Below are 115,343 nucleotides of genomic sequence, written 5' to 3' on the forward strand. Positions count from 1 at the left end.
CCCTTCGACCGCCCGCTCCGGGGGCCGCCGCCCCCGCACCCCCGCATCGGCCTGAACGGCCTCGGGGGGCCACCCCCGGCCGGGGGGGGGGGGGGGGGGGGGCCCCGCCGCCCGCCCCCCCCCCCCCCCCCCCCCCCCCCCGCCCCCGCACCCGGTCTCAGATGGCCTCGACCGCCGGCATCGGTCCCGCCTCGTCCGCCTTCTGCGGCCCGCCCCGCAGCGGGACCTCCTTCACGAAGACCGCCGCCACCAGCACCAGCACCGCGATCACGGCACCGAGCAGGAACGCCGAGTGGGTGCCGGCCGACACCGCGTGCTGGTACGCCTCGCGCGCCGCCGCCGGCAGCTTCGCCAGGCTCTTCGCGTCCAGCTGCGCCGACTGCTCGGTGATCTTGGAGCCGAGCGAGCCGGCCCGCTGGGCCATGACGTCCTGGACCCGGTTGTTGAAGATCGCGCCCATGATGGCGACACCGAAGGAGGAGCCGAGGGTCCGGAACAGGGTGGTGGAGGAGGACGCGACGCCCATGTCCTTCATCTCCACGCTGTTCTGCGCAACGAGCATGGTGATCTGCATCAGGCAGCCCATGCCGAGGCCGACGACGGCCATGTACACGCCGGACATGAACCGGGTGGTGTCGGTGTCCATGGTGGACAGCAGGTACAGGCCGATGGTGAGCAGCACACCGCCCGCGAGCGGGAAGATCTTGTAGCGGCCGGTGTTGGTGGTGACCCGGCCGGCGACCATCGAGGTCACCAGCATCGCGCCGAGCATCGGGAGCAGCAGCAGACCGGAGTTGGTCGCGGACGCGCCCTGCACGGACTGCTGGTACAGCGGCAGGAACAGCGTGGCGCCGAACATCACGAAGCCCACGATGAAGCCGATGATCGACATCAGGGTGAAGTTGCGGCTGCGGAAGATGTGCAGCGGCAGGACCGGCTCGGCGGCCTTGGTCTGCCAGAAGACGAAGCCGACCAGGGCGACGACGCCGATGGCGATCAGTTCCATGATCCGCGCGGACGTCCAGGCGTACTGCGAGCCGCCCCAGGTGGTGACCAGCACGATCGAGGTGATGCCGAGGGTCAGCAGACCGGCGCCGAGGTAGTCGATGCGCGTCTTGCTCCGCTTCTTCGGCAGGTGCAGTACGGCGCTGATGGCGGCCAGCGCGACCACGCCGAGCGGCAGGTTGATGTAGAAGGCCCAGCGCCAGCCCCAGTTGTCGGTGATGGTGCCGCCGACCAGCGGACCGCCGATCATGGCGAGCGCCATGACGCCGGCCATCATGCCCTGGTACTTGCCGCGCTCGCGGGGCGGCACGAGGTCGCCGATGATCGCCATGACGCCGACCATCAGACCGCCGGCGCCGAGGCCCTGGACGGCCCGGAACCCGATCAGCTGGCCCATGTCCTGGGCCATGCCGCTGAGCGCGGAGCCGATCAGGAAGATGACTATGGAGGTCATGAAGGCGCCCTTGCGCCCGTACATGTCACCGAGCTTGCCCCAGAGCGGGGTGGAGGCCGCGGTGGCGAGGGTGTAGGCGGTCACGACCCACGACAGGTGCTCCAGGCCGCCCAGCTCACCGACGATGGTCGGCATCGCCGTGCCCACGATCATGTTGTCAAGCATCGCGAGCATCATCGCGACCATGAGCGCGAGCATCACGACCCGTACGCTCCTGGGCTCCTTCTGCGGCGCCTCGGCCGCTGCCGGTGCCCCGGGTGACCCCGGTGTCTCCTGCGTTTCCTGGGTTTCCTGGCCGGTCTCGGCCGCCTGGGTGTCCGCCATCTCTCCCACTCCCCCTGGCGACAGCTACTTACTTGCCGCCCGGCTAGTTCAGTACACTCGGAAGTTAGACCCGTTGCTAGCCGGGCGTCAAGTAAGTTTACTAGCCGGGCGGCAAGCAAGTTTCCGCGGGAGCGCGAGGAGTAAGAGGATGAGCGTCACCATGGACGGCACCAAGCAGCAGCGCCGCGGGAACACCCGCCAGCGCATCCAGGACGTGGCGCTCGAACTCTTCGCCGAGCAGGGCTACGAGAAGACCTCCCTGCGGGAGATCGCCGAGCACCTCGACGTGACCAAGGCGGCCCTGTACTACCACTTCAAGACCAAGGAAGAGATCCTGGTCAGCGTCTTCGAGGACCTGACGCGCCCGATCGGGGACCTGATCGAGTGGGGCAAGGGCCAGCCGCACACCCTGGAGACCAAGCAGGAGATCGTACGGCGCTACCACCAGGCACTGAGCGACGCCGAGCCGCTGTTCCGGTTCATGCAGGAGAACCAGGCGACGGTCCGGGAGCTGCAGATCGGCGACACCTTCAAGGACCGGATGCGCGGCCTGCGGAACATCATCATCGACCCGGACGCGGCGCTGGCCGACCAGATCCGCTGCATCAGCGCGCTCTTCACGCTGCACGCCGGCATGTTCGTCATGCAGGACATCGAGGGCGACCCCCGGGAGAAGCGCGAGGCCGTCCTGGAGGTCGCCGTGGACCTGGTCACCCAGGCCCACCGGGGCTCGCACCCCGCGTGACCGCGCCTTGGGCCGCCCCTTAGAGGGTCACGCCCTTGGCGCGCAGGAAGGCGACGGGGTCGACCGCGGAGCCGTAGTTCGGGGTCGTACGGATCTCGAAGTGCAGGTGCGGGCCGGAGGAGTTGCCGGTGTTGCCGGAGCGGGCGATGTGCTGACCGGTCTTGACGATCTGGCCGACCCTGACGTCGATGCGGGACAGGTGGGCGTACTGCGAGTACTGCCCGTTGCCGTGCCTGACGACGATGGCGTTGCCGTACGCGGGACCGTCACCGGCGCCGTTGCCGCCGGCCTTGACGACGGTGCCGCCGTGCGCCGCGACGACCTCGGTGCCGCTCGGCACCGCGAAGTCCTGACCGCTGTGCCGGGCGGCCCACATGCCGCCGGCCTGGTTGAAGCTCGCGGAGAGCGAGTACTTCTTGACCGGGTCGACCCAGGCCGCGGCGCTGGAGGTGGCGGCCGACGCGATCCCGGATCCCACCACGGCCGTGACCCCGACGCCGGCGGCCAGAACGGCGGCCCGCTTGCGGAGCGAGGACGTACGGGGGGAACGGAGAGCGGCGCGCAGGGACATCAAAACCTCGTGGAGTAGACGACAGGACCCCCCTCCGGCACCGGCCCACAGGGGGCGGCCACCGAACGGGGCCATCCCTTGGTAACCCGGAGGCAGGCCTTCGCCCAACCCCCCGCAGCTACGAGGCTTGCTAGTAAGAAACCCAGGAATTGACTGTTTCTTGACAGACCCCTCCCGGGCACCCAACCCCGCCCCGGCCTCGGCACCTCACCTCCGGGCTCGCACCAAAAGTCCCTTCCAGCCCGATATCACCCTCTACTATCCCTCTTGGTAAGGGCCGTTTCACCCGTGCGGTATGTCACCGGCCCCCGCGATCCGCATCCGCCGGAATGTGACGGGCACTACGCTGACCGGCATTCGCACGGCTACGGGGGTGGGCGCGGATGGATCCGGCGGTACTCGGCACGAAACTCGCGTCGAGCCTTGTCGCTCCGCTGGTGAAGCGTCTCTTCGTCCGTGACGCGGCCGGCGCCGGCCTGGTGGAACGGCCCGTGCGGGTGTCCGCCCTGGTGTCCTTCCGGGGTGAGAAGCGCACCCTGTCCGAACCGGACGTACACAAGATCGCCGGTGTCCTCGTCCGTGAGGCGCTGCGGTCCCCGGGGGAGCTCCCCTTCCCGGCGGACGAGGAGACTGCCGTCACCGACGCCCTCGCCCGTACCCTGCTCGCGCTCGGCACCCTCGACATGGACGACGTCCAGGCGGTCCGCCTCGGTCACGGCGAGCTCGCCCGGGAACTGCTGCGCCGGGCTCCGGCGGAAGAGCTCTCCGCCGACGCCGAGTACTTCCTGCGTTCGGCCACCGAGTGGGCCTGCGTGCATGTGATCGACTTCTTCACCCGGCGCTCCTCCTTTGTCGCCCGCACCCTGGTGGAACAGGTCCGTGGCCAGGCCGAACTGATCTCCCGGGTGGACGAGCTGATCGCCCGCACCCCCCGCCAGGACGGGCGCGACAGCGCGTTCGAGCGCCGCTACCTCGCCTACATCGCCAAGAAGCACAGCAAGCTGTTCATCTACGGCATCGACCTGATCAACTCACCCGGCCGCTGGCCACTGGATGCCGCGTACCTGAGCCTGCAGGCGACCGCGCCCAGCGGCCTGGCCGAGGAGATCGTCTATTTCGACACGGCCCGGCGGAACGCGGAACGGACCCTCATCGCGGCGGAGAACGCGTTACGGCAGGCGGCGACCACAGGCCTGAGCCAGGCCGCACGGGAGCGCGCCCACCAGGCCAGGGCCACCCTCGAACACGCCGTCCACCGCACCGCCTCCCTGGCCGCCCTGCACCAGACCTCCCGCATCCCGCTCCCGGCGGACGAGGCGCTGGCCGACCACGAGCGCATCATGCTGCGGGGGGAGGCCGGATCGGGCAAGACCACCCTCGTCCAGTGGCTGGCCGTCTCCGCCGCCCGCCCCACCGGCCCCACCGGCCCCACCGGCCCCACCGGCGACAGCGGCGACAGCGGCGACAGCGGGCGCATGACGTATCTGCGCGACCGGATCCCCTTCGTCCTGCCGCTGCGGTCCCTGACCCGGCACGGGGGACGGCTGCCCGCGCCCCGGCACTTCCTCGACGCGGTGGGCGCGGCGATCGCCGGGGAGCAGCCGGCCGGCTGGGAGGCACGCGTGCTGACCGCCGGCCGGGGGCTCGTCCTCGTCGACGGGATCGACGAGGTGCCGGAGGCCGAGCGGGCGCTGGCCCGGGCCTGGCTCGTGGACCTGGTCGACGCCTATCCGGGCAACCGCTGGCTGGTCACCTCCCGGCCCTCGGCCGTCAGGGAGGACTGGCTGGCGGACGCGGCCTTCACCGAACTGGTGCTGTCCCCGATGCGGCCGGAGGACGTGGTCTCCTTCGTCCGCCGCTGGCACACCGCCGCCCGGCCGGCCGCACCGGGGGAGGACGGCGACCTCGACCGGTACCAGGCCCAGCTGATCCATGCCGTGCGCGCGAAACCCGATCTCGGCCGGCTCGCCACCAACCCCCTCATGTGCGGGCTGATCTGCGCCCTGCACCGCGACCGCCGCGGCTTCCTCCCGCTCGGCCGCAAGGAGCTGTACGAGGCCGCGCTCACCATGCTGCTGGCCCGCCGCGACCGGGAGCGCGGGATGCCGAGCCCGGAACTGCGGGAGGAACCGCAGTTGCAGATCCTGCAGCGGCTGGCGTACTGGCTCATCAAGGACGGCCGGACCGAGATGGCCCGCGAGCGGGCCGTCGCCGAGATCGACAAGGCGCTGCCCGCCCTGCCCGAAGCGGCCGCGCTCGGCGACGCCGACACGGTGCTGGCCCACCTGCTGAACCGCAGCGGTCTGCTGCGCGCCCCGTCCACCGACACCATCGACTTCTGCCACCGCACCTTCCAGGACTTCCTGGGCGCGCGGGCCCTGCTCGACGAGGGCACCTTCGGGATGGTCCACAAGCATGCCGACGACGACCAGTGGGAGGACGTCATCCGCATGGCGGTGGCCCAGGGCCGGCCGCGCGACCGCGGTGAGATCCTGGGCGAGTTGCTGCGCGCGGACTCCCCGCGCGCCCTGCTGCTCGCCGCGTCCTGCCTGGAGCAGGCCACCGAGCTGGACCCGTCGGTGCGCACCGCCATCGAGAACGGTGTCGCCGGGCTGGTGCCCCCGCCCGACCTGGAGTCCGCCTACGAACTGGCCGCCGTCGGCCCCCTCATCCTCGACTTCCTGCCCGCCCCTCGGCAGCTCGCCTCCTCCGGGGAGGAGACGGGCGCGGGCGACGGCGCCGCCGAGGCGGCCCACCTGTGCGTCATCACCGCCTCGCTGATCGGCACCGACACGGCGATCCCGTACCTCGCGGAGTTCGCCGGCCACCCCTCCTGGCGGGTCCGCAAGCAGCTCTCGGGCTCCTGGCACCGGTTCGACACGGAGGTCTACGGGCGGGAGGTGATCGCCCGGCTCCGCCACGACGACCTGTACCTGGTCGCGCACTCCGCCGCCGAACTCGCGGCCGTCCGCGCGATGGGCGGCCGCCCCTGGATGCAACTGGAGGGCGACTTCGCCCCGGAGGACCTGGCAGCCCAGCTGGACCCGGACCAGCTGACCCGGCTCGACCTGCGCGGCACCGTCCGGGACCTGTCGGTCCTGGCCCGCTTCCCGCGACTGGAGACGCTGTACGTCACCGAATGCCCGCCCGAGGTCTTCCTCGCCGGCCTGGCCGAGCTGCCGCTGCTCACCAAGGCCGGACTGTCGGCCCAGCACGTGGCGGTCTCCGCGCAGGCCGGGCTCGTCCTCCCCCGGATCACCACTCTGCACGTCTATGACCTCGGCACGGAGCGGCAGTTGAGGTCCCTGCCGCCCGTCTTCCCGGCGCTGCGCGTGCTGCGCCTCATGCTGCGACCGGGCTACGACCCCCGCAAGGACAGCGGGCTGCTGACCGAGCTCTTCCCCGGCGTGTCGGTACGGGTGGCCGAGGCGGCCCGTCGCGGCAACCACGAGTGATTTCCCCGGCCCATTCCGTGTGACCGGCCTCTCAGTCGGCATTACCCTCCAGTAACCCCGCGGTTCCCCCCGCGCCACCCGAGCCTCAGATCATGCACCTGCCATCAGGTACGCGTACGGACGTGAGAGGACACCCCACACCGATGACCACAGGCACCTGGATCCGCCGCACAGCCGTCACCGCAGTCTCCGTGGCCGCGCTCGCCGGGATGGCCGCGCCGGCCCAGGCCGCGACGGAGACCAGCTCCACCACGGTCGACTACGCCACCTGGCAGCAGGACTGCCAGTCCGTGATGGACCAGGCCCTGCCCTACCTGAAGAGCCGGATCGCCGCCGCGAAGCCGGGCGAGAAGCAGGCGATCGTCTTCGACATCGACAACACCACGCTGGAGACCGACTTCGGCTTCAGCTACCCCCAGCCGGCCAACAAGCCGGTCCTGAACGTCGCCGAGTACGCCCAGGAGCACGGCGTCTCGCTGTTCTTCGTCACGGCCCGCCCCGGGATCATCTACCTGCCCACCGAGTGGAACCTCGAACACGACGGCTACCAGGTCTCCGGCCTCTACGTCCGCGGCTTCCTCGACCTGTTCAAGGACGTCGCCGCCTACAAGACCGCCCAGCGCGTCGACATCGAGAACAAGGGCTACGACATCATCGCGAACATCGGCAACAGCGCCACCGACCTCTCGGGCGGCCACGCCGACAAGACGTTCAAGCTGCCGGACTACAACGGCCAGCTGTCGTAACCCACCGCTAGGCTCCATCTGTTCGCGGAATTCACGGGGGTGGGCGGATGGAGCCGGCGGTACTCGGCGGCAAGCTGGTGTCGAGCCTGATGGGCCCACTGCTGAAGAAACTGTTCGTGGCGGACGGGCCGGGCGCGGGGCTGGTGGACAGGCCGGTGCGGCTGAAGAGCCTGGTGTCCTTCCGCGGCGAGAAGCGCGCACTGGTCGAGAAGGACGTGCACAAGCTCGCCGAGCACCTGGTCCGGCAGGCGGTCGACTCACCCGGTGAGCCGCCCTTCCGGACCGGGGAACAGATCGCCGTCGCCGACGCGCTGGCCCGCAGACTGCTCGCGCTCGGCGATCTCGACATGGACGACGTGCAGGCGGTCCGGCTGGGCCACCTCGAACTGGCCGCGAAGCTGAAGCACGCGGCGCCCGCGCCCGACGGCCTCTCCTCCGACGCCTGCCACTTCCTGGACTCCGCGACCGAGTGGGCCTGCCTGCAGATCCTGGAGTTCTTCACCCGCCGCTCCACCTTTGTGACCCGCACCCTGGTGGAACAGGCCCGGGCCCATGGCGAACTCATCGCCAAGGTCGACGAGCTGCTCGCCCGCTCACCGCGCCCCGACGCCGCCGACACCGCCTTCGAGCGCCGCTACCGCGCCTACGTCGCCGAGCGCCACAACCACATCACCATCTACGGCATCGACCTGCGGGACTCCCCCGACCGCTGGCCGCTCGAAGTGGCCTATCTGAGCCTGGAGGCGACGGCCGCCGACGAGGGCTCCTCCCCGGGAGACACCCCCGTCACCCGTCAGCTGCCGGCCGAGGAGGCCCTGCTCGCCCACGACCGCGTCCTGCTGCGCGGCGACGCGGGCTCCGGCAAGACGACGCTGGTCCAGTGGCTGGCGGTGACGGCGGCCCGCGAGGGCACGCTCATCCCGTACGTCCTCCCGCTGCGCACCCTGATCCGCGGTGCCTCCGCCTTCCCGGCGCCCGCCGCCTTCCTGGCCGCGGTCGGCAGCCCGCTGTCCGCGCCCGAGGGCTGGGCGGAACGCGTCCTGGCGGCGGGCCGGGCCCTGGTCCTCGTGGACGGCCTGGACGAGATCCCCGACGCCGACCGCAACCGCGCCCGGGACTGGCTGGGCTCCCTCCTCCACGCCTTCCCGGGCAACCGCTGGCTGCTGACCTCCCGGCCGACCGCGGTCCGCTCCGACTGGCTCGCCCCGGAGGGCTTCGGCGAACTGAGCCTCGCCCCCATGCGCCGCACGGACGTGGCGACCTTCGTCCACCGCTGGCACACGGCGGCCCGGGCCCCGGAGTTCGAGGGCCCGCTCCTCGACTCCCTGCGCACCAAACGCGACCTGGCCCGGCTCGCCACCAACCCCCTGATGTGCGGCCTGATCTGCGCCCTGCACCGGGAGCGCCGCGGCTACCTCCCCACCGGCCGCAAGGAGTTGTACGACGCCGCCCTCGCCATGCTGCTGACCCGCCGGGACCGCGAGCGCGGCATGGGTGCCGTGGACGAGGTGGAGCTGGGCGAGGAGGCCCAGCTGGAGCTGCTCCAGCGCCTCGCCTACGCGCTGGTGCTGAGCGGCCGTACCGAGATGGACCTGGAGACGGCCGAGGCGATCGTGGACCGCTGTCTGCCGTCCGTCGCGCTGCCCGGCGGCCGGGACGCGCCGACCGTGCTGCGCACCCTGCTCCTGCGCAGCGGCACGGTCCGCCAACCCGCCCCCGGGGTACTGGACTTCGTGCACCGCACCTTCCAGGACTACCTGGGCGCGCGGTACGCGGTGGAGGAGGGCCACCTGGACGTCCTCGCCGGCCACGCGGACGACACCCAGTGGGAGGACGTGATCCGCATGGCGGTGGCCCACGCCCGGCCCCGGGAACGGGCGGCTCTGCTACGACAGTTGCTGACGCGGGACGTTCCCCGGCTGACCCTGCTCGCGCTGGCCTGCCTGGAGCACGCGGCGGCGCTGGACGCGGGCGTCCGGGCGGAGGTGGAACGGCGGGCGGCCGAGCTGATCCCGCCGCCGACCGCCGAGGACGCGAAGGCGCTGGCGGAGGCCGGGCCGCTGGTGCTGGAGCTGCTGCCGGGACCCGAGGGGCTGACGCGGCAGGAGGCGCTGGGCGTCACGATCACCGCCTCGGTGCTCGGCGCCGAGGAACCGGAGGGGGCCCTCGCGGTGCTGCGCCGGTTCCGCGGGCATCCGGATCTGGAGGTGCGCCGGCAGCTCGCGGGGACCTGGAGCCGCTTCGACACCGTGACCTACGCGGCGGAGGTGCTGGACCACCTGGACCGGGAGCAGCTCTTCGTGCGCTGCGAGTCCGCCGGGCAGCGGGCGGCGCTGGCCGGGATGCGGCCCTGGCAGGGCCTCGCGTTCCTGGGCGCGCACTCCGCCGAACAGATCCTGGCCGCCGTGACCGAGGCGGAGGCCCTGCTCTACCTCGACCTGCGGGACAACCCGCTCCTCACGGACCTGGGCGCGCTGCCGCGCTTCGGGTCCCTGCGCACGCTGATGCTGGCCCGCTGCCCCGAGGTGCGGCACCTGGAACGGCTCGCGGAACTCCCGCTGGCCGAGCTCGTCTGCGGGCAGATAGCCGATGTCACCGGCCTCGGGACACTCCGCACGCTGACCCGGCTCACCGTGGAGCAGGAACTGCCGGGCGAGAGCCTCACCGACGTCCTGCCCGTCGGGGCGGAGCTGGAGTTCCTGTTCCTCGGCCGGAGCAGCACCGACCGCACCGGCCTGCGGGGCCTGGAGCACTGGAGCAGCCTCACGGACCTCAGCCTCGGACCGCTGACGAGGGAACTGTCGGCGGCCGACTGGCAGGCGGTGACCGGACTGCCGGGGCTGCGGACCCTGCATCTGAACGCGCGGATCCTGCGGGAGCTGCCGCTCTCCGTCGCTCGCATGCCGGAACTCTCCGGCGTCGAGGTACTGCGCGTCCCCGGGCTGCTCGGCACCGAGGACTTCTCCGTCCTGGCCCGTCGGCTGCCTGCGGTGCGCTCCGTGATCCTGCAGAACATGCCGGGGCACGTCTTCTCCCCGGACCTCGTTTCGGAGCACTTTCCCGAGGCGGACGTCACCCGGGTGAAACGCTGACATGGGGCCGGTGCTGAAAGCACCGGCCCCATGTCACTCGGCTTCAGGCCCGCGGCCTCGCGGACCCGAGGCTTACGCCTCCTTGCTCAGGTTCGGCCCGGCACCGCCGGCCGCCTGCTCGATCGGCGGGACGTCGGGGAGGGCCGACTTCTCCTCGCCGCGGAAGGTGAAGGTCTTGGTGTCGCCCTCGCCCTCCGTGTCGACGACCACGATGTGACCGGGGCGCAGCTCGCCGAAGAGGATCTTCTCCGAGAGCGTGTCCTCGATCTCGCGCTGGATCGTGCGACGCAGCGGACGCGCGCCCAGCACCGGGTCGTAGCCCTTCTTGGACAGCAGCTCCTTGGCGGACTGGGAGAGCTCGATGCCCATGTCCCGGTCCTTGAGGCGCTCGTCCACCTTGCCGACCATGAGGTCGACGATGCGCAGGATGTCCTCCTGCGTCAGCTGCGGGAAGACGACCACGTCGTCGACGCGGTTGAGGAACTCGGGCCGGAAGTGCTGCTTGAGCTCGTCCTGGACCTTGTTCTTCATGCGCTCGTAGTTGGACTTCGTGTCACCCGTGGCCGCGAAGCCCAGGTTGAAGCCCTTGGAGATGTCCCGGGTGCCGAGGTTGGTCGTCATGATGATGACCGTGTTCTTGAAGTCCACGACCCGGCCCTGGGAGTCGGTCAGGCGACCGTCCTCCAGGATCTGCAGCAGGCTGTTGAAGATGTCCGGGTGGGCCTTCTCCACCTCGTCGAAGAGGACGACGGAGAACGGCTTGCGGCGGACCTTCTCGGTCAGCTGGCCGCCCTCTTCGTAGCCCACGTAGCCGGGGGGCGAACCGAAGAGCCGCGACACCGTGTGCTTCTCGCTGAACTCCGACATGTCGAGGGAGATCAGCGCGTCCTCGTCACCGAAGAGGAACTCGGCGAGGGCCTTGGACAGCTCGGTCTTACCGACACCGGACGGGCCGGCGAAGATGAACGAGCCACCGGGGCGCTTCGGGTCCTTCAGACCGGCACGCGTACGGCGGATCGCCTTCGACAGCGCCTTGACGGCGTCGACCTGGCCGATGACCCGCTTGTGGAGCTCGTCCTCCATGCGCAGCAGACGGGAGGACTCCTCCTCGGTCAGCTTGAAGACCGGGATGCCGGTGGCCGTGGCCAGGACCTCGGCGATCAGCTCGCCGTCGACCTCGGCGACGACGTCCATGTCGCCGGCCTTCCACTCCTTCTCCCGCTTGGCCTTGGCGGCCAGGAGCTGCTTCTCCTTGTCGCGGAGGGAGGCGGCCTTCTCGAAGTCCTGCGAGTCGATCGCGGACTCCTTGTCCCGGCGGACGGCGGCGATCTTCTCGTCGAACTCGCGGAGGTCCGGCGGCGCGGTCATCCGGCGGATGCGCATCCGGGAACCGGCCTCGTCGATCAGGTCGATCGCCTTGTCCGGCAGGAAGCGGTCCGAGATGTACCGGTCGGCCAGGGTGGCGGCCTGGACCAGCGCCTCGTCCGTGATGGAGACCCGGTGGTGGGCCTCGTACCGGTCACGCAGACCCTTGAGGATCTCGATCGTGTGCGGCAGGGACGGCTCGGCGACCTGGATGGGCTGGAAGCGGCGCTCGAGGGCCGCGTCCTTCTCCAGGTGCTTGCGGTACTCGTCCAGGGTGGTGGCACCGATGGTCTGCAGCTCACCGCGGGCCAGCATCGGCTTCAGGATCGAAGCGGCGTCGATGGCGCCCTCGGCGGCACCCGCACCGACCAGCGTGTGCAGCTCGTCGATGAACAGGATGATGTCACCGCGGGTGCGGATCTCCTTGAGCACCTTCTTCAGGCGCTCCTCGAAGTCACCGCGGTAGCGGGAGCCGGCGACCAGGGCGCCGAGGTCCAGGGTGTAGAGGTGCTTGTCCTTGAGGGTCTCGGGCACCTCGCCCTTGACGATGGCCTGGGCGAGGCCCTCGACGACGGCGGTCTTGCCGACGCCGGGCTCACCGATCAGGACCGGGTTGTTCTTGGTACGGCGGGACAGCACCTGCATGACCCGCTCGATCTCCTTCTCGCGCCCGATGACCGGGTCGAGCTTGGACTCACGAGCGGCCTGGGTGAGGTTCCGGCCGAACTGGTCGAGGACCAGGGACGTCGAGGGGGTGCCCTCAGCAGGGCCGCCCGCGGTGGCGGTCTCCTTGCCCTGGTAGCCGGAGAGCAGCTGGATGACCTGCTGCCGCACCCGGTTGAGATCGGCACCCAGCTTGACCAGGACCTGGGCGGCGACGCCCTCGCCCTCGCGGATCAGGCCGAGCAGGATGTGCTCGGTGCCGATGTAGTTGTGGCCGAGCTGAAGGGCCTCGCGGAGCGACAGCTCCAGGACCTTCTTGGCACGGGGGGTGAAGGGGATGTGCCCGGACGGGGCCTGCTGGCCCTGGCCGATGATCTCCTCCACCTGCTGGCGGACCGCCTCGAGCGAAATCCCGAGGCTCTCAAGGGCCTTGGCGGCGACACCCTCACCCTCGTGGATCAGGCCCAGGAGGATGTGCTCGGTGCCGATGTAGTTGTGGTTGAGCATCCGGGCTTCTTCCTGAGCCAGGACGACAACCCGCCGCGCGCGGTCGGTGAACCTCTCGAACATCGTTAATCGCTCCTCAGAGCGGTCAGGCAGTGGGGGGAACTTCCCCTCCCTGTCCTTCCGCAGCTTAGTCCCGCAAGCGGGGACCGCTCATTCCAACTGCCGACACCGTCGATGGCCTCCTGACCCCGAACGCCGACATCTGCTCCAACCCGATGGTGCGAGACGATGTTCCCGCAGGCCAGGCAGTTACCCCTTCCGCCAGTACGCCGATGGCGAACGTGAGACGGCCTCGCCTGCGTGTCGCCCCCTCCCACTAGGGATGTCTTACCCGCAGCTACTGACAGTCCATGCCGCGTGTCCCCGGTCCCTCCGCTACGGGCGAACAACCTTGCGTCCCTCCGGACCTCCGCACAACCCCTCGTCGGGCACCATGTGCAGTCGTACGCACACCCAGCGTAACCCTGGTGGCCTCCGGACGGTTGCGCCTGGCATGGCTGGCACAGCACCTCTGGCCGCTTCAACGGTCCCTCACCCCCGTCGTCCGTCCGAGTCCGCTTCCGGGTGCGGCGCCGGTTCCGGCGCCGTCCGGCACTGGTACGAGAACGATCTGGGATGGGCAACGGTGCCCGCGGCGCCCGGAGAGCCGCTACGGCTGGTCACGGGCGTGCGTTTCGACGTGCTGGAGGTGCCGGCGCGGGCGGGGGTGCGGGCGCTCGGGCACCTGGCGCCGGGCTCTCCGGTGGCCCTTCAGGGCGACCGGATGCGGCTGCTGGTGGCGGCGGGCAGCGCGGAGGAGCTGCCGGGGCTGCTGGCCTGGCTGGAGTGGGGCGCACCGGCCCTCGATCTCGATCTGCGGGCGCTGGGCGCCGGGGGCGCGATGGACGCTCCGGCACGGCCCGGCCCGGCCGTCACCGGGATCCGGCCGCCTTCCGGATCCGCCGGGGGCCCGGGCGGGCCCGTACAGGGGGCCGCCGCCTGGTTGCGGCCCCCCGAGTCGGGGTGCGAGGTCGAGGCCTCGCTGCCGACGCTGTCGGCCATGGGGGGCGTTGGAAGCGCCCCCGATCTCGTACGGCTGGTGAACACGGTGGCCACGGAGTGCCACCGGGTCCGGCTGCGGCGCGTGGGCCGCGGGCCGGAGAACAATCAGGCGTTCGCGTCCTCGTAGGCCTGGCGGATCGTCGCCGGAACACGGCCACGGTCGTTGACGTCGTAACCGTTCTCCTTGGCCCACGCGCGAATCTGCGCGGTGTCCTGGCTGCCGCCGGAAGCCGCACGGGCCTTTCCGCGTCCGCCCGAAGCACGGCCACCGGTACGCCGGCCGCCCTTGACATACGGGTCGAGAAGGCCGCGCAGCTTGTCCGCATTGGCGGTCGTGAGGTCGATCTCGTACGTCTTGCCGTCCAACGCGAACGTCACGGTCTCGTCCGCCTCGCCGCCGTCGAGGTCGTCGACAAGAAGGACCTGAACCTTCTGTGCCACCGGATTTCCTTTCATCGATAACTTCAGGGCCGGGGTGTGCGGCGCCCGCCGTTTCGCCGCCCCCTGTTATATGCAGTACTGCAGTACGTCGGAAAGCAAACCGCTTTTGCGGGAAAAACACAAACCCCTGGGAGAGGCCGAGGGGCCCGCTCCCACCCGGAAACATGCGCGTTTCGGACATAGGGCACCTGGGCAAGGGGGGACCCCCGGAATAGCGGGCCGATCTCCGGCCTCCGATGACCCTTGTCCGCCGCGATCCCTCTCGGCGATCACAGATGCAGAAGCATCCGGCTGTTGCCCAAGGTGTTCGGTTTCACTCGTTCGAGTCCGAGGAACTCCGCGACTCCCTCGTCATAGGAACGCAGCAGCTCCGCGTAGACATCGGTGTCCACGGGTGTCTCGCCGATCTCCACGAAGCCGTGCTTCCCGAAGAACTCGACTTCGAAGGTCAGACAGAAAACACGGCGAACACCGAGCCAACGTGCGGTCTCCAGCAACTTCTCCAGCAACTGATGACCGACACCGGCGCCCTTGAGCCCCCGGTTCACCGCGAGAGTGCGCACTTCCGCGAGGTCTTCCCACATCACGTGCAGTGCGCCGCAGCCGACCACCTCGGCGTTGTCGTCGCGTTCCGCGACCCAGAACTCCTGGATGTCCTCGTAAAGCGTCACCATGGCTTTGTCGAGCAGGATGCGGTCGCGAACGTACACGTCGAGGAGGCGGCGCACGGCCGGGACATCGCTGGTCCGGGCCCGCCGGACGGTGATGGCTTTTGCGGTGACTTCGGGGCGCGTCGCTGACATGAGCGGACGCTATCGCCCGCCGGCGTCCGCGGCGGAGCCGGGGTTCTCCTCTTGCGGAGCTTCCCGCTCTTCCCGCTCTTCGTGCCGTTCCCGGCTATCCGGGCCCTGCACGATGCGTACCGCGTCCTGCAGGGCCCGCCGCTGTTCGTCGCTCATCATCCCGAAGAAGGCGACGAGTGCGGCGGCCGGGTTGTCACTCTGCGACCAGGCGTCGTTCATCAGGGCGGCGGCGTAGGCGGCCCGGGTGGAGACGGCCTCATATCGATAGGCGCGCCCTTCGGCCTCCCGCCGGACCCAGCCCTTCTGATGGAGATTGTCCAAAACGGTCATCACCGTGGTGTACGCGATGGACCGTTCCTGCTGAAGGTCTTCCAGGACTTCTCGAACGGTCACCGGGCGGTTCCACTTCCACACCCGCGTCATGACCGCGTCTTCGAGTTCTCCCAATGGGCGAGGCACAGCTCAGAACAATAGTGGGAGATCCCGGCAATGGCGTGCCGGACGTGCACTTTCACCGACAAAGGCGAACAAAAGGGGCGCGCGACTCGGAAAGTGCGGTACGCGCGCGGGAGGGATGCGGCCCGGCCCTCAGACGCCGTCGGGCTTGGAGACGGCGGTCCGGCGGGCGTTCTCCGCGAAGGCCGCGTCGACGGCGGCGTCCTCCTTGGCCTTGGCGGCCCCGCCCTGGGTCTTCACGATCACCCGGACCAGACCGATGAAGAAGACGGCCATGACGACCGGAGGAATGAGCGCGGAGACGTAGTCCATGGGTCCAGGGTAGCCACGGAGTACCAGGCGAAAGGGGCGGGGTGGGCGAACCACTCCGCGACCCCCCGCCAGCTGCCGTTTTCTCAGCCCGCGGCGAGTTGCTGCGGGGGCCCGGCCGGCGGCGCGGCGGGGGGCCTGCGGCGCGGGAAGACCTCGCCCGGCGTGGGGATGGGCCGTTTCGGCGTGGCGGGCTCGGGAGCCGCGGGCCGCGGGGCGGGCCGCTCCGCGGGCTTCTCCCCGGGCTTCTTCTCCGGCTCGTCGGCCACCCCGCCCGGCAGGGCCGTCAGCCGGACCCTGGAGCCCGGAACGGCCGGCGCCGGTACCTTCCGCGCAGCCTGGGCGAGCCGGGCCCGCACATCGCGCTCGGCGAGGTCCTGGCAGCGGACGAGCAGGGCGGCGGCGCCGGCGTTCCCGCGCAGCGTCCGCAGCGCGGCGAGGTCGTCCGGGGTGGGCCGGTGCCCGGCCCCCAGCGCCTCCTCCAGGAGGGCGAGGTAACCGGCGACGGTCCCCGGCAGGGCGGCACGGTACCGGGCCAGATCGGCCACCAGGAAGGCACGCAGCCGGGCCCCCTCGCCGATCGCCTCGTCGAGCGACTCGGCGAGCCGGTGACAGTCCTTGACGTCCTCGGCGGAGACGGGACCGGGGTGAAGGGCGAGGGCGAGAGCACGGCGGAGCACACGCAGCTCCTCCGCACCGAACGCCATGCCGCCGCGGGATCCGTATGGCGTGGGCATGGACCGAAGATACGCGTAAATCAGACAAACTCGACATAGGGGGCGGGGCGTGGCGCGACACGGCCACCCACCTGGACGGCGCTTGCGGACGAAAGCCGGTCCGCACACCCTCCAGCCCGTCCGGCGTTTGAGGACGAGGCCGGAGGCCGAAGCGGGGGTCCGGGGGCGGCAGCCCCCGAAGGCGGCCGCCCCCACCCCACGGCTCACATCCGCGACACGTTCCGCTCGTACACCAGCCGCAGCCCCACCAGCGTCAGCCACGGCTCGTGCTCGTCGATCACCGAGGACTCCCCGAGGACCATCGGCGCCAACCCACCGGTGGCGATCACCGTCACGTCGTCCGGATCGTCCGCGAGCTCCCGCGCCATCCGGCCGACCACCCCGTCGACCTGCCCGGCGAACCCGTACACGATGCCCGCCTGCATGGCCTCCACCGTGTTCTTGCCGATCACGCTCCGCGGCCGGGCCACCTCGATCTTCCGGAGCTGGGCGCCCCTGACGCCCAGCGCCTCCACGGAGATCTCGATACCGGGCGCGATCACGCCCCCGACGTACTCCCCGCGCGCGGACACCGCGTCGAAGGTCGTGGCCGTCCCGAAGTCGACGACGATCGCCGGCCCGCCGAACAGTTCGACGGCGGCGACCGCGTTGATGATCCGGTCGGCGCCGACCTCCTTGGGGTTGTCGGTGAGGATCGGCACCCCGGTCTTCACCCCCGGTTCCACCAGCACCGCCGGCACGTCGCCGTAGTAGCGCCGGGTGACCTCGCGCAGTTCGTGCAGCACGCTCGGCACGGTCGCGCAGATCGCGATCCCGTCGATGCCGTCGCCGAGCTCGTCGCCGAGCAGCGGGTGCATGCCCATCAGGCCCTGGAGGAGCACCGCCAGCTCGTCGGCGGTACGGCGCGCGTCCGTGGAGATGCGCCAGTGCTCGACGATGTCCTCGCCGTCGAAGAGCCCGAGGACGGTGTGTGTGTTGCCGACGTCGATCGTGAGGAGCATGGGGTCACTCCGCCTCGCGCAGGTCCAGGCCGATGTCCAGGATCGGCGAGGAGTGGGTGAGGGCGCCGACGGCCAGGAAGTCCACGCCGGTGTCGGCGTACGCCCGCGCGTTGTCCAGCGTGAGCCGCCCGGACGCCTCCAGGAGCGCGCGCCCGTCGACGATCGCGACGGCCTCCTCGCACTCCATCGGCGTGAAGTTGTCCAGCAGGATCAGGTCGGCGCCCGCGTCGACGACCTCGCGCAGCTGGTGCAGGGTGTCGACCTCGACCTCGATCGCCAGCTCCGGGAACGCCTCCCGTACCGCCTTGAAGGCCTGGGCGACGCCGCCGGCGGCGACCACGTGGTTGTCCTTGACCAGGGCCGCGTCGGAGAGCGACATGCGGTGGTTGGCGCCGCCGCCGCTGCGCACCGCGAACTTCTCCAGGGACCTGAGCCCCGCGGTGGTCTTGCGGGTGTCCCGCACGCGTGCCCGGGTGCCGTCCAGGGCGTCCGCCCACGCGCGCGTGGCGGTCGCGATGCCGGACATCCGGCACAGCAGGTTCAGCGCGCTGCGCTCGGCGGTGAGCAGGTCGCGGGTGCGGGTGGTGATCGACAGCAGCGGCTGCCCGGCCTCGACCCGGTCGCCGTCCTCGACGTGCCGTTCGACCTCGAACTCGTCGGTGCAGACCACGGAGACCACGGCCTCGGCGACCCTGAGGCCCGCGACGACACCGGCCTCGCGCGCGACGAAGTCGCCGGTCGCCACCGCGTCCTCGGGGATGGTCGCGACGGTGGTCACGTCCACGCCGCCCGCCAGGTCCTCCTGGATCGCCACGTTGGCGATGTCCTCGACCTCGACGGGGTCGAGCCCGGCGGCGGCCAGCAGTTCGGCGAGCGCGGGGTCGAGCCCGCACTCCAGATACTCCTCGTCGCCCTCGGCGCCACAGGCACAGCCGTCGCCGCAGCCGCCGTCGGCGAGGGGAAGGTCGTTGGTGCTCACGTCTGTCACTGCTCCTGGTGTGGCTGGTGCGGCCGGGTAGGGGGGAAGTCTGCGGTGTCGGTGGTGCCGACGGCCAGCGTGCGGTCCGGATTCAGCCGTACGACGATGTGGCGCCCCCATCGGGCGTCGTCGCGGTCGGCGTGGTCCTCACGCCAGTGGCAGCCGCGGGTCTCCTCGCGGCGGCGGGCCGCCTCGACGAGCACGCGCGCGACGCACAGGAGGTTGGTGGCCTCCCAGGTGTCGACGCCGGGCTCGGCGGTCTTGCCGTTCTCGTCCAGGGCGTCGCGGGCGTCCGTGTGCAGCCGCTGGAGCTGTGCGGCGGCCCTGGCCAGGGACTCCTCGGAGCGCAGCACGCCGGCGCCCTCGGTCATCGTCCGCTGGATGGCGAAGCGGGCCTCGGGGGCGAGCAGCGGGTGCGCGGGCTTCTCGGGGTGCGGCACCGGTGCGGGCACGCGCGCGTGCAGGCCGTGCTCCGCGCGGGCCGCCGTGATGTCGGCGGCGATCCGCTCGGCGTAGACGAGGCCTTCGAGGAGGGAGTTGGAGGCGAGCCGGTTCGCGCCGTGCACGCCGGTGCACGCGACCTCGCCGCACGCGTAGAGCCCGGGCACGGTCGTGCGCCCGCGTGCGTCGGTGCGCACGCCCCCGGAGGCGTAGTGCGCGGCGGGCGCTATCGGGATGGGCTCGGTGACCGGGTCGATGCCGTTGGCCCGGCAGGCGGCCAGGATGGTCGGGAACCGGTGCTCCCACATGTCGGCGCCGAAGTGCCGGGCGTCGAGGTACATGTGCTCGGCGTCGTGCTCCTGCATGCGCCGCATGATGCCCTTGGCGACGACGTCCCGGGGCGCCAGTTCGGCGAGTTCGTGCTGCCCCACCATGAAGCGCACGCCGTCGGCGTCGACCACGTGGGCGCCCTCGCCGCGCACCGCCTCGGAGACCAGCGGCTGCTGGCCCTCCGCGTCCGGGCCGAGGAAGAGCACGGTCGGGTGGAACTGCACGAACTCCAGGTCGCTGACCTCCGCGCCGGCCCGCAGGGCCAGCGCCACGCCGTCGCCGGTCGACACCGACGGGTTGGTGGTCGCGGAGAACACCTGGCCCATGCCGCCGGTGGCGAGGACCACCGCGGGGGCGTGCACGGCGCCCACGCCGTCGTGCTGGCCCTCGCCCATGACGTGCAGGGTGACACCGGCCGTACGGCCCTCGGCGTCGGTCAGCAGGTCCAGGACGAGCGCGTTCTCGAAGGTGCGCAGGCCACGCGCGCGTACCGCCTCCACGAGGGCCCGGGAGACCTCGGCGCCGGTGGCGTCGCCGCCCGCGTGCGCGATCCGGCGCCGGTGGTGGCCGCCCTCACGGGTGAGGTCGAGGCCGCCCTCGGCGGACTCGTCGAAGATGGCGCCGGTGTCGATGAGCCGCCCCACCGCGCCGGGGCCCTCGGTGACGAGGATCCGTACGGCGTCCTCGTCGCAGAGGCCGGCGCCGGCCACCAGGGTGTCCGCGAGGTGCTGCTCGGGGGTGTCGCCCTCGCCGAGGGCGGCGGCGATGCCGCCCTGCGCCCAGCGAGTGGAGCCGTCGTCCAGGCGGGCCTTGGTGACGACGACCGTGGTGAGCCCGGCGGCCTGGCAGCGCAGGGCCGCGGTGAGGCCGGCCACCCCGGACCCGACGACGACCACGTCCGCCGAGATGCTCCACCCGGGGGCGGGCGCGTGCAGCCGTATGCCGGTGCTGGTGCCTGTGCTGCTGGTGCCTGTGCTGGTCACGAGGCGGCTCCGAGGGTTCCGAAGGTGAGCGGAAGGTTGTCGATCAGCCGGGTCGTGCCGACCCGGGCGGCGACGGCGAGGACGGCCTCTCCGGTGAAGTCGTCGTCGATCTCGGTGAAGTCGGACGGGTCGACCAGGGCGAGGTAGTCCAGTTCGAGCGGCGGGTCGTAGTGGACGGCCTCGTCCAGGACCTGGCGGGCGGCCGCGCGGACCGCCGCGGCGGCGTTCGGCACGGCCTTGGCGACGGCGTGCGCGTCGGCGGCGGCGCGGGACTCGCCTATGGCGCTGAGCGCCTCGGCGCGCGCCCGGCTGGACGGCACCTCCAGCGCCCGCGCGCGCAGCGCCTCCTGCGCCGCGTGCCGGTCGCGGCCGGCGAACAGCGCGCGCGACAGCGTGAGGGCCGTGCGCCGGTCGTCGGTGGACAGGTAGCGGTTGCGGCTGGACAGCGCGAGCCCGTCGGACTCGCGCACGGTCGGTACGCCGACGATCTCGATGCCGAAGTTCAGGTCGCGCACCATGCGCCGGATCACGGCGAGCTGCTGGGCGTCCTTCTGCCCGAACAGGGCCGCGTCGGGCCGGGTGAGGTGCAGCAGCTTGGCGACGACGGTGAGGACGCCGTCGAAGTGCCCGGGGCGGGAGGCGCCCTCCAGGAGCGTGCCCATGGGCCCTGCGGTGACCCGCACCTGGGGTTCCCCGCCCGGGTAGACCTCGTCGGCGAAGGGCGCGAACACCACGTCCGCACCGGCCTGCTCGGCGATCTTCAGGTCGGCTTCCAGGGTGCGCGGGTAGCGGTCGAGGTCCTCGCCCGCACCGAACTGGAGCGGGTTGACGAAGACCGTGACGACGACCTCGCCGTCCGGGCCGGCGATCTCGCGCGCGGCGCGGACCAGGGTGGCGTGGCCCTCGTGCAGGGCGCCCATGGTCATCACGACGGCGCGGCGGCCGTGCCGCACGCGCGCGTGCAGTTCCTCGGCGGTACGCAGCAGGGCGGTGCTCATCGGGGGTTCCCCTCCGTGCCGTTGGTGCCGGTCGTGCCGCCGCCGGCGCCGTCGGCACTGTTGGCGAGGACGTCGAGCAGGTCCTCGGCGAGCTCCGGCTTCAGCAGGCCGTGCGCGAGCGCCCGGTCGGCCGTCGCACGGGCCATCGCCAGGTAGCCGTCGACGGCCCGCGGGGCGTGCCTGCGCAACTCCGTGACGTGCGCGGCGACGGTGCCCGCGTCCCCGCGCGCGACCGGCCCGGTCAGTGCCGCGTCACCGGAGCGCAGGGCGTTGTCCAGGGCGGCGCCGAGCAGCGGGCCGAGCATCCGGTCGGGGGCCTCCACGCCGGCGGTGCGCAGCAGCTCCATGGCCTGGGCGACCAGGGTGACCAGGTGGTTGGCGCCGAGGGCGAGGGCCGCGTGGTAGAGCGGACGGTTCTCCTCGAAGATCCACTCCGGTTCGCCGCCCATCTCGATGACCAGGGCCTCGGCGGCCAGCCGCAGCTCCTCGGGCGCGGTCACCCCGAACGAGCAGCCCGCCAGCCGCTGCACGTCCACCGGCGTCCCGGTGAAGGTCATCGCCGGGTGCAGGGCCAGCGGAAGCGCGCCCGCGCGCAGGGCCGGGTCCAGGACCTTCGCGCCGTACCGCCCGGAGGTGTGCACGAGCAGCTGGCCGGGGCGTACGGCGCCGGTCTCGGCGAGGCCGGCGACCAGGCCGGGCAGGGCGTCGTCGGGGACGGTCAGCAGGACCAGTTCGGCGCGCTGGAGGACCTCGGCGGGGGGTACCAGCGGGACGTCGGGCAGCATCGCCTCGGCGCGCCGCCGGGAGGCGTCGGAGACCCCGGAGACGGCCACCGGGCGGTGCCCGGCGAGCTGCAGGGACGCGGCCAGCGCAGGGCCCACCCGGCCGGCTCCGACAACGCCGACGGTGAGCCGCGCGGGGCGGTCACTGGGGTCTGGCTGTTGGACTGTACTCACGCGAGGGTGGCCTTCCCGTTCCAGTCCGCTCTGGGTACCGGACGATTTCTCGTCATGTTAACGCTATCCGGTCCGGGGCCGATCGGCCGTCCACAGGCTGTGGGTGACGGGTCACACCGCCGGTGCGGAAGAAAATGACGGGCCCCGGTCGACGTGCCACGGCATCATCCACGGCATGAGTGATACGGCCACGGCCCAGGACGAGCAGCCCGAGGAATCCCTGTCGGCAAAGGACCGGATGCGGGAGCGGCGCTCCGCCGCCTACCGGGGTGCCACACGCATCCTCGCGCGCGAGGGCGTGCGGGCCTCGCTCCGCGAACGGCTCGCGCGGCTCCAGGAGGCCGCCCCCGAGGTGTACGACCTGGACGAACCGTCGGACATCTACGGCAACGGGATCGTCGAGGCCCTGGAGCGGCGCGTCGCGGCGCTGCTGGGCACGGAGGCCGCCGCGTTCTTCCCGACCGGCACGATGGCCCAGCAGGTCGCCCTGCGCTGCTGGGCGGCCCGCACCGGCAACCCCACGGTCGCCCTGCACGCCCTCGCCCACCCCGAGCTGCACGAGCGCAACGCCTTCCGCGAGGTGGCCGGCCTGCGCACGGTGCGCGTCACCGGTGAGCCCCGGCTCCCCACCGCCCAGGAGATACGCGACTTCGCGGAGCCCTTCGGGGCGCTGATGCTGGAGCTGCCCCTCAGGGAGGCCGGCTTCGTGCTGCCTTCCTGGGAGGAGCTCACGGAGCTGGTGGAGGCGGCCCGGGAGCGCGACGCGGTGGTGCACTTCGACGGCGCGCGCCTGTGGGAGTCCACCGTCCACTTCGGGCGCACCCTGCCCGAGATCGCGGACCTGGCGGACAGCGTCTACGTGTCGTTCTACAAGTCCCTGGACGGCTTCGGCGGCGCCGCGCTGGCCGGCCCGAAGACGCTGGTCGAGGAGGCGAAGACCTGGCGCCACCGCTACGGCGGCATGGTCTTCCAGCAGTTCCCGACCGCCCTGTCGGCCCTGGCCGGCCTGGACCGCGAACTGCCCCGCCTCCCGGACTACGTCCGCCACGCGCGCGTGGTCGCCACGGCCCTGCGGGACGGCTTCGCAGGGTCGGGCGTCCCCTGGTTCCGCGTCCACCCCGAGGAACCCCACACCCACCAGTTCCAGGTCTGGCTGCCGTACGACACCGACACCCTGCTGGAGACCGCCCTACGCCAGGCCGAGGAGACCGGCACCTACCTCTTCTCCGGCTTCTGGGCCCAGGAGGGCCCGGGCCTGTCGATGACCGAGGTCACGGTGACGGAGGCGGGCCTGGAGTGGACACCGGAGGACGTGCGGACAGCGGTCGCGGACTTCGTGGCACGGCTGTCTGTAACGCCCCTCTAGGGGCGCGGGGAACTGCGCGGGCAACCACCCACGACCCGCACCCGCCACCGAACCGCACCGCACCGCACCGCACCGCACCGCACCGGCACCCCGGTAGGCGCCCGGCCCACCGGCTTCCGGGAGATACAGGATGGTGACATGAGCGTACGTATCGACATCCCGGGCCTACGGCCCGAGAGCGTCGCCGTCGTGCCCTCCCCGCTGGCCGAGCTCGGCATGGCCCTGCACGCGCTGTCCGAGCCGGGCCACCACCCCGGCCAGCGGGGCTGGGCGACCGGCGTGACCGCCCGCATGGAGCCGCATCTGGCCGACCGGATGTGCGAGGCGGACTTCCTGTGGCGGACGACGTTCTCGGACCTGTTCCTGCCGTACGCGGGGGTGCCGGACGCCCTCCCGGCCGGCACCCTCGTGGCGGAACTCGACCAGCTGGACAAGCTGACGGACGAACAGTTCGTCGACGCGGCCATGGAGTTCACGTGCGTACTGACGTACGCCACGCAGGCACCGGCCCTCCTGTCGGATCCCGCCGGGCGCCGCCGGGCGCTGGAGGTGGCCGCCTCCCGGGGCCCGCAGCAGGTCCGGTTCGCCCAACGGCTGCTCGACGACCCGCCGAGCGTGCGCGCGTGGCTGCGCCGGTTCCTGGAGGACTGCGCCGAGGCGTTCTTCGACGAGACCTGGTCACGGCTGCGCCACCAGCTGGCGGCCGATGCCCGGCACAAGACGGAGCTGCTGCGCCACAAGGGGCTGGCCGAGGCGCTCGCGGCGGTCTCGCCCGTCGTGACGCTCGACGGGGCGGGCGCGCGGATCACCGTGGACAAGATCACCGACGGCCACGCGCGCGTGGCCGCGGACGGCCTGCTGCTGGTGCCCACGAGCCTGGGCTGGCCGCACCTGATGGTGCTGCACCGCTACGGGTGGCAGCCGGTGCTGCACTATCCGGTCGGCTCGCCGGAGCTCGCCGCGCCCGCGTCCGTGGAGGAGCTGACGCTGCGGATGGCCGCGCTGTCGCATCCCGTGCGGATGCGGCTGTGCCGGTATCTGGCGCGCAGCGCGTACACCACCAGCGAGCTGGCGCAGGTGCACGGGTTGTCGGCGCCGGAGGTGTCCCGGCACCTGGGCGTGCTCAAGAGGGCGGGTCTGGTCACGACGCGCCGCCGCGGGCGGTACGTCCTGCACCAGCTGGACGTCACGGTCGTCGCCCGGCTCGGCAGCGACTTCCTGGAGGGCATCCTCCGGTAGCGGGCCGCGCCAGGTCGTCGGTCGTCCGCAGTACCGTCGTGGTCGCTCGCGCAGTTCCCCGCGCCCCTTGCAGGGCGCTTCAACGGTGCGCTTCAGTGGCCGCCGCCCGCTCGCACCAGCCCGGTCTCGTAGGCCAGGACGACCACCTGGACGCGGTCGCGGAGTCCGAGCTTGGTCAGGATGCGGCCCACGTGGGTCTTCACGGTCGCCTCGGACAGCACCAGGCGGCTCGCGATCTCGCCGTTGGACAGGCCCTGCGCGACCAGCACCATGACCTCGCGCTCGCGCTCGGTGAGCCGCTCCAGTTCCTGGTGCCGGGGCTCCTTGCCGGCGGAGGGCAGCATCGGCGCGAAACGGTCGAGGAGGCGCCGGGTCGTGGAGGGCGCGACGACGGCGTCGCCGCTGTGCACGGAACGGATGGCGGCCAGCAGTTCGCCCGGGGGCACGTCCTTGAGCATGAAGCCGGAGGCGCCCGCCTTCAGCCCCGAGAAGGCGTACTCGTCGAGGTCGAAGGTGGTCAGGATGAGCACCTTGGGCGGGTCGGGCTGCTCGCAGATGCGCCGGGTGGCCTCCACGCCGTCCAGCTTGGGCATGCGCACGTCCATCAGGACGACGTCCACGGCGGTGGATCTCAGCACCTGGAGGGCCTCGACGCCGTCGCCCGCCTCCGCGACGACCTCCATGTCCGGCTGGGCCGCGAGCACCATCCGGAACCCGGTGCGCAGCAGCACCTGGTCGTCGACGAGCATCACGCGGATCGTCATCGGGTCCTCTTCCGTTTCTCGTTCTCGTTCGGCCGCCGGTCGTCGGCCGGGGGGGGCGTGACAGGTGTCAACCGGGGGCGTGCGTCTGCGTCAATGCGCTGGTTTGAGCGGGAGCAGGGCACTGATGCGGAATCCTCCGCCAGGGCGGGGGCCCGCGTCGAGGGTGCCACCCACCATGCCGACGCGCTCGCGCATGCCGATCAGGCCGTGTCCCTGGCCGTCGGCGCCGCCCTCCTCGTACATCTCGTGCGGGGCGCCCTTGCCGTCGTCCTCGACCAGCAGCCCGAGTCCGTCGTCGAAGTAGACCAGCCGCACGCTGGCGCCCGTGTTGGGGCCGCCGTGCTTGCGGGTGTTGGTGAGCGCCTCCTGCACGATCCGGTACGCCGTGAGCTCGACGCCGCTGGGCAGCGGGCGCGGGGTGCCCTCGACCTTGAAGTCGACGGGCAGGCCGGAGCTGCGGCACTGCTCGATGAGCTCGTCGATCTGCTCGACGTCGGGCTGCGGGACGTACTCGCCGACCTCCTTGTGCTCGCCGGTGCGCAGCACGCCGAGCAGGCGGCGCATCTCGGCGAGGGCCTGGCGGCCGGTGGAGGAGATCGTCTCCAGGGCCTTCTTCGCCTGGTCGGGGGCTGCGTCCAGGACGTAGGCGGCGCCGTCGGCCTGGACCACCATCACCGACACGTTGTGCGCGACCACGTCGTGCAGCTCGCGCGCGATCCGGGCGCGCTCCGCGGCGACCGCGACCTTGGCCTGCGCCTCGCGCTCCTTCTCCAGCCGGGCGGCCCGCTCCTCCAGCTGCGCGAAGTAGGCGCGGCGGGTACGCATGGAGTCGCCGAGCACCCAGGCGAGCACGAACGGCACCGTCTGGAACAGGACGATCGCGACGTGCCCGGGGAAGCTCGCCTCGTCCTGCGGCCACCGGATCTGCGCCAGGGGCGCGGCGGCCAGCCCGGCGTAGAGGCCGAGCCGGGACGACCAGCGCGCGCCGACGGCGGCGGTCGTGCAGACGATCACCAGCATGGCGAAGTTGGCGACGGTCGTCTCCACGTCCAGCACCAGCTGGGCGAGGCCGGTGGCCGCGGCCAGCAGCAGCATGGGCTCCGGGAACCGGCGGCGCAGCGCCACGACGACGCTCATCACGACGGACACGGCCACCATGGCGGCCCTGGATCCGTGGTGCTGGGCCTCGCCGAGCTTCCAGATGCTCGCGCCGGAGATCCCGAGCAGGACGACGGCCCAGAAGCTGTCGACCCATGTCGGGTGCCTGCGGAGGAAGTCATAGAGGCGCTGCACGTAACCCAGAGTAGGGAAGCGTGATAGGTGCAGGGGTCAACCGGAGGGCCGATCCCTGTTCCGCGCGCGTACTCCGCAAGGTGGAGAAGGTGATCACCTGTGCGCCTAGTCTGGCCCGGTGACGGATGAGGCGACGCGAGAGACGGCCGACGACGCCCGTGGCTGGCGTGCGGCCACCGAGGCGGCCCTGTACGGCCCCGGCGGCTTCTACCGCCGCCCGGAGGGCCCGGCCGGGCACTTCCGCACGTCGGTGCACGCCTCGCGGCTGTTCGCCGAGGCCGTGGCCGAACTGCTGTGCCGGGTCGACGAGGCCCTGGGCCGCCCCGAGGCGCTCGACTTCGTGGACATGGGCGCCGGCCGGGGCGAGCTGGTCAGGGGCGTGCTCACGGCCCTACCCGCGGACGTGGCGGCACGCACGCGTGCGTACGCCGTCGAACTCGCCGACCGCCCGCCGGGCCTGCCCGACCGGATCACCTGGCTGACCGAGCTCCCGCGCACGGTCCGGGGCCTGCTCTTCGCCAACGAATGGCTCGACAACGTGCCGGTCGAGGTCGCCGAGGTGGACCCGGCCGGGGTGGCCCGCCTGGTGCACGTCCGGCGGGACGGCACCGAACTGCTCGGCGAGCGTGTGTCGGGCGCGGACGCGCAGTGGCTCGCGAGGTGGTGGCCGCTGGGCACGGAACCGGGGCTGCGCGCGGAGATCGGGCTGCCCCGGGACCGGGCGTGGGCGTCCGCCGTCACCAGCCTCCAGCGGGGGCTCGCGGTGGCCGTGGACTACGCGCACACCGTGGACACGCGTCCCCCGTTCGGGACGCTCACCGGCTTCCGCGAGGGCCGCGCCACGGTGCCCGTGCCGGACGGGGCCTGCGACATCACGGCGCATGTGGCGCTGGACGCGTGCACGGCGCTCGACCCGGCGCTCAGGCTGCCCGAGGCGCTCCTGTGCACGCAACGCGACGCCCTGCGCGCCCTCGGCCTGATCGGCGCACGCCCCCCGCTCACGCTCGCCTCCACGAACCCCGCCGGGTACGTGCGCGCGCTCGCGACCGCGGGAGAGGCCGCCGAGCTCACCGCCCCCGGCGGCCTCGGCGACTTCCTGTGGCTGCTCCAGCCGGTGGGCATGGAGGACGCGCTGCTCTGAGCGTTCCGCTGAGGAAGCGTCGCGATCTGTCGTCTGCGGCGCCGTTGCGGCTGGTCGCGCCCACGCGGCGGAGCCGCATATCGATACAGCCCCGCGCCCCTTACGGGGCTCCTACTTGTCGATGTCTCCCACCACGAAGAACAGCGAGCCCAGGATGGCGACCATGTCCGCCACCAGGGTCCCCGGGAGCAGTTCGGTCAGGGCCTGGATGTTGTTGTAGGACGCCGAGCGCAGCTTCAGCCGGTACGGGGTCTTCTCGCCCTTGCTGACGAGGTAGTAGCCGTTGATGCCGAGGGGGTTCTCGGTCCAGGCGTAGGTGTGGCCCTCGGGTGCCTTGAGGACCTTGGGAAGCCGCTGGTTGACCGGTCCCGGCGGCAGGTCGGCGAGCCGGTCCAGGCAGGCGTCGGCCAGGGCCAGGGCGTTGTGCGTCTGCTCCAGGAGGCACTCGAAGCGGGCCAGGCAGTCGCCCTCGGTCCTGGTGACGACCTTCAGGGTGTCCTGGAGCTCGCCGTAGGCCAGGTAGGGCTCGTCCCGGCGCAGGTCGAAGTCGACGCCCGAGGCGCGCGCGATGGGCCCGCTCACGCCGTACGCGTGCACGGCCTCCGGAGCGAGGACGCCCACGTCCCGGGTACGGCCGCGGAAGATCTCGTTGCCGAGCACCAGGTCGTCGAAGACGTCCATGCGGGAGCGGACGGCGGAGACGGCTTCACGCGCGCGTGCGGTCCAGCCGGCCGGCAGGTCCTCCTTGAGGCCGCCGACACGGTTGAACATGTAGTGCATGCGCCCGCCGGAGACCTCCTCCATGACGTTCTGGAGCTCCTCGCGCTCGCGGAAGGCGTAGAAGACCGGGGTGATCCCGCCGAGCTCCAGCGGATAGGAGCCGAGGAACATCAGGTGGTTGAGGACCCGGTTCAGCTCGGCGAGCAGGGTGCGCGTCCACACCGCGCGGACGGGCACCTCCATGCCGAGCATCCGCTCGACGGCGAGGACCACGCCCAGCTCGTTGGAGAAGGCCGACAGCCAGTCGTGGCGGTTGGCGAGCATGATGATCTGCCGGTAGTCGCGGGCCTCGAAGAGCTTCTCCGCGCCCCGGTGCATGTAGCCGATCACCGGCTCCGCGGAGACGATCCGCTCGCCGTCCAGCACCAGCCGCAGCCGCAGCACGCCGTGCGTGGAGGGGTGCTGGGGGCCGATGTTGAGCACCATGTCGGTGCTCTCGGCGGCGCCGCCGATCCCGACCGTGGTCTGCGTCGTGGGCGTCATGGACCCAGTCTCCCCTACGTACGCTGGCCCTATGGAGACGGGGAGCGCCGCCGGCGCCGAGACCACGGGGACCGAGCCGGTGTGGACGGGTTTGCCGCCCGGCCTGCTGCGGATGCGCCGGCTGCTGCTGGTGGTGTGGCTGGGGCTGCTCGCCCTGGCCCTGGGACTGCTGCCGGGCCTGCTGGCGGGCCCGGTGTGGGCGGCGTTCGCGCTGCTGCCGCTGGCCGTGCTGGCCTGGGGCTGGGTGCTGCTGGGCCGCAACTGGCGTTCCTGGCGGTACGCCGAGCGCGCCGACGACCTGCTGATCAGCCGCGGGGTGCTGTGGCGCGAGGAGACCGTGGTGCCGTACGGGCGGATGCAGCTGGTGGAGGTCACCTCGGGGCCCGTCGAGCGGCACTTCGGGCTGGCCAGCGTGCAGCTGCACACCGCTGCCGCGGCCACCGACGCGACGATCCCCGGGCTCGACCCGGCCGAGGCGGAACGGTTGCGCGACCGGCTCACCGAGCTCGGCGAGGCCCGATCGGCGGGACTGTGAGCGCGCCGGGCGTCGAGAGCGCCATAGGCGCGGGCAAGGCCGTGGGCGAGCGGCGGCTGCACCCGGTGACGCCGTTCCGGCGGGCGTGGGCGCCGGTCGCGGTGCTCACCGGCTGGGCGGTGCACGACCCGAACCAGGCGCAGGAGCAGCTGACGAAGCTGACCACGACCATGGTGCTCGGCGGGCTCGCCGCCCTGGTCACGGCGGGTGCCCTGTACGGCTTCCTCACCTGGTGGTTCACCTACTTCTCGGTGACCGACAGCGAACTGCGCATACGCACCGGCCTGTTGTTCCGGCGCACCGCGCACATCCGCCTGGAGCGGATCCAGGCCGTCGACATCACCCAGCCGCTCCTCGCGCGCGTGGCGGGCGTCGCCAAGCTGCGGATAGACGTCGTGGGCACCGACAAGAAGGACGAGCTCGCCTTCCTCGGCCAGGGCGAGGCGCGGGCGCTCCGCGCGGAGCTGCTCGCGCGTGCCGCCGGGTTCGCACCGGAGACGGCGCGCGAGGTCGGCGAGGCGCCGGCCCACGAGCTGATGCGGGTGCCCCCGGCCAAGCTCGCGCTCTCGATCGTGCTGACGGGCGCCACCTGGGGCTCCCTGGCCGCCGCCCTCGTGGCCCCGCCGCTTCTCTGGCTGGCCACCCACAGCGTGTGGACGGTCCTCGCGACCGCCGTACCGCTGCTCGGCGCGGCGGCCACGACCAGCGTGGGGCGGTTCGTCGGCGAGTACGACTGGACGGTCGGGGAGTCCCCGGACGGGCTGCGCATCGACCACGGGCTCCTCGACCGCACGCACGAGACGGTGCCGCCGGGACGGGTGCAGACCGTGCGGATCGTCGAGCCGCTGATGTGGCGGCCACTGCGCTGGGTGCGGGTGGAGCTGGACGTGGCGGGGTCGGCGAACTCGGTGCTGGTCCCGGTCGCCCCGCGCTCGGTCGCCGAGTCGGTCGTCGCGCGCGTGCTGCCCGGTGTGACCGTCCCCGGTGAGCTGCTGCGGTCGCCGGGGCGGGCCCGCTGGTGCGTGCCGCTGTGGTGGCGCGGGTACGGGCTCGCGGTCACGGACGCGGTGTTCGCGGCGCGGCACGGGCTGCTGCGCCGGAAGCTGTCGCTCGTCCCGCACGCCAAGGTCCAGAGCGTACGGCTGACGCAGGGGCCCTGGGAGCGGCTGTGGGGGCTCGCGGACGTTCATGTGGACACGGGGGCCGACAAGACCGTCACGGCCCGGCTGCGGGGCGCCCAGGAGGCCGCGGCACTGCTGCGGGAGCAGGCCGAGCGGTCCCGCACGGGGCGCCGGGCGGCGCGGCCGGACCGCTGGATGGCCTGACGGCCGGGTCGGTCCGTGGTCGGGACGGTCGGCGGTCGGGACGGTCGGCGGTCGGGACGGTCGGTGGTCGGGTGCGGGTGAGTGGGGGTTTGTCGCGCGGTTCCCCGCGCCCCTGAAAGCAGGGCGCCGCGGTGAGCGCCCCTTCAGGGGCACGGGCAACTGCGCGACCAGCCACGACGGCGCCGCACCCGGCCACCGGCCGCCCGCGTGTTCAGGAAGCGGCGCTGCGCAGACCGCCGAGGTTGATCTGCTCCGTCTCGTCGTGCGCGGTCAGGTCGATGACCTGGCCGACGCCCCGCGCCTGCGCGTCGGCGGGCTTGAACTCGGCCTCGGACTCGGCCTTGTGGAGCGCGAGCGCCTCCTGGCCGACGACGTCCGCGAGGTCCTCGTTGCGCACGGTGTCCAGGCCGCCCGCGGGCGAGCCCTTCTGGGTGCCGAAGAAGTCGAAGCCGCCGGTGACCAGCGGGCGCGGGATCGGCGCGGCCGGCAGGACCGCCACCGCGGTCGGCACCGTGAAGTGTCCCGAGGGCTTGACGGACTTCGCGGACGGTGCGGGCGCGGGGTGGGCGTCCTGCTCCGCCGGCGCCGGGGCGGTGTCCTCGCCCGCGTCGGGCCCTTCCGTGCTGGCGGCGGCCGCGCGCGCGTGCCCGTCGGCCGCCTCGGGCTGCCCCTGCGCCTCGTCCTCCGGCGCGGTCTCGGGCCCGGCGGCCGTCTCCGCCGTCCCCTCGGCGTCGGTGCCCGCGTCGGGCCCGTCCTTCGCGAGGTCCTTCGCGGTGTCCTTCTCGTCGAACCGGGCCAATGCCACCTTGGCCCGCAGGAACAGCTTGGAACCCTCCGGCGAGAAGACCGCGGGAACCGTCTCCTCGACCGTCAGCGCCTCGGCCTTGTCCCCGGTCTTCTCCTCGACGGCCGCCGCGGACTGCTCCGCCGCGTCCGCCTCCCGGGCGGCCGGCAGCTCGTTCGACGGCTCGGCGGCCTCGATCTCCAGCAGGCGGCGGCCCTCCAGGGCGCTCGCGCGCTCGGTCTCGGCCGTGGCGTAGCGGCGCAGCAGGGACGCGTGCTCGTTGCGCAGACCCGCCAGCTCCGACCGCTTCGCGCGCAGACGCTGCTCCAGCTTGGCGCGCAGCTCCCGCGACTCCTCCAGGTCGGTCTCCAGCTCGGCGATCCGCTCCTCGTGGCGCCACTCGTCGCTCGCACGCGCGCGTGACAGGTCGGCCACCTGCTTGCCCGCCTCGCTGTCCCAGCGCCGCATGACGGCAGCGCCGACGGCCGCGGTGGCCGCGGCTATCGCGGCCAGGGTGCGCAGCACCGTCGGTTGGGAGAACAACCAGGGGCCAAGGGCGCATGCGAGGGAGACACCGGCGATCGCCGAGGGAGGCAACAGCCTGTGCAAGGGCGGTGAATGACGGTGACGTCCACGTGGCATGGCCAGAAACTTACCGCGCGTAGGCGAATCGTGGTGCCCCGGGCCGTAAAAACACAGCGACAACGAAGTCTTCACACGGTATCGGGAAGGGCGGGCCTCAGCGGTCGCTCAACCGGCCGCTGATCCACTGGAGCGTCGCGGGAATCTCGCGGCGCCAGGTGTTGAAGTTGTGGCCGCCGCTGTCGAGGATGATCGACGAAATCCGGGTCAGCTTCGTGGCCTCCGCGCTCGCGATGAATTTCAGCGTGGCCTTGTAGTTGGTTTCGCCGACTTTGCTGCTGGTGACCAGCAGGGAGGTGTCCGGGGCGGGCTCGTGCTTCAGGTACCACCAGAGGTCCGCGCGGTTCTCGAGATTCCGGTCGCCCTGGAAGAGGTCGCCGGTCGTGGCGTCGTGGGGCGCCTTGTACGACGGGGAGAGCCCGGCGCCGGCCCCGTACACGCCGGGATGGTGCACGGCGAGCTTGAGCGCGCAGTAGCCGCCCGTCGAGTCGCCGACGATTCCCCAGCCGCCCGGCTTCACGGTGGCCCGGTAGTGCGCGCGCACGGCGTCGGGCAGGTCCCTGGCGAAGAAGGTCTCGGTCTGCGGGCCGCGCGGGACGTCCACGCACTCGGTGTCCCGGGGCGGCGCGACCGTGGGCCGCAGCATCACCAGGATCGTCGGCCGCATCTTCCCGTCCCGGACCAGGTGCTGCGCCGTGCGCGGGTAGTGCAGCTTGTCGACCAGCGCCCGCGCGGTGCCGGGGTAGCCGCTGAGGACGACCACCACCGGGAACGTCCGCGTGCGGTACTGCGGCTGGAAGTACTCCGGCGGCAGGTACACGTACGCGGGCGTGGCGATGTGGGTGGTACGGCCGACTATGCCGACCTGCTGGAGCTGCCCGGCGGTCGTCGGCAGCGAGCCGCCCATGCCGTGCACCTCCGAGGTGGACACCACCTGGAGAGGGCCGGCCGCGTGGTTGACGACGACGCCCTGGTCGGTCTGGGTGCCGAACAGGTCGGCCCAGCTCGCGTAGAAACCGAAGGCCTGGTTGACGGCTATCCCGACGCACGCGAAGAGCGCCAACTGGGTGGCCAGCAGAAGACCGACGCGGCCGCTTACGGCCTGCCAGGTCCGGCGGCCCAGCCGGGGCCACAGCCACACCGTGCCTACGAACAGCAGTACGGCGACCAAGATCGCCAATGCCAGCAGTTTATTGCTCGTGAGACCCATGAGGTGCTTCCTGCCTGCGCTTTCCCCCGAGACCACCGCCACTTTCAGCGAGGCTTGCCCCGGGCTTTCCCTGGCCTTTGAACCGGCTTTCCGGTGGGGAGTGAACCTCTCCCCCCGAGACACCGTCCTAGAGGGCGCAATGTCGCCGGATGCCCGAATCGGGCCCGGATCCAAGGTCTCTCGCAGAACTACGGGATGCGATGTCTGTCAGGATAGATGGGGAAATGTCGGGCGAGGTTCCGAGCCGATCAGGCCGGGCGCGGCGCATGGTCCGCGGCCCGCGCCCTGAGGCCGTCCCCGCTCTGGTCGGCAGGGCGTGCGCGGTCGTGGGCGTCCTGGACATCGCGGCGGGCGTGTTCCCGCGCTTCCGTCACAGCCGTATGCACGCCATGGCCGAGGTGCTGCCCGGCTCGCTCGGCCCGTTCGCCGCGGCTCTCTCGCTCAGCGTCGGCGTGCTGTTGCTGCTGCTCGCGCACGGGCTCAAGCGGCGCAAGCGGCGGGCCTGGCGGGCCGCGGTCGTGCTGCTGCCGGCCGGCGCGGTCTCGCAGTTCGTGTACCGGCACTCGGTCATCGGCGCGCTGATCTCCCTGGCGCTGTTCGTGCCGCTCGTGCTCCACCGCGACGAGTTCAAGGCGCTGCCCGACCCGCGCAGCCGGTGGCGCGCGCTCGCCAACTTCGTCCTCATGAGCGCCGGTTCGCTCGCGCTCGGCCTGGTCATCGTCAGCGCCCACCCGAAGCGCACGATCGGCGACCCGAGCCTGGCCGACCGCATCACCCACGTCCTCTACGGCCTGTTCGGCTTCGAGGGCCCCGTCGACTACGAGGGCTCCACCTCCTGGACGGTCGCCTTCTCCCTCGGCGCCCTCGGCCTGATCACCGCCGTCACCACCATCTACCTCGCCTTCCGCCCCGAACACCCCGCCGCCCACCTCACCGAGGAGGACGAGGCCCAGCTGCGCGCCCTCCTCGTGAAGCACGGCGCCCGCGACTCCCTCGGCCACTTCGCGCTCCGCCGCGACAAGGCGGTCGTCTTCTCGCCCAGTGGCAAGGCGGCGGTCACCTACCGCGTCGTCTCCGGCGTGATGCTCGCCAGCGGCGACCCGATCGGCGACGTCGAGGCCTGGCCCGGCGCCATCGAGCGCTTCATGGACGAGGCCAAGGCCCACTCCTGGACCCCCGCCGTCATGGGCTGCTCGGAGACGGGCGGCGAGGTGTGGACCCGCGAGACCGGCCTGGACGCGCTCGAACTGGGCGACGAGGCGGTGGTGGACGTGGCGGATTTCTCGCTCGCCGGACGCGCGATGCGCAACGTGCGCCAGATGGTCAAGCGCATCGAGCGGGCCGGCTACGAAACCCGGGTACGGCGTATCCGTGACCTCGGCGACGCCGAACTCGACCGCATCCGCCGCGCCGCCGAGGACTGGCGCGGCACCGACACCGAGCGCGGCTTCTCCATGGCGCTCGGCCGCATCGGCGACCCCGCCGACGGCGACTGCCTGATCGCCACCGCCCACAAGGCGGACGAGACGCCCGGCCAGTACGGCGACCTCAAGGCGATCCTGCACTTCGTGCCCTGGGGCACCGACGGCGTCTCCCTCGACCTGATGCGCCGCGACCGCTCGGCCGACCCCGGCATGAACGAACTCCTCATCGTGGCCGCCCTCCAGGCCGCCCCGAAGCTCGGCATCACCCGGATCTCGCTCAACTTCGCGATGTTCCGCTCCGCCCTCGCCCGCGGCGAGAAGATCGGCGCCGGACCGGTGCTGCGCGCCTGGCGCGGACTGCTGGTCTTCCTCTCCCGCTGGTTCCAGATCGAGTCCCTGTACAAGTTCAACGCCAAGTTCCAGCCCCGCTGGGAGCCGCGCTTCGTGGTCTACCGGGCCTCCGGCGACCTCCCGCGCATCGGCCTCGCCGCCATGCAGGCCGAGGGCTTCGTCAGCCTCGCCCTGCCCCTCCCGCGCTTCCTGCGCCGCCAGCCGCCCGCCCCCCGCCCGTGCGCCCACAGCGTCGCCGAACAGGGTGTACGAGCGGCCTGACCCCGGGACCGGCCCGAGCGGACGCCCCGCCCCCTCCGGCCCGGGGGCGCCGCTCGGGCCACGGGGACCCGCCACCGGGCCCGGGGCCTACGCTGAACGTATGAGCAACCACAGCGGACGTGGCCAGGTGACAGGGCTTCCGGCATGGGACCGGTGCGCGGTCATGGGGGTCGTGAACGTCACCCCCGACTCCTTCTCCGACGGCGGCCGCTGGTTCGACACGACGGCCGCCGTCAAGCACGGCCTCGACCTCGGCGCCCAGGGCGCCGACCTGGTCGACGTCGGCGGCGAGTCCACCCGCCCGGGCGCCACCCGCGTCGACGAGGACGAGGAACTGCGCCGGGTCGTCCCCGTCGTCCGCGGCCTCGCCTCCGAAGGAGTCGTCGTCTCCGTCGACACCATGCGCGCCTCCGTCGCCCGGCAGGCCCTCGCGGCCGGCGCCGCCCTCGTCAACGACGTCAGCGGCGGCCTCGCCGACCCCGACATGATCCCGGTCGTGGCCGACTCCGGCGCCCCCTTCGTCGTCATGCACTGGCGCGGCTTCCTGGAGGGCGGCAACGTCAAGGGCGTGTACGACGACGTCGTCGGCGAGGTCCTCGACGAACTGCACGCGCGCGTGGACGCCGTCCTGGCCGGCGGCATCTCCCCCGACCGCGTCGTCGTCGACCCCGGCCTCGGCTTCTCCAAGAACTCCGAGCACGACCTGACCCTGCTCGCCCACCTCGACCGGCTGCACGCCCTGGGCCACCCGCTGCTCGTCGCCGCCTCCCGCAAGCGGTTCCTCGGCCGGGTCCTGGCCGGGCCCGAGGGCGCACCCCCGCCGGCCCGGGAGCGCGACGCGGCGACGGCCGCCGTCTCGGCGCTCGCGGCGCACGCCGGCGCGTGGGCGGTGCGCGTCCACGAGGTACACGCCACGGCGGACGCGGTACGGGTCGCGCGCGCAATAGAAGGAGCGCGCACCGGAACGGACACACCGGGCGAAGGAGCCCGGTGAGCGCCCCCCACACCGACGTCGAACAGGTCGAGGCCGCCAACACCGCCTTCTACGAGGCACTGGAGAACGGCGACTTCGAGACCGTCTCCTCCCTCTGGCTCACCCCCGCCGACCTGGGCGTCGACGAGGAGTACCACGACCCCGCCGACAGCGGCGTGATCTCCTGCGTGCACCCGGGCTGGCCGGTGCTGACCGGCCGCGGCGAGGTCCTGCGGTCGTACGCGCTGATCATGGCGAACACCGACTACATCCAGTTCTTCCTCACCGACGTGCACGTCTCCGTCACCGGCGACACCGCCCTGGTGACCTGCACGGAGAACATCCTCAGCGGCGGCCCGGCCCCCGAGGGCGGCCAGGAGCTCGGCCCGCTGGTCGGCCAGCTGGTCGTCGCCACGAACGTGTTCCGGCGCACCAGGGACGGCTGGAAGCTCTGGTCCCACCACGCCTCCCCGGTGCTGTCCGAGACCGACGAGGACGAGGAGGACGACACGCCCTCCTGAGCACGGGACCCCCCTCGCGGCCCAAGAAGTGGCTGGAATCACGAACTCGCGAGTAGGTACGGCTACCGGCCCGTGAGCCGCCGGGTTCTCCGGGGGAAACACGCGATGAACCCTGCCGTACCCCGGCCGACCCCGTGCCCCGTGCCCCGGCTCTGTCAGTGGCCGCAGGTAGATTCATGTGTGGCCGGCCCGTCGCCCGTACGCGATGCCGCCCGGCCGCCACACCGACGATTGCAGGAGTGATTCGCGTGGATCGTGTCGCGCTGCGCGGCCTGAGGGCCCGCGGGCACCACGGTGTCTTCCCCAAGGAGCGCGAGGAGGGCCAGACCTTCATCGTGGACCTCGTCCTTGGCCTGGACACCCGGCCGGCGGCGGCCGACGACGACCTGGCGAAGACCGTGCACTACGGCATCGTGGCCGAGGAGGTCGTCGCCGTGGTCGAGGGGGAGCCGGTGAACCTGATCGAGACGCTCGCCGAGCGGATCGCCCAGGTCTGCCTCAAACACGAGGGGGTAAGAGAGGTCGAGGTCCAGGTCCACAAGCCGGACGCGCCCATCACCGTCCCCTTCGACGACGTCACCGTCACCATCACCCGGAGCCGAGTATGACCGCATCCTCCCTGCGGGGTCCCAGCGACCCGACCGTCCAGCCGGTGCCCGCCTCCGTCGTCGAGCAGGTCGACGCCGCCGACACCACCCTGTCCAACCCCAAACGAGCCGTGGTCGCCCTAGGCTCCAACCTCGGCAACCGCCTGGAGACCCTCCAGGGCGCCATCGACGCCCTGGAGGACACCCCGGGCGTCCACATCAAGGCCGTGTCGCCGGTGTACGAGACGGAGCCGTGGGGCGTCGCGCCGGGCAGCCAGCCGACGTACTACAACGCGATCGTGGTGCTGAAGACCACCCTCCCGCCGTCCTCCCTGCTGGAGCGGGCGCACGCGGTCGAGGAGGCGTTCAACCGGGTGCGGGACGAGCACTGGGGCCCGCGCACCCTCGACGTCGACATCGTCGCCTACGCCGACGTCGTCTCCGACGACCCGCAGCTCACCCTCCCCCACCCGCGCGCCCACCAGCGTGCCTTCGTCCTCGCGCCCTGGTACGACATCGACCCGGAGGCCCTGCTGCCCGGCCGCGGCACCGTCGCGGACCTCCTGGCGGCCGTCACCCGGCACGGTGTGGAAGCGCGTGGGGACCTGGAACTCCGACTGCCCGAGTAGTCGTTAAGGTCGAGACGACCACATCGCTGCGGGGGAGCTGAAGGAAAACAGTGAAAGAGCTGCGGATCAGGGTGCTGGCCGGCGTCTTCGTCGTGGCCGGAGTGCTGTCCTGGGCGGTCGCCCGCCTCTGGAACGCGGTGGGGACGCTGCCCAGCGTGCCGGTGGCCGCCCCGATCGTCCTCGCCCTGATCGCCGTGGTCCTGCTCGCCACCGCGCTCTCGCTGCGCGCCCGCCTCAAGGCCCAGCGCGAGCGCCGCCCCGGCGCCAAGGGAGTCGACCCCCTGATGGCCGCCCGCGCGGTCGTCTTCGGCCAGGCGAGCGCCCTGGTCGCCGCCCTCGTCGCCGGCATGTACGGCGGCACCGGCGTCTTCCTCCTGGAACTCCTCGACCTCCCCACCCGCCGCGACCAGGCCCTCTACGCGGCCTTCTCGGTCGTCGCCGGCATCGCCGTCATAGCGGCGGCCATCTTCCTGGAACGCGTGTGCAAGCTCCCGGAGGACGACGACAACGACCACACCGGGGTCGAGCCGGTGGCGTGACCCGGTCACCAGGGCTGACGTGCCAGGTGGCCGTTGACCAGAAACCCTGGATGGGGATCGAGGCGGTAGCTGTACAGGGTGAACGGCTTGGTGCTTCCGGCCTTGCGAGGACGAAGCCCACGGACCTCGCCCCCCGTCCAGCGTCCACAGCCGACGGCCCACGCCGTTCACGGTCTGCTTGCTCGGTAACCCGTAACCCACCCTGACCTCCCCGATCGGCACACAACGCACCGATGGAGGAGATTACGGGTCACCACTGACAATCAGTTCAGCGCGCCAGTATCAGGCTCATCGCCTCAGCGCGGGTCGTAGCGTCCCTGAGCTGGCCACGGACCGCCGACGTCGTCGTCTTGGCACCCGGCTTGCGGATCCCCCGCACCGACATGCACATGTGCTCTGCTTCGACGACGACGATCACGCCCCGGGCCTCGAGGATCCGCATCAGCGAGTCCGCGACCTGCGTGGTGAGGCGTTCCTGCACCTGCAGTCGACGCGCGAACACCTCGACCAGACGCGCGAGCTTCGACAGTCCCGTGATCTTGCCGGTCTCCGCCGGGATGTAGCCGACATGGGCCACACCATGGAACGGCAGCATGTGATGTTCGCACAGAGATACGATTTCGATGTCCTTGACCAGGACCATCTCGTCATGGCCGAGGTCGAACGTCGTCGTCAGCACCTCCTCGGGCGACTGCTGATTTCCCGCCAGAAGCTCGCGGTACGCCCGCGCCACCCGCGCCGGAGTCTCCCGAAGGCCCTCGCGGTCCGGGTCTTCGCCGACGGCGATGAGGAGTTCGCGTACGGCGTTCTCGGCGCGTTTCTCGTCGAAGTCGCCGATGGTGCCTTCGCCGTCCAGGGTCACGGGGTCGGTCATCTGGGTGCCTCGTTCCATCGGATATGCGCATGTGGATCACGCGCCTCATGTACAGGCATTACGGAAATGCCGCGCCCCCCAGGCTAGATCCTGGGGGGCGCGGCATCCATTCCGAGCCAGGTGAGGTCGGTGTGACTCAGCTCTCGGGTCGGTCCTCGGAGGCCTTCTCGACCGCCGTGGCGGGCTCGGCCGCCGTGGACTTCGCGGTGCTGATCGCCGGCGTCGAGCCGTTCGCCCCGTTGGTCAGTGCGAGCTCCCTCGGGGAGAGCACCGGCGGGCGGGTGGACGGCGTACGGCGGGAGGAGCCGGTCCACGCGGGGCGCGCGGGCCGCTTGTGGAGCGCCGTGAAGATCTCGGCGATCTCCTCCTTGCCCAGGGTCTCCTTCTCCAGGAGCTGGAGCACCAGGTTGTCGAGGACGTCGCGGTTCTCGACCAGGATCTCCCAGGCTTCGTTATGCGCGTTCTCGATGAGTTTCTTCACTTCCTCGTCCACCAGGGCGGCGACCTCTTCCGAGTAGTCGCGCTGGTGGGACATCTCACGGCCGAGGAAGGGCTCGGTGTTGTCGCCGCCGAACTTGATCGCGCCGAGACGCTCGGTCATGCCGTACTGCGTGACCATCGCGCGGGCGGTGGCCGTGGCCTTCTCGATGTCGTTGGCGGCGCCGGTGGTCGGGTCGTGGAAGACCAGTTCCTCGGCCGCGCGGCCGCCCAGCATGTAGGCGAGCTGGTCGAGCATCTCGTTGCGCGTGGTCGAGTACTTGTCCTCGTCCGGCAGGACCATCGTGTAGCCGAGGGCACGCCCCCGGGACAGGATCGTGATCTTGTGGACCGGGTCGGAGTTCGGAGAGGCCGCCGCGACCAGGGCGTGGCCGCCCTCGTGGTACGCGGTGATCTTCTTCTCCTTGTCCGACATGATCCGGGTCCGCTTCTGCGGGCCCGCGACCACGCGGTCGATCGCCTCGTCGAGCATCTGGTTGTCGATGAGCTTGCGGTCGGAGCGTGCCGTGAGCAGCGCCGCCTCGTTCAGCACGTTCGACAGGTCCGCGCCGGTGAAGCCCGGGGTGCGGCGGGCGACCGCCGCAAGGTCGACGTCGGGCGCGACCGGCTTGCCCTTCTGGTGGACCTTGAGGATCTCCAGACGGCCCTGCAGGTCCGGCGGGTCGACCGCGATCTGCCGGTCGAAGCGGCCCGGGCGCAGCAGCGCCGGGTCGAGGATGTCGGGCCGGTTCGTCGCGGCGATGAGGATCACGCCGCCCTTGACGTCGAAGCCGTCCATCTCGACGAGCAGCTGGTTCAGCGTCTGCTCGCGCTCGTCGTGACCGCCGCCGAGGCCGGCGCCGCGGTGGCGGCCGACCGCGTCGATCTCGTCGACGAAGACGATCGCCGGGGCGTTCGCCTTGGCCTGCTCGAAGAGGTCGCGCACCCGGGAGGCACCGACACCGACGAACATCTCGACGAAGTCGGAACCGGAGATCGAGTAGAAGGGGACCCCTGCCTCGCCGGCGACGGCGCGCGCGAGGAGCGTCTTGCCGGTGCCGGGGCGGCCGTAGAGGAGCACACCCTTGGGGATCTTGGCGCCGACGGCCTGGAACTTGGCCGGCTCCTGCAGGAACTCCTTGATCTCGTGGAGTTCCTCGACGGCCTCGTCGCAGCCCGCGACGTCCGCGAAGGTCGTCTTCGGGGTGTCCTTGGTGATGAGCTTCGCCTTGGACTTGCCGAAGTTCATGACCCGGGAGCCGCCACCCTGCATCTGATTCATCAGGAACAGGAAGACGACCACGATGAGGACGAAGGGCAGCAGGGAGAGCAGGACGCTGACGAACGCGTTCTGCTTGGTCGGCGCGACGGTGTAACCGTCGGGGATCTGCTTGTCCTGGTACTTGGTCTGCAGCGTGTTGGCGAGGGTCACGCCCTGGTCGCCGATGTAGCTCGCCTGGATCTTCGAGCTGCCGTCGACCTTCTCGCCGTTCTTGAGCGTGACCTTGATGGTCTGCTCGTCACCGGTGGTCAGCTTCGCCGATTCCACCTTGTTGTCATTGATCGCCGCCACGACCTGGCCGGTGTCCACCGTCTTGTAGCCGCCGGACGAGCCGACGACCTGCATCAACACGACCACGGCAAGGACGGCCAGCACGATCCACATGACCGGCCCACGGAAGTATCGCTTCACGTCCATCCATACGGAGCGGTGTCGCCCCGTCCCTCCTGCCATAGTGAGTTTGATAAGACAGTTCTTCTGACGGTACCCCAGCATTGTCGCCCGAAGCCGCACGAAGCCGCTCGGACGACTGGTGAAACCCGTCTCTGCATGCTCCAACGGCGCGAAACCCGCTGGGGTTCCCGATCGTCTTACGTAAGTGGACCCTCCGGCGTATCAGCCGGGGTTCAGCCGCCGTAGACGTGAGGCGCGAGCGTACCGACGAACGGGAGGTTGCGGTACTTCTCGGCGTAGTCGAGGCCGTAGCCGACGACGAACTCGTTGGGGATGTCGAAGCCGACCCACTCGACGTCGATGGCGACCTTGGCCGCGTCCGGCTTGCGCAGCAGGGTGCAGATCTTCAGGGTCTCGGGCTCGCGGGAGCCGAGGTTGTTGATCAGCCAGGACAGGGTCAGGCCCGAGTCGATGATGTCCTCGACGATCAGGACGTGCTTGCCCTTGATGTCGGTGTCGAGGTCCTTGAGGATCCGCACCACACCGGAGGACTGGGTGCCCGCCCCGTACGAGGACACGGCCATCCAGTCCATGGTGACGGGGGTGGACAGCGCCCGGGCGAGGTCCGCCATGACCATCACGGCGCCCTTGAGGACGCCGACGATGAGCAGGTCCTTGCCCGCGTACTCCGCGTCGATCTTCGCGGCCAGCTCGGCCAGCTTCGCGTCGATCTCTTCCTTGGTGATGAGCACCTGCTGGAGGTCGGCACCCATGTCTTTCGCGTCCACCCGCATCACTTTCGGTCGGTCGTCCCACCGGCCTACCCGGCCCATCGCAGGAGCACCGAGGAGCTCTCCGCGAGGTCGGGATTCAGCCTTGCCGAATCACCAGTCTGCCACCCTGGCGCTGGGCGACGACTTTGCCGGGGAGATTGATGGCTCCCTGGCCGCGCCAGCCGGTGATGAGGCGGTCGACTTCCTCGATGTGCCGGGCGAACAGGGAACCGGCCGGTGCGCCCGCCTGGATGGCCGCGCGGCGCAGGATCCGGCGCCGTACCGCGGGGGGCAGGGCGTAGAGCTTGGCGCACTCCAGGAGGCCCGCCGCGTCCCGTACGGAGACCTCGGCCTGGCTGGCCCAGGTGTCGAGGGCGTCGGCGTCGTCACGGGAGAGCTGGGCGGTGCGGGCGAGCGCCTCGACGACGCCCTTGCCGAGGGCTTTCTCCAGGGCGGGCAGGCCCTCGTGGCGGAGCCGGGAGCGGGTGTAGGCCGGGTCCGCGTTGTGCGGGTCGTCCCAGACGGGCAGGGACTGGACCATGCAGGCCTTGCGGGCGGTCTGCCGGTCCAGCTGGAGGAACGGGCGGCGGTAACGGCCGCCGGCCCCCGAGACCGCGGCCATTCCGGACAGGGAGCGGATGCCGGAGCCGCGGGCGAGGCCGAGCAGGACGGTTTCGGCCTGGTCGTCCCTGGTGTGGCCGAGCAGGATCGCGGCGCCGCCGTGCCGTTCGAGCGCGGCGTCCAGGGCCGCGTAGCGGGCGTCGCGGGCGGCTGCTTCGGGTCCGCCGTCGCGGCCGACGGTCACGGTGATGGACTCGACGGGGTCGAGGCCGAGTTCGCGCAGCCTGAGGACGACCTCCTCGGCGCGCAGGTCGGAGCCGGGTTGCAGGCCGTGGTCGACGGTGATGCCGCCCGCGCGGATGCCGAGCTTGGGGGCCTCGAAGGCGAGGGCGGAGGCGAGCGCCATGGAGTCGGCGCCGCCGGAGCACGCGACGAGGACGAGCGGGGAGGGGGGCCGCTCGTTCGGTGTCTGCTCCGGGATCTCGAGGACCTCGGGGAGGCCGCCGGCGGGGCGCGCGAGGCGCACGCCGATGCGCCCACCGGAGCGCTCACCGGCGGTACGGCTGTAGCGGCTGTCGTCGGTGAGGATGTCGTGGAGGACGCGGCGGACCGCCAGGCGTATCGCCGCGACCGCAGGATGGGGACCCATGTCCGGTTCCCTTCATGAAGTTTTCGGGGGGTGAACCCGAGACCGGTCACTCAGAGTGTGTAGATGGTGACAGAAACGGGCCGTTCCCTGAGCATCGCACGCCTACCCATCGCTCACGGTCCCTCGGACGGGTGATTGGAGGGGCGTTCGCCTGCCGTCGGCCGGTTTCCGTTCACCGCACTTCCGCTGGTTCACGACTCGGACTTGCGGTGCACCCGCGCGACCCAGTCCGCCGGTTTGGCGATCTCCGCCTTGGTCGGCAGTGTGTTCGGGGAGGTCCACACCCGGTTGAAGCCGTCCATGCCGACCTGCTCGACGACGGCCCGCACGAACCGTTCGCCGTCCCGGTACTGACGGAGTTTGGCATCCAGGCCGAGCAGCTTGCGCAGGGTCATGTCGAGCCGGGAGGCGCCCTTGGCGCGCCGCTGCTGGAACTTCTCGCGGATCTCGGCGACGGTCGGCACGACCGCGGGTCCCACGCCGTCCATGACGAAGTCGGCGTGGCCCTCCAGGAGGGACATGACGGCGGTGAGCCGGCCGAGGATCTCGCGCTGGGCGGGGGTCTGCACGAGTTCGACGAACGACCGTCCGCCGTCGTCCTCCTCGGCCTCGGGGCGGCTTCCGGCGAGGGACTGGGCGGCGTCCCTGATGCGTTCGAGGACGGTCATCGGGTCGACGTCGGTCTCCGAGAGGAACGACTGGATCTCGCCCTCCAGGTGGGCGCGCAGCCAGGGCACCGCCGTGAACTGGGTGCGGTGCGTCTCCTCGTGCAGGCACACCCACAGGCGGAAGTCGTGGGGCTGGACGTCGAGTTCGCGCTCCACGTGGACGATGTTCGGGGCGACGAGCAGCAGTCGGCCGCCGCCGTTCTCGTCGGCCGGGAGGTCGCGGGAGGAGGGGGCGAAGGTCTCGTACTGGCCGAGGACCCGGGACGACAGGAACGACAGGAGCATGCCGAGTTCCACGCCGGTGACCTTGCCGCCGACCGCGCCGAGGACGGCGCCGCCGGGGGAGCCCGCGCGCCGCTCCTGCATCTTCTCGAGCAGCGGCTTGAGGAGTTCCCGGAAACCGGCGACGTTCGCCTTCACCCAGCCGGGCCTGTCCACCACCAGAACGGGGGTGTCGTGAATGTCGTCGGTCCCCATACGAGTGAAGCCCCGGACGTGTTCCTCCGAGGCCTTCGCGTGCCGCCGCAGTTCGGCGACGATGACCCGGGCCTCGTCGCGGCTCACCTCGGGCCCCGGCCGCACGAGCCGGGTCGCGGTCGCCACCGCGAGATTCCAGTCGACCATCCCAGAAGAAGCAGCGCCACCGATGCTCGTCATGCGTCAACCGTACGTTAGCGCTACCGGTTGGGGCAGGCCGTGGGGGTTGGTGAGGTTGGCGTGACTTGTGTGGTGGGGTCGGGTTGGAGGCTTGCGTCGGCCGGGGTGGACAGGGCGGCGGAGAGGCGTGGTCACAGCCCCGCCAAGGCCGTTGCCGCCTGGTCGAGGGCCGCCTGGGCCGCCGGCGGGTTCGTCGTGTTCGAGGTGAGGAAGGCGAAGGCGAGGAGACGGCCGTCCTTGTCGACGACCGTGCCCGCGAGGGTGTTGACGCCGGTGAGGGTGCCGGTCTTGGCGCGTACGACGCCCGCGGCGCCGTCCGTGTAGCGGCTGGTGAGGGTGCCCGTGAAGTGGGCGACGGGGAGGCCGGTGAGGACCGCGCGCAGGCCCGGCCGCTCCACGTCGCCGGCCTTGGCGAGGAGGGCGGTGAGGAGGTTCGCCGTCAGCCGGTCGTCGCGGTTCAGGCCGCTGCCGTCGTGGAAGGAGGCGCCGGTCATCGGCAGGCCGAGCTTGCTGAGCTGGGCGTCGATCGCCGCCGCTCCCCCGTCGAAGCTGGCCTCCTTGCCGGTCGCGAGCGCCGTCTGGCGGGCCAGGGCCTCGGCGATGTCGTTGTCGCTGTTGGTCAGCATGCGTTCGACGATCGAGGACAGCGGCGGCGAGGAGACGGTGGCGAGGGTCTCGGCCCGGCCGCTCGCCTTGGAGGTGCCCGGTGCCGAGGTCTTGATGCCGGCGTCCGCCAGGAAGCCCGCGAACTTCCGTGCCGCGTCGGCCGCCGGGTCGCCGACCCGGAGCACGGGTCCCTCGGTGGAGTCGTTGGTGCGGCCCTCGTCGGCCGTCAGCGGGGTCACGCGCGCGAGGTTCTCGTTGACGCCGATGGAGTGCAGGTCGGGGCCGGAGTAGAGCGTGGTGTCGTAGGAGAGGGTGATCTGCCCGATGCCCCGCGCGGTCAGCGACCTCGCCGTCTCGGTGGCGAGGGTGCGCAGGCTGGCCCAGCCGGCCGCGTCCTGGTGCGCGGTCAGGGTGGGGTCGCCGCCGCCGACCAGGACGACCTCCCTGGTGCCGGGTTCGAGGGCCACGCGCGTGGTGATGCGGTGGTCGGGGCCGAGGGCGGAGAGGGCGGCGACGGCGGTGGCGATCTTGGTGGTGGAGGCGGGGGTCAGGGCGGTGTCGGCGCCGGAGCCGTAGAGGCGACTGCCGGTGGCCACGTCGACGACCACGGCGGTACGGACGCTGCCGAGCGCCGGGGCCTTCAGGAGGGGTCCCAGGAGGTTCGTGACGGCCGTTCCCGAGATGCCGACCGACTTTCCGGCGGGCGCCGACTTCACGGTGTTCGTGGCGCCGTTCAGCCCCGTGAGGACGGGTCCGGCGCTGGGCGCGGGGCGGGGCTCGCCGTCGGCTGTGACGGAGTCCGCACCGGAACCGTGATCTGTGCCACCCGTCCGCTCCGGGGCGGTGGCCCGGTCCCGCTCGGCCGTACGCTGACCGTTGGCGTCCCAGGGGCCCGCCACGGTCACCGCACCGGCGGCCAGGGCGAGCCCGGCCGTGGCGGCGCCCGCGGTGTACTGCCAGGTCCTGAGGGTCCGGATCCGAGGTCGAGGGGGGCGGACCAGGGTGGCCAGCCGGGGTCCCGTCGCGCGCGTGACGCGTGCGAGGCGCGGTCCCACTGCCCGCCACAACCGCGCGACCTGCGGTTTCACGGTGTTCACCAGGCGTGCAAGCCGTGGTCGTACGGCGCCCGCGATCTTCCGCACACGCGGTTTCGCGGACTGCCAAGGCCTCAGCTCTGGCACGACCACCAGCCCCTTTCGCGATCACACACCTGCGTGGGGGACACTTAACCATCAGAACTATGTGTTGATCATGGAGGAGCCACCGGTGGAGTTCGACGTCACGATCGAGATCCCGAAGGGTTCGCGGAACAAGTACGAGGTGGACCACGAGACCGGTCGGATCCGCCTCGACCGTCGTCTCTTCACCTCGACCGCCTACCCGACCGACTACGGCTTCGTCGAGAACACCCTCGGCGAGGACGGCGACCCGCTGGACGCGCTGGTCATCCTGGACGAGCCGACGTTCCCGGGCTGCCTGATCAAGTGCCGCGCGATCGGCATGTTCCGGATGACGGACGAGGCCGGCGGCGACGACAAGCTGCTGTGCGTCCCGGCGACCGACCCGCGCGTGGAGCACCTGCGCGACATCCACCACGTGTCGGAGTTCGACCGCCTGGAGATCCAGCACTTCTTCGAGGTCTACAAGGACCTGGAGCCCGGCAAGTCCGTCGAGGGCGCCAACTGGGTCGGCCGCACCGACGCCGAGGTCGAGATCGAGCGGTCGTACAAGCGCTTCAAGGAGTCGGGCGGTCACTGACCCCCCTCTGGCAGGCCAGCACCGGGAAACGGGCCGCACGCACGCGTGGGGCCCGTTTTTCGTGTCCGCGGAGCGGTCATGCGCATACTGAGGCTCAGGTGAAGTTGTCGTTCAGGGAGCGTTACGACGGTGACGGAGGCGGAGGACCGCAAGCCCGGGTCGGACGAGGCGCGGTACGACCCGGAGCTCACGTCCGAGTTCGCCGTCCCCCGGGGCATCGAGGTCCCCGAGGGCGGCGGCGGTGAGCCGGAGACGACGTCCGAGTTCGCGGTGCCGGAGGGGTTCGCGGCGCCGCAGCCTGCGGTCGCCGAGCCGGAGGGGTCGGCGTTCAGCGTGCCGAGCACCTACAGCGCCCAGGACGCCCCGCCGGTCTTCACGCCGGCCTCCGGGTTCCCCGCGGTCAGCCTCGTCAAGGACGCGCCCTGGCAGGACCGGATGCGCACGATGCTGCGCATGCCGGTGGCCGAGCGGCCGGCGGTGGAGCCGGCGCAGAAGGCCGAGGAGGGCGCTCCCGCCGTCCCGCGCGTGCTCGACCTGACGCTGCGTATCGGGGAGTTGCTGCTGGCGGGCGGCGAGGGCGCGGAGGACGTGGAGGCCGCGATGTTCGCGGTCTGCCGGTCCTACGGCCTCGACCGCTGCGAGCCGAACGTCACCTTCACGCTGCTGGCGATCTCGTACCAGCCCTCGCTCGTCGACGACCCGGTGACCGCGTCCAGGACGGTACGGCGGCGCGGGACCGACTACACGCGGCTGGCCGCCGTCTTCCGGCTCGTGGACGACCTGACCGACCCCGAGACCCATGTCTCCCTGGAGGAGGCCTACCGGCGGCTCGCGGAGATCAGGCGCAACCGGCACCCGTACCCCGGCTGGGCGCTGACCGCCGCGAGCGGGCTGCTCGCGGGGGCCGCCTCCGTGCTGGTCGGCGGTGACCTGCTGGTGTTCGTGGCGGCGGCGATCGGCGCGATGCTCGGCGACCGGCTGGCGTGGCTGTGCGCGGGGCGGGGGCTGCCGGAGTTCTACCAGTTCATGATCGCCGCGATGCCGCCGGCCGCGATCGGGATCGCCTTCTCGCTCGCCCACGTCGACGTCGCGGCGTCCGCCGTCGTCACCGGTGGGCTGTTCGCACTGCTGCCAGGACGGGCCCTCGTCGCGGGCGTCCAGGACGGGCTCACCGGCTTCTACATCACCGCCTCCGCGCGCCTGCTGGAGGTCATGTACTTCTTCGTCGGCATCGTCATCGGGGTGCTGACCGTCCTGTACTTCGGCGTGAAGCTGGGCGGCCGGCTCAATCCCGACGCGGCGCTGATCGGCTCCCATCGGCCGCTGCTGCAGATCGCCGCGTCGATGGTACTGTCGCTGACCTTCGCGGTCCTGCTCCAGCAGGAACGATCCACCGTGCTGGCGGTGACCCTCAACGGGGGCGTGGCGTGGTCGGTCTACGGCGCGATGCACTACGCCGGGGGGATCTCGCCGGTCGCCTCCACGGCGGTGGCGGCCGGGCTGGTGGGGTTGTTCGGGCAGCTGCTGTCGCGGTACCGGTTCGCGTCCGCGCTGCCGTACACGACGGCGGCGATCGGGCCGCTGCTGCCGGGGTCGGCGACCTATTTCGGGCTGCTGTCGATGGCGCAGAACGAGGTCGACAAGGGGCTGGTGTCGCTGGCCAAGGCGGCGTCACTCGCCATGGCCATCGCCATCGGGGTCAATCTGGGGTCGGAGATCTCCCGGCTGACCCTGCGGGTGGGGTCGGCGGGGAAGCGGAGGGCCGCGAAGCGGACGAGGGGGTTCTGAGCGCCCACCGGGGTGGGGGCTCGGGCCGGACGGCGGCTGCGGGTGCGTGGGGGTTGATCGCGCAGTTCCCCGCGCCCCTTAAAAGCAGGGCGTTGCCGCTTACGGGGCTCGGTAGTGGTCCTCGGTGTACGGGTTGGGCTGCTGGCCGTAGGCGTTCTGGTCGTAGCCGTCGTAGCCGCCCTGGTCGTAGTACGGCTGCTGCTGGCCGTAGCCGTACTGCTGCTGGGACTGGGGCTGGGGCTGCTGGCCGTACTGCTGCTGGGACTGCTGCGGGGTGTAGGTCGGCTCGATCCTGCGGAGCTGGGTCGTGGCGTCGTCCATCATCGGGGGCGCCGCGGTCGCGGGGTGCTGCTGGAACGGCTGGAAGGGCTGCTCGGGCGGGGTCGCCGCGGCCTCCTTCTTCGCCTTCGAGCGGGCCCGCAGGAACTCGATGGCGATCGGGACGACCGAGACGAGGACGATCAGTATCAGGATCGCCTCGATGTTGTTCTTGACGAAGTCGATCTTGCCGAGCCAGGAGCCGAGCAGGGTGACGCCGGCGCCCCACAGGACACCGCCGATGACGTTGAACGTCAGGAACGAGCGGTACTTCATGCCGCTGACGCCGGCGATGATGGGCGTGAACGTGCGGATCACGGGCACGAAGCGGGCCAGGATCAGGGACTTGGGGCCGTGCTTCTCGAAGAACTCGTGCGCCTTCGCCACGTTCTCCTGCTTGAAGAGGCGGGAGTCGGGGCGGTTGAAGAGCGTCGGGCCGACCTTCTTGCCGAACATGTAGCCCGCCTGGTCGCCGAGGATCGCGGCGACGCAGATCAGGGCGACGGCACCCCACAGCGGGAAGTCCAGCTGGTTCGAGGTGATCAGCAGGCCGCAGGTGAAGAGGAGGGAGTCGCCCGGGAGGAAGAAGCCGATCAGGAGGCCGGACTCGGCGAAGACGACCAGGAGCAGGCCCCAGATGCCGAACTGGTCGAGAAGGGTGTTGGGATCCATCCAGCTCGGGCCGAGGGCAAGCGTGGTCGTCACGGTTCCGGTCACGGTTCCGGGCTCCTGAGGGGTGAGGGCAGTGCAAGTGCCTTGTGCGGGCGCACAAAGCTATCAACGCATTGTGTCCGCCCCAGGTTCCACCGGTGGATCCAGGATGCACTGTGGGCGCCCTGGGGAATGGCTGTGCACATGGGTATCGAAGAGTACGGCGGCGGTCAGGGACCGCAGGCCGATGTGCTGGTCGTCACCACGAACGACGTTCCCGGGTACCGGGTGCGGGAGGTCATCGGCGAGGTCTTCGGGCTGACCGTGCGCTCCCGGCACCTGGGCAGTCAGATCGGCGCGGGTCTGAAGTCGATGATCGGGGGTGAGCTGAAGGGGCTGACGAAAACGCTGGTCCAGACCCGCAACCAGGCCATGGAACGGCTGGTCGAGCAGGCACGCGCGCGTGGTGCCAACGCCGTGCTGGCCTTCCGGTTCGACGTGACCGAGGCGGCGGACACGGGGACCGAGGTGTGTGCCTACGGGACTGCCGTGATCGTCGAGAAGGCCGCCTAGTCACCCCGCGAGCCGGGCCGCGTTCGCCTCGATCGCCTCCTTGAGGTGCTCGGCCAGGCCCGGGGCCATCGAGTCGTAGAAGGCCTTGAAGCGCTCGTCGGACACGTACATCGCGGCGAGGCAGCGGTGCATCTCGGGCGGGCAGTCGTAGAACCAGGCCGAGATGTGCCGCCGGTGTTCCTCCGCCATGTCCATGGCCCGTTCGCCGGCCGCCGGCTCGGCGGCGGTCACCAGGGCGGCGTAACGCGCGCTCCAGTCGTCGACCTCGGCCTTCATCCGCTGCCAGTCGGCCTTGGTGTAGCGGGCCGCGCGGCGCTGGGACTCGGCGTAGGCCTCGGTGCCGCCCCAGCGCTGTTCGGCCTCCTCGGCGTACTGCTCGGGGTCCTTGTCCCCGAAGACCTCGAAGCGTTCCTCGGGGGTGAGGTCGATGCCCATTCTGCGTGCCTCCATGGCGTGCTCCACGGCCGCGGCCATCTTCTGCAGTTTCTCGATCCGGGCGGTCAGCAGTTCGTGCTGCCGGCGCAGCTGTACGCGCGGGTCCGCCTCCGGGTCGTCCAGCAGGGCCGCGACCTCGTCGAGCGGGAAGCCGAGCTCCCGGTAGAACAGGATCCGCTGGAGCCGTTCCAGGTCGGCGTCGCCGTAGCGCCGGTGGCCCGCGGTGCTGCGCTCGCCCGGGACCAGCAGGCCGATCTCGTCGTAGTGGTGCAGCGTGCGCACGGTGACGCCGGCGAACCCGGCGACCTGTCCGACGGAGTAGCTCACTTCCGCTCCTTTCCGTGCTCCACCCTGGGGCCTCACGTCACGTCAGGTGCAAGCCGGTTTCGTTCAGGATGTTGTGCCGGTTTTGCCCGCTTATGGTGGGCCCGTGGCCCAGGACACCGCGCAGCAGGCGCTTCCCATCCCGCCCTCGGCCCCCGCGCGCGCCCTGCTGCCGCTGATCCTGCCCGCCCTCGTCGTCGGGGTCGGGAGCAGCCTGCTGTTCCTGCTGGTGAGCTCGCTGGCCGAACGGCTGCAGCACGTGCTGTGGAACAACCTGCCGGACGCGCTGGGCATCGGACGGTACTCGGTGCTGTGGATGCTGGTGATGCTGACGGCCACCGGGGTCGCGGTGGGGCTGGTGGTGTGGAAGGTGCCGGGGCACGCAGGGCCGGATCCGGCCACCCTGGGCCTGGAGGCGGTGGCGCTGCCGCCGGCCGTGCTGCCGGGGCTGGTGCTGGCGACCGTGCTGATGCTGGCCGGCGGGCCGAGCCTCGGTCCGGAGAACCCGCTCATCGCCGTCAACGTCGGGCTGGCGCTGTGGCTGGGGCGGCTCGCGATGCCCCGGCTGCCGGGCTCGCTGTGGCCCGCGCTGGCCGACGCGGCGACGCTCGGCGCGCTGTTCGGGACGCCGGTGGCGGCGGCCCTGGTGATCTCCGAGGCGCTGGCCGGAAAGCCGCTGAAGGGCGCGCTGTGGGACAACCTCTTCGGACCGCTGATGGCCGCGGGGGCCGGTTCGATGACGACCGCCCTGGTGGCCCGCCCGACCCTGGACCTCGGCCTGCCCGCGCTCGGCCACCCGCACTGGCCCGATCTGCTGGCGGTGCTGGTGATCGCCCCCGCGGCCGCACTGCTCGGCATGTGCGCCGTCTACGTCTTCCCGTCCGTGCACGGCGCCTTCCGGCGTCTCGGGCACCCGATGGCGGCCCTTCCGGCCGGCGGGCTCGTGCTGGGCCTCCTGGGGGCGCTGGGCGGTCATCTGACGCTCTTCAAGGGGCTGGACGAGGTCGCGGAGCTGGCGAAGGACCCGGAGGGCTGGTCGGCCGGGCAGTTCGCCGTGATGGCGGTGGTCAAGCTGGCCGCGCTGCTGGTAGCCGCCTCCTGCGGTTTCCGCGGTGGCCGGATCTTTCCCTCGGTGTTCATCGGCGCGGCCCTCGGGCTGTGCGCCCACGCCCTGGTGCCCGCGGTCCAGCCCTCGGTGGGCGTGGCGGCGGGTGTGCTGGGCATGCTGTTGGCGATCACCCGGCAGGGCTGGGTGAGCCTGTTCACGGCCGCGGTGCTGGTGGCCTCGACGAGCATCATCGCGTTGCTGTGCATCGCGTCGCTGCCCGCGTGGCTGCTGGTGACCGGGCGGCCGAGAATGCAGTTGCGGGCGGACGGTACGGCCCTGCGCTGATCCTTGCGAACCCCCTCATGTCGTCCAGGAGGCACTCCTCATGCCGCTGCACAAAGGCCCCCAGAAGCACCAAGAGCGACCCATGTCCGTCAACCCGTTCTTCGGGGAGGCGAACCCGGTCGCCGGCATGGCCGAGGCCCCGCCCACACACCGGCTGCCGGACGGCCCGCTGCCGCCCACGACCGCCTACCAGCTGGTGCACGACGAGTTGATGCTGGACGGCAACGCCCGGCTGAATCTGGCCACTTTCGTCACCACCTGGATGGAGCCCCAGGCCGGGATCCTGATGGCGGAGTGCGACGACAAGAACATGATCGACAAGGACGAGTACCCGCGCACCGCCGAGCTGGAGCGGCGCTGCGTGGCCATGCTCGCCGACCTGTGGAACGCGCCGGATCCGGCGAACACCATCGGCTGTTCGACGACCGGCTCCAGCGAGGCCTGCATGCTGGCCGGGATGGCGCTCAAGCGGCGCTGGATGCAGCGCAACCCCGACCGCTATCCGGGCACCGCCCGGCCGAACCTGATCATGGGCATCAACGTCCAGGTCTGCTGGGAGAAGTTCTGCAACTTCTGGGAGGTGGAGCCCCGGTTCGTGCCCATGGAGGGCGACCGCTACCACCTGGACGCGCAGGCCGCCGCCGACCTCTGCGACGAGAACACCATCGGGGTCGTCGCCATCCTCGGCTCCACCTTCGACGGGTCCTACGAGCCGGTCGCCGACCTCTGCGCGGCCCTGGACGCCCTCCAGGAGCGCACCGGAATCGACGTCCCCGTCCATGTGGACGGCGCGTCCGGCGGGATGGTCGCACCCTTCCTCGACGAGGACCTGGTGTGGGACTTCCGCCTCCCGCGCGTGGCGTCGATCAACACCTCGGGCCACAAGTACGGGCTGGTCTACCCGGGCGTCGGCTGGGCGCTGTGGCGGGACAAGGAGGCGCTGCCCGAGGAACTGGTCTTCCGGGTCAACTACCTGGGCGGCGACATGCCCACCTTCGCCCTCAACTTCTCCCGCCCCGGCGCCCAGGTGGTCGCGCAGTACTACACGTTCCTGCGGCTGGGCCGGGACGGCTACCGCGCGGTGCAGCAGGCGTCCCGGGACGTGGCGACCGGGCTCGCCGAACGCATCGAGGCGCTCGGCGACTTCCGGCTCCTCACCCGGGGCGACGAACTGCCCGTGTTCGCCTTCACCACGGCCGACCACGTGACGGCGTACGACGTCTTCGACGTGTCCCGGCGGCTGCGCGAGAACGGCTGGCTGGTGCCGGCGTACACCTTCCCGGCGAACCGGGAGGACCTGTCCGTGCTGCGGGTGGTGTGCCGCAACGGCTTCTCGAAGGACCTGGCGGACCTGTTCGTCGACGACCTGACCCGGCTGCTGCCCGGGCTGCGCCGGCAGCCGCATCCGCTGACCCATGACAAGGAGGCGGCGACCAGCTTCCACCACTGACCGCTGCGCGGGGGAGCCGCGAGGTGGCGTCCGTCGTGTGCCGGCTGCGGCGCCGTCGTGGCTGGTCGCGCCCACTCGGCGGAGCCGCATATTGATACGGCCCCGCGCCCCTACGGGGCGCCCTGCTCCAGCGCGACCAGTTCGAAGGCCGTCTTGCCGTCCAGGGACTCGCGGATGATGTCGGCGTGGCCCGCGTGGCGGGCGGTCTCGCGGATCAGGTGGAGGCAGACCCAGCGCATGGAGACGCTGCCCTTGGGGAACCAGGGGGCCTCGGGGAGCGGGAAGGTGTCGTCGAGGCTGGGGACCGAGCGGATGAACTTCTCGGTCTCGGCGGCGACCTGCTCCCAGTAGGCGAGCTGCGAGGCCACCGTCTCGTCGCCGACCAGCTGGAAGGTCTCGTGCCAGTTCGACTGGTCGCGCTCCATCGCCGGCGGCTCCTGCCTGGCGCGGGCGATCCAGCTCTGCTCGACCTCGGCGCAGTGCTTGAGCACGCCCGACAGGGACAGCTCGCTCGCGCTGGGCCTGCTCGCCGCCTGCTCGTCCGTCAGCCCGAGCAGCGCCCGGCGGATGCCGCCGCGCTGCTCCTCGATGAAGGAGAGCAGTGCTCCGCGCTCGTCGCCCTGTGCTTCCGCGGGAACGTGAGTGACCATGACGGCCGCCTTTCCTCGGGTGGTGTCTCCCTGACACGACCGAAGCTACGGGCCCTATAGGACAGATAGCGTCCTATAGGGCCCGGCGACCGGAACTCTGCCGGCTAGAACGGGAAGCCGCTCCGGCCGTGCTGTACCGAGATCCACTTCAGGGTGGTGAAGGACTCCACGGTCGTCTCGCCGTTCAGGCGGCCGATCCCGGAGTGCTTCTCGCCGCCGAAGGGGACGACGGGCTCGTCGTGGACGGTGCCGTCGTTGACGTGGAACATCCCGGTGTCGATCTGCTTGGCGAAGGCCACGCCCCGCTCGACGTCCCCGGTGTGGACGGCGCCGCTGAGGCCGTAGGGGGTGTCGTTGACGAGGCGTACGGCCTCCTCCTCGCCGTCGAACGGGATGAGGAAGGCGACCGGGCCGAAGACCTCCTGGCGGAGCAGGTCGGAGTCGGCCGGGACGCCGGTGAGGACCGAGGGCTCGACCAGGTTGTCGGTGGTCGTGCCGCGCACCAGGGCGGTGGCACCCTCGGCGACGGCCTGCTCGACCGTGGCCGAAATCGACTCCGCCTGCTGGGAGTTGATCAGCGGGCCGATGACGGTCGCCGGGTCGTTCGGGTCGCCGGCCTTGAGGGTCTTCACCTTGGCGACGAACTTCTCGGTGAACTCGTCCGCGATCGAGCGGTCGACCAGGACGCGGTTGGCGGCCATGCAGACCTGGCCCTGGTGGACGTAGCGGCTGAAGACCGCGGCGTCGACCGCGTAGTCGATGTCGGCGTCGTCGAGGACCACGACCGCGCTGTTGCCGCCCAGTTCGAGCACCGTGCGCTTGAAGAGCGAGGCGCAGACGGTGGCCACGTGGCGGCCGACCTTGTCGGAGCCGGTGAAGGAGATGACCTTGGGGATCGGGTGCTCGATGAACGCGTCGCCGATCTCCGCGATGTCGGTGACGACGACGTTGAGCAGGCCGCCGGGCAGGCCCGCGTCCTCGAAGATCTTCGCGACCAGGGTGCCGCCGACGATCGGGGTGTTCTGGTGCGGCTTGAGGACCACGGCGTTGCCGAGCGCGAGGGCCGGGGCGACCGACTTGATCGACAGCAGGAAGGGGAAGTTGAAGGGGCTGATCACGCCCACGACGCCGACCGGCACCCGGTAGACGCGGTTCTCCTTGCCGTCCACCGGGGAGGGCAGGATCCTGCCCTCCGGGCGCAGCGCCCACTGGATCGACTCGCGCAGGAACTCCTTGGCGAGATGCAGCTCGAAGGCTGCCTTCAGACGCGTGCCGCCGAGCTCGGCGATGATCGCCTCGGTGATCTCCGCGTCCCGCTCCTCGATGAGGCGCAGGGCCTTCTCGAAGACGGCGCGGCGGGCGTAGGGGTTGGTGGCGGCCCACTGCTTCTGGGCGCGCGCGGCGGCCTGGTAGGCCTGATCCACCTCGTCGACCGCGGCTATGGTGATCGACGCGAGCTTCTCGCCGTCGTACGGGTTGAAGTCGATGATGTCCCAGGAACCGGTCCCCGGGCGCCACTCACCGTCGATGTACTGCTGGGCCAGGTCAGTGAAGTACGACGACATGTGATCCCCAAATCACTAGCAGGCATGATCAACATCACGGTCTGATCACGCGTCATCGTACTTGTGTTACAGGGGAGTTGGGGACAGAGAGCGAACTTCTGGGGAGAGCCCTAGGAAAGTTGGAGGAGACCCCGGAGCAGGTCCCGGCTCTCGTCGGGTCCCGGGCTGTCCTGCTGGAGTTCCTTGAGCGCCTGCTCGTACTGGGCGACGTCCTCGCGCTTGTCGAGGTAGAGGGCGCTGGTGAGCTGCTCCAGGTAGACCACGTCGGACAGGTCCGACTCGGGGAAGCTCAGGACGGTGAACGAACCGCCCTCCCCGGAGTGCCCGCCGAAGCTGAACGGCATGATCTGCAGCCGTACGTTGGGCCGCTCGGAGATCTCCACGAGATGCTGGAGCTGGCCGCGCATCACCTCGCGGTCGCCGTAGGGGCGGCGCAGGGCGGCCTCGTCGAGGACGATGTGGAAGTCGGGGGCGTTTTCGGCCACCAGGTACTTCTGCCGCTCCAGACGCAGCGTGACCCGCCGTTCGACGTCGGCCTCGCTGGCCCCCCGCATGCCGCGCCGCACCACCGCGCGCGCGTACTCCTCGGTCTGCAGCAGGCCGTGGATGAACTGCACCTCGTAGGCGCGGATCAGATGTGCCGCGCCCTCCAGGCCGACATAGGTGGGGAACCAGGTCGGCAGGACGTCGGAGTAACTGTGCCACCAGCCGGCGACGTTGGCTTCCCGGGCGAGGGAGAGAAGCTGTTCACGCTCGGCCTCGTCGGTGATGCCGTACAGCGTCAGCAGGTCTTCCACGTCCCTGGTCTTGAAGCTCACCCGGCCCAGCTCCATGCGGCTGATCTTCGACTCGGAGGCGCGGATCGAGTACCCCGCGGCTTCACGGGTGATGCCGCGGGCCTCGCGCAGCCGCCTGAGTTGCGAGCCGAGCAGCATTCGCCGCACCACCGATCCGGGCTCTCCCGCGCTCACGTTCGCCAGCCTCCCCAACCGTCTTCAGGGCCCGCAGTCTGCCACTAAAACACTTCGAGCAGTACTCGTCCGGTTACGGAAACGGCAAGCGGCCAAAGTTTAAGCACAGGAAGTTGCAAGCAGGTAGTAAGCCAAGGGCGGGAAGTTGGCGGAAAAAATGGCCAACAAGCGGTACGGGAGGGTCCAATTCGGTCGCGTGCACGTGCATCTGCCCTTGCATCTGCTCTACGCATCCGAAACCATGGTCCCGCGCCACCGCTGCATCGCAACGACCGCGAATTCCCGGGAGTGCCTCGCATGGGGACGAATGGATCGACCATGCTCAAGCCATTACGGCAGGGCCTTCCGCCGCTTGATCCCGCGGCCGTGTCCAACGCCGCCTCGTGCGCCCTGCCCGCCCGCTACGAAGCCGTGCGCGAAGCCCGTCAGTTCACCCGCAGAACGCTCGGCCAGTGGGACGTCGGCGACCGCTTCGACGACATCTGCCTCGTCGTCTCGGAGCTCGTCACCAACGCCCTGCGGCACGCGGTGCCCGGTGAGACCGACTGCCTCGCGCCGCCGCAGGCGCCGGCGGTGCGGCTGCACCTGATGCGGTGGACCGGGCGACTGGTGTGCGCGGTGCGCGACCCCAGCCACGAGACGCCCGTCCCGCGCGACTCCGAGGACTTCTCAGCGGAGTCGGGCCGCGGGCTGTTCCTGGTCGACTCGTTCAGCGACAGCTGGGGCTGGCACCCGCTGGCCGGCACCCTCAGCGGCAAGGTCGTGTGGGCGCTGTTCCGGCTGCAGACCGCCGAGTGAGAAACCCGGCGCCTTCGGACGCCGGGTTTCTACGCGCGTTACCCGCGCGTTGTGCACCGAAGGCACCGGGTTGCCCCGGATACGGCCGCCGTCAGCTCGTGATCAGGTGGTCGAACTCGCCGTCCTTGACGCCGAGGAGCATCGCCTCGATCTCGGCCCGCGTGTAGACGAGCGCCGGCCCGTCCGGGAAGCGCGAGTTGCGGACCGCCACGTCGCCGCCCGGCAGCCGGGCGAACTCCACGCAGGAGCCCTGCGAGTTGCTGTGCCTGCTCTTCTGCCAGGCCACTCCGTCCAGCTGCGTGGCAGCCATGCCGTTGTACACGTCAAACCCCCCGTACACGCCGTCAACGTCGAGGTCCACAGGTCGCTCCCCGGTGGTGCACTAACTGGCTGATGTGACCATTGATGCAGCGGTCAACTGACCCGGATCATAACCTTGTTCACGTGCAGATGCATGAGCAGATGCACGTGCACGGGGGGTGTTCCTGCGGTTACAGCTTTGACGCCCGCTTTACCGAGCCCGTTCCAGCGTCTGCCCCGGATCGAATACTTCCTGCACCAAGAAGAGACGCACACCCGGGCCCCCGTGTTCCAGCGCCCTTGTGACGGTCCGGTGAGCGAGATTGGCCGGAACGGGATCGGACCACCGGACGGACGGCGTCCGCTGCCTGTCGTAGGCGAGAACCTGCACGTAGACGACGCGAAAGAGGCCGGTGCGCGGGCCTGCGACGGCCCGCGCACCGGCCTCTGCGACGTCCCCGTCGGGCTACGCCGATCGGGTTACGACGATCGGGCTACGCGGACCGGGCCACAGCGGCTCGGCCACACCGGCTCGGCTACAACGACCGAAACACGACGCGTCATCGCGTGGTTCCGTACGGCAGCAGTGCCATCTCGCGCGCGTTCTTGATCGCCCTGGCCAGCAGCCGCTGCTGCCGGGCGGAGACGCGGGTGACGCGGCGGCTGCGGATCCTGCCGCGGTCGGAGACGAACTTCCGCAGCAGGTCGGTGTCCTTGTAGTCGATGTACGTCACGCCGGCCAGGTCCAGCGGGTTGGGCCGGTCCTTCACCGGGCCGCGGTCGGTCCTGCGGGGGCGGGGCATCGGGTCAGACCTCCAGAAGGGCGTCGAAGGCGGGCGGCAGCCGCAGCCAGGCGGCGCGCCCGGCGGCGTACTCGGCGTCGGTCAGCAGGCAGGACTCCAGCAGCCGTTCGAGCCCGTCGCCGTCGAGCCCGGGGGACGTGAAGACCAGGTGCTGGCAGCGGTCGCCGTGCTCCGGGTGCCAGTCGAGCGCGGCGGCGGCCCGGCGCACCGGCGGGACCAGCTCCCAGGCGGCGTCCGGGAGGGAGGCGAGCCACGGTCCCGCGCTCTCCACGCACAGGGCGCCGCCCGCCGCGTCCCAGTGGAGCAGCACGTCGGGCTTGTCGGCGAGCCAGAACCGGCCCCGGCTGCGGGCGGCCGCGCAGGTCAGGTCCTCCAGGGCGGCGTACAGCCGCCCCGGGTGGAACGGCCGCCTGTGCCGCCAGACCAGCGTGGCGACGCCGTGGCCGTCGGCCTCGGCGGGGAGCAGCGCACACGCCGGATGCTGGGCGGCCGCCGCCGCCTCGACGTCGAAACCGGCGAGCGCGGCCCGGGCCAGCGCGCCCGCGGCGCCCGCCAGGCCCCCGGGGTGGCCGCCCGGGAGGGGGACCTGGCGGGCTGTCGGATGGAGCTGCGCGAGCAGCTCGCGGTCCTCGTCGTCGGCCTCCGGCGAGTCGAGGACGGCCAGGACGGGGGCGTACTCCAGCTGCCGGGCGAAGGTGTCGGCGACCGTGCGCCGGTCGGTGGCCGCCGCGGCGAGCCCGGCGTCGGCGAGGTCGTCGCCGTTGCCGAGGCAGGGCAGCAGGAGGGCCGGGTCGACGGCGGTGATCACGCCGGTGACGGTGAGCCCGCCGGCGACGACGACCTCGGTCATCGCCTTGGGCTCGACGGAGTCCCACAGCTCGACGATCGCGAGCCGGGTGGCGCCGTCGGCGGCGAGCCGCCGCAGCTCGGGCACCAGGTCCTCGCGCAGGGCGCAGCACGCGCAGTCGTCGACCAAGGGCGTCTCGGCACTGGACAGCAGGCCGCGGGCGTCCCGGACCGTCCGCACGACCGTGCCCTCGGCGGCCATGGCGAGGTCGTGGTGGAGTACGGCGCTGCCCGGGACGTCGGCGAGCAGCCGGGCGACGGCCCGCCTGCGGGCGTCGGCGTGCAGCCCGCCGACGATCACCACGGGGAGCGGGGCTCCGGGGGGCATCAGCCCTGCCTTCCGTACCGGCGCTCGAAGCGCTCCACGCGCCCGGCGGTGTCCAGGACGCGGGCGGTGCCGGTGTGGAAGGGGTGGCTGACGTTCGAGATCTCGACATCGACCACCGGGTAGGTCCGGCCGTCCTCCCACTCGATCGTCTTGCCGGTCCCCTCCGCGCCCGCCAGCGTCGAGCGGGTGAGGAAGGCGTGGTTCGCGGCCCGGTCACGGAAGACGACGGGCCCGTAGGCGGGGTGGATTCCCTTGCGCATGGCGGCGGTTCAGCGCTCCTCTCGGAAGTCGACATGCCGTCCCGCGACCGGGTCGAACTTGCGCAGGGTCATGCGGTCCGGGTCGTTGCGGCGGTTCTTGCGGGTCACGTAGGTGTAGCCGGTCCCTGCGGTGGACCGGAGTCTGATCACCGGCCGGAGTTCGTTGCGTGCCATGACTGGTACCTTACTGAAAATGAATCCCATTAGCACTAGCTTCGGGGACTCCCCCGCGAGAGAGGTACGTCACCATGTCCGCCCACTGCATGCTGACCGGCGCCCAGCCCGGCTTCGGCAACCGGATCTCCCACTCCCACCGGCGGACCTCCCGCCGCTTCGACCCCAACATCCAGACCCGGCGCTACTGGCTGCCCAGCGAGAACAGGCACGTACGGCTCCGGCTGAGCGTCCGTGCCGTGAAGACCGTCGACACGATCGGTGTCGAGGCGGCCGTGGCGCGCATCCGCGCGCGGGGCGTGAAGGTCTGACGGGGGCGGGGCACCGATATGGCGAAGAAGAGCAAGATCGCGAAGAACGAGCGGCGGCGCGAGGTCGTCGCGCGGTACGCCGCCCGCAGGGCCGAGCTGAAGGAGATCCTCCGGCGGCCGTCCTCGACCGCGGCGGAGCGTATCGCCGCCGCGCGTGAGCTGCGCGGGCAGCCGCGCGACGCCAGCGCCACGCGCGTGCGCAACCGGGACCAGGTGGACGGCCGGCCGCGCGGCTACTTCCGTGCGTTCGGCCTGCCCCGGGTGAATCTGCGCGACCAGGCCCACAGCGGATACCTACCCGGCGTACGCAAGTCCTCCTGGTGAGTGCTGGTAGCTTGCCGCTGTCGTCCGGGCGGCCGGGCGGCCGACCCCCTAGAGCTCGGGAGCGTTGCGGTGACCACGGCTACGGCGAGTACGGGTACGGGTACGACGCGCACGGAGACGGCTGCGGCTTCGGTCACGGCTACGGCTACGGCTGCGGTCACGGCTGAGGCTGAGGCTGTGGGGCGCGGCGCGTCCGCCACGGTGGCCACGCGGCCGGCCCTGCGGATCGCGGCCGCCGCCGCGGGGCTGGTGGGCGCGCTCGCGCTCACCGCGTGCAGCGGGGGCGGCGGGTCCGACAGCGGCTCCTCGGCCACCCCGTCGGGCACGGCGTCCGCCGGCGCCACCGCCTCGGCCGGTTCGGACGGCTCCGCGACCTCGTCCGACGCGCTGCAGGGCAGCTGGATCACCACGAGCGGCGGCAAGATCGTCGCGCTGGTCGTCACCGGCAAGGAGGCCGGGCTCTTCGAGACCGGCGGGGCCGTGTGCAGCGGGACCGCGGGTGAGGAGGCCGGGATGCGGATGATCCATCTCACCTGCACGAACGGCAGCAAGGACCGGGTCACCGGAATGGTGGACTCGGTCAGCAAGAGCGGCATGAAGGTCACCTGGTCCGGAAAATCGGGCGAGGAGACCTACACCAGGGCCGAGGGCGGCAAGCTGCCGTCGGGGCTGGCGACGGCGAGCCTTGGGCAGTAGGGCCCGGTAAAGCCCTGTCCGACCGTTTCCCGGCGGGTTCCCGACGGCCCGCGCGGGTGGCGGGAACCCGCCGGGAAACGGTCGGAGACGGGGGCGGGCGCGCGGGGCCCGGGCCGGGGCGTGATGATGCTGGGACACCGTCACGACCTCGATGGGGATCTGCACATGCGCGCCATTCCGCTCACCGTCACCGCCGTCGCCGCCGCCCTTGCCCTGACCGCCTGCAATGGCAGCGGCTCGGGTTCCAGCGGCAAGAACAGCTCGGCCTGCCAGATCGGCAAGGTCTCCGTCCAGGTCGGCTCCGTGAGCGTGGCGCCGGCCGCGGGGGACACCGGCGAGGTGCCGGTGAGCCTCACCAACCAGAGCGCGCCGTGCACGCTGGACGGCTTCGCCGGCGTCACGCTGAAGGCGGGCGGTACGGCGGCGGCGGTCGCCGCGCAGTCGGGCGCGAAGAGCGACAAGCTCACGCTGGCCAAGGGGGACTCCGCGACGTTCTCGATCAGCTACGTGCGCGGCAAGGACGGCGACCAGGCGAGCCTTGCGGCCAGTTCGCTGACGGTGTCCCTGCCGGGGAGCGACGCGACGGAGAGCTTCCCGTGGAAGTACGGGGCGGTGGCGGGCAAGGGGGCGGCCGACAAGCCGAACGCTGCGGTGGGGGCGTTTCAGCAGGCGGGGGACTGATTCGGGGGGCGGTGCGGTCACGTTTCGGCCGACGGGGGGTGGGGGTTCTCGCGCAGTTCCCCGCGCCCCTGGAGGGGCGGGCGGTCACGGTCGTGTGTTGGCTGACCGCCGGTGGGGGATTTTTGCGCAGTTCCCCGCGCCCCTGGAGGGGCGGGCAGTCACAGTTGTGTGTTGGCTCACCGCCGGTGGGGGGGGTCTTGCGCAGTTCCCCGCGCCCCTGGAGGGGCGGGCGGTCACGGTCGTGTTTTGGCTCACCGCCGGTGGGGGGGGTCTTGCGCAGTTCCCCGCGCTCCTGGAGGGGCGGGGGGACACGGTCGTGTTTGGGCTGACCGGCGGTGGGGGGCTCGCGCGGTTCCCCGTGTTGCTGGAGGGGCAGGGGGTGTGGTTCAGGGGAGTTGGGGGTGGGAGTGGACCTGGGCCTGGTTGGCTGCTCTGGTGCCTTCTGTCCAGCCGGCCTCGTCGGTGACGGCGCGGAGGCGGGTCGTGGTGGTGGCGGGGAACATCTGGTCCAGGCGGTCGGTCACGGCCAGTTCCCTGGTGGCCAGGACCGGGAGCAGGTCCCGGGGGGACTCGGTGTCGGCCACGGCCGACTGGGCCGCCGCTCTGAGGCGGTCGCCGACGCGGTGGGCGTAGGCCGCCAGGAAGGACTGGCGGAAGGTCTTCGTACGCTTGCGGCCACCCGCCCGCTGCGCCGCCTCCGCCTTCGCCATCGCGTGCGTGGCCTGCACCAGCAGCGAGGTGTGGAGCAGCTCGACCACCTCCAGATCCGCCTCGAAGCCGACGACCGTGGAGAACGCCAGCGGCTCGTTCCACACCGCGCGGCAGTGGTTGGCCGTGGCGACCGCGTCCAGGAGCACCGCCTTGGCCTGCTCGTACGGCGGCTCGACGCCGATCCGGCAGGCACCCGGCGCGTCCGGCGCGGGCGCCCCCGCGGCGAGCAGCGCCTCGTCCACGCTGTGCCGGGCCATCAGTTCCTGTGCCTTGGCGCTGAGCGCCTCCGCCTCCTCCGGAAAGCCGGTCGCCTCGGCCTTGGCGAGCAGCGCGCGGATCCGGGTGAGCATGCGGGACTGCGGGCGGTGCGCGGTCGCGGCCGGCCGGGGCTCGTCGAGGGGCTCCAGGGCGGGCAGTCGCAACAGCAGGCGGTAGAGCTCCAGGACGGCGGTGGCGTGCGAGAAACGGTCGCCCACGCGTGCGTGGCCGTCCGCCTCCGGCAGCGCGTCGAGCTGCGCCCGCCAGCGGGGGCCGCGCGGCTGGTCGTCCGGCGCCTGCGCCCTGATCAGCCCGGCGGCGAGCCGGAGATGCGGCTCGTCCAGCTCGCGCCGCACCAGCCGTACGACGTCGGCGGGCTGCCAGCCGCGCCGCCAGGCCGCCGCGACGAACTCCCGGCCCCGGTTTCCCAGTTCCGCGTCGGCACCGGAGTCGGCCGCGAGGAGGGACGCGCCCGTGTCGAGGCCGGAGTCGGTGTTGTCGTACAGGGCGCTCTGGAAGGCTCGGTCGACGGTGCTGGGCTGGCTGCTGGTCACGTGTCGATCGTGCCATGGGGTGCCGACAGCGGTCGGTGGCCGTCCACACCCTGTGGACAACTCCCGGCCCCCGGCGAGCGAAGTGTCAACCGACGGTTGACAGGTGGTGGGTGTCAACCTACGGTTGACATATGGCAACCGACCCGAACATCACGGCATCCGTGCGCCTCGACGACCTCATCGCGGCGATCAAGAAGGTGCACCCCGAACCCCTCGACCAGCTCCAGGACGCGGTCATCGCCGCCGACCACCTGGGCGACGTGGCCGACCACCTGATCGGCCACTTCGTCGACCAGGCCCGGCGCTCGGGCGCGTCCTGGACCGACATCGGCAAGAGCATGGGCGTCACCCGGCAGGCGGCCCAGAAGCGCTTCGTGCCGAAGGAGTCCGCCGCCCTCGACCCGAACCAGGGCTTCGACCGCTACACCCCGCGCGCGCGGAACGTGGTGATGGCGGCCCACAACGAAGCGGTCGCCGCACGCAACCCGGAGGGCCGCCCCGAGCACCTGGTCCTCGGCCTGCTGGCCGAACCGGACGGCATCGCGGCGAAGGCGATCCTCGCGCAGGGCGTCCTGCTCGACACCGTGCGCCAGACGGCCACGGCCGCGCTCCCGCCGGCCTCGGAGGACGTCCCCGACCTCGTCCCCTACGGCCCGGAGGCCAAGAAGGCCCTCGAACTCACCTTCCGCGAGGCCCTCCGCCTCGGCCACAACTACATCGGCACCGAACACCTGCTGCTGGCCCTCCTCGAACACGAGAACGGCGACGGCGTACTCAGCGGACTGGGCATCACCAAGCCGGCGACCGAGGAGTACATCGCCAAGGTGCTCGGGCTGCTGCTGGAACAGAAGAAGAACGCGGCGGAGGCGGCGGGCGCGGCGGAGAAGGCGGTGGACGAGCCGAAGGGGGGCGAGGCGGGCTGAAAAGACCTTCGGAGCGCTGAAATCGCAGGTCAGGGCGATTGTCAGTGGTGGGTGCCACACTCGCAGCATGACCGACCGGTGGGCTCTCGCTCCGGCCGAGGACGGTGGCGTTGACGTCGCCCCCCTCGGTCCGGACGGGCTGCCCGCCGGACCGGTGCGGCGGGAGCCCGATCTCGCCGGGGCGGTCAGGGACCGCCCGGAGGTAACGCGCTGGGTGTGGCGGTCGACCGCCGAGGTCTACCCGCGTCTGCTCGCCACGGGGGTGCGAGTAGAGCGGTGCTACGACATCGAGGACGCCGAGACACTACTGCTGGGCCACGAGGGACGCTCCGGCGAGCCGCGCTCGGCCGCCGCCGCCCTGGCCCGCCTCCGCGGCGGTCCCGTACCGCCCGACCCGCCGCAGCGCGCGGCCGAGCCGGGCGCGCAGTCCCCGCTGTTCGAGCCGCAGGGCTCCGCCCGCCTGACGCTCGACGAACTCCTCGCGGTCTACGCCGAGCAGCAGCGCCGGCACGACCGGGCCGAACACCCGGACCGGATGCGGCTGCTGACCGCCGCCGAGTCGGCCGGGATGCTGATCGCCGCCGAGATGAACGGCGCGGGCGTGCCCTGGAGCGCCGAGGTCCACCGCGAGGTGCTGCGCGAACTGCTCGGCGAGCGGTACGCGGGCGGCGGTGAGCCGCGCCGGCTGGCCGAGCTGGCCGACGAGGTGTCGGCCGCGTTCGGCAGGCGGGTGCGCCCGGACCTGCCTGCCGATGTGATCAAGGCCTTCGCCCAGGCCGGGATCAAGGTGAAGTCCACCCGCCGCTGGGAGCTCTCGACCGTCGACCACCCGGCGGTGGAACCGCTCCTGGAGTACAAGAAGCTGTACCGGATCTGGGTGGCGCACGGCTGGACCTGGCTCCAGGACTGGGTGCGCGAGGGCCGTTTCCGGCCCGAGTTCCACGCCGGAGGTACGGTCACCGGGCGCTGGGTGACCAACGGCGGGGGCGCCCTGCAGATCCCCAAGGTGATCCGGCGGGCCGCGGTCGCCGACCCCGGCTGGCGGCTGGTCGTGGCCGACGCCGACCAGATGGAACCGCGCGTGCTGGCGGCGATCTCCCGTGACCCCGGGCTGATGGAGGTCGCCGGGCGGGAGAGCGACCTCTACCAGTCCGTCTCCGACCGCGCCTTCGCCGGCGACCGCGCGCAGGCCAAGCTCGCCGTCCTCGGCGCGGTCTACGGCCAGACCTCGGGCGACGGACTGAAGAACCTGGCCGCGCTCAGACGCCGTTTCCCGAAGGCGGTGGCGTACGTCGACGAGGCGGCGCGGGCGGGCGAGGAGGGCCGGCTCGTGCGCACCTGGCTGGGCCGCACCTGTCCGCCGGCGACCGGCGCGGGCGACGGCACCGAGGAGGCGGGGATGCCCCAGGAGGAGCCGGAGGAGCAGGCCGCCGAGGGCTGGGTGCCGGGGTACGCCTCCACCAACTCCCGGGCCAGAGGCCGCTTCGCGCGCAACTTCGTGGTTCAGGGCAGCGCCGCCGACTGGGCCCTGCTGATGCTCGCGGCGCTGCGCCGGACCTGCGCGGACCTGGCTGCCGAGCTGGTCTTCTTCCAGCACGACGAAGTGATCGTGCACTGCCCCGAGGAGGAGACCGAGACGGTTGTGACGGCCATACGGGAGGCAGCCGACCTGGCCGGACGGCTGACGTTCGGGCAGACACCGGTGCGGTTCCCGTTCACGACGGCGGTGGTGGAGTGCTACGCCGACGCGAAGTGATCACTCGGATCGGTCGGATGGGTCGGATCGGTCGCCGGAGGCCAGCAGGACGCGCAGTTCGGCGAGGACGTCCGGCTCGTCCGTGCCGTCCAGGGCGGTGAGCGCCGTGCGCCAGGAGTCGTACGCCTCGCCGGTGCGCCCCTGCTCGCGCAGGAGCAGACCGAGTTGGTGGCGGGCCAGACCGCCGCTGTAGCGGTCCGCTCGGGCGTCGGCGCGGCGCAGGAGTTCGGCGCACTCGTGGTGGGCCCGGTCGGTCCGGCCGAGGGCGCGCAGTGCGCGGACCAGACCGAGCCGGGTCTGGGACTCGCCGTGCCAGTCGCCGTGGCCGCCGAGGATGCGCAGGCTCTCCTCGAAGTGCACGGCGGCGGCACCGGGTTCGCCGAGGCGGAGATGGGCGTAGCCGATGTTGCAGTGCGCCGAGTGCCGCAGGATGACGGCGCCGATCGCGTCCCCGATCGCGAGGGAGCGCCGGTGCTGCTCGATGGCGGCGCGCGGGTCGGTGTGCTCGTAGAGGTTGCCGAGATGGCTGTGGGTGACGGCCTCGCCGTAGGGGTCGTTCAGCTGCCGGGAGTGGTCCAGGCTCTGCCGCAGCGCCTCGCCCGACTCCTCGTACCGGCCGAGCCCCTCGAGGAGCAGCCCCCGGTTGTTCAGGCCGCGTCGGATCCAGGACACCACGCCCAGCCGCCGCCACAGGACCAGCGCCGCGTCGGTCAGGGCGAGCGCCTCCCGCTGGCGGCCGGTGAGGAAGCGCAGCCCTGCGAGGTCGCCCAGGGCGTAGGCCTCGGCCGGCTCGTCGCCGAGGCGCCGGGCGGCGGCCAGGGCCGCGGTGCCGAGCACCTCCATCTCGGCGACCCGGCCGCCGCGCAGCAGGTAGGGGTAGAGGAGCCGGACGAGCGTGGCGAGATAGGCGCTGGTCCGCGCGTCGGCGGTGTCGGCGTACCGCTCCACCAGGGCGACGATGTTCTCCAGCTCCATGTCGCCCCAGGCGAAGGCGTGCTCGGCGCAGGCGAAGGACGGCAGGGCGGCGGTGTACGGCTGGTGTTCGGGGGGCTGGGCGGTGGTGGGCCGGCGGCGGTCGCCCCGGTCGAGTCCCGGTTCGAGGATCGCGAGAAGGGCGCGCTCGGCGACGGCGGCGAACCAGCGCAGGGCGGTGAGCGCGGCCTCGGCGCGGGCGGTGCCGCCGGTACGACCGCTGTCGTCGGTACGACCGCTGTCGTCGGGGCCGACGGGACCGTCCGGGCCGGCGTCGGCAAGCTCGCGGGCGAAGTCCCGTACCAGGTCGTGCGGGGTGTAGCGGCCGTACGCGGTCTCCTCCAGGAGGGCTACGTCGACCAGGCGGTCCAGGGCGGCCTCGGCGCGGCGCTCGTCGGTGCCGGTGAGCCGGGCGATCAGCGGGGCGCCGTAGGCGGGCAGGTCGAGGGCGCCGAGGCGGCGCAGGACCAGGGCGGCGTCGCGGTCGGGGGCGTGGTCGGAGCCGTCGAGGGCGTCATGGGCCACGGCGAGGGACCGCCGGACGCTGAGGTCGTCGTATTCGAGGTGGTGCAGCCTGTCCTCGGTGGCGGCCAGTTGACCGGCCAGCACCTCGGGGGTGAGCGCGCGGCGGGCGGCCAGCCGGGCGGCCACGACGCGCAGGGCGAGCGGGAGCCGTCCGGTGAGGCCGACGAGCGGGTGACCGGCGTCGATCTCCGTACGCCCGCTGACCGCGCGCAACAGTGCCGCGCTGTCCTCGCCGGTCAGCGGCCCGAGCGGGAAGCGGTGGGCGCCGTCGAGCGCGGTGAGCGGCGAACGGCTGGTGACGATCACCGCGCAGCCGGGGCCGCCGGGGAGCAACGGCCGCACCTGGGCGGCGTTCGCGGCGTCGTCGAGGAGCAGCAGGGTGCGGGTCGGCGCCAGCAGCGAGCGCAGCAGAGCGGCGGCCGCGTCCGGGTGTTCGGGGATGTGCCGGGGATCGGCGCCGAGGTCCCGCAGCAGCGCGGCGAGCGCCTGGCCGGGGGCGAGCGGGGGCATGCCGGGGGTGGCGCCGTGCAGGTTGACGTAGAGCTGGCCGTCGGGGAAACGATCCCGCAGCTGGTGCGCCACGTGCAGCGCGAGCGCGCTCTTGCCGACGCCGGCCATGCCGCTGAGCACGGCGAGGGTGGGGGCGGCCGTGGCCTCGGCTTCGCCTTCGGCCCTTGTGTTCCCACCCGCACCACCCGTGACGGTTTCGTCGTCGGGTGCGGGTGGCCCCTGTGGGGCGGAACCGCCGTCGGCGGCTGCGGGTGGTCGGATGCCGGTGAGAGTGAGCGTGAGAGTGAGAGCGCGGGTCAGTTCGTCGCGCAGGGCGGTGCGACCCGTGAAGTGGGCCGGGGGCGGGGGGAGTTGGGCGGGGCGGGGGGACAGCGAGTCGCCGCGCGTAGAACCAGGAGCGGCGGGTTCGGCCTGCGTCCGGGCGGGCGGCTCCGCCCGTTCATCGTCACGGGCCCGAGCAGGCGACCCCGGCCATTCATCGTCACGGGCGCGAGCAAGCGACCCCGCCCGCTCATCGGTGCCTTCGGCATTCGTCTGGCGGTTCGGCGACGCGTTTCTCGGGGGCGCGGGGAACTGCGCGAACCGCCCCGGCGCGCCCGGACCCGCCCCACCACCCGAGCCGTCCTCGGACGTCGGCGCTGTCTCCCCCACCGCGGCGCTCCCCCGCAGCACCTCCACATGGGCCCGGCGGACCGCCGGGCCCGGCTCGATGCCGAGTTCCTCTCGCAGGCGGTTGCGCAGGTCGCGGTGGACGGCGAGGGCCTCCGCCTGCCGGCCGCCGTGGTGCAGGGCGAGCATCAGCTGGCGGTGATAGGTCTCGCGGAGCGGGTGCTCCGCGACGAGCGCGGCCAACTCCGGTACGACGCCGCCCAGCCGGGGTCCGCCGAGGGCGAGCTCCGCGTCGTAGCGCCATTCCAGGAGCAGCAGCCGGGCCTCCTCCAGGCGCTGCACGAAGGCGAAGCCGCCGAGTTCGGCGGGGAGGCCGCCGAGCGGGCCGCCACGCCAGAGATCGAGCGCGTCGGCCGAGGCGCGCAGCACCGGCGTCCACTCCCGCCGCCCGTGCGCCGCGCGCGCCCGGGCCACCCGGGCGTCGAACACGTCGACGTCCAGTTCACCGTCGTCGACCCTGAGCAGATATCCGGGCGGTACGGCCCGCAGCCGCTCCGGGTCGTCGAGGAGCCGGCGCAGCCGGGTGACGTGGTTGTGCAGCGAGGCGCGCGCCGACACCGGGGGCGCCCCGCCCCACAGCGCCTCCCGCAGCGACCCGACGGAGACGACCCGCCCGGCCTCAAGGAGCAGCGCGGCGAGCAGCGCGCGCACCTTGGGGCTGCCGATGGGGCGCACGTCGCCCGCGTCGTAGAGAACCGGAGGTCCCAGCAGTCCGAACCGCAGCTCGTGCCGCCGCATCACTCCGCCCCTCGCCTCCCCGCACGGCGGAGGTGCCCGCCGGCCCTTGATCCTGGCGGAATCGCAACCCCTGGGGGATGACTTCGCGCCACCTTGTCTGTGCCGGTCGGAGCCGGAATCCGCAGGGTTTCCGGCCTGTCCCCGGAGTCGTACGGCGGCTTCACGCCAACCGGTTGGCGTCCTCCGGGAGAACCGCTGGCCACATGTTAGCGATCCGTTGGCGAGCCCTGATGTGATCTTCACATCGGACCGGGTCCGACGGCGCACGCGTGGATCGCGTGACTCGGGGGAGTGCCGCCGCAGACCGGGGTCCGGGGACGCGAGAGGGTTCCGGTCGACGGAGGTGATCGACCGGGACCCTCGTCCCGCCTTCGGAGCGGACTCGGGGCCAACTCGGGGGCGGACTCAGGGTCAGACGACGGGCGGACGCCCGAGCCTCGTGAGCCGCCAGACCGTGCGCCAGCGCATCGGGCGGCGCTCCCCGGCCGGCTCGCGCAGCCCCTCGGCGAAGCCCGCGAACCAGGCCCGCAGGCCGCCCGTCGAACGGGTGCGCAGGAGCGTGATCAGTATCCAGACGCCGAGGTGGACCGGGATCAGCGGCAGAGGCAGCCGACGGCGGGTCAGCCAGACGCGGTTACGGGCGGTGACCCGGAAGTAGACGGCGTGCCGGGCGGGCGAGGTCCGGGGGTGCTGGAGGAGCAGCTCGGGCGCGTAGAGGATCCGCCAGCCGGCGTCGGCGGCCCGCCAGGCGAGGTCGGTCTCCTCGTGCGCGAAGAAGAACTCGGCGGGCCAGTCGCCGGTCTCGGCGAGCATGGCCATGCTCAGGGCGTGGCCGCCGCCGAGGAAACCGGTGACGTAACCCCCGCGCATGGGGTCGGCGTTGCCGACGCGCGGCACGTGCCGCCGCTGGGTCACACCGCGCTCGTCCGCGATACGGAAGCCGACGATGCCGAGGCGGGGGTCGGCGGCGAACAGATCCCGTACCTGCCGGAACACCTCGACGTCGACGAGCAGGCCGTCGTCGTCCAGTTCGACGACGACGTCCACGTCACCGAAGGCGCGCAGGGCGGCGAGGGCGACGTTGCGGCCGCCGGGGCAGCCGAGGTTGTCCTCGACGTCGAGGGTGGTGACCTCGCCGGGCAGGTCCAGGCGGTGGGCGAACTCGGGCAGCCGGCAGCCGTTGCCGACGATCACGATGCGGTCGGGGGCGAGGTCCTGCTTGGCCACGGACCCGAGCAGGGCGTCGACTTCGTCGGGCCGGTTCCCCATGGTCACCACGGCAACAGCGAGCCTCGGCTCCGCCATGTCCCTCACCCCATCCAGCCGACGGCGACACCTGACCTTGACGAGCAACACACATTGTTCACCAGGATGTTGCCGCAGATACTCCGGTGCTCCAGAAATGGACTCGCCTTGCGGTGGCTTTGGAAAGGATTTGATTGACCTTTTTTCGAACCGGCACATTCCGGCACAACCGCGCCGCAGCCGAGCCGCGACCGCGCCACAGCCGGGCCAGAGACGGGCCACAGCCGGGCCGGAGGCGGGGCCCGGCCCGGCGTTCGCCCGCCGGTGCTCCTCCGCCACGCGCCTAAGCGCCGCGGAGGCGAAACGGCGGCGCGGTACATTGCCGACCCATGCGCCGACCCATGCTTCGTGTTCAGGTCCTGGGTCCGATCGGTGCCGACATCGACGGCGCACCGGTCAACCTGGGAAGCCCCCGGCAACGTGCGGTCCTCGCCCTCCTGCTCGCGAACCGCGGCCGTGTGGTGCCCGCGGGCCGGCTGATCGGACACCTGTGGCGGGACCGGCCCCCGGAGAAGGCCGCCGCCTCCCTGCACGTCTACGTGTCGAACCTGCGGCGCGCGCTGGAACCGGACCGGGCGCCCCGCGCCCCCGCCGGTGTCCTGGTCAGCACCTCGTCCGGGTACGCGGTACGGCTGCCCGAGGACGCGGTCGACGCCTGGCGCTTCGAGGCGGCGGTGCGGCGGGCCCGTACGGCCGCTCCGGCCGAGGTCCGGCGCCTGCTCGAAGAGGCCGTCGGGTGGTGGCACGGCACGGCGTACGCCGAGTGGGCCGACGAGGAGTGGGCGGCCGTCGAGGCGGCCCGGCTGGGTGAACTCCACCTGACGGCAAGGGAAGCGGCGGTGGGCGCGATCCTCGCGTCCGGGGCTCCGGCGGAGGGGGTGCCGGCGGCCGAGGCGCTCGTGCGGGAACACCCGCTGCGCGAGGAGGGCTGGCGGCTGCTGGCCCTCGGGCTGTGGGCCGGCGGGCGCCGCGCGGACGCGCTAGCCGAGCTGCGGCGCGCGTCCGCCGTCCTGGCCGACGAACTCGGCCTGGGACTGGGCGACGCCCTGACCGAGCTGGAGAAGGCCCTGCTGACGGGGCGGACCGAGATCCTGCGCGCGTCGGTGCCGTCAGTGCCGTCGGTGCCGTCAGTGCCGTCAGTGCCGTCAGTGCCGTCAGTGCCGTCAGTGCCGTCGACCTCGGAGCCGGAGCGGCAGCCGGTCGTACCGGCCGTGCCGTTCGCGGGGGCCGCGGCCACGGCGGTGGTCGTCCCGCCGGCCGAGGACCTGTTCGTGGGCCGGGACGACGAACTGCGGGTTCTGGACGAGGTCGCGCGCGACGCCCGGCAGGCCGGTGGCGTCGTCCTGGTGACCGGGGAGGCGGGCGCGGGCAAGTCGGCGCTCCTCGGCCGGTACGGCAGGCGGTTGCGGGAACAGGGCTGGACCGTGGTGGTCGGCCGCTGCCCCGAGTTCGACGGCGCCCCCTCCGCCTGGGCCTGGGTGGAGGCGCTCGGCGCGCTCGCCCGCCGGGTGCCACCCGCCGACCCGGACGCACTCGGCGCCCTGCTCCAGGAGGCCGCCGGCTACGGCGAAGGGGAAGGAGACGGGCACGGGGACGGGGACGGTCCGGGGGGCGCCGGGCTCCCGGGCCCGGACGTCGGAGCCGCGTCGGCCGGGCGGTTCCGGCTGCACCGGGCGTTCGCCGCCTGGCTGCGGGAGGCCGCCGCGGACGCACCGCTGGCGGTCGTCGTCGACGACCTGCACCGGGCGGACGGCGAGACCCTGGCCCTGCTGGAGCGCACCGCCGAGCTGGTCGGATCTCCGGTGCTGGCCATCGCCGCGTACCGCCCGGCCGACGCGACGGACCGGCTGTCCAAGACCCTCGCCGAACTCGCCCACCGCTCGCCCCGCCGGCTGGCGCTCGGCGGGCTGCCGCTGCCGGACGTGGACACCCTGGTCGGCGCGGTGTGCGGGGCGCCCGTCGACACGGCGATCGTCTCCGCGCTCGCCGAGCGCACCGGGGGCAACCCGTTCTACGTCCGGGAGAGCGCCCGGCTGCTGGCCAGCGAGGGTGCCCTGGTGGCGGTCTCCGAGGTGCCGCAGGGCGTACGCGATGTGCTGCGGCGGCGGCTGCGGCAGTTGCCCGCGGGAGCGTCGGCCGTCCTCCAGCTCGCCTCGGTGGTGGGCCGGGAGACCGAGGTCGGGGTGCTCGTCGAGGCCGCGGCCCCCGACCGGCACGGCGAACCCGAGGTGCGCGCCGCCGTCGCGGCGGCCGTCGCGGCCGGGCTGCTGACCGAACCCGCACCCGATGTGGTGCGGTTCGCGCACGCGCTGGTCCGCGACACCCTCTACACCGACCTGGCCGGGGTGCGGCGGGCGCGGCTGCACGCCCGTCTGGCGGAGGTTCTGAAGCGGCGCCGTCCGGACGATCTGGCGGCGCTCGCCCACCATTTCGCCCGAGCAGCGAACGCGCAGACGGCGCCGCTCGCCGTCGAGTACTCGCTGGGCGCGGCCGACCTCGCCGAGCGGCGCTACGCGCACGACACCGCCGTCGAACTGCTCACACAGGCGATCGAGTCCTTCGCGCTGGTCCCCGCGGGCAGCGCGGACGGCGGCACCGCCGAGGGCGCGGCCGGACGGCTGGTCGCGCTGCTCGGGCGGCTGCTGCGGGCCGAGATACGGGCCGGGGCCATCGTGGCGGCGCGGCACACCCGGCAGCGCGCCCTGGCGGCGGCCGAGGACGTGGGTCACGACGAGCTGGCAGCGGCGGCCCTCGACACGTGGACCGGCCCGAATCCGGCCGCGGGCGGGGCGCTGAGCGGCCCTTGGGGGCTCGTCGACCCGGCAGCGCTCGATACGTTCGTGGACCGGCTGACCGCCCGCGCCGACCTGGACCCGTCCGTCCTCGGCGTCCTGCCGCACGGTGCGGCGGGCGGCGGGACGGGCGGCGAGGCGGCCGACCGGGTGAGCGGCGGGGTGGGCGGCGGGGCCGACGGCAGGGTGCGCGATGGGGCCGACGGCGCGGTGGGCGGCGACGGCCGTGCGGAGTGGGGTGCGGATTCGGGGACGGGGTGGGGGACGGAGTGGGGGACGGAGGTGGCGCGGCGGCTGGCCGTCGCCCGGGCCGTCGGGGATCCGCTGCTGCTCTCCTCCGCGCTGAACGTGGCCTCCGCCGTCCTGCCCGACCGGTACCCGGACCGCCGTGCCGCGCTGGCGACCGAACTGCGGGTGCTCGGGTACGCGCACGACCTGCCCGCCAACACCTGGGTGCGCGAGCACATCGGGGCCATGGCCGCCGGCGCCCGCAACGACGTGGCCCGGGTCCGCCGGCACACCGGCGAGGGACGCACCGTCGCCCGGCGGCACCGGCTGGTGGAGGCGGAGGCCATCAACCTGACCACGCTGGCCATGCTGGCCCATGTCGAGGGCCGCTTCGCCGAGGCGGAGGCCGGTTACACGGAGGTGCGCAAGCGGTTGCGGTCCCGCGGATCGCCGTACGGCGACTTCGTGCACGTCCTGGGGCTGACGACCGTACGGCTCGGGCAGGGCAGCCCCCGGCAGGCCGAACCGCTGCTGCGGGACCTGCTCCGCGAGCCCGAGCCCACCGCCGAGCTCGCCCTGGGGGTGGTCCTCGCCCGGCAGGGCGAGCACGAGGAGGCCCGCGCGCTCGGCCGGCGCAGCGCCGCCGCCGTGCCCCTCGTACCCGACCACCTGTACGGCATCGCCCTGTCCCTCCGGGCCGAACTGGCCTTCCTGCTGGGCGACACGACCACCGCCACCGAGTTGCTCCCGCTGCTGCTGCCGCTGGGCACCCAGCTTGCCGGCGCGGCCAGCGTCTCCTTCGCCACCCGCCCGTTCGCCCACTCCCTGGGCGAGCTGTACCGGCTGCTCGGTGACGAGGCGGAGGCGCGGCGGCAGTTCAGCAGCGCCGAGCACGTGGCCCGGCAGTGGGGCTCCGGGCACCTGGTCGAGGCGGCCCGGTCGGCCCTGGACGGCCGGGCGCCCCGGGGGTGACGCGGCCGTGGCCCGGAATCAGCCCAGGTGCCACTTCTGGTTGGACGCCCCGGTGCAGTCCCACAGCTGGAGCCGGGTGCCGTTGCCGGTGCCCGCGTCCTTGGCGTCCACGCACTTGCCGATCACCGTGTTGACCAGGTCGTGGGAGCTGTTGAGGTTGAACTTCTGGGCCCAGCCGCCGTTGCAGGTCGCCAGCTGGACGGCCGCCCCGTTGTCCTGGGAGGCGTCGGCGATGTCGAGGCACAGGCCCATGGAGCGGACGCTGCCGTCGGACCGGAAGACCCACTTCTGCCAGGCGTCCCCGTCGCAGCCCCACAGTCGCAGGGGGGAGCCGTCGGTGCCGGCGTGGGCGCTCACCTCGACGCACTTCGAGGAGTCGTAGCCGACGATCGTGTCACCGGCCGCGGTGGTCGAGGAGGCGGCGTGGGTGGCGGCCGGCTTGGACGCCGGCTTGCTGGTCGCCTTGGTTCCGGTGGTTCCGCTGCCTCCGGTGCCTCCGGTGCCCGCGCCGTGGGCCGCGTTGGTGCCGGTCGCCTTGTCCGGAGCGGTGGAGTCCGCCGCCGAGGAGGAATCCCCCGTGGTGTGCGCGCCCTTGGCCGTGCCGGGCTTGGTGCCCTTCGGGTCGTGCGGCGGACGGCCGCTGCCCTTCCCCGTCGCGGAGGGGGAGCCGGTGAGCCCTGCCGAGCCGCCCTCGGCGAGCTGGGGCACGGTGCCGTCACCGACGGCGGCGGCGCGGGGGGCGGGGTCGTCGTCGTTCGGCAGCGCCATGAACGCGGCGCTGCCGAGTCCGAGGACCAGCAGGGCGCAGGCGGCGACCACGGCTCCGACGACCCGCGCACCGCGCTCCGGCCGGGCCTGCCCGGAGCCCGCCTCGTCCCGTGCCCCGCGCTGGTCCGGCCGCACCTCGGGCGACCGGAACAGCCCTCCGGGACCACCGGCCGGACCGACCTCGGCCACCGTCGCCGCCGCGGGCGCGGACGTCGGCGTAGCCGTGCGGTCCGGTGCGGGTGCGCTCTCGCCGTGCGGGGCAGCCGCGGGACCGCCGGGTGCCGCCACTTCCGCGGCCGACGCCGGGGAGCCGGGCGCCAACCCGGCCGCCCTCGCGGACCCGGCCCCGGACGCGGATTCGGATTCGGATTCGGATGCGGCCCCGGAAGCGGACCCGATGCTGGACGCGGTTTCGGGCCCGGAAGCGGACGCGGGCCCGGAAGCGGGCACGGGCCCGGACCCGGACCCGGACGCGGACCCGGACGCGGTTCCGGACCCGGACGCGGTTCCGGACGCAGCCCCGGACCTCGCTCCGGACACAGACCCAGCCTCAGAAGCGGCCCCAGCCCCGGACTCGGCCCCGGACGCAGGCCCCGACCCGGCTCCGGAAGCTGACCCGGACGCAGGCTCGGGCCCGGCTCCGGAAGCTGACCCGGACGCCGTTTCGGACCCGGAAGCGAAAGCGGACTCGGACGCAGACCCGGCCCCGGACCCGGCCCCGGACCCGGACCCGGGCTCGGACCCGGGCTCGGACCCGGGCTCGGTTTCCTGGAGCCACGGCAATGGGCGTTCCCAGACGGCCGGTTCCTCCGGTGTCTCCGGCTGTTCTGCGGTGTGCCCCATGTCTGCCTGCCCGTCTCCGCGTCCGATGTTCCCCGGCGCGCGAATCTAGGGCCGCGGCGACCGGCGGCCCGCCGTTCGCCGCGGAGGCTGCCCCGCAGGACCTGAAACCCTTCCCCTGCGGGCCGACGGGGTCCGGTGGGAGCCCGTGAGGACCGGTCGCGCCCACGCGGCCATCGCAGCCGTCCAGCCGCTTTCCAGCCGCTTTCCAGCCGCGGGCAGTCGTGGCTCCCCCCGTGCCCCAAGGGCCTGGGAGGTGCCCCCAGGCGGCGCGGGTGGGCGCGGGCGGCACCCTGTCAGCGCCGGTAAGCGCCCCCGGCCCGGGCCCTGACCCCGGCCCCGCACCCCGCACCCCCGGCCCCGCCCCCTACAGCGTTCCCGAACGCAGGGCGAAGGCCACCGCGTGGGTGCGGTTGCGCAGGCCGAGGCGGTTCATCATCACGCTGACGATGCTCTTGATGGTGCGCTCGGAGTAGTTCAGCTTCTGGGCGATCTCCGCCGTCTCCAGCCCCTCGGCCAGCAACCGGAGCACGTCGACCTCACGGGTCTCCAGACCGGACGCGGTCACCCCGAGCGGCGCCAGTACATCGCGCTGGACCGCCTGTATGTGGTCGACGAGACGGCCCTGGACCGGGAGCGGCAGGGCGGCCCCGCCGTCGGCCACCGCGCGTACGACCTCCACGACCCTGTCGTACGTGGACTCCTGACGCCACATCACCCCGCGCAGCCCGTACCGCATCGCCCGGAGCAGGTGGGCCTCGCCGATGTGCTCGGTGACCAGCACGAACGCCATGTCGGGGTTGGTCGAGCGGCCGCTCACCGACTCCATCAGCAGCACCGTCTCCTCGGTGACGTCCGGCGTGAACACGAGCACCACGTCCGCGTCCCCGTGCTCCTCCTGCGGCACCACCTTCAGCCCCGGGTACCTGCGCAGGCACGAGACGGCCCCCTCACCGGTGATCGGGTCACCGGCGAGGACTGCGATCGAGATCATCCCCAACGTTCCTGCGTTCCTTCCGGGCGTGGACCGCCGCTCCCAAGCGGCGCCCGAGGATCGTCACCGGACCGCCTTAACGCCAACTTGGCGTGTACTTGGCGAAGCTGCCCCTCCGGCCAGGCTTCGCCGTCCGCGGGGGCGGACATCCGCTTCCCCCACCGGGCCGCGGACGGCCGCGTGCCTACGCTCCACGCGCGGATCCCACCGCGCGCAGGTCAGGAACAGCAGCAGAGAAGAGAGCACGTTGAGCACCGTCGTCGCCAAGCGCTCGCCGCGTGCCGAAGGCCCCCCGATGCCCGAGGGCCAGGTGGAACTGGCCGAGCCCCCCGTCCTCGGCGAACCGGCCACCGCCGACTTCGGCTCCGTGATGACGTACCTGCCGATGGGCCTGGGCGCCGGGGCCATGGTGCTGATGTACACGGTCGGCAGCGGCGGTTCGTCCATGTACATGATGACCGGGATGATGGGCGTCGCCATGGTCAGCATGACGCTGACCCAGATCGGCCGGCCCGGCGCGGAACGGCGCCGCCGGATGCGCGCCGAACGCCGGGACTACCTGCGCTACCTCGGCCAGAAGCGGGTCCAGGCCCGGCAGGCCGCCGACGACCAGCGGGCCGCGCTGCTGTGGGACAACCCCGAACCCCGCGACCTGTGGGCGCTCGCCGCCGGTCCCCGGCTGTGGGAACGCAGGCCCGGGCACGAGGACTTCGGCCGGGTCCGCATCGGTCTCGCGACCCGGCGCGCCGCGCTGGAGTTCCTGCCGCCGCAGACCCGGCCGGTGGAGGACCTGGAACCGCTGTGCGCGATCTCGCTGCGCCGGTTCACCAAGGCCCACCAGACCGTGCCCCTGCTGCCGGTGCCGGTGTCCCTGGGGCGCTTCACCAGCATCGAGTTCACCGGCGAGGCGACCGAGGCGCTGCTCCTGGCCCGGGCGATGCTCGGCCAGCTCGCGGTCCTGCACTCCCCCGACGAACTGCGGGTCGCGGTGCTCGGCGACGAGGCCGCGCGCCGCGAGTGGGACTGGCTCAAGTGGCTGCCGCACAACGCCCATCCGGCGGCGGAGGACGCGGCCGGGGCGGTCCGGCTGGCCGCCGGCGACCACGACGAGCTGATGGACCTGCTCGGGCCCGACGTCCGCGACCGTCCCGACCACGACCCCGCCTCCTCGCCCAGCGTGGCCGAGCCGCTCACGGTGATCGTCGCGCAGGGCGTGCGCCTCCCGCCGGCCTCGCGGCTGCTGGGCGCCGGGATGCGCGGGGTGGTGCTCCTCGACCTCACCGGCGCGGTACCCGGCGGCCCCAAGGTGCTGCGGCTGACGGTGCGCGACGGCCGGGTGGAGTTCCCGAGCGGCACGGAGAACGTCGGCGGCCGGGCCGACCGGCTCGGCCGCGTCGAGGCCGAGGACCTGGCCCGGGCGCTCGCCCCGATGCGCACCGGCGGCGGGGTCGACCTGGTGGACCAGCCGCTGGAGTCCGACTTCGACCTGGCCACCATGCTCGGCATCCGCGACGTACGCGGTTTCGACGTGGCGGCCAAGTGGCGGCCGCGGCTGGCCCAGGAGGCCCGGCTGAAGGTGCCGATCGGGGTCACCGAGGACGGCGAGGTCGTCGAGCTGGACCTGAAGGAGTCGGCGCAGGGCGGCATGGGCCCGCACGGGCTGCTGATCGGCGCCACCGGCTCCGGCAAGAGCGAGCTGCTGCGCACGCTGGTCACCGGCCTGGCCGCCACCCACTCCTCCGAGATCCTGAACCTGGTCCTGGTGGACTTCAAGGGCGGCGCCACCTTCCTCAACATGGACCGGCTCCCGCACACCTCCGCCGTCATCACCAACCTCGCCGACGAACTCCACCTGGTCGACCGCATGCGGGACTCCATCAACGGCGAGATGATCCGCCGCCAGGAGCTGCTGCGGGAGGCCGGGTACGCCTCGCTCTACGAGTACGAGAAGGCGCGCGCCGCCGGGGCCACCCTGGCGCCGCTGCCCTCGCTGCTGGTCATCGTCGACGAGTTCTCCGAACTGCTCGCCAGCAAGCCGGAGTTCGTGGAGCTGTTCGTCTCCATCGGGCGGCTCGGGCGCAGCCTCGGAGTGCATCTGCTGCTCGCCTCCCAGCGGCTGGACGAGTCCCGGATCCACCGGGTCGAGGGACATCTGTCGTACCGGGTCGCGCTGCGCACCTTCTCCTCGATGGAGTCGCGCAGCGTGATCGGCACCTCCAGCGCCTACGAGCTGCCGTCCGCGCCCGGCAACGGCTACCTCAAGGTCGACACCACCAACCTGGTCCGGTTCAAGGCCGCTTACGTGTCCGGGGCCGCGCCCGCGGCGCCGGGTCCCGAGGAGACGGGCGGGCGGCAGGGCGTCGTACGCGAGGTGACCGCGTTCGGGCTGGACCGGCAGGGGCCGGCCGCGGCGGCAGGCGAGGCCGAGGAGGCCGCGCGGCTGGTCTCGCTCGCCGAGGAGCAGTTGCGCGACCCGGGCGCGGCGGCCACGGCGGAGCCGGAGGGCGGCGAGGACAGTCTGCTGGAGGTCTTCGTCGGACGGCTGGAGGACAGCGGCCCGCCGGCCCGGCAGGTCTGGCTCTCCCCGCTCTCCGACTCGCCGGGCCTGGACCAGCTGCTGCCCGGCATCGTGCCCGACCCGGAGCGCGGCATGGGCGCCGCCGACCCGCGCGTGCAGGGCGCGCTGCGGGTCCCGCTGGGCATGGTGGACCGGCCGTTCGAGCAGTTGCGCGAGCTGCTGACCGCCGACCTGTCGGGCGCCGACGGCCACATCGGCCTGGTGGGCGCCCCGCAGACCGGCAAGTCGACGCTGCTGCGCACCCTGATGCTGTCGCTGGCGCTGACCCACACGCCACGCGAAGTGCAGTTCTACTGCCTGGACTTCGGCGGCGGCGGTCTGGTCTCCACGGCCGGACTGCCGCACGTGGGCTCGGTGGCCACCCGCCTGGAGCGCGACCGGGTGCTGCGCACCGTCGAGGAGCTGACCCAACTCCTTGAACAGCGGGAGCAGTTGTTCACCTCACGGGGCCTCGAGTCGATGGCCGCCTACCGGGCGCTGCGCGCCGACGGCACCCTCGACGACCCGTTCGGAGACGTCTTCCTCGTCGTCGACGGCTGGGCCACGCTCCGCCAGGACTTCGACGACCTGGAACAACGGATCATGGAACTCGCGGCGCGCGGCCTGTCGTTCGGCCTGCACATCGTCGCCTCCGCGGTCCGCTGGTCCGAAGTACGGCCCCGGCTGCGGGACATGCTCGGCACCAAGCTCGAACTGCGGCTCGGCGACTCGATGGAGTCCGAGGTCGGCTCCCGGGCCGCGGCCGGTGTCCCGCACCGGCCGGGCCGCGGCCTGACCGGCTCGGGACACCACTTCCTGTCCGCGCTGCCCCGCCTCGACAGCTCCTCGCGCACCGACGACCTGACGGCCGCCACCAAGGCCGCGGTCGCCGAGATCGACACGTTCTGGACCGGCCCCCGGGCCCCCGGCGTCCGGCTGCTGCCGACCCGGCTCGACGCCCGCCGGCTGCCCGCCCCCGCCGACACCCGCGACCTCAGGTTCTGCCTCGGCTGGGACGAGCAGCGGCTCGCCCCCGTCTGGCACGACTTCGGCACCACCCCGCACCTGCTGGTCTACGGCGACGGCGAGACCGGCAAGACCAACGCCCTGCGCCTCGCCATCCGCGCCATCACCGCCCGCTACCGCCCGGAGGAGGCCAGGATCCTGCTGGCCGACCCCGGCCGCGGACTCCTCAAGGACGTGCCCGAGGAGTACCGGGTCGGCTACGTCGTCGACAACGACGCGCTCGGCAAGCTGGCCGACAGCGCCGCCGTGTCCGTCGCCAAACGGGCCCCCGGCGCCGACGTCACCCCGGAGCAGCTGGAGAAGCGGGACTGGTGGACCGGCCCGCTGCTGTTCGTCCTCGTCGACGACTACGACCTCTTCGCCGGCGCGCCCGGCACGCCCTCCCCGATGAACCCGCTGGTGCCGCTGCTCGCGCAGGGCGCGCACATCGGGCTGCACCTGGTCGTCGCCCGCTCCACCTCCGGCGCCATGCGGTCCGTGATGGACCCGCTGATCCGCCGGATGTGGGAGCTGGGCAACCCGGCGCTGCTCTTCTCCTACCCCAAGGAGGAGGGCAAGTTCATCGGCGAGGCCAAGCCACGCACCCTGCCCGCCGGCCGCGCCCAGCTCGTCACCCGGCGCACCGTCCAGCTCGTCCAGACCGGCCTGGTGTCGGCGGCGCCCGTCCCCACAGGAGCACGATGACCACCGCCCCGGCCCCGGCCGGCCCCACCACCGCGCCCGCCGCCGGCGGCGCCACGCCCCTGCCGTCCGTCCGGGTCACCGAGGTCTGCCGCCTCACCGTCGAGGCACCGGCCGGCCGGGCCGACCTCGCCGTCCCGGTCACCACCCCGGTCTCCACCCTGCTGCCGGTGCTGCTGCGCCAGGCCGTCGGCCCCGGCGTCGAGGGCACCTCCTGGGTGCTGCAACCGCTCGGCGCCGAGCCCCTCGACCCGGAGGCGACCCCGGAGAGCGCCGGGCTGCGCGACGGCGACGTGCTGCACCTGCGGCCGGCCGACGCGGCGCTGCCCGCCCTGCACTTCGACGACGTCTCCGACGGCGTCGCGCACACCGTCGGCGCCGGAACCGGCCGCTGGCGCCCCGAACTCACCCGGCGCCTCGGTCTCGCCCTGTCCTGCCTGGCGCTGGCCGCGCTGGCCGCCGCACTGCTCGGCGCCGGTCCCGGCCCGCGCACCGCGGCGGCGGCCGGGGCGGTCGCCCTGGTGCTGGCCGCGGCCTGCGCGGCGGCGGCCCGCGCAGAGGCCGACCGCGGCGGCGTACTGGTCGCCGGGGTCGGCGCGTTCGGCTTCGCCGCGCTCGCCGGAACGGCCCTGCGCGAAGGCCCCGCCGACGGGTTCGCCCCCGGTCCCACGGGCGTGCTGCTGGCCGCCGGGTACGTGGTGGCGCTGGCCGGCGTGCTGCTCGCACTGGGCGCGCTGCCCCTGGTCGTACCCGGCACGGTGCTGCTCACCGCGGTCGCCGCCGCGGTGGGCGCGGGACTCGCCCTGGCCACCGGACTGCATGGTGTGCAGGCCGCCGCGGTGGTCGCGGTGGGCCTGTTCGTGCTCGGCCACCTCGCCCCCCGGCTGGCCCTGCGCACGGCCCGGCTGCGGGTGCCCCAACTCCCCCACGACGCCGCGGAACTCCAGCTCGACATCGAGCCCGAATCCGGCGAGGCCGTGGCCGCCCGGGTAGCCGTCGCCACCGCCTGCCTCGACGCGATCGGCATCGCCTCCGCGCTGGTGTGGGCGGTCGCGCTCTGGCTGCTCGCCGACCGCGAGCCCGGCTGGGCCGGCTGGCTGCTCCCGGTCTCGCTCAGCCTGGCCGTCCTGCTCCGGGCCCGCGGCACCAACGGCACCCTGCAACGCGTCCCCGCCGTGCTGGCCGGCGCCTACGGCCTCGGGCTCGTCCTCATCGTCCGGGTCGCGCCCACCGGCCCCGGCGGCCGGGCCGCGGTGCTCGCGGTGCTGCTGGCCGCCGCGCTGCTGCTCCTGGTCGGCGCCTGGCGGCTGCCGCGGGCCCGGCTGCTGCCGGTGTGGGGGCACTTCGGCGACCTCCTGGAGACGGTCACCGCGATCGCGCTGCTGCCCCTGCTGCTCCAGGTGCTGCACGCGTACGGCTACTTCCGCGGCCTCGCGGGCTAGGGGCGGCGGCAGCCATGCAGACGCGACGCGATCACGTACAGGCCTACCAGTTCGCCATGGGCCGCCTCGCCTCCGCCCTGGTCAGCGGCGACCCCGGCCGGGGCGACAGCCCGACCCGGCGGTCCGCGCTCGGCTCGGTCTTCGGGGTGGGGCTCGTGGTGCTGCTGTGCGCCGGGTTCGGGGTGTACGGGCTGATCTCGCCCGTCGCCGGGGACGGCTGGCGCAAGGACGGGGCGATCGTCCTGGAGGAGGACACCGGCAACCGGTACGTGTACGCGAACGGCGAGCTCCGCCCCGTCCGCAACTACGCCTCCGCGCTGCTCATCGCGGGCGAGCGGACCGCGCCGGAGACGGTCTCCGCGAAGTCCCTGGCCGGGGTCCCGCACGGCACCCCGGTCGGCATCCAGGGCGCCCCGGACACGGTGCCGGACGCGTCCGCCCTCACGACCGGCGCGTGGGCACGGTGTCTGCCGGGGCAGGGAACGGCGGCGCAGACGGGCGGCGGGCAGGGGGCGGCGACCGGGCAGGGGGCCGCGAGCGGGACGCAGGCCGGGAAGGGGACCGCGACCGGGACGCCGACCGGGACGGAGACAGGGACACAGGCCGGGACACAGGCCGGGACACAGGCCGGGACACAGACGGGGGCGCAGGCCGGGACACAGGCGGGGGCGCAGGCCGGGAAGGGTGCCGTCGGGAAGGCACCGGCCGGAGCCGCCGGGAAGGCACGGGCCGGGAACGGGCAGACCCTCGTCTTCGGCGGGTCCGCCGCGGCGCTCGCCGCCCTCCCCGCCGACCGGCAGGTGCTGCTCAGCGGCCCCGGGGGCACCCGCTACGTGCTGTTCCGCAACGTCAAGTACCCGGTCCCCGGCGCCTCGACGCTGATCGCCCTCGGCCTGGACGACCAGACGGCCCTGCCCGCCACCGCCGACTGGCTGGCCGCCGTCCCCACCGGAACCGCGCTCACCGCGCCCGTACCGCCCGGCGCCGGGAAGGCCGCCGGGCAGGTCGCCGGACAGAGCGCCGAGGTCGGCCAGGTCTTCCGCACCAGCACGGGCGGCACCGAGCACCACTACGTGATGCGCTCCGACGGACTCGCTCTCGTGAACGCCACCGAGTACGCCCTGCTCGCCGCCCGGCCCGGGGCACCGGCGCCCCGGCAGGTCGGGCAGCCGGACATCGCCGTCGCCCCGGTCTCCGCGGACCACGGCGGCGCCGGCCGGATACCGGACCTGACCGGCGTCCGCGCCCTGGCCGCCGGCGGCACGGTCTGCCTGACCGAACTCGCCGACGGCGGGGCCCGGATCACCGTGGGGACGCCCGGCGCCGGCGGGATCGTGCTGCCGGCCGGGGCCGGTGTGCTCGCCGTGCCGGAGGGCGCGGAGACCGAGACCGAGTACCTCATCACCGAGCAGGGCCTGAAGTACCGCATCGCCGACAGCGACGCGGCCCGGGCCCTCGGGTTCGAGAACAGCAAGCGTCGGCTCACGCTGCCCGCGGGCGTCCTCGCCCTCGTCCCCGACGGTCCGGTGCTCAGCCGCGCCGCCGCGGCGAAGGGCTGATCCCGATGGCCCGGCTCCGCCTGCGCTCGACACCCGTCGGCGACGCCCTCCTGATCCACCCCAAGGGCAGGTTCGACGACCGGGCCGCCGCGTTCGCCGGGGGGATCACCGAGGACCCGCTGCACACCCTCGCCGTGGTCGACCTGCCCGGCGGCGCCCTCGCCACGGAGTGGGAGTCGGTGGCCCGGCTGCTGTCGTCCGCCCGGTACGGCAGCCCGCGGCTGGTCTTCGGCCGGAGCGGTCCGGACGAGGTCCGTACGGCGTGCCGCCGTATCGCCGACCGGCTCGGGCGCGATGTGCTCGCCCCCGACGGCGACCTGGTCCCGACCGTCGACGGCGGCCTGTTCGTGCCCGGCGAGGACGGCGCGGCCTGGCTGCGGTTCCGGCCGGGCCACGACCCCGAGCCCGTGGCGCAGCGCTTCCCCAAGCCGCACTGGGAGTTCTCGGTGCCGACCCGCACCACGCCGGTCGGCGCGAGTGCCGTGGTCCAGCCGGTGCCGGCCGGTGTGTGGCTGCGCCCCAGCGACCGGGACCCCCTGGCCGCGCACCACGGACGTGCGGTCGCCGCCGCACCCACCGACCCGCACCTCTGCGTGGTCGTCCTCGGCAGCCCCGGCACCCCGCCGCTGTCCCCCGTCGACGTGGCCCGCTTCTGGGACACGGTGCTCCCCGGCGCCCGCCCGGCGGTGCGCTTCGTCCTGTACGGCGCCCTCGACGTCCCGGCCGACCACACCGTCCCCGGCCAGGCGCTCGCCGACGTCCTGGGCGCCCCGGTGGTCCTGTACGACACCCTGCCCACCGCCGCCCCCGGCGACCGGACCACCCCCTCCACGACCACCTACCTGCCCACCGACACCACCCCACCGGCCCCCGCCACGGCCGCCGTACCGCCGGTGCCGCCGGTGCCGCCGATACCGCCGGCACCGGCCCTGCCGCCCGTCCGCACGGAATCCGGCGCCGACCCGTCGACGGCCCCCGCCGGACCCGACACCGAGGGCGCGACGGACCTCTCGGAGGCCCCGACCGTCCGCAACCCGACCGGCCCCGAGAACGAGAACGCGGCCCCGGTCGCCGAACCCGCCCCCGGCCACGGCAACGGCGCGGCAGACCTCGACGAGGCCCCCACCGTACGCAGCAGATCCCGCACCGTACGGGGCGGAGCACGGGCCGGTACGCCGGAGGCGGAGGCGACGCCGATGTCGGCGTCGGCGTCGGCGTCCCCATCGGCCCGCGTTCCGGGATCGGCGTCGGCGGCTACGCCGCCGCCATCCCCACCGACGTCAATCGGGATACCGGGATCGCCCGAGACATCGACGGCGGCCGGGACACCGGCACCGCCCGAGACATCAACACCGGCCGGGATTCCGGGATCCGCGTCGCAGGCGGCCCTGTGGTCCGGCCCCGTACCGCCCGCCGGATCCGCGCCCGCGCCCGCGGCAGGATCCACGCCCCCATCCCCGGCCCGGCGCACGCTCCCGCCCGAATCCACCCCCCTTGCCGAACCCGTCACCCCCGACCCCGTCCCGCCCCACGCCCAACGGCCCCTACCCCCCACCCCACCGCGCTTCCGCCTGGAGTCCGCCGCGCCCGAGGCGGAGATCGCGGAGATCGCGGAGATGGGCGGACTCGATGAGGTCCACGCGCTCGGCGGACTCGACGCGAGCCCGGAGCGGGATGACGCGGACGTGCCCGCGCCGCCCGTCGGTTCGGGGCCGGCCCCCGGTCCCGTACCGGGTCACGGCACCGGCACGGCCGCCGTGCCGTCGGCTGTCGCGGGAGGGTCCGCCGTGCGGGTGCAGCCCGTGCCGCGGGCAGCGGCCTGTGCGCTGCCGCCGGAGCGGGGGGTCGCCCAGGAGCGGGACTGGCTGCGCCGGACGTTCAGCGAGCAGTACAACGCCCTGGCCGGCTCCGTCTCGCGCGTGATGTCGGAGTCGCCGGGACTGCGCGGCCGGTCCAGGACGGAGGCGGCGGACGCACTGACCGAACTGGTCGCCGTACGCCTGTACCTGTCCGGCGACCCCCGCCTCGCCGACGCCGCGGTGCGCGAGGCGGCGCCCGGACCGCACGTACCGCTGGCGCGCTGTGTGACGGCCGGGCTGCGGCGGCTGCCCTCCTACCGGGGCCCGGCCCTGCTGCGCACCCGGCTCGGCGACGCGGAACGCGCCTGGTACCGCGAGGGCAGGCTGGCCACCGAGTGGGCGTTCTGCCACGCCCGTACGTCGCTGCACCCCGGCCCGCGCGGCAGCGGCGCCACCGACGTCCTGATCTGGTCGATGACGGCGCGGCGGACCAGTTCGCTGGACGCGGCCGTCCCCGACCGGGTGGTGTTCCTGCCGGGCACCGCGTTCCGGGTGCTGCGTGCCGAGGGCCCCGCGGTGCTGATGCGTGAACTGTCCCCGTCGGAGGCCGCGCAGAAGAGCGGCGGCGGCCGGGACGAGGTGGCGGCGAAGCTCGACGAGATCGCCGTCAAGGGCCTGGAGAAGATCCTGGACGCGCTGGAGCGGGCCGGCACCGACGCCGCGGCCGAGAGCGCCGATCCGCCCGGACTGATCGTGACCCCCCGTGCGGTCCGCACAGAAGGAGTCGAGCCGTGAGCAGGCAGGTGTTGCTGGTCGCCCCGGACCGGCCGGGCGCCCACCGTACGATCGCCGGCGCGCTGGCCGAGGCGGCGGAGGGGGCGCTGATCACGGTCGCCCCCGGCCGGTACGAGGAGTCGCTCGACCTCGTCAGGCCCGTGACCCTGGCCGCGGAGGGCGGCGCCGGGACGGTACGGGTGCACGCGCCCGCCGGGAGCACGGTCGTCGTGCAGGCCGAGGCGGTGCAGCTGTCCGGGCTGGTCCTGTCCGGCGCCGACCGGGAGGCCCCGGTCCTCGACCTGCGGCGCGGGCAGTCGGCGCTGGACGGCTGCCGGATCGAGGGCGCGGCGTGGACGGCCGTACTGGCCTGGAACGAGGGCACCCTGGCGGCCCGCGGCTGCCGGGTGACCAACCCGCACGGCGCGGGTGTCGTGGTCACCTCGCACGGCGCGAACGTGCTGGCCGACACCGAGATCACCGAGGCCGGTTCGTCGGCGGTGGTGGTCGCCGAGCACGGCCGCCTCGACGTACGGGACTGTCTGCTCGACCGTCCCCGGGGCAACGGCGTCTGCGTCAACGGCAACGCCGTCGCGACCGTCGAGGCGACCCGGATCACCGGCAGCGGCAAGCCCGCCGTCGCCGTGGAGCAGGAGGCGCGGGCCGCCCTGCTCCGGGTCACCGTGACCGGCAGCACCGCGCTGGACGCGTACCTGACCAGCCGGGGCGAGACCACGCTCACCGACTGCGCGTTCTCCGGTTCCGGCGGCCAGTCCGTGCACGTCGCCGAGGGCTCCGCCCCGCACCTGCGCGGCTGCGTGGTCACCGGCGCGGCCCGCGGTGGCGTCCAGGTCACCGGGGGTGCCCGGCCCCGCCTGGAGGACTGCGAGCTCACCGGCACCCCGGTCGGGCTGCACGTCACCGGCGCGGGGAGCACCGTACGGGCGACGGGGCTCGTCGTCCGGGACGCGGCGACCGCCGCCGTGCAGGCCGCCGACTCGGGCACCGCCGAGCTGGAGCGGCTGACCGTCACCGGCGCCGCGGGCGCCGGGGTCCGGGCGCAGGGCGGTGCCCGGGTGACCCTGCGGGACGCCGAGATCGCGATGTCCGGCGGCGGGCAGGGCGCGACGGGGCTGGGGCTGGCCGGGACGGCGAGCGCGTTCGTGGCCGGATCCGTCCTTCGCGGGTGCGGTGCGGTCGTCGGCGAGGACGCGGAACTGACCGCGCACGACACGGAGTTCACCGGTTCGCCGGGCGACGCGGTACGGGTCCTCGCCGGTGGTTCGTTCACCGCCGTCGGATGCCGGATGACGGGCGCGCGCGGCCAGGGCGTCAACGCCCACGCCGACGCCCGCACCGACCTCGGCAACTGCGCGGTCCAGGACAACGCCGGCGACCGGCCCGCCGCCCGTACGGACGACCGCTCGTCCGACCGCCCGACCGACCACGCGGGCGGCGGCTTCGGCAGAGACGGCGGGGGCTTCGGCGGGGACGGTGACCCAGGTGGTTCCGGGCGGCCTCCCGGTCCCCCGGCGGACCCGGACGTCTCCCGCTCCGCCACCACCGGCCCGCTCGCCGAACTCGACGCGCTGGTGGGCCTGGAGAGCGTGAAGCTGGAGGTCACCGGGCTGATCAACCTCAACAAGATGACCAAGCGGCGCACCGAGATGGGCCTCCCGATGCCCCCGATGAGCCGCCACCTCGTGTTCGCCGGACCACCCGGCACCGGCAAGACGACCGTGGCCCGCCTCTACGGCGCGGTCCTCGCCGAACTCGGCATCCTCGGCCAGGGCCACATCGTCGAGGTGGCCCGCGCCGACCTGGTCGCCCAGATCATCGGCGGGACCGCCATCAAGACCACGGAGGTCTTCAACCGGGCGCTCGGCGGGGTGCTCTTCATCGACGAGGCGTACACCCTGACCAACCAGTCGCGGGGTACCGGGCCGGACTTCGGCCAGGAGGCCGTCGAGACGCTGATGAAGCTGATGGAGGACCACCGCGACGAGATCGTCGTGATCGCGGCCGGCTACTCGGAGCACATGGACCGGTTTCTCGCTTCCAACCCCGGTATGGCGTCCCGATTCGCCCGGACGATCGAGTTCCCGAACTACTCCCCCGAGGAACTGGTCACCATCGTGCGGGGCCTGTGCGCCAAGCACTACTACGAGCTCTCCGCCGACGCCCTGGACGCGCTGTCCCGCTACTTCGAGACCGTTCCCAAGGGCCCGACCTTCGGCAACGGCCGGGTGGCCCGCCAGGTCTTCGAGTCGATGATCGGCGCCCAGGCGTCCCGGCTGGCCGCCCACCCACCGGGCCACGACCACGAGTTGAGCCTCCTCACCGCCGCCGACGTCACCCCGGCCCCACGCCCACCGTCCCCCACACCCGAGCCCACACCTGCACCCACACCCACACCCACACCCGAGCCCACACCTCAGGCCGTACCCGCACCCCAACCCACACCTCAGGCCGCACCCACACCCGCACCCGCACCCGCACCCGCAGGACCGCCGTCCGCCGCACCCGCACCACCGCCCCCTGCCGCTGCCGCTGCCGCCTCAGCCGCAGCCGCAGCCGCCGACGGCGACGGCGATTCCGCCCCACAGGGGCCACCCGCACCCGACGACGAAACCGTCACGGGTGGTGCGGGTGGGAAAACGATCGCCGAAGGCGAAGCCGAGGCGGCGGCCACCCGCCACCTCACCACCCTCACCGCCCTCACCCCGGTCACCGAAGCCCTGACCACCCGCCTGGCCACCCTCGCCGAGCTAGGCAAGCTCGGCCGGCTCGACCAAGGCACCGCAGGCCTCGCCGACGTGGTCCTGGAGGGCCCCCCGGGCAGCGGCCGCCGCGCCGTGGCCGCCGCCTACGCCCGCGCCCTCGCCGAGCTGGGCGTCGTACCCTCCGGCGCGTTCACGCACGTACCGCTGTCGGCCGTCCCCACCCGCTGGACCGCACAGCCACGCGCCTACCTCGCCGACGCCTTCCGGCGCGCGTCCGGCGGCCTGCTGGCGGTGACCGCGGACCCCGCCTTCGAGTCCCGGCCGCAGGCCGAACGGCACGCGGTCGCGGACGCGTTGACCGCGGAGACGGCGACCCGCGACGGCGCCGGCCGGTACGGCCCGGTGCTCGTGCTCTGCGGCAGCGCCCCGCGCCTGATGGAACTGCTGCGCACCCGCACCGACCTGGCCGGGACGTTCGCGGAGTACCTGCGGCTGCCCGCCTGGACCGGCGCGGGTCTCGCGGAGCTGACCCGGCGGCGCCTCACGGTCCTCGGCTTCGACGTGCCCGCCGACGTCGTCGCCGCGCTCGCCGCCCAGGACCCCGCGCACGGCGCGTACGGCGCGCACCGGCTGGCGGACCGGATCGCCGCCCGCGCGAGCGCCCCCGTGCTGGTCCCCGCCGACCTCGCCGGCGAACTCCCGCCGGCCGACGCATCGCAGGACGCCCCGCAGGACGCGCTGGTGGCCGGCTGACGGACCGCAGGGACAGAGAATCACGGCCGGTCGGGCAGCGAGCCCGGCATCCGGCCCCGTACCGGCACCGCCGCGGACCACCATCACGAACGACGACCCCACGTCCCGGCAGGAGAGGAACGGCCATGGCCGCCAACACGAACACATCGGTCGACACTTCGGGCATGCTGACCGCCCAGGGCAGCTTCCAGACCGCCCTGGACGAGGTCAACAACACGTACACCCAGATGCAGAGCCAGATCGACGCGCTGCGCTCCAGCTGGACCGGTGACGCCTCCAGCACCTTCCAGAGCGCCATGGACACCTGGATGACCGACTTCGGCACGGTGAAGCAGCAGTTGGAGCTGATGCTGCAGAAGCTGCAGGCCAACACCGGCAGTTACGACACCACGCACCAGCACACCTCGGACGCGGCAACCCAGCTGCACAAGTCCATGTCCACTCCGCTGCCCGGTTTCTGAGCCTGCGTCACCCCAGCACCCCAGCACCCCATCACCCCGCCACCCCACCAACGAGGAGCGACCCATGCCTACGTACACCGTCAACATGAACCAGGTCGAGTACGTGGTCGGCGAGATGACCGCGATCAGCGGGAAGATCCAGTCGGCGCTGACCGACCTGGACGACAGCGCCAAGGTGCACCTGAGCGAGTGGACCAGCGACGCCCGCGCCACCTACGACATCGCCAAGGCCAAGTGGGACGCCGCCGCGGCCGACATGGTGACGCAGGCGCAGAACGCCACCAACGCACTCGGGCAGATCAACGAGTCCTACTACGCGGGCGAGCGGCACGGCGTGAGTCTCTGGGAGCAGTGAGATGGCGAACGAGACCGCCGACAGCGACCACGGCAGCAGCGATCCGAACGTCAACAACAACGACTACGGCGGGAACGACAGCGGCAGCGGCAACAGCGACGGCTCCGGCGATCACCACTACCACGGTGGCACCGACGTCCTGCACGTCCCGGGGATCCTCTCCGACCTGCACCCCTTCGTGCCGCCGCCGGTGCCGGGCGGTGACGGGCACAACGGGACCTCGGTCAGCACGCCGTCGCTGGACCTGTTCGCCTCCAACATCGACCTGCTGATCCAGCCGGTGCGCGACGTCGCCACCGGTCTGAGCGATGTCTCCATCGCACCGGGCGCCTTCTACCACGCCAACAAGATGCGGACGACCGTCAACGGTCCGAACGCCGACGACGGGCTCAAGAAGAGTTACGGCGACGCCCTCTCGGCCCTGGTCCGGGGCCTGACGGACCTGCGGGACGGCGTACGGGGGCTGAGCCGGAAGTACACCACGACCGAGGACGTCAACAACGCGACGGCCCAGGACCTGGCGGACGCCTTCACGACGACCACCGCCGACTTCAACACGATGATGACGTCGAACGGCGGCAGCGGCATGACCACCACCACGACCGGCACCGGGAACTCGAACGGCAACGGCAACGGCAACACCGGTACCGGCAACTCGAACACCACCGCCTAGGCGGGCTCCGCGGGAGGGCGAACGTGCCGGACTACAACAGCGGCGGCTTCCACCAGGGCGAGGACGGGACGATCTTCGGGAATCCCGACGGCTCGTCCCCGGGAAGCATCACGGACTACGACAACTGGGACTGGAAGCAGATCAAGGCCGCCGTCTACGGCATGTCGTCCGGGGTCTCCACCGACGCCAATCTGGCACACGCGCGCTCCATCGCGAACCCGCAGTCGCTGCTGGACGCGGCCAACGCCTTCTACCACGTCCAGCTGACCCTGGAGGGCGTCACCAAGAGCCTGGTCGACCAGGCCAAGGCGCTGGCCGGCGACAACGGCCCGTGGGGCGGCACCGCCGCCGACTCCTTCCTCGACATGATGACCAACTTCTCCCGGCAGGTGAAGGCCAACGCCGACGTCCTGTCCGGGGGTTCGACCGGCGACCACTCCATCCCGCACCAGCTCGCCAACAACGCGATCTCCTTCCAGAGCGCGCAGAACCTGCTGGCGGAGATCGACTCGTTCTACGCCGACGAGGCCCAGCGGATGGGCGTCACGCCGATGTCCGACGGGCTGATCCCGATCAGCCAGAAGCCCGAGCTCGTCGCGATGATGACCGACGACATGCGGGCCGTGCTCAAGAGCCTGGCGCACTCCTACCAGGTCACCACCGACGCCATCGTGAACCCGACCCCGGTGACCTCGCCGACCGACAACCCGAACGACTCGGGCAGCGACGAGGGCCTACCGGACCCGAACGACGGCCTGGGCGACACCCCCGACCCGGGCGGGTCCGACAGCGGCATCGGCGGCCTCGGCGACACCGGAAACCTGTCGGACCTCTCCGGCTACCCCGACACCGGCCTCGGCAGCGGCCTGGACAGCGGACTCGGCACCGGTGACGGCATCGGCGACGTCGGGGACCTGGCCGGTCTGGACGGCTCGACCGACCCCACCGCCTTCCCCGGCGACCTCGGCCTGGACGGCTCGGACCTCGGCGGCACCGGCGACGGCATCGGCGACCTCGGTGATCTGGGCGACCTGGGCAGCCTCGACCCGTCGGCCATCGACAGCGCCCTCAACCCGCTCTCCTTCCCCGGTCTCGGCAGCCTGGCCGGGCTGAGCGGCAGCGGCCTGGGCGCCGACGGGGAGAGCTCGCTGGGCGGGCTGTCCACGGCCGATCCGGCCGCCTTCGGCGACACCGGTCTGGACGACGGGCTGGGCGCCGGTCTGGGCGACGGCCTCGCCGACGGCCTCGCCGACGGCCTGTCGTCGGAGGCACTCACCCCCTCCCAACTGGCGACGTCCTCCGGGATGCCGTACATGCCGGGGATGGGCGGTACGGGGGCGAACGGCGCCGGTCTCGCCTCCGAGCCGACCGACGCCTCGGGGCTGCTCGACTCCAGCGCGGACCCCTGGGAGGGCGAGGAGACCCCCGGCGGCGACGAGGTCGGCTCGGAACTGGGCGCGGCGGCCGGCGGCGAGGGCCTGGCCACGACCGGCATGCCGTACCTGCCGGGCATGGGCGGCATGGGCGCCGCCTCCGGCACCGGCCGGGACGGCGCGAGCGAACGCACCGACGCCTCCGGGCTGCTCGACCCGAGCACCGCGCCCTGGGAGGGCGAGGAGGAGTCCGGCGACGACGAGGCCGGCTCCGTCACCGGCGCCCTGCCGGGAGTGCCGTACCTGCCCGGATTCGGCACCACCACCGGCCCCACCGCCGGCGCCGCCACGGGCCGTACCACCGGCCGTACGACCGGCGGGGCCGAGGAGAACGCGGCGGCGGCCGGAGCGGGTACGACGGCAGAGGCGTCCACGGACACCACCACCGCCGCCACCACCACCGCCACCGCCACCGCCACCGCCACCACCGGTGTGCCCGAGCCCGAGCCCGCGTCCGCGTCCGCGGCTCTCACGGCACCGGTCGCCGTCGGGTCCGACGGAGTGCCGCTGACCCCGGACCACCAGGGGGACGACGGCGAGGAGGACTTCTCCGCCTGGGAGGCAGGGGCCGGTGCGGGCGCGTTCGTCCCCCTGCTGTGGGCGCTGCGCGGTGACCGGGAGCACGAGGCGGACCCCGAGCAGGCCGAGTCCGCCGAGCCCCGCAGCACCTGGCAGCCGGACCGCACCGCCGCCACCGCACCGTCCGGCACCGTCGCCCTCGGCGACGCGATGTGCGGCGACGGGGGCCCCGAACCGGCGGAACCCGAGGAGCCCGAGGAGGAGCAGGAGCCCGACGAGGAACCGGCCGCCCGGGGCATCGCCGACCTCCTGGTCCAGCACCAGAGCACCTGGGGCGCCGTCCCCGGCGACTCCACCGCCACCCTCTGACCCGGCCCGCTAGGAGACGAGTTCCCGTGCCCAGCCCGTACGACCAGCAGATCGAGGATCTGCTGGAGCAGTACCGCCGCCAGCGCGACGAGGCCGCCGAGACCCGGCGCCGGATCAACGACACGACGGCGACCGTGACCGCCCCGCGGCAGACGGTGAAGATCACCGTCGGCGCCCAGGGGGAGGTCACCGCCATCGAGTTCCCCACCGGCGCCTACCGCCGGATGGCGCCCAAGGAACTGGCCGAGGTGCTGCTCGGCACCCTGCGGCAGGCCAGGGCCGAGGCGCTGGAGGGCGTCTCGGGCGTGCTCGCCGAGCGGCTGCCGCCCGGGGTGACCGTGCCCGACCTGCTCCAGGGCCGGGTCGATCCGGCCGCCGTACTGCCCGAGGACCCGGCGATGCCGGACCCCGTACGCGACTACGTCGACCACGGCTTCCAGGGGGAGACCCATGAGTGACAGCACCTTCTCCGTCGACACCACCAGGCTCGACGGGGCCGCCCCGCAGATGCTGGAGCTGGCCGGGCGGATCCGGTCCATCGCCACCAAGCTGGACGGCCGGCTGGAGGCGCTCGGCCCCTGCTGGGGCGACGACGAGAGCGGCCGGCAGTTCCTGGAGCAGTACGCGGAGCCCAGGCGGCAGCTCAGCGAGGGCATCACGGGCGTCGGCAACGTGCTGGACAGCACGGTCGACGGCATCCGCACCATGGCCAGGGGCTTCGCCCGCACCGAGGAGGGGAACGTGGAGGCGCTGCGCGCCGTCACGCCGACCACGGACTCCGTGACCACGGGCGGCCACGACTCCACGCCGCACCACACCCGGCGGTGAACTCCCGGCTATGAGCGTCGAGATGCCCCCCGAGCTGGCCTGGGTCGCCCGGCTCGCGGTCGGTCAGGCCTGGCCCAAGGGCGACGAGGACAACCTGCACGCCCTCGGCCAGGCGTGGAACGACGCCGCGCAGGAACTCAAGGGCATCAGCGGGCAGATCGGCGCGTCCGGCAACGGGGTCCTGGCGAGCGTGGGCGGGCAGGTCGCCGACGAGTTCCAGGCCTTCGTGACCCAACTGGAGGCCAGCCTGCCGGAGATGGCCGAGTCCGCGAACCAGCTGGGCAAGCTCGGCAAGCACACCGCCGTCCAGGTCGAGTACTCCAAGTACATGATCATCGGCCAGCTCATCCTGCTGGCCGCGCAGATCGCGGAGTGGATCTTCTTCGCGCCCGAGGTCATCCCGGTGGCGATCACCGCGGCCCGGGTCGCGGTGAAGATGATCCTGCGCCGGCTGCTCATCTCGGTCGCGACCGGTATCGCCATGAACGTCGGCCTCGACGTCGCCGTGCAGACCATCCAGTTCCTCAAGGGCGACCGCACCGAGTGGTCCACCCAGAACACCGTCTCCGCCGTGGTGTCGGGTGCCATCGGCGGGGCCGTCGGCGGTCTCTTCTTCGGCGTCGGCAGTGTCCTCGCGCCGAAGTTCGCGCACTCGCTGCTCGGCAAGGGCATCCTCGGCGCGGCCACCGGCATCGGCACCGCCGGGATCATGTACGGCATCTACCACGACGGGGAGAGCGAGTTCGGCACGTCCATCAGCTCGGGCGCGCTGGGCGCGCTGGGCGGGGGCGGCAAGCGGCGGTTCGGCGGCAAGGACGACACGGTCAAGGTGGACCCGGTCCACGTGAGCGTGCCGAACGCCCTCAAGTTCAGCCTGTCCGCCCTCGCGGGCCTGCCCGGCCTGCTCTCGGCCGCGAAGACGGAACAAGCGTCCGGCACCGGGACCTTCAAGGACGCGACGGGGGCCACGAGCACGGCCGGGACGAACGCGACGGAGACCGGCACCAGGACGAGTACGGGGACGGGGACGGGGACGGGGACGGGGACGGGGACGGGAACACGTACAGGGACAGGGACAGGGACAGGGACAGGGACGGGTACGGGGACGCGCACGGGGACCGGGAGCGCCACCGGGCAACAGGGCGACGGCGCTGCCCACCGGACGTCGACGTCGTCGTCCACCTCGTCCGTCGCCGCTGCCCGGCACGAGCAGGAGGCCGAGCACGGGCTGCCCGGATTCACGACCACGGTCACCACCCCGTCGCACGCGGCATCGACCACGGCGACGTCCGCCAACGGCACTTCCTCCACCACCGGCACGTCGTCCGCCCCCCGCACCGGGACGCCCGCCACCACGCCGGCCCGCTCCACGACGAGCAGCAACGGCACCCCCGGTACCGGAACCACGGCGGCGAACACGAGCCGCCCCACGACCTCCGCCGGTCCCGGTAGGACCACCGACGCCGCCCGCCCGTCCACGGTGAGCACGGACCCGACGCACACCGGCACCGACCGCGGCACCACGGTCACCACCCCCACCACCGAGCACACGACCGCGACCACCGAGCACACGACCGCGACCGCGACCGCCACCTCGCACATCACGGAAGCCGAGACCGGGGCCCGGGCCGAGGCCGGAGTCGGGGCCGCCGCGCATGAGACCGCCGCCGCCGGGCCGGTCCCGGACCGCACCCCGCCCCCCGGCGGGCACCCCGCCGGATCGGTCCCGCCCCGGCGCATGAAGCTCGACCACACGCCGCGCATCGTCGTCCGGTCCGAGTTCGAGGCCCGGCGGTTCACGCACCGCGCCGAGCAGTTCACCGACCTGACCGTCCGTGTCGCGTTCCGCGACGGCGGCCTGGGGCACGACACGGACGCCGTCTGGGCCAAGGTGACGGCCGGGGTGGAGACGTACCTCAACGCGCCGGGCTACCGTCTGCCCGGCCCCGACCACACGCCCGGTGGCGGTGACCGGCTGCATGTGACCGTGGTGCGTGCGAGGCCCGGCGAGGAGGCGCACCTGACGGTCGATCTCGTCGGCGCCGACGGGATCATGGACCAGCGGAAATGGCGGGCGAACGCCGAACCCATCGAATTCGCGCACGAGTTGACGCACCAGGTGTTCAACCTGCGCGACGAGTACCGTGACGCGGCCGTCCCGCACCGCCCCGATGTCGAGGGCAGTCTGCTGGGCAACTACCACACCGAGTCGCCCGACGGGCTGAGCAGGGGCGGTCTGCGCGAACGCCATCTGCAGTTGATCGCCGCCGTCATCGGCGACCTCCACCGCGAGGAACCCGGGCTCGCGCACGACGCCGACTGGGAGCGGACGCGCCTCGCCGCGACGCCCCACAAGCGCAGCCACACCTGGGTCGACCCGGTATCCGACCCGTCGCGCTACGAGGCGCTCGACGGCTCCGGGCAGAAGGCCTCGGCGGCCACGGACCCGCGCACCACGACCCCGGCGGATCTCGCCAGGGCGCTCGACAACGCGCTCAACGGCCGACGGCTGCAGTACGACTCCGACGACGAGCAGAAGCAGGGGGCGGACTGGACCGACTCGGAAGACGACTCGCCGCCCAGGCGCGTCACCCTCGCTCAGCCGGGGCCCTCCCGTTGGGCCGGACCGGCTCCCACCCATGCCCCGGTGCACCACGACAACGTGGTGGATGCCCGAGGACAGAACCAGGACGACCGTCCCGGGACGCCGGAGTCCGAGGGCCGCGCGGCACACACCGACGCCGCCGGGCACCAGGAGGACACGGAAGCGCCGGCCGTGCCTCCCCCGAGCGTCCCCCAGCTGGTGTCGTTGCCGTCCGGGCCGTTCGACGCGCCCACGCTGTGGGGAAAGGAGCCCTTCGTCGAATTCGGCCTGATCGCCCGCGAGTTCACATCCGAACAGACGATCACCACGACGCCGACGGCGTACTCCCATGAGAACGGGGCGGAGCATCTCCCGGCGGAGGACGACACCGGCGCCAGGCCGCTGTGGGATCACCGGATCGCCGCGTACGAGGCCACGGCGAAGGCGGCTGAGGACCGGCTCAAGCTGATCACCGACCGGGCGCGCGAGGTCATCCGTGACAGGGAACCGGGAGACGAGGAACGGGAGCGTGCCGAAAGTCTGCTGAAGGTGGAGTCCTCGCTGAAGCAGGGCGGCTGGCGGGCCGAGTACCGCAGTGAGTTCCTGCGGGTGCGGATGCTGATGGAGGAGGACGGCTTCCTGCGCGACCTGCCGCCGGAGCTGGTCGTGCGGGACGGGGCGTCGTGGGCTCTGGTCTCACCGGCCGATCCGACCGGCCCGATCGGCGGTTCGCTGCACGGACCTGACGGTGTGTCGGCGCGGTTCCACGCCTGGCTGAAACGGAACGGCGGCGACAGCGACTGGCTGGCGGGGTGGGCGATGGACCAGTCGGCCGGTTCCAACACCACCGAGGCGCTGCGCTTCAAGGTACTACTGAACCACTTCCGTCCGCCGACGCATGACGGTGGCTTCTACATGCACCGCCTCAAAGGCAACGGGGTCGTGCAGGACGGCATGCCGACGTGGGACACCGAAGGGGCCCTGCCGGTACTGAACTTCGGCCCGGAGTACGTGCGGAGCATGGTGGCCCAGCACGTCTTCACCCACGAGATCCTGACCCGGGTGAAGATGCCCAACGTGGATCCGGACAGGGGTGTCGTACAGCTCCTGCGCCTGGACAAGCGGGAAGCGGTGGAAGCGGCCAACGAGGGCACGCCTCCGGGCAACGGCCAACGGTTCGATCTGCGCCGCGGGCCCGCCGACTCGTACAGCCTGCTGGAACCGTACAAGGACCCGGTCGCCACCGACCACACGCTGGGGGCGTTCTGGGTCACCTCGCAGGAGATTCCGATCCACCAGGTCTTCGGAACGTACCTGCAGAGCAGGGCGCCGATCGACGGACAGCCCGAGCACACCCTCTTCCTGAACGAGGGCGAGAACGAGTTCCTCGCGATGTCGGACGGCGTGCAGAGCGTGTTCCACGGAACGGACACGCCCTCCATGCTCCAGGTGACCCGGCAGGCGCCCGCTCCGCACCCCGACGAGTTCACCCCCCGCGCCCCCGTGGCCGACGGAACCCGCGCGACCACCGACTCCCCGGCCGCGCCGTCCACCTCGTCCACCTCGTCCGCCCCCTCCGCTCCGCACCCGCGAGTCACGGACACGACGGCGCGGTCGGACCACGGCATGCCGGAGAAGAACTTCGACAAGTTCCGGAGTCTGGCGCGGACCCGCAACCTCGTCATCGACGTCCGGCCGACCAACCCGGCCGCCCCGAAGTGGCTCGACGAGGGGAAGCTGCCCAAGCCCGCGGACATCAAGGCCAAGTCCGTCAACGACCTGGACGTGCTGCTGGGCGCCAAGGCCGAACACCAGGGCCTGATCGGCTACTTCGAGCCGTCCCTGCCCGAGCGCGGCGGCCTCGACGAGGCGACCTGGAACCGGCTCGAAGCGCGGTACGAGCAGCGCGCGGAGGAGTTCACGACCCTGGCTCCGGTCATGGCCCAACTCCACACCGAGGGCCGGTTCAAGGTCGAGGACGGCCTGGTGCTCGGCCTGGACGGTGAGCAGCGCTGGCGGGAGATCACCGGCGACCACGACGTGTTCGACATCAGCACGCCGGGCGGTACCCGGTTGGCGGGCGAGCGGTACGAAGAGGCCGTCGACGCCATGATGACCAACGACATGGCCGTCATGCACGGCGCGCACATGGGCTGGGAGCCGACCACGCCCTTCAGCAAGGGCGTCTTCAGCAAGATCGTGGCGACCCACCAGGAGGGCGGCGAGCCCCTCCTGCGGTTCCGTCCCGGCCTCAACGACGCCGAACTCATCCACGCCCCGGCCGAGTTCCGCTTCACGGGCCCGGCACCGGAAGAGCCGGTCAAGTCCCCCGAGTCCGAGCCGCTGCCCGCAGAGCCGGAGGGCGCGGAGCCCAAGGGTGCGGAGCCGGAGGGTGCGGAGCCGGAGGGCGTACGGCCGGAGGCCATGGAGCCGAAGGGCGACTCCCCGGTGCCGCCTCCGTCGGGCGCCGAACCCCACCGGGCCGGTGCCCCCGCGGCCGTGGACCACCCCACCGCGCAACACCCCATCACCCAAGACCCCATCACCCAAGACCCCGTCGCCCAAGACCCCACCGCGCAACACCCCACCGACGAGCACCCCGCGCCTCCCCCCGAGCCGCCCGGCCCGCCCGCCCGACTCGCCGACCGGCACCTGCGGTCGCTGGCCGGCATCCGGATCACCGACGCCCCCGGCCCGGAGGCCCTGCGCGAGCAGGTGCTGGCGACCCTGCCCGCCGCGCACCGCACCGACCGCCAGGTCGTCCAGAGGCTCGACGCGGAGTTCGACCCGGCCAACTTCCGCACCCGGCACGAGCAGATGGTCAACGGCGGCTGGCGGTTCCAGCTCCGGGTGGGCGGCGCCCCGCACGACGTGGTGCTCACCGCCCGGCCCGGTCCCTGGCGCCTGCGGGAGGTCCAGGCGACGGCCGAGGAGAAGGACGGCAAGAGCTTCGACCGGTCCGCCGAGGCCAAGCGCACGGCCGAGCCGAAGAAGACCGCCCTCACCACCTCTGAGGCGGGCCTGGACCTGGCTCCGGTGGTGATCCTCCCGGACGCTTCGCACGGGGACCGGCTGGCCCTGGTCACCCCCTCCGTCAAGGTGGGCGGCGCCACGCACGCGACCGACACCTCGGTGAAGTCGGGCGCCGAGACGGGGACGAAGACCTCGCTCACCGGCCCCACCGACACCTACGTCTCCGCGTTCCACTACGAGTCGGCGGTCACCGGCCCCGACGGCCGCACGCTCACCCGCCCCGCCGGCGACCCCGTCACCGCCGACGTGACCGCGGAGATCACCCGCCCGGACCGGGCCCCCGCGGACGGCCGCCCCGACGCCTGGCACGGCTGGGAGAGCGACCGCCCCGACCGGGCGGAGGGCCGCCCGCTGGACGTCACCGGTCTGGAGGCGCTGCACGAGGACGTCTTCCGCCGGCTGCCGGGCGAGGCCCGCCCGGACGGCACCGCGCACCGGGACATCCTGGAGTTCCTGTCCCCGAAGAACGTCGTCGACGGTTTTGAACACGCCGCCGGCTGGGGGCTGACCTCCAAGCGGCTCGACCTCAGCGACGGCGGCCACGCCTGGCTCCGGCTCACCCTGGAGCCCGGGGAGTCGGCGCGCGAGGGCACGGTCGCCGACAAGGACACGGTCACCGGCAAGGAGACCGGCGAGCACGCCACGGGCCGTACCGACACCTCGGGCTGGGGCCTCGGCCTGAACGGCGGCGGCGCCCGGCGGATGTGGCAGAGCGGTACGACGAAGGAGTCCTCCTGGCTGACGGTCACCGGCGGCTACTCCTACGCGTACAGCCAGGCCCACCAGGAGAAGGGCAAGCAGACCTTCGCGCTGGAGCGGAGCCTGGAGCACAAGGGCACCGGCGACCTGGTCAGCACGGCCGTACGGTTCCGGGTCGAGGTGCTGCGCGAGCGGCTGTCCCCGGGCGCGGACGGCCTGCGCGCGGTCCACGAGGTGCCGGAACCCGCGCCCGCGCGCGACGAACCCCCGCGCGACGCGGAGAACCCGCCCGCCCCCCGCACCGGCACGGTCATCCGCGTCCGCCACCACCCGGCCGATCCCCACACACCCGCCGCGACCACCGAGACTCCCGAGACCTCCGACACCGCCGACACCGCCGAGAACGCCGCGCCCGCCCCGGCGGCCGACGCCCGCGGCACCCGCCCCGTCCCCGACGACCTGCGTACGCCCCTGACCGCCGCGCGCACCGACTACGTCGACGTGCCCGGCTCCCGGGAACTGGAGCGGCACATCACCGAGCGGCTGCGGGAGCTGGCCCCCGGCATCCTGCCGCCGCCCGACGGCGCGGGGGCGGCCCGGGTCACGCCGCAGGCCATGGAGAACCAGCGCCTGCTGCGCGAACGCGTGTCACGGGCCGGGCTGCGCGCCGACGGCGGACGGCTCCTCGACGGCACCTTCCGGATCACCCTGGACGCCTCCCATCTGCCGGGGCTGCCCGGTCGTACGTACGAGGTGGTGGTCCGGGCCGACACCGGGGCGGGGCAGCACGACGGGGCGGCGGCGGGCACCGCGAAGGACACCGTGACCCGGGGCCACGCCGCCGACAAGGGGGTGACCCGGGGCGGCAAGCACACGCTGGGCGTCAGCGGCAACCTGCGCCGGGCGCTGAACCCGCCGGACACCGTACGGGCGTTCGGGAACGCCGGTGTGGACGGCTCGTACGGACCGTCCCGGCAGACCGTGGCGTCCGGCGAGACGCAGGCCAAGCGGACGTTCCAGCACAAGGGACCGGCGGACGCGTTCAGTTACCCGGTGACGTACCGGGTGCTGGTCGCCGCGCACCGGGAGGGGGCGCCGCCGAGCACCCTGCCGGCCGTGCGCCCCGCCGCCGGGCGGGGGACGGACGACGTCCGCGACGTGGCCCCCGCGCCGGGCGACCGGTTGCGGGTCGAGGTGCGCCGGCCGGAGCGGTCCGGCTCCGCGCCCCGGCATCTGCGGCCCGCCCGGCTGCCGCAGTTGCACGCCGTCACACGGGTCGCCGACGAGGCGGGCTTCCAGCGCCAGGCGCGGGCCGCCCTGGTGGAGGCGTACCGGTCCCGCGAACCCGACGTCCACCCGCCGCGGGTCCCGGAACTCGACGAGACCCTGGAGGCGCTGGCCGGCCGCGCCCAGGTGCCCGGACTGGTCTCGGCCTCGCACTCCGGCTGGGCCAACACACTCGACCGGCACGTCGGCGACGGCCGGGCACCCGACACGGTGGGCCTGTCGGTGCGGACCCGGCTGATCGACCTGACGTACCAGGAGACGCTGTCCGGGGAAAGCACCCTCGACCTGGAGCTGAAGGCGAGCGGGGCCACCACCCTCGCCGACCAGACGTCGTGGTCCGTGAAGGGCAGCCTCGGCCCGGACTTCGGGCTGTTCCCCGAGACCGCGACCGGCACGCTGACCACCTCGTTCCAGGTGCGCGGCGGCGGCAAGGGCAAGGCCGGCGGCCAGTGGGACGCCGTGGACACCCTGAAGCAGCAGACCGGCACCACGCGCAAGGTCAGCCACACCGGCACCTGGCACGTCTACCGGGCCACGGCCGAGGTGAGCGTCGCCGGCCGCCTCACCGAGGCGTCCGGTGCCTTGCACGTGGGCCGCCCGTTCCGCCACAACCACGACGTCTACGTCCTCCTCTCCGACGAGGACGTGACCCGCCTGCACACCCCGCCCACCACGGCCACCACGGCCACCACGGCCAACCCTGCCAACAACCCTGCCAACCCGGCCACCACGGCCACCACGACCGACACGACCGACACCGCCAACCCGGCCAACCCGGCCAACCCGGGCGCCACAGCCAACCCGGCCCCGGCCGTGGTCCCCCCGGCACTCCGCGCCACCCTGCTGGACCAGGGCATCTCGGGCGGTGTCCTGGTGGAGCTGCCCGACACCGACGCCGTCCTGCGGGAGATCGACCGGCAGGTGCGCGGACCGGGCGCCGACGCCGTCCCGGTGGCCGCCCTCCCCTTCGCCGACACCTACTCGCCGGACACCCTCGCCGCCCGCTACGACGAGCTCGTCGGCCCCGGCGTCCTGGACCGGCACGTGGAGGTGACACGCGCCGGACACGTCGTCACCGAGGTGCTGGTGCGCGGGATCACCGACGGCTGGCACGACGACGGCTCCCGCTCGGACCGCCCCCTCACCCGGGACGTCACCGCCGCCCACACGGTCAAGGGCAAGTCCGGCACCAAGGGCACGTTCGGCGCCGAGGGCAACCTGCGGGCCTCCGTACGCCCCCCGGTGGCCCACTTCAACTCGGCGTCCGCCACCCCCTCCGGCGGGCTCGAAGGCGGCCGGGGCAGCAGCGCCGAGTCCGGCGTGACCACCACCGTCGGACACAAGACCTCCGGATACGGCTCCACCAACGCCCGGTTCACCACGGACCTGCGGTACGAGGTGACGGTCACCCGGCGCACCGAGACCGGCCGCTTCATGCGGCTGCCGAAGGAGCCCGAGCCGGTGGGCCCGCACCCGGCCACGGCCTGGGTGCCGGAGTCCCTCACCGAGGCCTCGTCCGCCGCGCCCCATCCGGGCCCGCCCCACGTCGCCGACGACCCCGCCCACCCGTCCGCGCCCCGCGCCGACCACCCGTTCGACCTGGAACTCGGCCGTATCCGCAACCCCGCCCGCTACGAGGCCTGGCAGAACGACCTGCACGCGGCGCACGACCTGGTCGGCTTCGACAACACCAAGGCCCTGCACGACACCGCCGTCCAGGTCCAGGCGACCCCGCGCCCCTGGGGCGAGGGCATCCTGGGCCAGACCGGTGCCTACTACTCATGGGCCCTCGCCCAGGGCGCCGGCCTGGTCGGCCGGGCGGCCCACAACACGCTCCCCGCGCACCTGACCGGCACGGTCTCCCGCTTCCTGGCCACCTTCACCGCCGACCCGCGGCTCGGCCCGGGCCACGACCTGAGCCAGGAGCAACGCCTCACGCTGGAGGAGCAGTTCGCGATCCGGCAGATGTTCTCCGGCCAGTCGCTGCCCGCCCTCTTCCACCAACTGGGCACCCCGGACCGCCCCTACCGGGTGCCGGGCACCTCGCTGGCCGTGTCGATGGAGGCGATCGGCCCCGCCGCGGAAGTGACCCGCCGCGACGCCGCCGACGACGAACTCACCGTCGCCGTCAAGGACGAGTCGGCCACCGCCGCCACCAACTCCTACAACTGGACCGTCTCCCCGCTCGACCTCGCGGCCCTCACCGAGGACCCGGTCCTCACCGTCCCGCTCAACACCACCCGCTTCACCCGCGACCAGACCTACGACTCCGCCCGACCGGTCACCCGCGCCCCGGGCACCCCGTCCCGCCCCACCCCCGACCCGGCCTTCCCGCACGCCCAGCGTCCCACCGAACCGGGCAAGGCCGAACTCACCGGCCCGGCCGCCCTGATGCGCCAGCCGGTCCGCATCACCCTCCACCCCCACGACGACACCGGCCCCTACGGCACCCCCCGCTCCGTAACCGGCCACGTCTTCCACTGGACCAAAACCCCCGCCCCCACCACCACCCCGTCCACCCCCACCCGCCGCCCCGCAGCCGCTCCCTCCTCCAGCCCCCACCCCACCGAACTCGCCCCCCGGGCCCCCCGCCCCACCACAGCCGACGAAACCCACGCCGGTCCCCCTGCCGCCGCAACCGCAGCCCCAACCACAGCCCCAACCCCAACCGCAACCGCAGCCCCAGCCGCAGCCGCAGCCGCAGCCGCCGACGGCGACGGCGATTCCGCCCCACAGGGGCCACCCGCACCCGACCACGAAACCGTCACGGGTGGTGCGGGCAGGAAAACAATCGCCGAAGGCGAAGCCGAGGCGACGGCCACCCCCACCACCGTCACCCTCGCCCCCGACAACACCCCCGCCCAGACCGCCGCCCACCTGGACACCCTCGCCGCCGACCTCGCCCGACGCGCAGTCGCCCGCACCGCCCCCGAACACGCCCTGCCCACCGTCCAGATCACCGGCCACGCCACCGCGTCCCTCGCCGGCCGCCCCCACTTCGGCCGCTCGATCCAACTCGCCACCGAACACGCCGCGGCCACCGGCGAGTTCCTCTCCCGACGCCTGGACGCCCACCTCCGCGACCTCGGCTCACCCCTCACCTCCGCCGCGTTCACGATCACCACCGAGGCCCACGTCCCGGACCTCTCGCACGACACCCCGCAGACCACCCACCACGCGGTCGTCACCGTCACCCACCCCACCCACCCCATCAACCCCCCGGCCACGGCCCCCGCACCACCGCCCCTGCGCCCCGCCCAGTGGCGCCCCCGCCGCGACCAGGCGGCCTGGGCCCTGCTCCGCACCGAGCGCTACGACCCCGCCCGCGACCCCGCGGCCGACCGCCCAGCCCCCGGCCTGCTCGCCGGCCGGGACGTCGTGGTCCGTGCGGCGGTCGCCCGGATCCAGGCGGACGACGGCCGCTGGGTCCGCAACCTCTCCCTGCACCTCCCCGTCCGCTTCGGCGAGGGATTCGGCCACGCCGACCTCGCCGGGTACCGCGACCGCCTCCAGTCGCTGCTGGACACGCACGTCAACACCGGCCGCCGACTGCCCGGTTCGGGCGACCAGCTGCACATCGACGTGGACCTGGACCACCGCCCGGACCACCCGGAAGCCGTCGAGATCAGCCGGACCGAGCGCCCCGCGCGCGCCTGGGACCAGTTCGCCTTCCCCCTCGGCACGCACGAGGGAGTCCTGGACGACGCCCGCGCCCTTCACGAACTGCTGCACTACGCGGGCCTGTCGGACCGCTACCAGGACGCCACGACACTCTTCCGCCGCCGCGAGGACCAGACCGACCGGACCGGCCTCATGGCGAGCATCGACACCATCGACGTACCCGACGCCTACCTGAAGGCCATCGCCGACGTCACCGACTCCGGCCCGGTCCTGCGCGACCTGCCGTACACCGAGAACACCGAGAACACCGCGAACACCGGGCCCCTCAGGGACACCGACAGCACCGGCCACTCCGCGGAAGCCTCCGTCGCCGTACCGGGCCCGTCCGCGGCCGCGGCGCGCGAGACCCTGCTCTCGGTGGAGCGGGACGCGGACCCCGCCGGGGCGGCGACGACCCGGGCCCCGGCCGCCGCGCCCTTCGCTGACCGCTCCCCCGCCGAGGCCGCGGAGCTGGTGCGTCAGGCACGACACGAGAACACCGTGATGGGCAACGGCCGTAACTGGCGAGGCATCGGCCGACCCCGGTTCGACCCCCTCCGGTACCACGTGCATCACACCGACGGGGAGCACCACCAGCCCGATGTGCCCTGGAACGACGCCTACGTCGTACTGGCCCGCGCCCACCGCGACCACATCACCCTGGAGACCCCGTCCGGGAACATCCGGCTGTGGCATGCGGAGGACTTCGCCGCGCTGCTGGCGGACGACCCGGTCCGGCCGCGGAACGCCGACATCGTGCTGGCGGTGCGCGGTTACCCGGAGGGCCCGGACGGCCTGCCCGAGGCCGTGTTCCGGGCGACCGGGAACCGGGTCTGGACACCGTCGGACGGGGCCCTGGACCTGACGAGGGTCCGGACGCACGAGACGACGGTGGAGCGGATCCAGCTGACCGGACCCGACCCGCACTGGGCCGCGACCCACTCGGAGGGCGGACTCGACCACCGGGCGCACCTACAGGCCCAGCGCCTGGAGACCACGGCGTACACGGTGCGGGCCCCCGGCACCGACACCGTGCTCTTCCACCGGCTGCCCGGCACCGGGTTCGAGGCCTTCCACGCCGTCCGGTCCGGACCCGACGCCCCCGCGCTGGTCCTGCCCGTCCAGGAGCTCGGCGAGATGCGGGCCGAGGACCAGCCCCCGATCCGGGTGTCACAGGACCGCACGCTGGCCATCGCCGCCCGCGGCCTGAACCAGCACGCGTACGCCACCGAGCGGGCCGTCGCCGACGCCAACGCGAAACTGGCGGCCGCCGGCAGCAAGGTAAGGCTGGACGCCGATCCGGAGGTGTCCCTGACCCTGGATGATCCCGACGGAGCGCCCGGACCACGGCTGGTGCAGGTCACCCCGCGGTTCCTGACCCGCTCGGGCCGCTCCGAGGAGGAGGCCTGCCGGGACTTCGCCCAGATGGTGTCCGGCGAGGTCCGGGCCTCGGACGTGGTGTTCCGGGCCCAGCGTCGGGTCGCGACCGGCCGGGTCAGCGCCCTGGACACGGCGGAGGTCACCGGCACCCACCATCTCGCGGAGGCCCTCGCCCGGGTCGCCGACCGCGGGATCGACCCGGCGAACACCGATCCGGCCTGGGCCGCCGGCCAGATCGCCCGGGACACCCGGGGCGTCGGCGGCCAGGGCGGCTCGCCGCTGCCCGGCAGGGAGTACGGCAGTGCGCTCAGCCACGAGCACGACGTCGACCCGCGCCGGTACGCGCTGTCCCGGGCGGCCCGGCGGATCGGGATCAACGAAGGGGCCTGGGCCGAGGTCGGCGAGGGCTACCTCGTCCAGTCGATCAACGCGGCGGACGCGTCCGGCAGGCCGACCCTGGAGTTCAACCACGCCAAGCCGGGCGCGAGCAACGGGTCGCACTTCGGCTACCACTTCGCGTCCGTCGTCCTGGCCAGCGAGGACGGCCGGTCCCAGATCACCCTGGAGAACCACGCCCGGGTCAGCCGGAACCGCTCGGACATGCACCGGGCGGTCGAGCTGAACCTGCGCGGCTCCCTCGGCGACCTGAGGGAACTGGCCCGCTCACTGCACCGGCGCGCACAGTACGCGGAGCAGGCCGACGTGGCCGCCGAGCACCGGGAGACCCTCAAGTCCCGGGCCCGGCTGGCCGATCTGCTGGTCACGGCGAAGGAGGCCCGCGAGCGGCGGGCGCCCGAGGAGGAACAACAGCAGGCGCTCCGCAAGGCCGCCACCGCGATGCTCCGCACCGCGCCCATGATCGACGGCAAGGCCCAGTGGTACTTCCGCTCGTACAGCAGGCGTCCCGGGGAGACCATGCACGAGAGCCACGCCGAGCTGCTCTCCACGGGCCCGTCGGCCGAGGCGAACCCGCTCACCCTGGTCGTCCTCCACGGGCATGCCCCGTCCGGGCCCGAACACCGCTTCATCCCGTTCGAGGAGTCGGGCGCCATGGCGGAGGGCGCCGGCTCCAAACTGGACTTCGTGGCCGAACACGTCGTCCGCACCGGCCTGTGGAACCTGGCCCACCGTCTCCCGGTGCCGAGCATCCGGCTGACCGGCCATCTGCGGGATCCCCTCGCCATGGCCACCAGGGTCCGCACCGAACTGCGCGACCGCATCGCCGCGCTGCTCCGCGCCCGCGGCTCGTCCGCCGACCCCGACTCCTTCACGATCTCCGTCGCCTCCGCCATCCACCACGGCAACGACGCCCGGCCCGACACCCCCCGCGTCACCTTCGAGGTGGACCACTGGCGCACCCCCCACGGCATCGGCGTCCCCACCACGGTCTGACGCAGTTCCGCCCCCCGGTACGGCGACTGGTGGCGCCGAGCACCAGGCCTCCGAGTCGGAGACGGCCGACACCGACCGAACCACGAAGCAGGCGAAGCCCGAGGGGAAGAACCAACCTCGCCGGGGGGCGGCGTGCCGATCTCGAAGCCGCCGCGCCCGCTGAACTACTGTTCGCCACACGCCGGGTAGACCCGGCCCCCTCTACCGACCCCGCTACGGAGAGCCCGTCCGGCAATGAACGAAAAAGCCCAGCTCAGACACCGTCTGAGCTGGGCTTCAGTGGAGCCGCTTTCGGGATTCGAACCCGAGACCTACGCATTACGAGAACGCAAGATCATTGCCCCGGCGTTCCCTGGCCTCCCCCGTTTCCCCCGTCTGTGCAGGTCAGCTTGTATGCGCCCATCCCAGACGCGGTGATCGTTCACGGGGTTTCACTGTCCTTCCGGACCCATCCCGGACCCAGGGATGTGCTGTCGGCAGGCCGACCGGGCCCCAGCCGGGTAGGACTCCAGCTCAGGCCGGGCGGCAAAGGCGCGTCCAGCACAGAGACCTTGCGACGCGAAGAGGCCCTATCCTGCCGTCCTGGCGCGGCCTGCGGAACCGCCGTCGCGATTGCGGCAGTCCGCGCCTCGTCGCCCCGAGCGCGTCACCTCGGCCGTGCGGGCGCCGCCGCATTCGGTGCGCGCCGGTTGAAGACCCCTACCCCCTGGGAGTGAGTGGCTCCGAGTACCCGCCCCGCGTCGCGGAGCCAAGAGTTCGCCTTCTGGAACGGCGCGAAGTTGTCGTTGGAGATGATGACGCCGCCGACTTCCTCGGCGATGCTGATCACCAGCGCGTCGCCCCGGCCCTCAGTCCCGGCTGGGGGCTGCACCACCTTCCCGTCTACCTCACCGGCATACGACCCCAGTACGCAAGGCGTGTGCGCCGGCTGCTGCCCTGACCCCGAACCCGGCTCCGCCGGGGTCGAGCGAAGCGACGACGTGTATCGGAGTTCGAGATCGATACGACGTCGCTGCACATCGGCGGGGTCACAGCCTGGTCCGGCCGATGGAGGAGCAGCGAGAAAGCGGAGGGGGGAATATGAGTTATGAAAGTCTCATGCAAGTTCGGGGGAGCATATGCAGGATGGGCAGCACCAGCGGAGGGTGCGGGAGCAGTGTGTACGTGGGGGGACCGCGTTGCCGTTGACCTTGCCACCCGACCTTTCTGAAAGGTGTCGGTGTGATGCTCAAGGGGCGGGTCAGGGAACGTGAGGCCCTTGACCGGATTGTCGCGGATCTGCGCGAGGGATTGAGCGGTGTCGTTCTCCTTCGTGGTGACGCCGGCATTGGTAAGACCGCCTTGCTGGATCATGCGGCCGCGGAGGCAGCCGACCTGCGCGTTCTGCGGGTGGCGGGGGTGGATGCGGAGTCTGGGTTTCCGTTCGCGGCGCTGCACCGACTGCTCGTGCCGTTCCTGGACGATCTCAAGGAGCCCGGGGCGTTGCCTGAGACCCAGCGCGCGGCGCTGAGGGTGGCGTGTGGGCTCGCCGACGATCGGTCCGCTGACCCGTTCCTGGTGGGTCTCGCGACGCTCACGCTCCTTGCGGAGGCCGCGAAGCAGCGGCCTGTGCTGGCCTGCGTCGATGACGCCCAATGGCTCGACGAGGAGTCCTTCGGTGTGCTCGCCTTCGTGGGCCGGCGGGTGCACGCCGAGGGCGTGGGCCTGCTGTTCGCCGCGCGGACCGGTTTCCACGTGCCTCCGGGCCTTTCACACACCGAAGTCGCCGGCCTGGAGGACGAGTTCGCTCTGGAACTGCTGCGGGAGACCGTCCCCGGACAGCTCGACGCCCGTGTCGCGGCGCGCATCGTGGCCGCCACGGCCGGGAACCCGCTGGCGCTGGCTGACCTGGGGCAGGAGCTGTCCGCGGACCAGCTCGCCGGAGGGCTGGCGCTGCCCGAACCGCTGCCGGTGGGCGGCAGGTTGGAGGCACACTACCTCCAGCAGGTCCGCGAGCTGCCGGAGCCGACGCAGACCTGGCTGCTGCTCGCCGCCGCCGAGCCGGGTGGCGACCTCGGCTACCTCACGAGCGCCGCGGGCCGGCTCGGGATCGCGACGGAGGCTTCCGGCCCGGCCGAAGCCGCGCGTCTGGTGGTGCTGCGCGCTGCCGCGGAGTTCCGCCATCCGCTGGTGCGGTCGGCTGTGTACAGCGGCGCCACCAGCGTCGAGCGAAGGCGGGCGCATCGCGCGCTGGCGGAGGTCACCGACCGCCCGGCCGACAGCGACCGGCGGGCCTGGCATCTCGCCGCGGCCGCGATCGGGTCGGACGCCGCCGTCGCCGCGGAAGTGGAACGTGTGGCCGACCGGGCGGGCGCCCGGGGCGGTTACGCCGCGCGCGCCACGTTCCTGACCCGGGCAGCCGAGCTGACGCCAGAAGGCGAGGTGCGAGCAGGGCGACTGCTGGCAGCCGCCGAGGCGGCGCTTCGGTCCGGTGCGCCGCTTCAGGCGGAGTCGCTGCTGGACGGCATCGACGCGGAGCTGCTCGGCGACGCCGGCCAGGGCCGGGCGCTATTGGTCCGGGCGACCACGGCCATCGCACTGGGCCGCGCGGATTCGTTCGCGCACGCGCCGGCGCTGTGCGTGCGCGCCGCCCAGTTCCTCTCCGACGGCGCTCCGGACCTGGCTCGTGAGGCGCTCCTGAGGGCGATCGACCGCACCATCACCGCCGAGCATCTGATGCGGGACACGACGCCGGCCGAGATCGCCCGGGCCATGGAGACGCTGGTGCCGCGCACCGGTGAGGCGAGCGGCGTCGACCTCGTGCTGCGCGGCTTCGCGGCCCTGGCCACCGACGGCTACGAACGCGCCGTACCCCATCTGCGGCGGGCCTGCGCCGTGGTACTGGACCCGGACACCCCCGAGGAGGAGGTGCTGCGCGGCTATCTGCCCGCCATCACCATGTCGATGATCCTGTGGGACGAGCGGACGCACACCGCCGTCATCGAGCGGGCGGCTGACGTCGCCCGGCGGACCGGCGCCCTCTGGCAGCTGGACACCGCCCTCTACTGCGCCACGATGTTCGAGACCAATCTCGGCGAGCTGGCCGCTGCCGACGACCTGTTGGCCGAGGGGCATCACATTCGTGCTGCAATCGGCGCGAACGACGACGTGTGGGCCATCTACCGGCATCCCGAACTGCTCGCCTGGCACGGCGAGCACGAGGATCTGGACACCGTCCTGCGCGGATCGATGCAGGCCGGTACCTGGCTCGGCAGCGGCGCGGTCGAGTCGATCGCCCGCATCGGCATGATGGTGCTGGCCCTCAGCCGCGGCGACTACGCCGAGGCACGCACCATCGGACACGAACTGATCGAGCACGACGTGCTCGGAGTGCATTCCCGGCTGCTCCCTCACCTCGTCGAGGCGGCCGTTCGCTGCGGCGACCGGGTCCTCGCCACGACCACACTGGGCACACTGGCCTCCCGGGCGACGGCCTCCGGCACGCCCTGGGCCCTGGGCCTGCTGGCCCGCTCGAGCGCGCTGCTCGCAGCCGTCGGCGACGCCGAGCCACTGTACCGTGAGGCGATCACCCTGCTCGCGGGCACCAGAGCGCGCTCCGATCTCGCGGTCGCCCACCTGCTGTACGGCGAGTGGCTGCGTCGCCGCAAGCGCCGCAAGGACGCCCGCGTGCACCTGAGCACAGCCGTCGCGATGTTCGACGCCATGCGGGCCGCGGGATACGCGGCGCGCGCCGCCCAGGAACTTGCCGCCACGGGGGCGCACCCCCAGCGCGGGACGGCCGGGCCGACTAACACGCTCACCCCGCAGGAACACCAGATCTCCCGCCTCGCCAAGAGCGGCGCGACCAACGCCGAGATCGCCGCCCAGCTTTACATCAGCGCCAGCACCGTCGACTACCACCTGCGGAAGATCTTCCGGAAGCTCGACGTGACGTCCCGGCGGCAACTCAACCAGGCCCTGGACGACTGAGCCCGGTCACGACTACGCGCTCCACGGGATTCGAGCACCGTCCGTCCTCGCCGACGCTGGGGCGACCGGAAAGATCCTGCAGACGGGAGCATTCCATGCCGTACGTCACCGCAAGCGACGGAGCGCAGATCTACTACAAGGACTGGGGCACGGGCCGGCCGGTCGTGCTCAGCCACGGCTGGCCGCTGAACTCGGACAGCTGGGAGGCACAGCAGCTGTTCCTCGCCTCGAACGGCTTCCGCGCCATCGCCCACGACCGCCGCGGGCACGGCCGGTCCCCCCAGAC

At 72.7% G+C, this 115,343-nt stretch carries 82 protein-coding genes and 1 tRNA gene (1 of these 83 running past the window's edge); 43 read left to right on the top strand and 40 right to left on the bottom strand.

Annotated features, from left to right (window positions below; all coding sequences use genetic code 11):
- Nucleotides 1-157: 157 nt before the first annotated feature.
- Complete coding sequence (locus tag ACGF5O_RS41945; protein WP_393815204.1) at nt 158-1,783, bottom strand: MDR family MFS transporter; 1,626 nt, start codon at nt 1,781-1,783, stop codon at nt 158-160.
- Nucleotides 1,784-1,931: 148 nt separating this feature from the next.
- Between ACGF5O_RS41945 and ACGF5O_RS41950 the strand changes: the two genes are divergently transcribed.
- A complete protein-coding gene (locus ACGF5O_RS41950) occupies nt 1,932-2,528 on the top strand; it encodes a TetR/AcrR family transcriptional regulator (RefSeq protein ID WP_393815205.1) in 597 nt (198 codons plus the stop codon).
- Nucleotides 2,529-2,547: 19 nt separating this feature from the next.
- On the opposite strand, the gene ACGF5O_RS41955 is transcribed toward ACGF5O_RS41950, so the two are convergent.
- Nucleotides 2,548-3,099 carry a M23 family metallopeptidase gene (locus ACGF5O_RS41955; RefSeq protein WP_393815206.1) on the bottom strand — a complete coding sequence of 184 codons (552 nt, stop codon included), beginning with the start codon at nt 3,097-3,099 and terminating at the stop codon, nt 2,548-2,550.
- Nucleotides 3,100-3,482: 383 nt separating this feature from the next.
- On the opposite strand from ACGF5O_RS41955, the gene ACGF5O_RS41960 reads away from it, so the two are divergent.
- The 3 genes from ACGF5O_RS41960 (at nt 3,483) to ACGF5O_RS41970 (ending at nt 10,392) form a co-directional block, all read left to right on the top strand.
- Nucleotides 3,483-6,554, top strand: a complete 3,072-nt coding sequence (locus ACGF5O_RS41960) for an NACHT domain-containing protein (RefSeq protein WP_393815207.1) — start codon at nt 3,483-3,485, stop codon at nt 6,552-6,554.
- A gap of 143 nt (nt 6,555-6,697) precedes the next feature.
- The gene (locus tag ACGF5O_RS41965; protein ID WP_393815208.1) at nt 6,698-7,300 is read left to right on the top strand and encodes an HAD family acid phosphatase; all 603 of its coding nucleotides are present in this window, start codon (nt 6,698-6,700) and stop codon (nt 7,298-7,300) included.
- Between the two features lie 47 nt (nt 7,301-7,347).
- A complete protein-coding gene (locus ACGF5O_RS41970; RefSeq protein ID WP_393815209.1) occupies nt 7,348-10,392 on the top strand; it encodes an NACHT domain-containing protein in 3,045 nt (1,014 codons plus the stop codon).
- A 72-nt stretch (nt 10,393-10,464) separates the two neighbouring features.
- On the opposite strand, the gene ACGF5O_RS41975 is transcribed toward ACGF5O_RS41970, so the two are convergent.
- A complete protein-coding gene (locus tag ACGF5O_RS41975; RefSeq protein WP_362592826.1) occupies nt 10,465-12,990 on the bottom strand; it encodes an ATP-dependent Clp protease ATP-binding subunit in 2,526 nt (841 codons plus the stop codon).
- A gap of 430 nt (nt 12,991-13,420) precedes the next feature.
- Here ACGF5O_RS41975 and ACGF5O_RS41980 point away from each other — a divergent pair, with 430 nt between their 5' ends.
- A complete protein-coding gene (locus tag ACGF5O_RS41980; protein WP_393815210.1) occupies nt 13,421-14,095 on the top strand; it encodes an SCO3374 family protein in 675 nt (224 codons plus the stop codon).
- Here ACGF5O_RS41980 and ACGF5O_RS41985 read toward each other — a convergent pair.
- From ACGF5O_RS41985 to ACGF5O_RS42030, 10 genes are all read right to left on the bottom strand, one after another.
- Nucleotides 14,074-14,409, bottom strand: a complete 336-nt coding sequence (locus ACGF5O_RS41985; protein ID WP_093500012.1) for an Lsr2 family protein — start codon at nt 14,407-14,409, stop codon at nt 14,074-14,076. The genes ACGF5O_RS41980 and ACGF5O_RS41985 overlap by 22 nt on opposite strands.
- Nucleotides 14,410-14,678: 269 nt before the next feature.
- The gene (locus tag ACGF5O_RS41990; RefSeq protein WP_362592833.1) at nt 14,679-15,212 is read right to left on the bottom strand and encodes an amino-acid N-acetyltransferase; all 534 of its coding nucleotides are present in this window, start codon (nt 15,210-15,212) and stop codon (nt 14,679-14,681) included.
- A 9-nt stretch (nt 15,213-15,221) separates the two neighbouring features.
- Nucleotides 15,222-15,635 carry a BlaI/MecI/CopY family transcriptional regulator gene (locus ACGF5O_RS41995; protein WP_393815211.1) on the bottom strand — a complete coding sequence of 138 codons (414 nt, stop codon included), beginning with the start codon at nt 15,633-15,635 and terminating at the stop codon, nt 15,222-15,224.
- A gap of 165 nt (nt 15,636-15,800) precedes the next feature.
- On the bottom strand, nt 15,801-15,980 hold the full coding sequence (locus ACGF5O_RS42000; RefSeq protein ID WP_393815212.1) for a hypothetical protein: 180 nt from the start codon (nt 15,978-15,980) through the stop codon (nt 15,801-15,803).
- 83 nt (nt 15,981-16,063) lie between these two features.
- Nucleotides 16,064-16,684, bottom strand: a complete 621-nt coding sequence (locus ACGF5O_RS42005; protein ID WP_393815364.1) for a hypothetical protein — start codon at nt 16,682-16,684, stop codon at nt 16,064-16,066.
- A 233-nt stretch (nt 16,685-16,917) separates the two neighbouring features.
- On the bottom strand, nt 16,918-17,715 hold the full coding sequence (locus tag ACGF5O_RS42010; protein WP_351714172.1) for a type III pantothenate kinase: 798 nt from the start codon (nt 17,713-17,715) through the stop codon (nt 16,918-16,920).
- Between the two features lie 4 nt (nt 17,716-17,719).
- Entirely contained in the window at nt 17,720-18,694 is a 975-nt protein-coding gene (gene nadC / locus ACGF5O_RS42015) for a carboxylating nicotinate-nucleotide diphosphorylase (protein WP_393815213.1), read from the bottom strand.
- A 5-nt stretch (nt 18,695-18,699) separates the two neighbouring features.
- On the bottom strand, nt 18,700-20,448 hold the full coding sequence (locus tag ACGF5O_RS42020) for an L-aspartate oxidase (protein ID WP_393815214.1): 1,749 nt from the start codon (nt 20,446-20,448) through the stop codon (nt 18,700-18,702).
- Entirely contained in the window at nt 20,445-21,446 is a 1,002-nt protein-coding gene (panC, locus tag ACGF5O_RS42025; RefSeq protein WP_393815215.1) for a pantoate--beta-alanine ligase, read from the bottom strand. The genes ACGF5O_RS42020 and panC overlap by 4 nt, the downstream gene beginning before the upstream one ends.
- Nucleotides 21,443-22,402: a Rossmann-like and DUF2520 domain-containing protein gene (locus tag ACGF5O_RS42030; protein ID WP_393815216.1), complete on the bottom strand. Its 960-nt coding sequence runs from the start codon at nt 22,400-22,402 to the stop codon at nt 21,443-21,445. The genes panC and ACGF5O_RS42030 overlap by 4 nt, the downstream gene beginning before the upstream one ends.
- 175 nt (nt 22,403-22,577) lie before the next feature.
- Between ACGF5O_RS42030 and ACGF5O_RS42035 the strand changes: the two genes are divergently transcribed.
- The gene (locus ACGF5O_RS42035; protein WP_393815217.1) at nt 22,578-23,768 is read left to right on the top strand and encodes a threonine aldolase family protein; all 1,191 of its coding nucleotides are present in this window, start codon (nt 22,578-22,580) and stop codon (nt 23,766-23,768) included.
- Nucleotides 23,769-23,906: 138 nt separating this feature from the next.
- Nucleotides 23,907-25,007 (top strand): DUF5937 family protein, encoded by a 1,101-nt coding sequence (locus ACGF5O_RS42040; protein WP_393815218.1) that lies wholly within the window; start codon nt 23,907-23,909, stop codon nt 25,005-25,007.
- A gap of 92 nt (nt 25,008-25,099) precedes the next feature.
- Here ACGF5O_RS42040 and ACGF5O_RS42045 read toward each other — a convergent pair whose 3' ends face one another.
- Both ACGF5O_RS42045 and ACGF5O_RS42050 read right to left on the bottom strand, forming a co-directional pair.
- Nucleotides 25,100-25,771, bottom strand: coding sequence for a response regulator (locus ACGF5O_RS42045; RefSeq protein WP_393815219.1), 672 nt, complete (start codon nt 25,769-25,771; stop codon nt 25,100-25,102).
- A 90-nt stretch (nt 25,772-25,861) separates the two neighbouring features.
- Nucleotides 25,862-27,064, bottom strand: a complete 1,203-nt coding sequence (locus ACGF5O_RS42050) for a sensor histidine kinase (RefSeq protein WP_393815220.1) — start codon at nt 27,062-27,064, stop codon at nt 25,862-25,864.
- Nucleotides 27,065-27,182: 118 nt separating this feature from the next.
- On the opposite strand from ACGF5O_RS42050, the gene ACGF5O_RS42055 reads away from it, so the two are divergent.
- Nucleotides 27,183-28,205 carry an SAM-dependent methyltransferase gene (locus tag ACGF5O_RS42055; RefSeq protein WP_393815221.1) on the top strand — a complete coding sequence of 341 codons (1,023 nt, stop codon included), beginning with the start codon at nt 27,183-27,185 and terminating at the stop codon, nt 28,203-28,205.
- A 111-nt stretch (nt 28,206-28,316) separates the two neighbouring features.
- Here ACGF5O_RS42055 and ACGF5O_RS42060 read toward each other — a convergent pair whose 3' ends face one another.
- Nucleotides 28,317-29,468, bottom strand: coding sequence for an NADH-quinone oxidoreductase subunit D (locus ACGF5O_RS42060; protein WP_393815222.1), 1,152 nt, complete (start codon nt 29,466-29,468; stop codon nt 28,317-28,319).
- A gap of 31 nt (nt 29,469-29,499) precedes the next feature.
- Between ACGF5O_RS42060 and ACGF5O_RS42065 the strand changes: the two genes are divergently transcribed.
- Complete coding sequence (locus ACGF5O_RS42065; RefSeq protein WP_393815223.1) at nt 29,500-30,003, top strand: PH domain-containing protein; 504 nt, start codon at nt 29,500-29,502, stop codon at nt 30,001-30,003.
- A complete protein-coding gene (locus ACGF5O_RS42070) occupies nt 30,000-31,328 on the top strand; it encodes a PH domain-containing protein (RefSeq protein WP_393815224.1) in 1,329 nt (442 codons plus the stop codon). The genes ACGF5O_RS42065 and ACGF5O_RS42070 overlap by 4 nt, the downstream gene beginning before the upstream one ends.
- Before the next feature lie 211 nt (nt 31,329-31,539).
- Here the strand turns inward: ACGF5O_RS42070 and ACGF5O_RS42075 are convergent, their stop codons facing one another.
- Both ACGF5O_RS42075 and ACGF5O_RS42080 read right to left on the bottom strand, forming a co-directional pair.
- The gene (locus ACGF5O_RS42075) at nt 31,540-32,754 is read right to left on the bottom strand and encodes a hypothetical protein (RefSeq protein WP_393815225.1); all 1,215 of its coding nucleotides are present in this window, start codon (nt 32,752-32,754) and stop codon (nt 31,540-31,542) included.
- 97 nt (nt 32,755-32,851) lie between these two features.
- Complete coding sequence (locus tag ACGF5O_RS42080) at nt 32,852-33,964, bottom strand: alpha/beta hydrolase (protein ID WP_393815226.1); 1,113 nt, start codon at nt 33,962-33,964, stop codon at nt 32,852-32,854.
- A gap of 224 nt (nt 33,965-34,188) precedes the next feature.
- On the opposite strand from ACGF5O_RS42080, the gene ACGF5O_RS42085 reads away from it, so the two are divergent.
- The 6 genes from ACGF5O_RS42085 to ACGF5O_RS42110 all read left to right on the top strand — a co-directional run bounded on the left by ACGF5O_RS42085 (nt 34,189) and on the right by ACGF5O_RS42110 (nt 39,249).
- Nucleotides 34,189-36,000 carry a phosphatidylglycerol lysyltransferase domain-containing protein gene (locus ACGF5O_RS42085; protein ID WP_393815227.1) on the top strand — a complete coding sequence of 604 codons (1,812 nt, stop codon included), beginning with the start codon at nt 34,189-34,191 and terminating at the stop codon, nt 35,998-36,000.
- Nucleotides 36,001-36,100: 100 nt separating this feature from the next.
- On the top strand, nt 36,101-36,994 hold the full coding sequence (gene folP / locus ACGF5O_RS42090) for a dihydropteroate synthase (RefSeq protein ID WP_393815228.1): 894 nt from the start codon (nt 36,101-36,103) through the stop codon (nt 36,992-36,994).
- Entirely contained in the window at nt 36,991-37,494 is a 504-nt protein-coding gene (locus tag ACGF5O_RS42095) for a nuclear transport factor 2 family protein (protein WP_362592890.1), read from the top strand. Before folP ends, ACGF5O_RS42095 begins: the two co-directional genes overlap by 4 nt.
- A 248-nt stretch (nt 37,495-37,742) precedes the next feature.
- Entirely contained in the window at nt 37,743-38,102 is a 360-nt protein-coding gene (gene folB, locus ACGF5O_RS42100; protein WP_362592893.1) for a dihydroneopterin aldolase, read from the top strand.
- Nucleotides 38,099-38,710: a 2-amino-4-hydroxy-6-hydroxymethyldihydropteridine diphosphokinase gene (folK, locus tag ACGF5O_RS42105; RefSeq protein ID WP_393815229.1), complete on the top strand. Its 612-nt coding sequence runs from the start codon at nt 38,099-38,101 to the stop codon at nt 38,708-38,710. Before folB ends, folK begins: the two co-directional genes overlap by 4 nt.
- A 50-nt stretch (nt 38,711-38,760) precedes the next feature.
- Nucleotides 38,761-39,249: a DUF3180 domain-containing protein gene (locus ACGF5O_RS42110; RefSeq protein ID WP_393815230.1), complete on the top strand. Its 489-nt coding sequence runs from the start codon at nt 38,761-38,763 to the stop codon at nt 39,247-39,249.
- A 268-nt stretch (nt 39,250-39,517) separates the two neighbouring features.
- Here ACGF5O_RS42110 and folE read toward each other — a convergent pair whose 3' ends face one another.
- The 6 genes from folE to dacB all read right to left on the bottom strand — a co-directional run bounded on the left by folE (nt 39,518) and on the right by dacB (nt 47,331).
- On the bottom strand, nt 39,518-40,123 hold the full coding sequence (gene folE, locus ACGF5O_RS42115; RefSeq protein ID WP_393815231.1) for a GTP cyclohydrolase I FolE: 606 nt from the start codon (nt 40,121-40,123) through the stop codon (nt 39,518-39,520).
- A 136-nt stretch (nt 40,124-40,259) separates the two neighbouring features.
- A complete protein-coding gene (ftsH, locus tag ACGF5O_RS42120; RefSeq protein ID WP_393815232.1) occupies nt 40,260-42,299 on the bottom strand; it encodes an ATP-dependent zinc metalloprotease FtsH in 2,040 nt (679 codons plus the stop codon).
- 209 nt (nt 42,300-42,508) lie between these two features.
- Entirely contained in the window at nt 42,509-43,069 is a 561-nt protein-coding gene (hpt, locus tag ACGF5O_RS42125; protein WP_046730905.1) for a hypoxanthine phosphoribosyltransferase, read from the bottom strand.
- 76 nt (nt 43,070-43,145) lie between these two features.
- Nucleotides 43,146-44,258 (bottom strand): tRNA lysidine(34) synthetase TilS, encoded by a 1,113-nt coding sequence (gene tilS, locus ACGF5O_RS42130; RefSeq protein WP_393815233.1) that lies wholly within the window; start codon nt 44,256-44,258, stop codon nt 43,146-43,148.
- 191 nt (nt 44,259-44,449) lie between these two features.
- Nucleotides 44,450-45,583 (bottom strand): zinc-dependent metalloprotease, encoded by a 1,134-nt coding sequence (locus ACGF5O_RS42135; protein WP_393815234.1) that lies wholly within the window; start codon nt 45,581-45,583, stop codon nt 44,450-44,452.
- A 131-nt stretch (nt 45,584-45,714) separates the two neighbouring features.
- Nucleotides 45,715-47,331: a D-alanyl-D-alanine carboxypeptidase/D-alanyl-D-alanine-endopeptidase gene (gene dacB, locus ACGF5O_RS42140; protein ID WP_393815235.1), complete on the bottom strand. Its 1,617-nt coding sequence runs from the start codon at nt 47,329-47,331 to the stop codon at nt 45,715-45,717.
- A 124-nt stretch (nt 47,332-47,455) separates the two neighbouring features.
- Here dacB and ACGF5O_RS42145 point away from each other — a divergent pair, with 124 nt between their 5' ends.
- Nucleotides 47,456-47,947 (top strand): inorganic diphosphatase, encoded by a 492-nt coding sequence (locus ACGF5O_RS42145; RefSeq protein WP_089099927.1) that lies wholly within the window; start codon nt 47,456-47,458, stop codon nt 47,945-47,947.
- Nucleotides 47,948-48,076: 129 nt separating this feature from the next.
- Entirely contained in the window at nt 48,077-49,735 is a 1,659-nt protein-coding gene (locus tag ACGF5O_RS42150; RefSeq protein ID WP_393815236.1) for a threonine/serine exporter ThrE family protein, read from the top strand.
- A gap of 99 nt (nt 49,736-49,834) precedes the next feature.
- Here ACGF5O_RS42150 and ACGF5O_RS42155 read toward each other — a convergent pair whose 3' ends face one another.
- Nucleotides 49,835-50,725 (bottom strand): DedA family protein, encoded by an 891-nt coding sequence (locus ACGF5O_RS42155; protein ID WP_393815365.1) that lies wholly within the window; start codon nt 50,723-50,725, stop codon nt 49,835-49,837.
- A gap of 183 nt (nt 50,726-50,908) precedes the next feature.
- On the opposite strand from ACGF5O_RS42155, the gene ACGF5O_RS42160 reads away from it, so the two are divergent.
- The gene (locus ACGF5O_RS42160) at nt 50,909-51,277 is read left to right on the top strand and encodes a YbjQ family protein (RefSeq protein WP_393815237.1); all 369 of its coding nucleotides are present in this window, start codon (nt 50,909-50,911) and stop codon (nt 51,275-51,277) included.
- Here the strand turns inward: ACGF5O_RS42160 and ACGF5O_RS42165 are convergent, their stop codons facing one another.
- Nucleotides 51,278-52,039: a MerR family transcriptional regulator gene (locus ACGF5O_RS42165; protein ID WP_393815238.1), complete on the bottom strand. Its 762-nt coding sequence runs from the start codon at nt 52,037-52,039 to the stop codon at nt 51,278-51,280.
- A 103-nt stretch (nt 52,040-52,142) separates the two neighbouring features.
- On the opposite strand from ACGF5O_RS42165, the gene ACGF5O_RS42170 reads away from it, so the two are divergent.
- Both ACGF5O_RS42170 and ACGF5O_RS42175 read left to right on the top strand, forming a co-directional pair.
- Nucleotides 52,143-53,429: an ion channel protein gene (locus tag ACGF5O_RS42170; RefSeq protein WP_393815239.1), complete on the top strand. Its 1,287-nt coding sequence runs from the start codon at nt 52,143-52,145 to the stop codon at nt 53,427-53,429.
- 40 nt (nt 53,430-53,469) lie between these two features.
- Nucleotides 53,470-54,879, top strand: a complete 1,410-nt coding sequence (locus ACGF5O_RS42175; protein ID WP_393815240.1) for a glutamate decarboxylase — start codon at nt 53,470-53,472, stop codon at nt 54,877-54,879.
- 110 nt (nt 54,880-54,989) lie between these two features.
- On the opposite strand, the gene ACGF5O_RS42180 is transcribed toward ACGF5O_RS42175, so the two are convergent.
- From ACGF5O_RS42180 to ACGF5O_RS42190, 3 genes are all read right to left on the bottom strand, one after another.
- A complete protein-coding gene (locus ACGF5O_RS42180; RefSeq protein WP_393815241.1) occupies nt 54,990-55,529 on the bottom strand; it encodes a DinB family protein in 540 nt (179 codons plus the stop codon).
- Nucleotides 55,530-55,633: 104 nt separating this feature from the next.
- Entirely contained in the window at nt 55,634-57,094 is a 1,461-nt protein-coding gene (locus tag ACGF5O_RS42185; protein ID WP_393815242.1) for an aldehyde dehydrogenase family protein, read from the bottom strand.
- A 110-nt stretch (nt 57,095-57,204) separates the two neighbouring features.
- Complete coding sequence (locus tag ACGF5O_RS42190; protein ID WP_393815366.1) at nt 57,205-58,029, bottom strand: helix-turn-helix domain-containing protein; 825 nt, start codon at nt 58,027-58,029, stop codon at nt 57,205-57,207.
- A 333-nt stretch (nt 58,030-58,362) separates the two neighbouring features.
- Here ACGF5O_RS42190 and ACGF5O_RS42195 point away from each other — a divergent pair, with 333 nt between their 5' ends.
- Nucleotides 58,363-58,863: an ATP-binding protein gene (locus ACGF5O_RS42195; RefSeq protein ID WP_393815243.1), complete on the top strand. Its 501-nt coding sequence runs from the start codon at nt 58,363-58,365 to the stop codon at nt 58,861-58,863.
- 91 nt (nt 58,864-58,954) lie between these two features.
- On the opposite strand, the gene ACGF5O_RS42200 is transcribed toward ACGF5O_RS42195, so the two are convergent.
- From ACGF5O_RS42200 to rpmG, 5 genes are all read right to left on the bottom strand, one after another.
- A complete protein-coding gene (locus tag ACGF5O_RS42200; protein ID WP_177232996.1) occupies nt 58,955-59,224 on the bottom strand; it encodes a DUF397 domain-containing protein in 270 nt (89 codons plus the stop codon).
- 499 nt (nt 59,225-59,723) lie between these two features.
- Nucleotides 59,724-59,966, bottom strand: a complete 243-nt coding sequence (rpsR, locus tag ACGF5O_RS42205; RefSeq protein WP_393815244.1) for a 30S ribosomal protein S18 — start codon at nt 59,964-59,966, stop codon at nt 59,724-59,726.
- 4 nt (nt 59,967-59,970) lie between these two features.
- Nucleotides 59,971-61,140 (bottom strand): CobW family GTP-binding protein, encoded by a 1,170-nt coding sequence (locus ACGF5O_RS42210; RefSeq protein WP_393815245.1) that lies wholly within the window; start codon nt 61,138-61,140, stop codon nt 59,971-59,973.
- Nucleotides 61,140-61,400, bottom strand: a complete 261-nt coding sequence (locus ACGF5O_RS42215; protein WP_393815246.1) for a type B 50S ribosomal protein L31 — start codon at nt 61,398-61,400, stop codon at nt 61,140-61,142. The genes ACGF5O_RS42210 and ACGF5O_RS42215 overlap by 1 nt, the downstream gene beginning before the upstream one ends.
- 9 nt (nt 61,401-61,409) lie before the next feature.
- Nucleotides 61,410-61,574: a 50S ribosomal protein L33 gene (gene rpmG / locus ACGF5O_RS42220; protein WP_217556043.1), complete on the bottom strand. Its 165-nt coding sequence runs from the start codon at nt 61,572-61,574 to the stop codon at nt 61,410-61,412.
- A 74-nt stretch (nt 61,575-61,648) separates the two neighbouring features.
- Between rpmG and rpmB the strand changes: the two genes are divergently transcribed.
- The 4 genes from rpmB to ACGF5O_RS42240 all read left to right on the top strand — a co-directional run bounded on the left by rpmB (nt 61,649) and on the right by ACGF5O_RS42240 (nt 63,586).
- On the top strand, nt 61,649-61,885 hold the full coding sequence (gene rpmB, locus ACGF5O_RS42225; protein WP_393815247.1) for a 50S ribosomal protein L28: 237 nt from the start codon (nt 61,649-61,651) through the stop codon (nt 61,883-61,885).
- Between the two features lie 18 nt (nt 61,886-61,903).
- A complete protein-coding gene (rpsN, locus tag ACGF5O_RS42230; protein WP_393815248.1) occupies nt 61,904-62,209 on the top strand; it encodes a 30S ribosomal protein S14 in 306 nt (101 codons plus the stop codon).
- Nucleotides 62,210-62,386: 177 nt separating this feature from the next.
- Nucleotides 62,387-62,905: a hypothetical protein gene (locus tag ACGF5O_RS42235; RefSeq protein ID WP_393815249.1), complete on the top strand. Its 519-nt coding sequence runs from the start codon at nt 62,387-62,389 to the stop codon at nt 62,903-62,905.
- 165 nt (nt 62,906-63,070) lie between these two features.
- Nucleotides 63,071-63,586: a DUF4232 domain-containing protein gene (locus tag ACGF5O_RS42240; RefSeq protein WP_393815250.1), complete on the top strand. Its 516-nt coding sequence runs from the start codon at nt 63,071-63,073 to the stop codon at nt 63,584-63,586.
- 386 nt (nt 63,587-63,972) lie between these two features.
- On the opposite strand, the gene ACGF5O_RS42245 is transcribed toward ACGF5O_RS42240, so the two are convergent.
- Complete coding sequence (locus tag ACGF5O_RS42245; RefSeq protein ID WP_393815251.1) at nt 63,973-65,109, bottom strand: DUF2786 domain-containing protein; 1,137 nt, start codon at nt 65,107-65,109, stop codon at nt 63,973-63,975.
- A 131-nt stretch (nt 65,110-65,240) separates the two neighbouring features.
- Between ACGF5O_RS42245 and ACGF5O_RS42250 the strand changes: the two genes are divergently transcribed.
- Both ACGF5O_RS42250 and ACGF5O_RS42255 read left to right on the top strand, forming a co-directional pair.
- Nucleotides 65,241-66,032 (top strand): Clp protease N-terminal domain-containing protein, encoded by a 792-nt coding sequence (locus ACGF5O_RS42250; protein WP_393815252.1) that lies wholly within the window; start codon nt 65,241-65,243, stop codon nt 66,030-66,032.
- A gap of 67 nt (nt 66,033-66,099) precedes the next feature.
- A complete protein-coding gene (locus ACGF5O_RS42255; protein WP_393815253.1) occupies nt 66,100-67,788 on the top strand; it encodes a bifunctional 3'-5' exonuclease/DNA polymerase in 1,689 nt (562 codons plus the stop codon).
- Here ACGF5O_RS42255 and ACGF5O_RS42260 read toward each other — a convergent pair whose 3' ends face one another.
- Both ACGF5O_RS42260 and ACGF5O_RS42265 read right to left on the bottom strand, forming a co-directional pair.
- Entirely contained in the window at nt 67,789-71,202 is a 3,414-nt protein-coding gene (locus ACGF5O_RS42260; protein ID WP_393815254.1) for a BTAD domain-containing putative transcriptional regulator, read from the bottom strand. It lies immediately after the preceding gene.
- A 411-nt stretch (nt 71,203-71,613) separates the two neighbouring features.
- Complete coding sequence (locus ACGF5O_RS42265; protein ID WP_393815255.1) at nt 71,614-72,507, bottom strand: glycosyltransferase family 2 protein; 894 nt, start codon at nt 72,505-72,507, stop codon at nt 71,614-71,616.
- A gap of 329 nt (nt 72,508-72,836) precedes the next feature.
- Here ACGF5O_RS42265 and ACGF5O_RS42270 point away from each other — a divergent pair, with 329 nt between their 5' ends.
- Nucleotides 72,837-76,499 (top strand): BTAD domain-containing putative transcriptional regulator, encoded by a 3,663-nt coding sequence (locus tag ACGF5O_RS42270; protein ID WP_393815256.1) that lies wholly within the window; start codon nt 72,837-72,839, stop codon nt 76,497-76,499.
- 18 nt (nt 76,500-76,517) lie between these two features.
- On the opposite strand, the gene ACGF5O_RS42275 is transcribed toward ACGF5O_RS42270, so the two are convergent.
- Together ACGF5O_RS42275 and ACGF5O_RS42280 are read right to left on the bottom strand one after the other, a co-directional pair.
- Nucleotides 76,518-77,555: a ricin-type beta-trefoil lectin domain protein gene (locus ACGF5O_RS42275; protein ID WP_393815257.1), complete on the bottom strand. Its 1,038-nt coding sequence runs from the start codon at nt 77,553-77,555 to the stop codon at nt 76,518-76,520.
- A gap of 919 nt (nt 77,556-78,474) precedes the next feature.
- Nucleotides 78,475-79,101, bottom strand: a complete 627-nt coding sequence (locus tag ACGF5O_RS42280) for a response regulator transcription factor (protein WP_393815258.1) — start codon at nt 79,099-79,101, stop codon at nt 78,475-78,477.
- 247 nt (nt 79,102-79,348) lie between these two features.
- Here ACGF5O_RS42280 and eccCa point away from each other — a divergent pair, with 247 nt between their 5' ends.
- From eccCa to ACGF5O_RS42340, 12 genes are all read left to right on the top strand, one after another.
- Nucleotides 79,349-83,368, top strand: a complete 4,020-nt coding sequence (gene eccCa / locus ACGF5O_RS42285) for a type VII secretion protein EccCa (protein WP_393815259.1) — start codon at nt 79,349-79,351, stop codon at nt 83,366-83,368.
- Nucleotides 83,365-84,807: a type VII secretion integral membrane protein EccD gene (gene eccD / locus ACGF5O_RS42290; protein ID WP_393815260.1), complete on the top strand. Its 1,443-nt coding sequence runs from the start codon at nt 83,365-83,367 to the stop codon at nt 84,805-84,807. Before eccCa ends, eccD begins: the two co-directional genes overlap by 4 nt.
- 14 nt (nt 84,808-84,821) lie before the next feature.
- Nucleotides 84,822-86,366 carry a type VII secretion protein EccB gene (locus ACGF5O_RS42295; RefSeq protein ID WP_393815261.1) on the top strand — a complete coding sequence of 515 codons (1,545 nt, stop codon included), beginning with the start codon at nt 84,822-84,824 and terminating at the stop codon, nt 86,364-86,366.
- Nucleotides 86,367-86,371: 5 nt separating this feature from the next.
- Nucleotides 86,372-88,960 carry a hypothetical protein gene (locus ACGF5O_RS42300; protein ID WP_393815262.1) on the top strand — a complete coding sequence of 863 codons (2,589 nt, stop codon included), beginning with the start codon at nt 86,372-86,374 and terminating at the stop codon, nt 88,958-88,960.
- Nucleotides 88,957-92,415 (top strand): right-handed parallel beta-helix repeat-containing protein, encoded by a 3,459-nt coding sequence (locus tag ACGF5O_RS42305; protein WP_393815263.1) that lies wholly within the window; start codon nt 88,957-88,959, stop codon nt 92,413-92,415. Before ACGF5O_RS42300 ends, ACGF5O_RS42305 begins: the two co-directional genes overlap by 4 nt.
- A 125-nt stretch (nt 92,416-92,540) precedes the next feature.
- The gene (locus ACGF5O_RS42310) at nt 92,541-92,876 is read left to right on the top strand and encodes a WXG100 family type VII secretion target (protein WP_393815264.1); all 336 of its coding nucleotides are present in this window, start codon (nt 92,541-92,543) and stop codon (nt 92,874-92,876) included.
- A gap of 64 nt (nt 92,877-92,940) precedes the next feature.
- The gene (locus ACGF5O_RS42315; RefSeq protein ID WP_362592997.1) at nt 92,941-93,231 is read left to right on the top strand and encodes a WXG100 family type VII secretion target; all 291 of its coding nucleotides are present in this window, start codon (nt 92,941-92,943) and stop codon (nt 93,229-93,231) included.
- Nucleotide 93,232: 1 nt separating this feature from the next.
- Complete coding sequence (locus ACGF5O_RS42320) at nt 93,233-93,904, top strand: hypothetical protein (RefSeq protein ID WP_393815265.1); 672 nt, start codon at nt 93,233-93,235, stop codon at nt 93,902-93,904.
- Nucleotides 93,905-93,927: 23 nt separating this feature from the next.
- Nucleotides 93,928-96,225 (top strand): WXG100 family type VII secretion target, encoded by a 2,298-nt coding sequence (locus ACGF5O_RS42325; protein ID WP_393815266.1) that lies wholly within the window; start codon nt 93,928-93,930, stop codon nt 96,223-96,225.
- Between the two features lie 26 nt (nt 96,226-96,251).
- Nucleotides 96,252-96,683, top strand: a complete 432-nt coding sequence (locus tag ACGF5O_RS42330) for a YbaB/EbfC family nucleoid-associated protein (RefSeq protein ID WP_393815267.1) — start codon at nt 96,252-96,254, stop codon at nt 96,681-96,683.
- Entirely contained in the window at nt 96,676-97,053 is a 378-nt protein-coding gene (locus tag ACGF5O_RS42335; RefSeq protein ID WP_393815268.1) for a WXG100 family type VII secretion target, read from the top strand. The genes ACGF5O_RS42330 and ACGF5O_RS42335 overlap by 8 nt, the downstream gene beginning before the upstream one ends.
- Before the next feature lie 10 nt (nt 97,054-97,063).
- The gene (locus tag ACGF5O_RS42340; protein ID WP_393815269.1) at nt 97,064-111,088 is read left to right on the top strand and encodes a hypothetical protein; all 14,025 of its coding nucleotides are present in this window, start codon (nt 97,064-97,066) and stop codon (nt 111,086-111,088) included.
- 280 nt (nt 111,089-111,368) lie between these two features.
- On the opposite strand, the gene ACGF5O_RS42345 is transcribed toward ACGF5O_RS42340, so the two are convergent.
- Nucleotides 111,369-111,445, bottom strand: a tRNA-Thr gene (locus tag ACGF5O_RS42345).
- 867 nt (nt 111,446-112,312) lie between these two features.
- Between ACGF5O_RS42345 and ACGF5O_RS42350 the strand changes: the two genes are divergently transcribed.
- Together ACGF5O_RS42350 and ACGF5O_RS42355 are read left to right on the top strand one after the other, a co-directional pair.
- Nucleotides 112,313-115,057, top strand: a complete 2,745-nt coding sequence (locus ACGF5O_RS42350) for an AAA family ATPase (protein ID WP_393815367.1) — start codon at nt 112,313-112,315, stop codon at nt 115,055-115,057.
- Between the two features lie 95 nt (nt 115,058-115,152).
- Nucleotides 115,153-115,343, top strand: the 5' end (the start) of a protein-coding gene (locus ACGF5O_RS42355) for an alpha/beta fold hydrolase (RefSeq protein ID WP_393815270.1). The gene runs 634 nt beyond the window's last position; 191 of the gene's 825 nt are visible here — the first part of the coding sequence; it begins with the start codon at nt 115,153-115,155; its stop codon lies off the right edge, out of view.

This window comes from Streptomyces sp. NPDC048291 (assembly GCF_043201715.1).
Taxonomy (GTDB): Bacteria; Actinomycetota; Actinomycetes; order Streptomycetales; family Streptomycetaceae; genus Streptomyces.

Bases quoted from the DNA above. Each gene is read 5' to 3' on its own strand.
- ACGF5O_RS42335 (WP_393815268.1), top strand. From the start codon at position 96,676: ATGAGTGACAGCACCTTCTCCGTCGACACCACCAGGCTCGACGGGGCC.
- ACGF5O_RS42215 (WP_393815246.1), bottom strand. From the start codon at position 61,400: ATGCGCAAGGGAATCCACCCCGCCTACGGGCCCGTCGTCTTCCGTGAC.
- ACGF5O_RS42175 (WP_393815240.1), top strand. From the start codon at position 53,470: ATGCCGCTGCACAAAGGCCCCCAGAAGCACCAAGAGCGACCCATGTCC.
- ACGF5O_RS42190 (WP_393815366.1), bottom strand. From the start codon at position 58,029: ATGCTGCTCGGCTCGCAACTCAGGCGGCTGCGCGAGGCCCGCGGCATC.
- ACGF5O_RS42315 (WP_362592997.1), top strand. From the start codon at position 92,941: ATGCCTACGTACACCGTCAACATGAACCAGGTCGAGTACGTGGTCGGC.
- ACGF5O_RS41960 (WP_393815207.1), top strand. From the start codon at position 3,483: ATGGATCCGGCGGTACTCGGCACGAAACTCGCGTCGAGCCTTGTCGCT.
- ACGF5O_RS41970 (WP_393815209.1), top strand. From the start codon at position 7,348: ATGGAGCCGGCGGTACTCGGCGGCAAGCTGGTGTCGAGCCTGATGGGC.
- folP (WP_393815228.1), top strand. From the start codon at position 36,101: ATGAGCAACCACAGCGGACGTGGCCAGGTGACAGGGCTTCCGGCATGG.
- ACGF5O_RS42350 (WP_393815367.1), top strand. From the start codon at position 112,313: ATGCTCAAGGGGCGGGTCAGGGAACGTGAGGCCCTTGACCGGATTGTC.
- ACGF5O_RS42135 (WP_393815234.1), bottom strand. From the start codon at position 45,583: ATGACGAGCATCGGTGGCGCTGCTTCTTCTGGGATGGTCGACTGGAAT.
- ACGF5O_RS41965 (WP_393815208.1), top strand. From the start codon at position 6,698: ATGACCACAGGCACCTGGATCCGCCGCACAGCCGTCACCGCAGTCTCC.
- ACGF5O_RS42040 (WP_393815218.1), top strand. From the start codon at position 23,907: ATGAGCGTACGTATCGACATCCCGGGCCTACGGCCCGAGAGCGTCGCC.
- rpmG (WP_217556043.1), bottom strand. From the start codon at position 61,574: ATGGCACGCAACGAACTCCGGCCGGTGATCAGACTCCGGTCCACCGCA.
- hpt (WP_046730905.1), bottom strand. From the start codon at position 43,069: ATGCGGGTGGACGCGAAAGACATGGGTGCCGACCTCCAGCAGGTGCTC.
- ACGF5O_RS42080 (WP_393815226.1), bottom strand. From the start codon at position 33,964: ATGGGTCTCACGAGCAATAAACTGCTGGCATTGGCGATCTTGGTCGCC.
- ACGF5O_RS42185 (WP_393815242.1), bottom strand. From the start codon at position 57,094: ATGTCGTCGTACTTCACTGACCTGGCCCAGCAGTACATCGACGGTGAG.
- ACGF5O_RS42060 (WP_393815222.1), bottom strand. From the start codon at position 29,468: ATGACGCCCACGACGCAGACCACGGTCGGGATCGGCGGCGCCGCCGAG.
- ACGF5O_RS41980 (WP_393815210.1), top strand. From the start codon at position 13,421: ATGGCTGGCACAGCACCTCTGGCCGCTTCAACGGTCCCTCACCCCCGT.
- ACGF5O_RS42260 (WP_393815254.1), bottom strand. From the start codon at position 71,202: ATGCGGCGGCACGAGCTGCGGTTCGGACTGCTGGGACCTCCGGTTCTC.
- panC (WP_393815215.1), bottom strand. From the start codon at position 21,446: ATGAGCACCGCCCTGCTGCGTACCGCCGAGGAACTGCACGCGCGCGTG.
- ACGF5O_RS42240 (WP_393815250.1), top strand. From the start codon at position 63,071: ATGCGCGCCATTCCGCTCACCGTCACCGCCGTCGCCGCCGCCCTTGCC.
- ACGF5O_RS42085 (WP_393815227.1), top strand. From the start codon at position 34,189: ATGTCGGGCGAGGTTCCGAGCCGATCAGGCCGGGCGCGGCGCATGGTC.
- ACGF5O_RS42300 (WP_393815262.1), top strand. From the start codon at position 86,372: ATGGCCCGGCTCCGCCTGCGCTCGACACCCGTCGGCGACGCCCTCCTG.
- ACGF5O_RS41975 (WP_362592826.1), bottom strand. From the start codon at position 12,990: ATGTTCGAGAGGTTCACCGACCGCGCGCGGCGGGTTGTCGTCCTGGCT.
- ACGF5O_RS41955 (WP_393815206.1), bottom strand. From the start codon at position 3,099: ATGTCCCTGCGCGCCGCTCTCCGTTCCCCCCGTACGTCCTCGCTCCGC.
- ACGF5O_RS42180 (WP_393815241.1), bottom strand. From the start codon at position 55,529: ATGGTCACTCACGTTCCCGCGGAAGCACAGGGCGACGAGCGCGGAGCA.
- tilS (WP_393815233.1), bottom strand. From the start codon at position 44,258: ATGGGTCCCCATCCTGCGGTCGCGGCGATACGCCTGGCGGTCCGCCGC.
- ftsH (WP_393815232.1), bottom strand. From the start codon at position 42,299: ATGGACGTGAAGCGATACTTCCGTGGGCCGGTCATGTGGATCGTGCTG.
- rpsN (WP_393815248.1), top strand. From the start codon at position 61,904: ATGGCGAAGAAGAGCAAGATCGCGAAGAACGAGCGGCGGCGCGAGGTC.
- ACGF5O_RS41990 (WP_362592833.1), bottom strand. From the start codon at position 15,212: ATGTCAGCGACGCGCCCCGAAGTCACCGCAAAAGCCATCACCGTCCGG.
- ACGF5O_RS42270 (WP_393815256.1), top strand. From the start codon at position 72,837: ATGCGCCGACCCATGCTTCGTGTTCAGGTCCTGGGTCCGATCGGTGCC.
- ACGF5O_RS41950 (WP_393815205.1), top strand. From the start codon at position 1,932: ATGAGCGTCACCATGGACGGCACCAAGCAGCAGCGCCGCGGGAACACC.
- ACGF5O_RS42000 (WP_393815212.1), bottom strand. From the start codon at position 15,980: ATGGACTACGTCTCCGCGCTCATTCCTCCGGTCGTCATGGCCGTCTTC.
- ACGF5O_RS42065 (WP_393815223.1), top strand. From the start codon at position 29,500: ATGGAGACGGGGAGCGCCGCCGGCGCCGAGACCACGGGGACCGAGCCG.
- ACGF5O_RS42310 (WP_393815264.1), top strand. From the start codon at position 92,541: ATGGCCGCCAACACGAACACATCGGTCGACACTTCGGGCATGCTGACC.
- ACGF5O_RS42045 (WP_393815219.1), bottom strand. From the start codon at position 25,771: ATGACGATCCGCGTGATGCTCGTCGACGACCAGGTGCTGCTGCGCACC.
- ACGF5O_RS42155 (WP_393815365.1), bottom strand. From the start codon at position 50,725: ATGGATCCCAACACCCTTCTCGACCAGTTCGGCATCTGGGGCCTGCTC.
- rpmB (WP_393815247.1), top strand. From the start codon at position 61,649: ATGTCCGCCCACTGCATGCTGACCGGCGCCCAGCCCGGCTTCGGCAAC.
- rpsR (WP_393815244.1), bottom strand. From the start codon at position 59,966: ATGCCCCGCCCCCGCAGGACCGACCGCGGCCCGGTGAAGGACCGGCCC.
- folE (WP_393815231.1), bottom strand. From the start codon at position 40,123: ATGACCGACCCCGTGACCCTGGACGGCGAAGGCACCATCGGCGACTTC.
- ACGF5O_RS42195 (WP_393815243.1), top strand. From the start codon at position 58,363: ATGGGGACGAATGGATCGACCATGCTCAAGCCATTACGGCAGGGCCTT.
- ACGF5O_RS42035 (WP_393815217.1), top strand. From the start codon at position 22,578: ATGAGTGATACGGCCACGGCCCAGGACGAGCAGCCCGAGGAATCCCTG.
- ACGF5O_RS42210 (WP_393815245.1), bottom strand. From the start codon at position 61,140: ATGCCCCCCGGAGCCCCGCTCCCCGTGGTGATCGTCGGCGGGCTGCAC.
- ACGF5O_RS41945 (WP_393815204.1), bottom strand. From the start codon at position 1,783: ATGGCGGACACCCAGGCGGCCGAGACCGGCCAGGAAACCCAGGAAACG.
- folK (WP_393815229.1), top strand. From the start codon at position 38,099: ATGACCGCATCCTCCCTGCGGGGTCCCAGCGACCCGACCGTCCAGCCG.
- ACGF5O_RS42160 (WP_393815237.1), top strand. From the start codon at position 50,909: ATGGGTATCGAAGAGTACGGCGGCGGTCAGGGACCGCAGGCCGATGTG.
- ACGF5O_RS41995 (WP_393815211.1), bottom strand. From the start codon at position 15,635: ATGACGCGGGTGTGGAAGTGGAACCGCCCGGTGACCGTTCGAGAAGTC.
- ACGF5O_RS42295 (WP_393815261.1), top strand. From the start codon at position 84,822: ATGCAGACGCGACGCGATCACGTACAGGCCTACCAGTTCGCCATGGGC.
- eccD (WP_393815260.1), top strand. From the start codon at position 83,365: ATGACCACCGCCCCGGCCCCGGCCGGCCCCACCACCGCGCCCGCCGCC.
- ACGF5O_RS42250 (WP_393815252.1), top strand. From the start codon at position 65,241: ATGGCAACCGACCCGAACATCACGGCATCCGTGCGCCTCGACGACCTC.
- ACGF5O_RS42075 (WP_393815225.1), bottom strand. From the start codon at position 32,754: ATGCCACGTGGACGTCACCGTCATTCACCGCCCTTGCACAGGCTGTTG.
- ACGF5O_RS42280 (WP_393815258.1), bottom strand. From the start codon at position 79,101: ATGATCTCGATCGCAGTCCTCGCCGGTGACCCGATCACCGGTGAGGGG.
- ACGF5O_RS42005 (WP_393815364.1), bottom strand. From the start codon at position 16,684: ATGGCGTTCGGTGCGGAGGAGCTGCGTGTGCTCCGCCGTGCTCTCGCC.
- ACGF5O_RS42010 (WP_351714172.1), bottom strand. From the start codon at position 17,715: ATGCTCCTCACGATCGACGTCGGCAACACACACACCGTCCTCGGGCTC.
- ACGF5O_RS42255 (WP_393815253.1), top strand. From the start codon at position 66,100: ATGACCGACCGGTGGGCTCTCGCTCCGGCCGAGGACGGTGGCGTTGAC.
- ACGF5O_RS42320 (WP_393815265.1), top strand. From the start codon at position 93,233: ATGGCGAACGAGACCGCCGACAGCGACCACGGCAGCAGCGATCCGAAC.
- ACGF5O_RS42340 (WP_393815269.1), top strand. From the start codon at position 97,064: ATGAGCGTCGAGATGCCCCCCGAGCTGGCCTGGGTCGCCCGGCTCGCG.
- ACGF5O_RS42265 (WP_393815255.1), bottom strand. From the start codon at position 72,507: ATGGCGGAGCCGAGGCTCGCTGTTGCCGTGGTGACCATGGGGAACCGG.